Raw genomic sequence first — 115,343 nt, forward strand, 5'->3', positions numbered from 1 at the left:
GTTCTTGATACCGCTACTCCAGTTCCTGATACCGCTACTCCAGTTCCTGATACCGCTACTCCAGTTCCTGATACCGTTACTCCAGTTCCTGATGTTGCGACCTTTGCCGTTGTGCTTACAGATGCTATTCCCGCCATCGCAACCCCTGCCGTCCCTGCCACTGCTGTTAAGTACCGTTGATGGCAGCTTCAGTAGCCGCCGGCTTATCCCGCGTGCCGGACACTCTCGCGGTGGCGGCGATACCGGATGCGGATCAGACGAAGGCGCTCATACAAGGTGTCGAGGTTGCCGCCTTCGGCGGCTTCAGTCCCGTACACCTTATGCAGCACCGGCTTCAAGAGCGTATCCCCCAGTTCCTCGTAGGCCATCCAAACGGCCTGCTGCTCCGCTTCGGGCATCTCCTCGAGCTCGGCGCTCACCAAATCGTCGGTATTGTAGCCTTCCTTCTCCAAATTCTCCAGCAACTCGACCGCATCCCGCCGCTCGATCCCCGTCCGCATGCAGATCTCCTCGACCTTAAGCCCTTCGGCCAACGCCTCCAGCACAGCTCGCCGGACGCTGAATTTCTCCATCTCGGCCCGGTATTTGACCTCCTTCTGCTTATACAGCCAGGAACGGAACACTTCGTCGTCGATTTCCTGCTCGACCCAATCCAGCGGGAACCCGTGATTCCGGTCCGCCGCCTGGGTGATCGCCAGCAGCTCGGCGCCGTATTCACCGGCTTTGTTCTCTCCGACGCCCGGCAGTTGCAACAACTCATCGACCGTCTGCGGCAGGAACACGCTGATCATCCGCAGCAGCCGATTGCTGGCGATCAAGTACGGCGCCTTGCGCTCCGAGGAGGCTTTCTTCCGGCGCCATGCCGTCAATTCGTTGTATACCGGTTCGTTGCCGTTGAATTCGCTGTAGCAAATCAGCTTCTGCGCCGCCATCCCGCGCCCGGTCAACGCCTCCTTCTCGTCCCAAATGCCTTCCATTACGGGGCGAAACCCTTCCCCCAGCTTGGCCGCCAACCGGTGGCGATAGATGTGCAGCATCTCCGACCAAGACGCTCCTTCGTACCATAGATCCTCCTTCTCCCCGTCGACGCTCAGCTCATTCCAGCCCATGCGCCAAACGCCTTCCTCCTCACCGATCCACACCTGGGCTCCCCGCAGCATGGCCCCGTCGTCCTTCTTCTCCAGACTGTTCAAAAATACGATCCGCATCAACCTTACCCTCCTTAAAAATTTCAGCTACGAAGGAGTTCCCCCAAAATCCGGCGCAAACGCAAAAAGCACCTCTTCCGCGAATATATTCGCAAAAGAGGTGCTTCCCCCAAACGTAACCTGTTATCCCTAATAATACCATGATTACCCAGGCTGTCAATGCGGATTTTTTCATTTTCCCCATCGCCTCCCGTTTTCCAGTATAATAACTAGAGAGAATCCCAATTAAGGAGGCAACCCAGATGAGCGACCCGCATCAAGAGCTTGATTTCCTGTCCGACAGCACCGAAAACACCTCGACCCGATTCGTTACCTTTATCGGCGGATCGCTGAAACGCTTTGACCTCGCGGTCACGACCACCAATCGCTTTTATGGGAAAAAGCTGGTCACCGACCTGCATAACGGCCGCACGGCCATACTCGGCACGGACGACCTGGAAGAAGAAGGGTACCTCGAGCATATTTATCAGCTGAATGAGGAGGAAGGTACCGAGCTTCGCACGTTTTTGTATCAGGTCCTGGGCGAGCCTTACTTCACCGATTAAGTTAAAGTTCGGTCATTCACGTCTCCAGGATCCGTTAAGTTTACCGTTACACGACACCCATCCAGGCGCTGACGCTGGCCATCTCCAGCTCCTCGAACTTGGAAACCACCTGGGCCGCGTTCAGCTCGAGCCGGCAGGCATCCACATCGCACTCCAGCTCGATGTCGCAGCGGATCGTGGCCAGCTCCCGGGAGAGATGCAGCATCTGGAGATCGGCTTCGATTTTGGCGCGGACCGATTTGGACAGCTTGTCCAGATTGGCGAGAATGCCCTCGACCGAGCCGTGCTCCTGCACCAGCTTCAGGGCCGTCTTCTCGCCGATGCCGCGCACGCCCGGATAGTTGTCGCTCGTATCGCCCATCAAGCCCTTCAGATCAACGATCTGTCCGGGCGTCAATCGCTTCTCCTCCATCAAGGCCTCCGGCGTATACACCATGTAGTTGCCGTGGCCTTTCTTCATGATGATCACGCTCGTTCGTTCGTTGACCAACTGCAGCATGTCGTGATCGCCCGTCAGCACCAGCACGTCCATCTCTCGGCCGAAGCGGGAGGCCAGCGTTCCGATGCAATCATCCGCCTCATACCCCGGCGAGCTGATATTGGGGATGCCCAGGCTGTCCATCACCTCGCGGATCATCGAAAATTGCGGAACAAGCTCCTCCGGCGCGTCCGACCGATTGCCTTTGTAGTCAGAGAACTGCTCGGTCCGGAACGTTTTGCTGCCCAAATCCCAGCAGCAGGCGATATGCGTCGGCCCAAACTTCTGTACCGCGTCCCAAAAATAACGCATAAACCCGTACACCGCGTTGGTCGGAACACCTGCTTTCGTGCGCCGGATATAGCCCGTAGCAGCCGAAGCATAGAATGCGCGGAACATCAACGCCATCCCGTCCACCAGCAGAATCGTATCCTTACTGCTTTGCACCAAATTCACGGTTCACCCAAGCCACCTTTCACTTCAAAATATTTATTTGCCCCACACTTGTTCGTAGGTCTCTTCCTTGTATCCGACGGTCACGCTCTCCCCATCCGTCACGATCGGGCGCTTAATCAGCATCCCGTTCGATGACAGCATCGCGAGCTGTTCTTCCCGCGTCATTCCCGCCAGCTTGTCCTTGAGGCCCAATTCCTTATAGACCTCACCGCTGGTATTAAAAAACTTCTTCAATTCCAGCCCGCTGAGCTTCACCAGTTTGTCTAGTTCCGTGGCGCTCGGCGGCGTTTCCTTAATATGATGCAACTCCAGCTCATGCCCTTTGGACTGCAGCGACTGAATCGCTTTGCGGCAGGTGCCGCATTGCGGATAATGATATACCGTCAGTTTACTCATGTTCCAAACTCCTCCTAACCGTTTGCTGAAAAGAACCCGTCTTCGCGCAGCAGCTCCTCCAGCTCCCGCATATCCGCCGGCAGCTCCGACCTGAAGGTCAGCGCTTCACCGGTCAGCGGATGGCGGAAGCCGAGCTCCGAAGCATGCAGCGCCTGCCGTCCGATCGCTCCGTCCAACCGCGCGATACGCTCGCGCTCCGGCTCCGGCAGCTCCGTCCGACCAGGCAGTCCGTAGAACTTGTCGCCGATCAGCGGGTGGCCGATCGACGTCATATGCACGCGGATCTGATGCGTCCGCCCCGTGCCGAGGCGCAGTTCAACGCGAGCCCCGGCGCCATAGGCTCTCGCCACCTTGTAATAAGTCAACGCCGGATACCCCGACGGGGTGACGATGCGGCGATGAGGCTCGTCCGGATCGCGGTCGATCGGACCGTCGATCGTTCCCTCCGATACCGCCGGGCAGCCGTGCACCAGCGCCGTATACTTTTTACTCACCTCGCCGGCGATCAACTGCTCGGAAATATGCTGATGAACGTACGCATTTTTGGCGATGGCAATCAAGCCGCTCGTCTCTTGGTCCAGACGATGCACGGGACGGAAACGGAATCGTTCGCCTTTCTCCTGCCAATAATGCACGACCCCATTCGCGAGTGTCCCCGTGTAGTGCCCATGCGTCGGATGCACAATCACTCCCGCTGCCTTATTGACGATCAGCAGCGCCTCATCTTCGTAGACAATCTCAAACGGAATGGGCTCCGGCAGGATATCGACGGACGTCTCCTTCTCCAGCGAGACGCTTACCGTATCTCCGGCCTTGACCGGGACGCTGATGAACACCCGCTGCCCGTTCAGCATCACCCCGCGCTCTGTCAGCTTAATCCGCGACAGCAGCTTCCGGGAGATGCCCATCCGGCGCTGGAGCACGCTTTTGACCGTCCAACCGTCTTCCGCCGCAGCCACTTGATATTCAATCGGATCATAATACTCGGATCTCACTTGTTGCCAAACACCTTCTTGCTTCGCACATATTCAACATCAGCCACCTGCTGGCGATGATTGGCCGTACGGGCTGCGGCAAAGAAATAATCCGACAACCGGTTCAGATAGATCAGCACATCGGCATTGATCTCCTTGACCTGGCCTAACGTAACCACACGGCGTTCGGCGCGTCGGCAAACAGTCCGGCAGACGTGCAGCGCCGCAGCCAGCGGCGTACCTCCCGGCAGAATAAACTTCTCCAGCGGCGGATTCTCCGACTGATGGCGGTCGATCCAAACCTCCAGGCGTTCCGCCATCTCCGGCGTCACTTTATAACGGCTCTCCGACAGCTTGACATAAGCAAGGTCCGAGCCGCAATCGAACAGCTCCTGCTGGATCTCCAGCAGTTGCTCGCGAAGGTCGGCCAACTGCTCCTCGTCCGACAAGCTGGCCGCCTGACCGACGAAACTATTCAGCTCATCAATCGAGCCGTAGGCTTCAACCTGCGCATCATCTTTCGTAACTCTTCCGCCGATGACCGAGGTTTGACCTTGATCGCCAGAACGCGTATATATCGACATTCGAATTCCTCCCCGTGACATACTCTCGTACCATCTTACCATAAATCGAAGACCGACTGGTCATGGAACTGCTGGAACCGCAAAAAGGAGATCCGCAAGCGGATCCCCTTCAAAATGCAAGACATGGTAAAAACGTTGCTAACGCCGATTTGATTTTGGATAGGTTTTCATCGTTTTCATGAACTCATTGATTTTCAGATCCAATAAGCTGCTGATTTCAATCACAATGTCCGATGTAAAGGATTTTTCCTGCAGGAAGAGCCGTTCCATCTTGCTGCGCAGCAAGTGAATTTCGTCCTCCAGCGTTACGGCTTGCGGTGAATTTGGCTGATGCGGATCATCCGTCCATGGATGTATTTCGCGGCCCTCAGCGATTAAAGCATTATCGTATGGCAGGTTGTATTCACCGCGCAAAAGAAATCCCTCCCTGAGAAACTAAAACCTTCTTCCAAAATCAAATTATACCATGTCCACAAAGCTTAAATCAATTAGAAAATGAAAGAAATGTTAATAAACTCCAAATCTCGAGGGTTTTCGAGTTTTCCCGACACGAATCAACCTTGCTTCACTTTGCGAATGAATTGTTCCATGCGATTAAGAGCCTCGTTCAACTGGCTCACTCCCGTAGCATAGGAGCAGCGCAGGAAGCCTTCCCCGCCGGCGCCGAACACATTCCCCGGAACTGCGGCGACCTTCGCCTCCAGCAGCAGACGTTGGGCGAACTCCTCCGAGCTGAGTCCGGTTGACGTTATGCTTGGAAACGCGTAGAACGCCCCTTGCGGCTCATGGCATTCCAGCCCGATGTCGCGCAAGCCCTGAACGATCAACCGACGCCGCTGGTTATAAGATTCGACCATTTGGTCTTTCTCCTCCAGCCCGTTCTTCAGCGCCTCAAGCGCGGCAACTTGCCCCATAACAGGTGCGCACATCACCGTATATTGATGAATTTTCAGCATGGCATAAATCAGGTCCGGATGTCCGCACGCATATCCCATACGCCAGCCGGTCATGGCAAACGCCTTGGAGAACCCGTTAACCAGAATCGTCCGATCTTTCATCCCCGGAATCGAAGCGAAGCTGACATGCTTCTGGCCATAAGTCAGCTCCGAGTATATTTCATCGGAAATGACGATCAGGTCATGTTCCTCCACGATTTTTGCAATCGGCAACCAGTCCTCGTACGTCATGATACCACCGGTCGGATTGCTCGGATAATTTAAGATGAGGACCTTCGATTTAGGTGTGATCTTGGCCTTCAGATCCTCCGCCTGCAGCTTGAACTCATGCTTGGCGTAGGTTTCGATTTCGACCGGCACCCCTCCTCCGATCGACGCGATCGGCGAATAGGAGATATAGCAAGGCACCGGAACGAGAATCTCGTCGCCCGGTTCGATCAATGCCCGCAGGGCCAGATCAATCGCCTCGCTGCCTCCCACCGTGACGAGAATCTCATCCTTAGGATTGTATTTCACTTGATAGCTCGTATATAAATATTCGGCGATCGCTTCCCGAAGTTCGGGTGTCCCCGCGTTCGACGTGTAGCTCGTATACCCGCGTTCCAGCGAATAGACGCAGGCTTCCCGCACATGCCATGGCGTAATAAAATCCGGTTCGCCCACGCCCAGCGTAATAATATCCTTGCTCCCGCTGGCCAGATCGAAGAATCGGCGGATGCCGGAGGGTTGAATCTCCCGAACCCGCGGAGCCAAATACGATGTCATCGTCTTATCCGATTGCTCAGCACGTTGTGATTGAATGCTCATAACATAACTTCCTTTACGGAGATATCAACAAACGGCGATCTTCTTCGGGATCCTCGAAGATGATGCCGTCTTGCTTGTATTTTTTCAAAATAAAATGCGTTTTCGTCGACAATACCGATTCCAGAGTGGACAATTTGTCGGATACGAACCCCGCCACTTCCTTCAGGTTGCGGCCTTCCACTTCCACCAGCAGATCGTACGCGCCGGACATCAGAAATACCGATTTGACTTGGGGAAACAGGTAAACCCGTTCCGCGATCGTATCGAAGCCACGCCCCCGTTCGGGTGTAATTTGCACTTCGATTAACGCCGTAACCTTCTCGTCGTCCAGCTTGCCGGAATTCACCACGGTCGCGTATTTGACAATCACGTGGTCCTCTTCCAATTCCCGAATCGCCTCCGCCACTTCCTCCGCAGAAACACCCACGAGCGTCGCCAGCAAGTTCGCATCCCGGCGGGCGTCCTCTTTGAGGAGGTCCAGCAGTTTGAGCTTCAATTCGCTTAGTTGTTTCATCCCTCATCCTCCAGCGATGCTTCCGCATGCCTCCCGTGATTTCGAGCGACGTGCGAAATAAATTTAATACTTATATTACATGAATTTCGAGCGTCTGCATAGAAAAACCGTCCATCCCAGGTAAGCTTCCGGAATGAGACGGTTCGGTTATTAGATCGAGTAAGGCGGCAGCACATTCGGCTGATGCGCTTCCACATTTGCCTGATGGGCATGAGGCGTCCAGCGAGAAGCCCGCTGTTCCGTAAACTGCCGCAGCTCCTGCTGCGTTCTCTCCGCCTCCTGCAGTTTCTTGTCCAACATCGAACGCGGCGCGGGCGCCGGAGCCGTGTAAATGCCTTGATGCTTCATCAATTCATAAAGGGTTCCCTGCAATCTCAAGGTGCTGTTCGTCAGTTCCGTAAAGAGCTGCCGGACGGCTGGACAGGACGACTCCGTCGTAGCGGTCGTATATTCCCGGACGGTACGCCGTAAATCGGCCAAAATCGATTTAAGCAAATCGTTCTGAGGCAAGAGTTCCTGGTTATCCATCTGATTCATCGGCTGTTCCTCCTCTAGGCAAGTTAATGATGATCCGACGCTGGCGCCGCCATTTGATGCTGGCGCAGCGATTCCGTCAACAGGTGCAGATGATGTTCATGTATGCGGACATGCTCCTGCATCGCCTGCTCGATTTCAAAATTTTGCGAAATAGCAACCCCGTAGGCGCAAAGCTTGCCGAGCATCTCCTCATTGGAGATCGAGTCGGCGATGTAGTCCAGTTCTTTGATGGACATTGGCTGCATCTGAGTATAGAACATCGATTTTCCCTCCTGGTGAATGATCCTTCTTCCGGTAGTATGCCCCGCTGCAGATACGATATGTTTCCCGTACCGATTTTCACTGTTTTCAGGCTGCAACGGTGGATCTCAGAATGAATTTCCGCCTCGCTGCTGCGCAGCTCCAAGCCTGTGCCAGCCCGTCAGGCTAGCGGGCTTCAGTGGCCTTAGGCGCCCGCTTTAACAGCCGGCGCAGCGCCAGCCAGCTTAGCACCGGCGTTGCCCCCAAGGCGAACATCAGCCAGGTAATCGTCGCCATTCGCGGAATCAGGGAATACACGGCGATGAACAGCAGCGTCCCTCCCAAACGGCCGACGGTAATGCTGAGCTCGCGCAGCACGATCAGTTCAACCCGCTGCTCGACGCTTTCCGGGCTGTTCCCGATCAGGTCAAAGACCGAGGAAATGACCGGGATCAGATAAAGCGGCAAAAACAGCGAGGTGCCGATCCCCATGACCATCAACGTAGCGTAATTTACCTTCCAGAGCAGCGGAAGGATGACGGCGGTAAGCAGGATCGCCCCAATCAGCATACCGGTATAGCGCGCGCGAATTTTCAACCACTTCCCTACGGCCCAGAAGCTGACCAGAGACACGAGGGACGTGATCAGCGAGAACTGCCCGATCCGCCACTCCGCCGAAGTGCTGATGAAGATCAGCAAGTTAATCAGGAACGAAAACACGCCTTCGCGCAAGCCGTGGGCGGCTGAAGCCGGAGCAGCCTGACGCCAGGGACTGCCCTTTCGCAGCTGGTGAACGGGGGCCAACCAGTTGTAGGGCTCGCCGGTTTTTCTTTTTTTCAGCCAAAAACTAAGCAAAATCCCGGCCCCGTACACGATCAGCGAGAGGGTGAAGATCAGTCGATAACCCGCTTCCCCGTGCTTCATGGAAATGAGCCAGCCCGAAATCCACGGACCGAAGATTCCGATCACCGAACCTAAAATGCCGACCCAGCCGTTAAATCGGTCCCGGGTCTCGACATCGGTCACCTCGAAATACACGACGTTGAAGGCCAGCCAAAACAAGCCCGAACCGGTTCCAAACAACAATCCGAGCGGCCATATGTAATCCACCGTATGCTTGCCCGTCCAGAGCACCAGCAAATAGAAGATCCCCGAGACGATGATGCCAAGCCGTAGAAACATCATTTTATCGCGTTCCTTCACCCATTTCCCGACCATCCAAAAAACAAGTCCCAGCGCCAACTGCTGGCTGAACGTGAACCAGGCGATCAGGTTGAAATCCGGTTTGACCTTCCAGATATAGACGTTCAGGAACGTGCCCGACAAAGCGCCGGCAAGTACAAATAGGCCGTTGACTGCCAGCAGCAGAACGGATTGGCTGTTCAGGTGTTTTTTCATGAATTCGCTCCCCCGCCAAACTTCGAGTTTCCCCCTGTAAGAGGTTGTTCAAAAAGGCATCTTCCATGACGAAGCCGAGCTTGTGAAGTGGATTGATGTCGCATCTTGAATCCAGCCGGGCCCTCCATTGCTCACGTACCCAAAACGTACGCCCCGCTACTTTCTCCCTAACTTCTCGGCCTGAAAACCGACTTTTTGAACTTGCAACTGTAAGATACCCAAAAATGGCCGAAGCATGAGGTTAATTGATGAGTCCGGAGCGTCCCTGAACGTGAAAAAGCCCCGTCCATCCCGGACAGGGCTTGTCGCTGCCAAATTTTAAAACAGGTTACGCGTTGTTTTCTTCGCCGGATAGGGTGCGGATCATGGCAATCCGGGCAGCCTCGTCCAAAAACCGGCTGACGTGAAAGCATGCGGAGCAGACGTATACATTCAGCTCGGCTTCTTCCGTAAGGAGCGGAGAATTCCCGGGGGCCGGGACAGCCGCCTCAAACCCACTCCCTTGCGCAATCAACTTCTGCTTTCCGGCATAGACCATATATTCCCGGCAATGCGGGCATTCCGGCACTTCGTCCTGACCGTCCAGCAGCTTCTCCACGCCGGTTTCGTACTTCAGCAAATCGCCGCCAGAAGCCGTAAACGCCTCAAGCCGACGAACGGCACCGAGATGCGCCGCTCCTTCATCCTCCCAGAACGGATCTCCCTCCGCTTCCTCGTCGTCCTCATCTTGAGGATGCTTCCGATCGTGAAAAGGATGGTCGTTGTCCTCCTCCTCGAACTCTTCTTCCGAGCCCAGCGTAATGTTCAGCGTCCGGTAGCCCTTCAGCTCATTGTGGCAATGCGGGCATTCCTCCTCCGGCCCCAGCTCTTCATCCCAAACGATCTCCGTTTGGCACCATGGGCATATCGTCGTTTCCATACTCCGTTCGTCCTTTCGTTCCCAAATTAAGCATTCCACAAATAAATAATGCCCGCGGCTAAAAACAGAATAGAGGCGATAAATAACACCTTGACCAGGTTTTTCACGTCATTTCTACTCCTTCAACTTAGATCCCTATCCGATACAAGCGCCGATCAAAAAAGACACCGAAACCGAAACGGCCATCGCAATAAAGCCGACGCTGGCGTTCCCCGCCGCGATCTCGTCGTCGATGCGGAACACCGGCGTCAGGAATTCAAACAGCAAATATGCAGCAAACAGCAGCAAGGCTCCGACCGATGACCAGATCATAAAATCGTAGATGGACGGATGCCCCGCCGCATAACGGATAATATTAGCCAGCCCGAAGATCTTCCCGCCGGTAGCCAGAGAGGCGGCCAGATTGCCGCGCTTAATCTCCTGCCAGCAGCGGTACCTTGCAAACAGCTCGAAGCAGGAAAGAAACACGATCAATTCCAACACCGCTACGGAAAAATATCCGATCATCTGCCCCAGCGGTTGCTCCAAGAGCGGATCAATGCTTTCCTTCATAGCGCCCTCTCCCTTTTTGCCATGAGGCGATTCGTTCTTACTTCAGCTCGGCTACCGTAACGCCGGTCCCGCCTTCCCCATAATTCCCCAAGCGATAGCTCTTAATATGCTTATGCTTACGAAGATACTCGGCAATTCCCGTTCGCAGAATCCCCGTGCCTTTGCCGTGGATAATATAAATCTGACCTAAATTGCTCAAGTAGGCTTCGTCGATGAAACGGTCGACTTCAATCAGCGCCTCCTCCAGATTGGCGCCGCGCAAATCCAGCTCACTGCGCACGTTCTCGTCGCGCGTACGCTTGACGTTCGGCGCCGTCCGTTGTACCGGCTTGCTGGCTGCCGGTGCCGCAGCGATCAGCTCCATATCGTCGAGACTCACCTTCATCTTCATGATGCCGAGCTGCACGACTGCTTCTTTGCTGCCGGAGAGCTCCACAACATGGCCTTTCTGATTCAAGCTGTACACCATCACCTCGTCGCCCGGTTCGATCTGCCGAGGCGGCTTCGCAGCCTTACGCGCGGCAGCGCTCTTCTTCCGGCGCTGCGGCTCGGCTTCGTCCAGCTCCTTGCGGGCGGCGATCAGCTTGTGCTCCTTGACCGCAGCTCCCTCCTCCATCGCCAACCGGCGCAGCTCGCTGATGATTCGCTCCGCCTCCTGCCGTGCCTTGGCAATGATCGCCGACGCTTCTTCCTCCGCCTTCTCCAGGCGTTTGTCCCGCTGCTGCTCCAGCTTCTCCAGCTCTGCCGCATGGCGGCTGCGGAGCTCTTCCAGCTCGCGCCGCAGCTGCTCGGCGGTTTCCCGCTCCTGCTCGGCTCCAAGTCGGTTCTGCTCCAGCGAGGCGATCATGTTCTCGACGCGCATATCCTCCTCGGTCACTTCGCCGCGGGCGTACTCCAGAATTCGCTCCGGCAGACCCAGACGTTCGGCGATGGCGAATGCGTTGCTTCGTCCCGGAACGCCCACCAGCAGCCGGTAGGTGGGGCTCAGCGTAGCGACATCGAACTCCATGCTGGCGTTAATGACACCTTTGCGCTCATAGGCATAGGCTTTCAATTCGCTGAAGTGGGTGGTCGCAACCATCCGGCAACCCAGCGAATGGATATGCTCCAGAATCGCAATGGCGAGTGCCGAGCCTTCCGCGGGGTCGGTACCTGCACCCAGCTCATCCAGCAATACCAGGCTCTTCGGCGTCATCCGGCGCAGGATCGAAATAATATTCGTCATATGGCTGGAAAACGTACTCAAGCTTTGCTCAATGCTTTGTTCATCCCCGATATCGGCGTAGATCGCATCAAACACGCACAGTTGGCTGCCGTCCTCCGCCGGCACGAACAGTCCGGACATCGCCATCAGGCTGAGCAGACCGATCGTCTTCAGCGTAACGGTTTTCCCCCCGGTGTTCGGACCGGTGACAATAATCGTCGAATACTGATTCCCCAGCTCCACATCGATCGGCACAACCTGATCGGCCGGGATCAGCGGATGTCGGCCCTTCTTCAGCTTGAGGAAGCCACGGTCGTTCATGCGGGGCAGCGTTCCCTTTAGTTCCCGGGCCAGCCGGGCTTTGGCGAAGATAAAATCCAATTGCCCCAGAACGTCCCCATCGTACAGCAACAACTCCGCCTGTTCCCCGACTTGAGCGGTAAGCTTCTGCAGAATGACCTCGATTTCACGTTCTTCACGCAGCCGTGTCTCGCGCAGTTTGTTGTTCATCGCCACGATCGATTCCGGCTCAATAAACAGCGTGGCCCCCGATCCGGATTGATCGTGTACAATCCCGCCGAAATGAGCGCGGTATTCCGCTTTGACCGGAATGACGAACCGGTCGCCGCGAATCGTAATGAGCTGATCCTGCAGCATCTTCGAGACGGAAGACGAACGGATCATCGCGTCAAGCTTCTCCCGGATTCGCACCTCCCCGCCCCGCAGCTCGCGGCGGATGGCGGCGAGCTCGGAACTGGCCGAATCCAGCACCTCTGCGCTTTCGTCGATGCAGCGTTTGATCGCATCTTCCAACGGCTTCTGCTCGCTTAGAGCATCGCTCAAGTGATACAGCAGCGGGATCTCATGCTCTTCCTGCATCGCCGCGATATACCGTTTGATCCGGCGCGAGCCTTCCAGCGTGGTCGCAATGCCAAGCAGCTCGTGCGGATTCAGCGTCCCGCCGATCCGCGCCCGTTTGACGGCCGGGGTGATATCCACAATCCCGCCGAATCCCGGCGCACCTTTCAGGCGGTCCACCTTAAACGCTTCGTCCGTAGCTTGCAGCAGCCGCTTCACCTCTTCCAAATCGGTGGCAGGCTGCAGCGCTTCCGCCGTTCTTTTGCCAAGCGCCGTTTGGGAATAAGAGGATAGCTGCTCTATAATTTTTCGGTATTCCATGGTTTTGATAATTTTCTCGTCCAAGTACGTTCACAACTCCCCTCGGGCTATGATCCCATTATAGCGAAACCATTCATTTTTCGCCATTTGCCCCAACGCACACATAAGAATGCGAATTGCGGAACATGATAATTGCGTATAGCCAAACGTACTTACTTCTAAAAGGAGGCTATGTACCATGCATTTTCTGGGACACGTCGTACGATTCATCGTCTCCGCTTTGGTTCTGCTGGTTGTGGGATGGCTTGTACCGCAATTCAGCGTTGGCGGATTCGGCAGTGCCTTGCTGCTCGCCTTGGTTATCGCTTTGTTAGGCTGGGCTATTGAAGGCATTTTTGGAACGCGGGTTACCCCGTTTGGGCGCGGAATCGTCGGTTTTCTTACGAGTGCGCTCGTGATCTGGCTTGCCCAGTTCATTATTTCCGGCGTATCCGTCTCCGTTATCGGCGCTTTGCTTGCAGCATTGGTGATCGGGATTATCGACCTGTTCATCCCTGTGGCAACTCCCTTTGACGCAGGTAAAGACAAAGCGAGCCGTTAATGGCGGTGCTCCAGGCTTAGAGGCCGTTCCTGCCGCAGGCGATTCAGCCGCCGCAGGAACGGTCTCTTTCTGCATGAAGAGATCTGATTTGCGCCAGAAAGCTCGGCTCCTTATAGGGCACCTAAGGACAGCCCGTGACCTGCTTCAGCAGAAGTTCAACAATTCTTCAAACCTCGAGCATTCCAGTCCCTGCGAAATACGGTATGATATTCTTAAATTTGTCACAAATATACTGTATCGCGAGGGATAATTGTGAAGAAAAACATAGCAATCGTAGCAAGTTCTGTGTTATTGCTGCTTGTGACCGCTTGCAGTGGGGGAAAAGCAGCGGAGACCAACGGAGCGGCTGCCGAAAATAAGATCAAACCGGAGGCCGAATTGGTCATCGAAGCCAGCAACTATCAATTCGATCAAGCCGAATACCACTTGAAGAAGGACGTTCCGGTGAAGATCGTTTTCAAGAATGCCTCCGGCAATCACGGGGTGCTCATTCCGGGACTGAAGCTGCAGCTTGACCGGAAGAACGACTCCGCAGTGATCGTCCCGACCGAAGCCGGCGAGTTCGAAATGGCCTGTTCGGTCATGTGCGGCTCCGGCCACGGCGGCATGGTCTCCAAGATTATCGTGGAATAACCTTAACCTTACGCAACAAGAGCCCGCGGCGCAATGCTGCGGGCTCTTGTGCATGGGCGATCTCGGATCGCGGCTTAACTTTGATCCTGTTCAAGCAATTCGATCCATTCGTTATATTCCGATTGCAGCTTGGCGTAATCGTCCTTCAGCCGCCGGTATTCCTCTTCGCGTTCGGCCTGCTGCTCCTGCTCTTTCTCCCGTTCCAGTTGCAGGAGCCGGAATTGATGGGAGATCAATTCGTAACTGTCCGTGATCTCTTGCAACTGTTCCGTTAGCCGGCGCTTCTCTTCCTCCATGGTCTCTACATCCCCGGCTATCGTCAACAGGCGCTCGCTGCCGGCTGCACTTTCCTGCTGCCATTCGTCCAGTTGGCGTTGCAGCTCGGCTTCCTTCTCGCGCCAAGAACTCAACTCGCGTTCCGCCGAAGCCCACTGCTTGCGCCATTCCCGTTCCCGCTCCTCCGCGGCCTCTCGGTAGCTCTCCAGCTCGGACTCCAGCGCGGCAACCGATTTGCGGCCCTCTTCGAGCTCCAGCAACCGCAGGTTCAGCTCGTCTCGCTCTTGCTCCAGCTGCCGCTTCTCAGCTCCGGCCGTCTGCGCCGCCAGGAGAGCTTGCTCCCGCTCCTCTGCGGCCTGCTCCAACCGGGAACGCAGCGTATCCCGCTCGGTTGCTGCGATGGCAGCCTTATCACGCTCCGTCTGCAGCTCGCTGCGCGCTTCCTCCAGCCGGCTGGCTTCGGCCGCCAACTGCTCGGTTAACCGCTCGCCCTGGTCTGCAGCCTCGAGCAAGCGGATCTCCAGGCGGCTGATTTCCTCGCTGCGCTTCTCGGCCAGCTTCTGCCACGACTTCTCGTTCTGCTGCGCCGCCGATATTTCGGCACGAAGCTTGTCCTCGCGCCCCTTGGCTTCCTGCAGCCGCTGCTGCAGTTGCTTCGTCTCCGCTTCCGCAGTCTGGAGCGTCCCCTGGAGCTGCTTCGCCTGCTCCTGAAGCTTACCGCTTTGCTGCAGCGCCCGTTGCTCGGCCGCCTTGGCGTCCTGCTCGCGCCGCTGCAGCTCGCTGACCTGCTTCTGCAGCTTGGCGGCCTCTTCCTTCTCCTTCGCCGCCAACTGCTCGGCTTGGCGCAGCTTGGCCTGCAGCTGCGAATGGCTGCCCCGCTGCTCCGCCAACTGCCGTTCCAGCTCCTGCATCCGGCTGCGCAGCTTGCGCGCTTCCTCTTCCTGCCCGAGCAGGGAAGCTTCCAGCTTCTCCGCTTGTCCCGCAAGCTGTCGCTTCTCATTCTTCAGTTGCTGCTGTTCCTCCTGCAGCGCCTTATACATGTTCTCCTGCTTGGCATGCAGGTCCTGCAGGACGGAGTTCTCCTGAAGTAGTACGGTCTTCTCCTGCTTGGCATTCTGCAGTTCGTTCTGCAGTTGCTCTACCCTGATCGCTTCCTCGGCCATGCGCACCGCCGCCAGTACGGCCAGCCGCGGCGTGTCCAAATGAGGATAGGCCTGAGAGATGCTGCGCATATGTTCATCCACGCGGCGCGCAACCTGCTTCATGTATTCCGCGCTGCTGCCGACGATTTTATAAGAAGTTCCGTAGATCTCCACGTTTACGCTAATTCGGCCTTGGTTACTCAAGTGGTATGTGCCTCCTTTGTTCCTGTATGTCGTCTCATAGATGCTGATATTTGCACAAAAGTCACATCGAATCGGTCGTCTTACAAATGATTCGATGTGACTTCGTCCAATTCCTGCTATTTTCGAAGCTCAGCCGCAAAAGTTTGCGACAGTCCTTCGACCACCCGGTCGTGGACTGCTGCAACCTCTTCGTCCGTCAGCGTCCGTTCCATGTGACGATACACCAGCGATAAAGCCACACTCTTCTTGCCTTCGCCTAATTTGGCGCCGGTAAATACGTCGAATACCCCCACCGATTCCAGCAGCTCGCCGGCCGTTTCGCGGATCGCTCCGATCAGCGCCCCCGCTTCCACTTCAGCGCCGACGACAACGGCGATATCGCGCTGCATCGCCGGATACCGCGGCAGCTCCTGGTAGACATAGGCTTCACCGGCGTATCGGTACAGCGGTTCAAGCAGCAACTCCGCCGCGTACGTGTCCTCCAGGTCCAGCTCCCGCTGCAGCTCCGGATGAAGCTGGCCCAGCGTTCCGATCCGTTCTTTGCCGGCAGCACCGTTCAGGAAGACGGACGCCGAACGCCCGGGATGGAAGCCTTGCGGCCGGTCCGCTTCATACGAAATCCGGTCGGCAAGACCCAGGTATTGGAACAAGCTCTCCAGCGCGCCTTTGAGATCATAGAAGTCAACCTTCTCCGCCGGCGCATTCCAGCGTTTCTCCGTTCGTTCGCCGGTCAGCAGCAGGGCAAGCACCGGCAGCTCTCTCGGCTGCTGGCTCAGCTTCTCCTCGGCAGTCCGGAAAATGCCGCCGATTTCGAACAGCGCCAGATTATCCTGCTTGCGGTTGCGGTTATAGACCGCGATGTCGATCATCCCCGGCAGGAGGCTGCCGCGCAGCACGCTGCGATCCTCGCTCATCGGCATGGCCAGGCGGATCTCCCGATCCCCTTCGCCAAGCTGCGGGAAGTTGGCGCTCACCCCTTCGCGAATGAAGGAGTAGCCCATCACTTCCTGCCAGCCGCCATGGGCGAGCAGACCGCGGAGGGTACGGCGCAACGCCTGCGGCTTCGTGTACCCGCCGACCGTGGTGGTCCCTTCCATCATCGTCGTCGGAATGTTGTCGTAACCGTACAGCCGCGCCACCTCTTCGATCAAATCAACGTCGCGCGTAATGTCGCCGCGGCGCGTAGGTACGCGCACCTCGATGACGTCTTCGGCGCCCGCACATTCGAAGCGGAGCCGCCCCAGAATCGCCTTGGCTTCCAGCGAAGAAATACTTGTCCCCAGATAATCGTTCAGCTTGCGGAGCGACAAAGCGATCACTTTCGCTTCCGGCTCGTGATGAACCCTCTCCACAACCCCTTGGGCCACATGACCCCCGGCATGAGCAGCCATCAGCGCAGCCGCGCGATCCAGCGCCGGAATCACGGCTGCCGGATCCACCTCTTTCTCAAACCGCAACGAAGCCTCCGAACGAAGACCCAATGTTCGCGAGGTTCTGCGAACGCTGCTGCCGGCGAATTTCGCCGACTCCAGCACGATATTGACCGTTTGATCCGTAACTTCCGTATCCAGTCCGCCCATCACGCCGGCTAACGCTACCGGACGATCCTCGCCGTCCACGATCAAGAGGGCCCCGGCTTCCAGCTCGCGCTCCTGCCCGTCCAGCGTCACCAGCTTCTCGCCGGCTTTCGCCTGGCGCACGCCCAGCGTGCCGCCGGCGATCTTGTCGGCGTCAAATGCATGCAGCGGCTGCCCATACTCGAGCATCACGTAGTTCGTGATGTCGACGATATTGCTGATCGGGCGAATTCCCGCCGCCATCAGCCGGTTTTGCATCCACAGCGGGGAGGGCCCGATTCTCACGCCTTCGATGTAGCGTACCGCATAGCGGCTGCACAACTCGGGAGCGTCGATCTTCACTTGAATCCGCTCCTTGGCGGAGACGCCGGAATTGCCAAGCTCCGGCTGCGGCAGCTTCACCTCGCGGCTTAAAATCGCACCAACCTCATAAGCGGCCCCAAGCATACTTAAGCAATCGGAACGGTTCGGCGTAAGATCAAAGTCCAGCACCTTATCGTCCAGACCCAACAGAGCTGTGATCGGCGCGCCGATCTCCGCATCCTCGGGCAGTACCAGAATCCCCTCCTGCTGTTCCTTCGGCAGCAGCTTGTCGTTCATGCCAAGCTCCTTGGCCGAACAGATCATTCCTTGCGACAGGACGCCGCGCAGCTTGGCTTTCTTGATTTCCAGCCCGCCCGGCAGCTTCGCGCCCACAAGCGCGACCGGCACCTTCTGACCTGCGGCAACGTTTTTGGCACCGCATACGATTTGCAGTTCCTCCTCCTGCCCGGCATCCACGAGGCAAATGTTCAGCTTGTCGGCATCGGGGTGCTTCTCTTTACTTTTCACAAATCCTACCACGATGTTCGTGACGCCTTGATTCCGGTTCTCGATCGAATCGATTTCAATCCCGGATCGGGTGATTTGCTCCGCCAGCTCTTCCACGTTGACCCCGTCCAGGGAGATATAGTCGGACAACCATTCGGTTGATACTTTCATAGTCAATTCCCTTCCCTCTTTACGATAAATTAAACTCTGGCAAACTGCTGCAAGAAACGCAGATCGTTGTTGTAGAAGTAGCGGATATCATCAACGCCGTACTTCAGCATCGCGATCCGTTCTACGCCCATCCCGAATGCGAAGCCGCTGTATTCCTCAGGATCGTAGCCGCTCATCTCCAGAACGCGCGGATGCACCATTCCGCTTCCGAGAATTTCCAGCCAGCCGGACTGTTTGCACACCCGGCATCCTTCGCCGCCGCATTTCATACACGTCACATCAACCTCAACGCTTGGTTCGGTGAACGGGAAGAAGCTGGGGCGCAGACGGATTTGCGTGTTTGGCCCGAACATTTTGCGCGTGAACTCCAGCAAGGTGCCTTTCAGGTCGCTCATCCGGATTCTTTTGCCAACAACCAGCCCTTCGATTTGATGGAACTGGAACGAGTGGGTCGCATCGTCGTCATCCCGCCGGAATACGCGTCCCGGGCAAATAATCTTGACCGGCACCTCGCCCTGCATCGCTTCCATCGTCCGCACTTGGACCGGCGACGTCTGCGTACGCATCAACAGCTCCTCGGTCAGGTAGAAGGAATCTTGCATATCGCGGGCCGGGTGATCCTTCGGCAAATTCAGCGCTTCGAAATTATGATAGTCGGTCTCCACTTCGGGACCTTCCGCAATCCGGTAGCCCATGCCGATGAAAATCGCCTCGATCTCCTGGATCACCTGGTTCAGCGGATGAATGCTCCCTTGCTTGAGCGGACGGCCGGGCAGCGTAACGTCCAGCTTCTCGGCAGCTAGACGCGCTTCCGTCTCCTGGCGCTGGAAGAAGGCTTGCTTCTCTTCGATCACCGCTTCGATGGCGGCCCGGACCTCATTGCCGACTTGCCCGATCACCGGGCGCTCCTCCGCGCTTAACGCTCCCATCCCGCGCAGGATTTCGGTTAACGCCCCCTTCTTGCCCAAATATTTAACCCGCAGCTCGTTCAAATGCCCGGCGTCAACCGTTTCCGCCAGCTCTTTGAGCGCCTCTGCTTTCAGTGCTTCCAGACGTTCTTTCATGAATAGCTCCTCCTAAAAGTTTTGTAGTACGAGTTCAATCGAATCCGCCTCTTGACCTGCTTCGCGATCAAAAGATGACTTTTTGAACAACCTCTATTAAGACAAAACAAAAAAGGCCTCTTCTCCCGTAAGGGACGAAAAGACCGTGGTACCACCCTTGTTAAAGCGCCGCATCCCTTCGCCCAAGCGCTGGGCTCGCAGGCTGCGCACTGCTCTCACTTGAACGAATAACGGCTCGTAACCGGTATCCCCTAGTGTGCCGACCTGCAGCAATCCGCCTTGCGGCGTTGCCTGTACAGCGGCAGTTCAAGGAACTGCTCCGGAGCGAACTTCGGCAGCACCGTTTCCCTAGCGACGCTCTCAATCTTCGGCGTCCCTTCCCTGTAGGCCGGTTCCTGCTTACTCTTCTCCATCAATGCATTTCATTTCATGTCATAATTACCTGTTATTATATGCTAAACCGGCTGCCGTTGGCAAGCTGGTGTCAAACTATGGTATCGTATAGAGGTTATTCGCAGCCTCACCCAACTGATAAGGAGGAATTCCCCCATGAACGGCAACGAACGTAAGAACATCACCCCCGGCCTCACCGTAGACATCGTATTAAAAAAAGACCAGCCCACGGGCAAGCTAACCCGCGGCGTGGTCAAAAATATCCTGACCAACTCCGCCACCCATCCGCACGGAATCAAGGTCCGGCTGCAGGACGGTCAGGTAGGCCGGGTCAAAGCCATTCTCCCGAACAATGCCAACTAAACCCCGTTCGCCTCAAGGAATGCGGTCGTCCGGGCCGGGCCACCGGGCCAAATCCGCCGCCGCCTCCCTTGGGGTTACGCCCTGTTCCAGCGTTTCAACGTCGGGAACCAGGCCCGCATCGTTTCCCTCGCCTTGGCTTGATCCGCAAACATCCCGGAATCGCCGCCGTACTTCAGGCATTGCTCAATCATTTCCTCCATCGTGACATCGCTGGTGAACCGGCCTCCCTCGTAGCAATACACGCAGTACTCCTGATTTTTGCCGCCGTCTTCATTCGTGCCTCGCACTTCTTCGCTCGACAACGGCATTCCGCAGCTTTGGCAAAATGTGCTGTTCTCCATTTGATTCATGTTCATGACCCATTCCTCCTTCGTTAAGATGTCCCCATCGTACCAATGTGAATAGGACATCTGTCTGTCATATTAAGAAGGATTGGCGTATATTTCTGCTATTTTCTTGGCTTTGTTTCGTAGAATCTCTCGAATATGCGGCGGAGACACGACCTCCACTTGCTCGCCAAAGGACAGCAGATAACCGTATACCCAGTCATCCTCCGGGTAGCTGGCCGTAACCAGGTAAGCTCCGTCTTCCTGCTCGCGGATATGAACCCGCTCAAACTCATCAAAGATTCGATACGCCATCTGCGGAGGGAACCGGAGCTCCAGGACAACAGAAGTGGAACGGTCGTCCGTCGTGGCGACACCCAGCGGCATCACCTCAAGGTCGCGGCGTTTATACAAAGTATCGGTAACTTCGAGTTCTTCAATCCGGCTGATTTTAAAAGTGCGCAGCTCCCGGCTCTGCAGGCAGAACCCCTGCAAATACCAGGAGCGGTTTTTAAACTGCAGCTTCATCGGCTCGGCTTGCCGCTCTGTTCTTTGGCCGTACGAGCTATAATAAACGAACTTGATGATCCGCTGTTCCAGGATCGCCGTCTTCAACTGTCCGAACTTACGCCGCTCTGCCTCCCCGCTGTTCCAGCCGGAGAAATCGACGTCAATCCAGTGGACCTCCTCCTTGCGGAATAACGTGCTCAGCTTGGACAACACCTGACTTGTTTGCAAGGCGTTGGTAGCTGCCAGGCTCTGCAGCCCAAACAAGATCTCCTTCTGCTCGTCCTCGGACAGCAGGGACTTGTTCAGCACAAAATCGGGCAGCAGGCCGATGCCGCCGCCTTTTCCTTTACTGGCATATACGGGTATGCCCGCACCGCTTAATGCATCGATGTCACGGTAGATCGTGCGGGTAGACACCTCGAACCGCTGCGCCAGCTCGGCGGCGGTCATCGTCTTGCGCTCCAGCAACAAATATACGATTTCAAACAGCCGGTTCATCTGCACGGGTCCCCTCTCCTTTGCCATCCAGTATACCCGATAAATGAGACATAGCCATGTCATATTAAATAAAAAAAGGGCTCTCTCCAAGGAGGGCCCTTCTGTGGTTGCGTTCGTTATGCCGTGCGTTTCACGTCCAGCGGTTGTTTAGGTGCCGGGGTGTGCGTTCCGGCCTCGTTTTTCTTGTGGAACAGCTTGCGGAGGTAAGGAAGTACATAGTAGTCGAGGCCGATTTTACCGGCATTGGCGGCAGCGACGAGAACCAGGACTTCAAGAATCAGCATTTGTGCGTTCGTGCTTACCGTACCCGAGAAGAGGAAGGCGGCGTTCATCACGAAGCCCATCAGTGCGGCGAAGGTGGTGAAGGTACCGAGTATGAGACCCAGGCCGACCAGGAATTCGCCGTAAGGCACCAGCACGTTGAAGAGATCGACGTTCGGCAGGGCGACGTGTTGCAGGAAGGTGGCCCACCAGCCTTGCACGGCCGGGTGGTCGCCGGCGCTGTTCGCGATCGCGCCATTCAGGAAGCCTGCGGCATCGAAGCCGCCGGTGATTTTATGATAGCCGGCTTCGATCCATTGATAGCCGAGGTACACGCGGATGACGGTCAAGATCCACATCGCAACTTTGTTGGTTCTCAGGAAATTGTTAAACATGATTCCCACTCCTTTGGTTTATCGTTCTTTTTGTTTTTTTTGGATGATCATCTTTGATGTCTTTATTATATGTGATATTTTTCACTTTATATGTGATTTAAATCACAATTATTAAAAAATGTGTATTTAAATTTTTAAAGGTTTTCAGTGGTCTGAAAAACAAAAAAAATCCTTACTCGAAGTAAGGATTCACGTTACGTTAAGATGGAGCGGGTGATGGGAATCGAACCCACGCTACCAGCTTGGAAGGCTGGAGTTCTACCATTGAACTACACCCGCAGAGGATGAAATTGATCGGGACGACACGATTCGAACATGCGACCCCCTGGTCCCAAACCAGGTGCTCTACCAAGCTGAGCTACGTCCCGAAGTAATTGCAGGCCCTTTTGGGAAGGCAAAAATTAATATACCACGTTTCCGAAGCCGAAGCAAGCAGGAATTGCTGAAGGTGTTGCTGGAGGTCCGCTTGGGGTCCTGCGAGGCGGCTTGAATCCCTGTAAGGGCCAAAAAACCTTAGCCGGCTAACCGGCTAAGGAATTCGCTTTCCAGTACGCCGGCAGACACCGGCTTGCTAAACAGATATCCTTGTCCTTCGTGGCACCGCTGCAGCTTCAGGAACTCCAGTTGCTCTTCGTTCTCCACACCCTCGGCCGTCACTTTCAGCTTTAAGTGGTGAGCCATCGTCGTGATGGTGGAGACAATCGCCGCATCGTTCCCGTCGTACATCACTTCTTTCACGAAGGCGCGATCGATTTTTAGGCGGTCAATCGGCAGGCTTTTTAAATAGTAAAGCGAGCTGTAGCCTGTGCCGAAATCATCGATGCTGATATGGATGCCCAAACGCTTCAACCGGTGGAGCTGATCCAGCGCGGTGTCGATATCGTAGGTCATGCTTTCCGTCACTTCCAGCTCCAGATAACGCGGATCCAACCCGACCTCGCGCAAGATCGCATCTACATGCTCCGCCAAATTATACTGGCGGAACTGGCGCATGGATAGATTGACGGAAACACAGACCGGCTCAAAGCCGTCCATCTGCCATTTCTTATTGTACAGGCAGGCTGTCTTCAGGACCCACTCTCCAAGCGGAACGATCAATCCGCTCTCCTCGGCCAGCGGAATAAATTCACTTGGCGGCAGCAGCCCCCGTTTGGGATGGTTCCAGCGGACAAGCGCCTCCATCCCGACCATTTTGCCCGTATCGAGACTGATCTGCGGTTGAAACTCCAGGAAAAATTCCTCCCGCTCCAGCGCCTTCCGCATATCGTTCTCCAATTCCACCTTCGATTGCGTACGCTGCTTCATCGATGCGTTGTAGCGCATGAAGTCAACCCCATGCTCCTTGGCATGGTGAACCGCCATATCTGCATATTGGATCATCTGGTTGACCGACTCCCCGTCGTCCGGAAAGACGGATAAACCCATGCTCAGTGAAATATGATATTCGGTATCGTCGATTAGAACCCCCGGATCCACAGAAGCCAACAGCTGCTTGGCCCGTTCCTCGGCTGCCGCATAATCGGGAAGCTCCGGGAAGATGACGGCAAATTCGTCTTCGCCCATTCGATACACCTGCTGCTGCGGTCCTTCCAGCGCCGACAGCCGACTCCCCAGCTCAGTCAGCACCTTATCCCCCGCACTATACCCCAGGGAGTCGTTGATCGCCTTAAACCGGTCGATATTAATCACGGCGACGCCAGTGCAGGCCTGGGAAAATACCAGCAGTTCTCCCAGCTGTTCTTTCATCTGCCGCAAGTTCGGCAGTCCGGTCAAATCATCATGGTAAGCCATATGCTTCATTTGAGCTTCCGCCTGTTGCTTGCCGCGCATCGGTTCCTCGATCGTCAGCCGGTAAACGCCTTTTAATACGATGTAATAGGAAATCCCCATGTACCACTGACCTGCTGCCTGTGCCAAGCCTCCCGCATGCCCCGGCGGGCTGGTGAGCAGCACATGCCCCATCGCCATAAACAACAGGGCCCGGGTCACCGTCATGATCGCCGGCGGACGCTCCGCGCGGTGCCGGTATAAGATGGCGAACGCCACGATGAGGTATAACAACGGTATCCCCACTCGCAAGACCAACTGCCCGGAAGCCAATTCGAGTAACGAAGGCAGGCTGTCCTGGTATCGGTTTAATACGAGCAACCCCACCAGCGTCAACAAGACGGCGCAGGCAAACATCGTGATTTTCTGCTGACCGGACACCTCCTGATCCGCCGTGACGAATATCCGCAGCATCCCTATAGCCCCCAGAAGATGCGAGATCATCAAGAACCAGGTTGCCAGATTCCCGCCCGGCTCGAAGCCGAGCAGCGTGATGTCGCCGTGCGAGACGACGTACAGGATATCCAGTATTCCGATCATCGAAAATAAAACGGCCGTATACAGCCGTTGCTTGGAAAGCTTGTCAATAAACAGAATCCATCCCTGTGCAAAGATGGCAAACGAAACAGCCAGGCACATTAGACCGGCCAGAAGATGAAGCGTTTGAACGAGCGCGCCCGTCCCCGGTGGAAAAGCGCTCCACGCCGACAGCTGAACCACCCCGACCATCGCCACCAACCCGATTACCCCTTGGATGATTGTCGTTTGTTCCTCTGCCCTGATCCTCAATGTGTATCAACCTCCGGAGGTAAATTCTGTCTTCCGTTATGAAACTACTAATTCAACATATTCCGCTTATTTCCTGCCTTTTCCCCAAATTTGTCGAGGAAAAAAAGAAGCCCGTGCGCAACGCGCCGGGCGGGAAATCCTTATTTTTTCGGACGATTCACCGTGATTTCCGGCGTCGTCAGCTTGTCGTAAAAATCGACGGCTTTATCCTTGTCCTCCGAGGCCCGCAGAGCCATCGCGGAACGCGGATGCTCATCCAGCGTCCCCGTGATCATGTAAGGAATCAGATAGCCCCACTCTTCTTTCTCCCGAAGCGGGATGAGCAGTTCCTCCAAGACCTCCAGAACAGGCCGCAGGTTATAATTCGTATTCTTCAGATGAGTTACGAGCAGTTCGGTTGGGCAGTTGCCGGCCGCGCGCCCCATGCCGTACACGGAAGCATCGAGCAGCTCGACCCCGTGATCGGCGGCCACCAAGGTGTTGGAGAACGCCAGTTGCATGTTGTTATGGGTGTGCACGCCAAGCCGCTTCCCCGGCAAATGCTTCTTAAACTTGTTAACCAGATACTCCATGTCTTTGTAGTCGAGACTTCCGTAAGAGTCAACGATGTAGACAACGTCGACAACGCTCTCCTTGATCATCTCGAACGCTTCCAACAGCTCATTTTCCATTACGTTGGAGAGCGCCATGATGTTCAGCGTGGTCTCATATCCGCGGTCATGGAACAATTGAACCAACTGCAGCGCTTTATCTACATCTTTAATGTAGCAGGCGACCCGAATCAAATCGAGCAAGCTTTCGCTGCGCGGCAAGATATCGTTCTCATCCACCCGTCCGATGTCGACCAGGGCGGAAAGCTTGGTTGTTCCTTTTTGAGGGATCACCTTGCGCAGGAAATCATCGTCCAAAAAACGCCAAGGTCCCGCCTCATCGGCACCCTTCAGCAGCTTGGGCGAGTTTTTGTAGCCGATTTCCATATAATCCACGCCGGCTTCGTTTAAGCCTGCGTACAATTTTTGGACAAACTCCACGCTGAAGTCCCAGTTGTTCACCAGTCCCCCGTCACGTATGGTGCAATCGACGATTTTGCATTGGTTGGCTTTCATACCCGCATATTCCTCTCCATCGTTTTACTATCCATCTTACTAAAGGTTGTTCGAAAAGTCATCTTCGAATCACGAAGTAGTTCAAGAAGTTTCTTCGGCGTCGAATCTTGAATTCAGCCGGGCTTTCCGTTGCTCACGTAGATCTGTCTACGCTCCGCTACTCAATCCCTGGCTTCATCCAACCTTCTCGGTGCTTCAAACCTGACTTTACGAACCTTCATTTGTACGGTTGTTCGAAAAGTCATCTTCGAATCACGAAGAATTTGATTCTCCGATATGAGATTGATCACAGTACGGAACGACCGAGCGTGATATATTACATTTGAAATTCAATTGAGATTGATTCTCAATACCAATTACTCAATTAGGGACTTCAGCCAATTTTGGCTTGCATATAGCACGAGCCCCTGCATTGCAATTGATTCAGAGAAGGAGAGGAATGCCCATGACACCCTGCCGATGTTGCCTGCTTGGTTTGAAACCCGGAACTTCCTGCGCCATCACGCAAATCGGAAATATGGACCCGGTCCTGAAGCGGCGTCTTGCCGATCTCGGCATTCAGGAAGGCACCCGAGTCGTTGTCAAAAGATACTGCCTGTGGGGCGGCCCGGTTACGCTGGAATGCGCGGGCCAACTGCTTGGCATCCGCCAGAAAGAAGCGGCCTATATCGAGGTGGCGGTTTCATGAACAACGCGGCTCTCATCGGGAACCCGAACACGGGGAAAACCTCGCTGTTTAACACATTAACCCGCTCCTATGAATATGTCGGCAACTGGTCCGGCGTAACCGTCGAGAAGAAAGTCGGGCAACTGCGGAACAAGACCGGCCTGCTGACCGACCTGCCCGGGATCTATACTCTTCGCCCTCTATCCAGGGATGAAGGGGTTGCGGCGGAATACCTGGCCACCGAGTCTCCTTCCGTCCTGGTGAACATCGTTGACGCCTCCAATCTGGAGCGCAACTTGTACCTGACCCTGCAGCTGCTTGAATACGGCAAACCGGTGATCATCGGGCTAAATATGATCGATGTCGCCCGCGCGAACGGACTGCAGGTCGATCCGGAGAAGCTTGCCGATCGGCTCGGAACTCCGGTATTCCCTCTGATCGCCCGTACCGGGAAAGGCAGCAAGGAACTGCTGCGTGCGATCGAGCAGTTGCCTCCGGGATCGGCTGCTGTTCCGCGCTTTACGATCAACTACGGGGAAGTCATCGAACAGGCCATCCACGATATCTCCCGGGTACTTGACGCCGGACGCGAGGAAGGGCGCCCGACCTTGCGCTGGCTGGCCCTTCAGGTGCTGGAGGATAACCCGGCGGTCATCGCCGCACTCCCGCCGCAGACCGACCTGAATCAACTGCAGGGCATCCGCGCCAAAGCGGAAAGACAGTTGGCCGCAGCCGGAAACCCTGCGTCTGCGGAAGAGACGATCCGCACCGTCCGCACCCGGCTGATTCGGGAGCTTTGCCGCGAGGCAGTCGACGCGACCCGGAAGAAGGCGCATACGATGACGGAACGGATCGACCGTATCGTCACTCACCCGGTTCTCGGCATCCCTCTGTTTATCGCTTTTATGTTCCTGACTTTCCAGCTCACGTTCGACTGGCTGGGAAACCCGCTTTCCGACCTGCTTGACGGTCTCATTACGGGACCGCTGACAAGCGGCATCGAGACGCTGCTGACGGTAGCCGGGGCTTCAAGCTTCACGCATGCGCTGATCCTAGACGGCATCATCGGCGGCGTCGGCGGCGTATTGGTCTTTATCCCGCAGATTTTCATCATGTTCCTGATTATCTCCTTCATTGAGGACTCCGGCTACATGGCCCGAATCACGGTAATGATGGATAAATTGATGGAAATCGTCGGCCTAAACGGCAAAGCGCTAATTCCGTTTATTTTGGGCTTTGGCTGCAATGTACCGGCCGTTATGGCCTCCCGCAGCATTAAACAACCGAAAGAGCGGATGCTGACCATGCTGTTGATTCCATTGATGTCCTGCTCCGCCCGGCTGCCGGTTTACGCGTTGTTTGCCGGGATCTTCTTCACCCGGTCGCAAGGCCTGATCGTCCTCTCGCTGTATCTGCTCGGGATTGTCATGGCGCTTGTGTTGGCCAAAGTATTCTCCCTGTTCCTGTTCAAAAATGAACGTTCCTTCTTTATGGTTGAACTGCCGCCTTACCGGATGCCGCAAAGCGTCACTTTGTTTCGCAGCACCTGGGAGAAAGGCAAAGGTTTCCTGCGTAAAGCCGGCACCTTCATTCTCGGCGGCTCGGTTATGATCTGGCTGCTCTCCTACCTTGGTCCGGGCGGCGTAGCCGAGAACATGGACGACAGCTTCCTGGCCGCGGTCGGCGGTTGGTTCGCGTCCATCCTGCAACCGCTCGGGTTTGGCACGTGGCAATCCGGAGCCGCCCTCATCACCGGGTTTATGGCGAAAGAGGTCGTGGTGTCGACCATGAACATCATTTACCACGTACCGGACATGGCCGGGCTGCAGGGGCAAATCGCCGCCTCCTTCACAGGGCTGCAGGCTTACAGCTTTATGGCTTTTGTTCTGCTGTATACCCCCTGCCTCGCAACGGTAGGCGTCCTCCGCAAAGAAACGGCCTCCTGGAAATGGACGTTATTCTCGATCGCTTATTCGCTGACGCTCGCTTACCTTGTGTCCCTCTTGATCTATCAGGTTGGCTTGCGACTCGGGTTGGGTCTGGCTTAAGTTTCGAACCGATAAACGAAAGGAGTTCCCCCTGATGATCGACATTGTGATCCTTACGGCCGTATTTGGTTATGCCGCCTTCGCGTTATACCGCAGCTTCAAGAAGAGCAAAAAAGGCGCCTGCGCCTCCTGCTCGCAGCAGAAATCCTGTTCTGCGGCTTGCGGGAGTTACGCGGCGTCCTCTTCGGTTCCTCCGGCCAAAGGCCAAAGGGAATAATTCTATACTCTTCTATAAGGCCAGCGGGAGCGAAATGACAAAGATCGTTCCCGCGCCTTTTAAACTATCCACGGAAATGTTCCCCCGATGATTCCGAATGATCCGGTAACTCACCGACAATCCCAATCCGGTCCCCTTCTCCTTCGTCGTAAAGAAGGGATCAAACAGGCGGCTCAGCATTCCCTTATCCATCCCGCCTCCGTTATCCTGCACCGAGATGTTCACCGACTTGCCTTCCATCTCTGCACGGATATCGATCACCCCTTGATGATCGCTGCCGACCTCCGCGATCGCGTCCATCGCATTCTTGATAATATTGAGCAGAACCTGCTTGATCTGCTTAGCGTCAATGGAGACGAACAACTCCTCCTCCGGGGCGTGCAGGATCATTTGACACCCCTTCATCACCGCCTCGCTCTCCGTAAGCAGCACGACCTCCTTCAGCAAAGACGAGACGCTAACCGTCGATTTCTGCGGGGCTGAAGGCTTCGACGAATTGAGAAACTCATGAATAATGTCATTCGCCCGGTCGATTTCCGTCAAGATAATTCGAGCATACTCGTCCTTGCCCAATTGCAGCAAATGCGGCCGCAGCAATTGAATGAACCCGCGAATCGCCGTCAGCGGATTACGAATTTCGTGCGCAATGGCTGCCGAGATCTTCCCGAGCATCGCCAGCTTGTCATTCTGGTAAGCGGTTTGTTCAATTCTTTTGAAATCAGAGACGTCCTTCACGCTAAGTAAAAAATCCCCGTCCATTTGATCTCCGTATGTAACTGTGATCAGCCAATGTCTGCCGTACTCGTCGATTAATTCGTGGTATTTCTTACGGTGAAAAATCGTCTCCCGGTAAATTCGTATAATTTTGCGCTTCTTAAATTGATTGAGATGCGGATGCCGCAGCATTTGCAGCAAGTTGCAGCCGATCAGGGATTGGCGCGGCATTTCGAGCAGCTTGGCCATCTGTACATTGATAAAGGTCAGAACCCCATCGCTGTCGAACAGCATAATTCCGCTGTCCAGGTGTTGGAGTACGTTCTCATACTTGTTTTTGACGAGCTGGGTCGATTGATATGCTTTGACGGACTGGAGCAATGTCTCTTGAAATTCACTCAACAAGTTTGGTTCCCCCTTTACTCAAATGACGTACTTTGCCTAACAAGACAACATACGATCACTACCTAGAAGAACTTACCCTGACTCGGCGTGCTTAACTCAACTTTCGATCCGAATCTATGTCAATTTTCTAAAAAGACGAAGGATGCCTGTCCATAAATCTAATGAAATAAGTCAAAAGCCACCTGTTTCAATCATAGTCAAGTTTTCCAAATACCGTCAACCAGAGATACTGTCGAAAAAAGAGGGATGAACGCAAAACGACGACCATAGTCCCAAAAAAATGAAAATAGCCTCCCTTCTGGAAGACTATTTCTCATGATTCAACTATTGTTGTGTTGAAGCCGGGCCCGGCGCCGGCTCATCACCGCCAACCTCTTCTTCAGCTCCTCGGTCCATTTCTCATCGCCGATCTGTTTGGCAACGGACAAGAGGTCCAGGGAAATATCGATTTGGCTTTGCACGATCACCATGGGATCTTCATCCTCCCGGTTCACGCAGTTTCCGAAAATGGACTCATCGTCCTCCATCACGAAATCCTGAAAATCAATCTCCGCCACACCATCGCCATGCGCATATTCTGCTAATATCTCGTATTCATTCTCCACTTTATAATGAACCTCAACCCGATGGCATACCGGGCAAAATAACAGGGGTACATTATGTACCTGCGTACGATAATGCTTTAAAGTCCCCTTTGTTCCCAGCATGCTGGCTCCGCAGCAAAAACTCATTCCCCTTCACCCTTTCCCGCGTTCGGTTCATTGACGTCTCCGGCTCTGGCTTGAGCTGGGATTTCATATAATTTATTCGTGAAGCTTGCTTCAAATTCCTGCGTGGGGTTTGTAATTCCTGGAACCCCGGGCAATCCCCCACAGATCCAGCCGTGGGGCAAAAAACCCCCGATTTGAGCCACGCTCAAACAGGGGGTCCATCTTCATATCTTTACATATGGTAACACCGGCCAAATCCAAAGTCAATTATTATACAGCCCGGTGTCAACTACTTCTTCATTGCGGCGACAATGAGATCGCCCATTTCCTTCGTACCGATCGCCTGACTCTTGTCGACGGCGATGTCACCGGTCCGATGACCCGCATTCAGCACGTCGGCTACAGCGGCTTCGATCGCATCCGCGGCATCGGCATAACCGAAGGTCATGCGGAACATCAGCGCGACGGATAGGATCGTCGCAATCGGGTTCGCCAGGTTCTGCCCGGCGATATCCGGCGCCGAGCCGTGTACAGGCTCATACAGCCCGAAGCTGCCTTCGCCCAGGGAAGCGGAGGACAACATGCCGATCGATCCGGTCAGCATCGCCGCTTCATCGCTCAGAATGTCGCCGAACATATTCTCCGTCACGATGACGTCGAAGCTGGCCGGACGGCGCAGCAGCTGCATGGCACAGTTATCAACAAGCACGTGCTCCAGCTCTACGTCCGGATATTCCGGAGCGACGCGGTTCACAACCTCGCGCCATAAACGCGATGTCTCCAGCACGTTGGCCTTATCGACGGAAGCGAGCTTCTTGCGGCGCTTCTGGGCGATTTCAAACGCTTGGCGCACGATCCGCTCCACTTCGCTGACGTTATACGCACACGTATCCACCGCTTCCTGACCTTGCTCCGTATCGCGGCGATATTTCTCACCGAAATAAATGCCGCCGGTCAGCTCGCGCACCACGATCAGGTCGGTGCCTTCAAGCACTTCCGGTTTCAGCGTCGAAGCGTCCTTCAAGCAGTCGAACACGACCGCCGGACGCAGGTTCGAGAACAGGCCCAGCGCCTTGCGGATGCCCAACAGTCCGGTCTCCGGACGCAGCTCCTTCGGATTGTTGTCCCATTTCGGACCGCCTACAGCCCCGAGCAGGACGGCATCGGCCTTCTGGCACACCTCCAGCGTTTCCTGCGGCAGCGGCGTTCCTTTCTCATCGATGGCGATCCCGCCGAACAACGCATGCTCCGTTTCAAACGCGTACCCGAACAGCTCCTCCGTCCGTTTCAGCACTTTCTCCGCTTCGGCCACAACTTCCGGCCCGATGCCGTCGCCCGCGATGACCGCGATTTTTTTGACTTCTGCCATAACTTCCAGCTCCCTTTCGTAAACATCCTCTACCTCTGTTGTAACATACCGGGTTAGGATAAACCAAGATATAGAATCTATTAAGGTCATAGGTATTAGCTATAAGCCGTCAAAAAAACAACGGAGCTGAATAACTCAGCCCCGCTGCAGTCAACTCCCCGTTCGGTTACGACCGAATCGCGGAGTTGGATTTTCTCTTCTCGATTAACCGGTTAATGGCATCAACATACGCGCGGGCACTGGCTTCCAGGATGTCCGTGCTGACGCCGCGTCCCTGGACAGATACGCCGTTCTGGGTCAGAACGACATGTACTTCCCCCTGCGCATCCTTGCCGTGGCCAACCGCTTTGATCGAATAATCGGCCAGCTTGACTTCTTCGCCGGAAGCCTGGTCAATCGCGTTATAGATCGCGTCAACCGAACCATTGCCTTCGGCTTCCTTCTCGATGATGTCGCCGTTCAGGGTAACGAGCCGCACCTTTGCCGCCGGCGTCGCTTCGTTGCCGTAAGAGACGAAGATCGTTTCGAGGCGGAACTCCTCCGGCGTATCGATCAGCTTCTCTTCGACAATCGCGAGCAAATCCTCGTCGGTGATTTCCTTCTTCTTGTCGGCCAGCGCCTTGAATTTGGCGAAAGCTTCGTTCAAGCGCTCGTCGTCCAGCGTATAACCCATATCCACCAGCTTCTCGCGGAACGCGTGACGCCCGGAATGCTTGCCCAGCACCAATTTGCTCTCTTTGAGCCCAATCGTTTCCGGGGACATGATTTCGTACGTGGTTTTCTCCTTCAGCATGCCGTCTTGGTGGATGCCGGATTCATGGGCAAAAGCGTTCGCGCCCACGATCGCTTTGTTCCCCGGCACGACCATCCCCGTCAAGCGGCTGACCAGCCGGCTCGTACGGGCGATCTCCGACAGCTCCAGCGACGTCTTGGCCTCGAAGAAATCATAACGGGTCTCCAGCGCCAGCGCCACTTCCTCCAGCGCGGTGTTGCCTGCCCGCTCTCCGATGCCGTTGATCGTCCCCTCGATTTGGTCGGCGCCGCCCAGGATTGCCGCCAGCGAGTTCGCCGTCGCCAGACCCAGGTCGTCATGGCAATGGGCGCTGAGCTGGATTTTCTCGATACCGGGCACCTTTTCCTTCAACGTGCGGAAGATGTTGCCGTATTCCTCGGGGTACAAATATCCGACCGTATCCGGGATATTGACCACTGATGCCCCCTCGCGAATCGCCATGGCCGTCATCTCACAGAGGAAATCCAGCTCGGTGCGGCCCGCATCTTCGGCGGAAAATTCGATTTTCGAGAAATACTTGCGCGCATACCGCAGCGCGGCTTGCGCCGTCTCCAGCACCTGCTCTTTGTCCATCTTCAATTTATACTTCCGGTGGATCGGACTGGTAGCCAGGAACAAATGGATGCAAGGATCCTCCGCCCCCTGCAGCGCTTCACGGACCGCATCGATGTCCTGCGTGCGCGACCGAGACAAGCCGATCACCGTCGACTTCTTGACCGCACGCGCCACCGCGTTAACGGCGGCCAAGTCCCCCGGCGAAGCTGCGGGAAAACCCGCTTCAATCCGGTCAACCCCAAGCTTCTCCAGCTGATAGGCGATCTCCAGCTTTTCGCGAGTATTCAGGTTCACCCCGGGGGACTGCTCGCCATCCCGAAGCGTTGTATCGAAAATGTAGATTTTGCGCATTCCAAGCACCTCCTCCGAAAAGCTCCAATGCGGCTCACGCCTTAGGCACGGCCGCATTGGGTATTCAGGTTCTTACTCATCTTTACGTCATGCTAGATCCGGGATATTCCGAATTATTTCTTGATCCAGTGCATCAAGCCGCGAAGCTCTCGGCCAACCACTTCGATCGGATGGTTCGCTTCGTTGCGGCGAGTTGCCGTGAGGAACGCACGGTTCGATTGGTTCTCGAGAATGAAGTCACGAGCAAATTTGCCTTGCTGAATATCGGAAAGCACTTCTTTCATTGCTTTCTTCGTTTCTTCGGTTACGATGCGCGGTCCTGTAACATAATCGCCGTATTCCGCTGTGTTGGAGATGGAATCGCGCATGGTCGCCATCCCGCCTTCATAGATCAGGTCAACGATCAGCTTCATTTCATGCAAGCACTCGAAATACGCCATTTCCGGAGCATATCCTGCTTCTACCAGCGTTTCGAAGCCGGCTTTGATCAAGGCCGTTACGCCGCCGCACAATACCGCTTGTTCGCCGAACAAATCGGTTTCGGTTTCTTCACGGAAAGAGGTTTCGATAACCCCGGCGCGTGTACAGCCAATCCCTTTCGCATAGGCCAGGCCGATCTCCTTGGCTTTGCCGGTCGCATCTTGGTGGATGGCGATCAAGCCAGGTACGCCAAAGCCTTCCACATACGTGCGGCGAACCATATGACCCGGGGATTTCGGAGCAACGAGCAATACGTCGTTATCCGGGGAAGGAACGATTTGGCCAAAGTGTACGTTGAAGCCATGGGCAAACAGCAAGGCAGCGCCTTTCTTCAGGTTAGGTGCGATTTCGCTGTTGTAGACCGCAGCTTGCGTTTCGTCCGGCATCAGGATTTGCACAACATCTGCACGTTGGGTCGCTTCCGCAACGGACAACACCTCAAAACCGTCTTCCTTCGCTTTGTTGAAGGATTTGCCTTCACGCAGGCCGATGACGACGTTCAGTCCGCTTTCGCGCAGGTTTTGCGCATGGGCATGTCCTTGGCTGCCGTAACCGATGATCGCGATCGTTTTTCCTTTCAATACGCTGAGTTCTGCATCTTGTTCATAGTACAAAGTAACTGCCATTTCTTATGCCCTCCTAAGATTTGCGGGACAGTCAAGCTGTGCCCTTGATTAAAATAAGTATGGTTCCCTCCGCCTGTGACGAGCGGGTGTTTCAGCGGACCGACGCCTTAAGGCGATAAAGCGGCTTCTTGACTAAATCGATCCCCTCAAACACCCGCCCGTGGTCTGGCGGAGGGGTGAAGCCGCAGACTGCGGCATGAATCCGAAATGGTTCAGGTGCCTAGGCGTTGCCGCGAATCATGGCGGTGACGCCGGTGCGCGACAGCTCCCGGATGCCGTATGGGCGGAGCAGCTCGATCATCGCGTCGATCTTTTCGGTATCGCCTACGACTTGGACCATCATGCTGTTCGTCCCGATATCGACAACTGCGGCGCGGAACGTTTCGACGACGCCCATGATTTCCGGGCGCTCCGCCGGCTCGGATTTCACCTTGATCAAAGCTAATTCGCGTGCAACCATCGGTTTGGAACTGACATTCACGACTTTGATGACGTCGATCAGTTTGTACAGCTGCTTTTCGATTTGCTCAAGCGTTTTGTCATCGCCTTGCGTAACGATAATCATCCGGGACAATCCTGCTTCCTCCGATTGGCCTACGGTGATGCTTTCGATATTATAGCCGCGCCGGCCGAACAGGCCGGCCACGCGCTGCAGAACCCCCGGCTGGTCATTCACTAAAACGGAAATCGCATGGCTTTTCATCATCATTCACTGTCCCCCATCAGCATTTGATCAATGGTGGAACCTTGTGGAACCATCGGATAGACGTTTTCCTCTTTGCAGACCACGAATTCCACCAGAACCGGTCCCGGCGTGTCAAGCGCCTCCTGCCATACGCGTCTGGCTTCTTCCTTGTTCGTCGCCCGCAAACCTTTCACGCCGTAGGCTTCGGCCAGTTTGACGAAATCCGGGCTGCCTTCGAGATTGATATGGCTGTAACGGTTATCATAGATCAATTCCTGCCATTGACGAACCATGCCCAGCACTTGGTTGTTGATGACGACAACTTTAACCGGGATGTTGTTGATCGCGCAGATCGCCAGTTCCTGGGCGCACATCTGCATGCCGCCGTCGCCGTTGATCGAGATGACCAGCCGGCCGGGGTTCCCCATTTGCGCGCCGATGGCCGACGGGAATCCGAAGCCCATCGTCCCGAGACCGCCCGAAGTAATCGAGGAACGAGGCTGGTTGAATTTGTAATACTGGGCCGTCCACATCTGATGCTGTCCGACATCGGTCGTGATAATCGCTTCGCCGCCCGTCGTGTCGTTAAGCAGTTCGATGACCCACTGCGGTTTCAGTTCGATATCCGAATCGATGTATTTCAGCGGCTTCTCGATTTTGGAGCGTTGGATCTGCGCTCTCCACGCATCCGCCTTGTCCGCACGGGACACGATCGGGTTCAGCATTTCCAGCACCGTCTTGACATCGCCGACAATCGGAATGTCCGTATGGACGTTCTTGCCGATTTCCGCCGGGTCAATGTCGATGTGCACGATTTTGGCCTTCGGTGCAAATCCGTCCAGCTTGCCGGTTACCCGGTCGTCAAAGCGTGCCCCAATGCTGATCAGCAAATCGGACTGCTGAATCGATTGGTTCGCCGTATAAGTGCCGTGCATTCCTGGCATTCCCATCCAGAGCTCATGACCGCTTGGAAAAGCGCCCAAGCCAAGCAGCGTCGTCGTAATCGGAATTTGCGTCTTGTTCACGAATTCGAACAGCTGCTCATGTCCGCCGGAGTAGACGACACCGCCTCCCGCGATAATCACCGGACGTTCGGCTTCCTGGATGGCCGCTGCCAATTTATCCAACTGCAGCCGATTCGGCACCACCGTTGGGTTGTAGCCGCGCAGGTTGATGACCTGAGAAGGTTCGAACAACGCTTTGTTCGCGGACACGTCCTTCGGAATATCGATCAGGACCGGTCCTTTCCGTCCGGTATTTGCGATGTGGAACGCTTCGTGGATAATCCGCGGCAGATCCTCAACGCGCCGGACGAGATAGCTGTGTTTCGTAATCGGCATCGTAATGCCGGTAATGTCCGCCTCTTGGAATGCGTCCGTTCCGATCAGACTGGAAACGACGTTTCCCGTAATTACAACCAGCGGAACGGAATCCATAAACGCAGTGGCGATCCCCGTCACCGTGTTGGTCGCCCCCGGGCCGGAGGTGGCGATGCATACGCCGACTTTGCCGGTAGCCCGAGCGTATCCGTCCGCCGCATGGATGGCGCCCTGCTCATGTCTGGTCAGCAGGTGGTGGAAATCGGTAAACCCGTAAAGCGCGTCGTAGATGTACAACACCGCTCCTCCCGGATAACCAAAGACACACTCGACACCTTCCAAAAGCAAGCTGCGAAGCAGGATTTCGGAACCTGTAATGACTTCCGGTTTCATCCATTTCTCTCGTAATTGTTCTGTGGACCGCATCTCTGGAATTTGCGCGCTCATCAGTCATCCTCCTTCCAAATGATGTTCAAAAAGTCATCTTTCGATCAAACTTTTTGAACTTGATCTAACTTTTTTCAAACCCCAGTAACTTACCTAAACTAAAAAAACCTTCCGCCCGCCGGAACAGTTTCCTGCTCCGAGGGACGAAAGGTTTGATCCTCCGTGGTACCACCCATTTTTACCCAGCACTTCGCAGTGCCAAGCCTTGACGAGTAAAAGCGTGAGCCGCCCTACTCGTGGTCCGTAACGCGGACCAGACGATTCCCCCTACTAAGCCTTGATCGCAAGCGCCACCGCGGATGGCTTGCAGCTTTTCAGGGAAACAGCTCCGAGGTGAGCTCGCAGTTAAGGGATTTTGGTGGTGGTCTCAGCAAATCCATCCACTCTCTGAGCAAAGAGCCCTTAAAGCTTCGTCCTCTTCATTGCCGTTTGCAAGATATGTCTTAAAATGTTTAGGAACATTATATGATTAGTTCACACCACGAGTCAATACCCTAAAGAATTAAAGTTTCTGAAAGGAACCCTTTCCCTCCTCCTCCTCATATGATAAAAGATAGCGCCCAAAATTATGCACGGTTAGGAGGAGTTTCGCGTATGATTCGTTACAGAAGGCCCAAACAGGACGATCCCGTCATCTATGATTTGATCCGCAGGGAGCTTGTCCCCTTCTCCCATATGCCTCCTCAGGACATCGAAGCCGTCTTTAAGGATCTCCCGCAGCGGATGTCGCGCGGCGTCTCCCTGGTCGTCTCGCCCACCTACGAAGCGGATCCCGTCGCTTTTATCCATTTTCTCATTCATGGTGATTTGTTATATATTGACATGATGGCGGTGGCATCGGCGAATCAACGGCAGCGTCACGGCAAAACCTTGATGGCCCATGCAGAAAACTTTGCCACCTCCCGAGGATGTTTGCGTGCAAAAGTAATGGTGGACCGGGAGAATACCCGGGCCCACCTATTTTACCGCAAATTGGGGTATCGGACTTTGCGTTACGTTCCACTGTCCCAATGTTATGAGCTGGAAAAAAGGCTGCCCGGCCGCAGCTAAGCATTTACCAGAAATACGGGTAAGGGTAGCCGCCGCCGTAGGGAACGCCGCCGCCATACGGATAACCGTAAGGGTAACCCCCATAGGCATAGGGAGCGGTGCCGATCGCCAGCAGATCGAACAAAACAAGCGGGATGATCGCTTTTGTTCTGACCTTCTTACCGGGGGCCTGGCGGACAATCAAGCGATTGCCGCTGATTTTTACCAATTTCCCCGTTACTACCGTACCGTCTTTTTTATAAGCCGCGATCTGTTTGCCCAGCCATTTCTCGGCTTCTTTTCTCGTAACCGTTCTGCCCATCCTAATTCCTCCTGTCGGGTGAGATCCCATAGCCGTGAAAACCGCTCTGGCCGAACCGTTTGACTCGGCTATTTTGTGTTCAACCCCATGCTATTCACCCGCCTTCGCGCTTGCTTGCACCATCGCCTTGACCTGCCGACAAACAGGCCTCTATCCAGTACGATATCGTGCCTAGATGTCCCTCTTGCCCGCCTTTGCACGATTATCCCTTTCATTCAGGGGGAGGCAACGGGCGGAATGCGGCGAGTCCTTCTTCAGTTCTCGACTATACTGATCAAAGGGGATAATCATACGAAGCGTCCGGCTAGATGTGTTAATATCTGATCTCACAAAAAAAAAGGATGCTGCCGATGGCAGCATCCTTGCTTGAGGATTAGCGTTTGCCTGGATCGTAAGGCGTACCCAGCGCCGCTGGCGCCGAGGAACGACCTACCGCGCCGACAAGGACGATAATCGTCAGCACGTAAGGGATCATAAAGATAAATTCCTGCGGAATACTTCTCGACCATTCGAACAGCTGCACGTAGTTGCGGATCGCCTGCGAGAAGCCGAAGAACACGGCCGCGCCGAAGGCGCCGAGCGGGTTCCACTTTCCGAAGATCATCGCCGCAATGGCGATAAAGCCTTGGCCGGAGATCGTGTTATGGGCAAACGTACTCGTCGTAGTCAACGTGATGGTTGCACCGCCAATTCCGCCGAGGACGCCGCTGAGAAGCACGCCGATATACCGCATTTTCGTAACGTTCACACCCAATGTGTCCGCTGCGCTCGGATGTTCACCTACAGAACGCAGCCGCAACCCAAACGGGGTCTTAAACAACACAAAGTAAATGACAACGACAAGGATCAACGCCAGATACGTCGTTGGATACGAGTTGAAGAAGCCCTCCCCGATAATCGGTATATCCCGCAATACCGGAATCGGGACTTTGTGGAACACCGTAATGAGCGGAGTTTCGGCTGCCCCTTCAAACAGCAACTTGACGATATATACCGTCAGACCGGCCGCCAAAAAGTTGATAACGATCCCGCTGATGGTCTGATCCGCCTTAAACGTGATCGTAGCGACAGCGTGGATCAGGGCACCGATAGCCCCCATGACCATCGCCGCAATGACGCCGACCCACGGCGAGAAAGCCCCCATCCCCGCTTCCTGGGCATAATAAGTCCCTACGCCGGCGGCAAAAGCGCCAAAGATCATCAAGCCTTCCAGGCCGATGTTGACGACGCCGGAACGCTCGGAGAAAATGCCGCCCAGCGCGGTGAAGATCAACGCCGTCGAAAACACGAGGGTAGAGTTCAGCAATTGACCAAGCAGTGTAAGTACGTCCATCTTACGACACCTTCTCTTTCTTGCGCTTCAGGTAAAACGGCTTCAGCACGATTCTCACGATGCCTTGAGCGGCAATGAAGAATATGATCGAACCGATGACGATCTTGATCAACTCCGGAGGGACTCCGGCGCTAAAGCTCATCCCGGCAGAGCCGTACGTCAGCACGCCGTAAAGGATCGAGCCGAGCACCACGCCAAACGGATGGTTCATCCCAAGCAGCGCGACGGCGATGCCGTCAAAGCCGTACCCCGGAGAAGCGGCGAAGACAGATTGGTAGTGGAACACGCCAAGCACCTCAAAGGTCCCGGCCAAGCCGGCAAACACCCCGCTGATGAACATCGCCTTTACGATATTGCGGCTGACGTTCATCCCGGCGTATTCCGCCGCATTGGGGTTCAGACCTACGGAACGCATTTCGTAACCTTGCTTCGTTTTCCAGAGGTAAACAAAGAAGAATACCGCTGTGAGAAGGGCAATGACGGTTCCCCAATGGATCCGGGCACCGTTAAATACGTCGTTCAGGAAGGTCATGGACGCGGAGGCCGCGATGTCTTCCGAACGGTTTTGACCCTTAAGCAAGTAAAAGTTGCGGATCACGTAATTGGACAAATAAAGCGCAGTCCAGTTCAGCATGATCGTGGTAATAACTTCGTTGATGCCTCGTTTCGCCTTCAGATAACCTGCGATCCCTGCCCAGAGGCCGCCTCCGAGCCCTCCGGCAATCACCGCCAGAGGAACCAGGATGCCGGAGGGCAATCCCGAGAACGACAACGACACCGCCGTAGCCACCGTCATGCCGATCAGAACCTGACCGTCCGCACCGATGTTGAACATGCCGGAACGGAAGGCAAACGCCACCGCCAAGCCGGTAAACATGAGCGGCGTAATCTGACGGATGGTTTCCCCGAAGTCGTACGGATTGCCTACGACCCGCTGCAGAAGCGCGCTGTAGGCAACGACCGGATTGTATCCCCCGATCAGCATGACCACCGCACCAACCAACAAACCGAGTACGATCGCAACCAGCGGAAGAATGACGCTGTCCAATGTAAATATTTTTCGCAATTTATCCAACGCTTTGACCTCCCCGCTCCAGGCTTCCCGCCATCATTAGGCCAAGCTCTTGATCGTTGGTTTCCTGCGGCAGCACTTCGCCGACGATCCGTCCCTCATAAATGACGGCAATTCGATCAGACACGTTCATAATTTCGTCCAGCTCGAAGGAGATCAGCAATACCGCCTTGCCTTGGTCCCGCTGCTCAATCAGCTGTTTATGAACGAATTCGATCGCCCCGACATCGAGTCCCCGCGTCGGCTGGGCCGCGATTAGAAGATCCGGGTTCTTGTCTATTTCCCGAGCAATAATCGCCTTCTGCTGGTTCCCTCCAGACAGAGAGCGGGCCTTCGTCTCCACGCTTGGCGTTCGCACGTCAAACGCTTCAACCAATTGCTTGGCATGCTCGTCAATCGCCTTCTGGTTCAGCAAACCTCCCTTGCTGTAAGGCGCTTGGTAATACGTCTCCAGCACCATATTTTCGCTGATGGAGAAGTCCAGAACCAGACCGTGCTTGTGGCGGTCTTCCGGGATATGCGACAACCCGCTTTCGATAATCTTCCGCGCCGACAAATGGGAGATTTCCTTGCCCGACAGCTTGATCGATCCGGATTCGATTTTGCGCAGTCCCGTGATCGCTTCGATCAACTCGCTTTGACCGTTGCCGTCCACTCCGGCGATGCCGACGATTTCACCTGCGCGCACCTCCAGGTTCAGTCCATTAAGCACATGGATGCCATGTTTGCCCTTCGCCTTCAAATCCTGCACTTGCAGGACAGGTTGTCCGATTTGAGGTTCTTGTTTATCCACTTTAAAGGAGACGCCGCGGCCGACCATTTTCTCCGCGAGCTCTTTCGGGTTCGTCTTGTCCGTCTCCACGGTATCGATCACTTTACCGCGGCGGATAATCGTCACCCGGTCCGAGATCTCCATGATTTCCTTCAGCTTATGGGTAATCAAAATGATCGATTTCCCCTCCGCTACCAACCGTCTCATGATCGCCATCAATTCCTCGATCTCCTGAGGCGTAAGCACAGCGGTCGGCTCGTCAAATATAAGAATATCCGCGCCGCGGAACAGAATCTTCATAATTTCGACCCGTTGCTGCATCCCGACCGAGATATCGTGGATCTTCGAGTTAGGGTCGACCTGAAGGCCGTACTGCTCCGACAATTTCGCCACTTGGGCGGACGCCGATTTATAATCGATTTTAAGTCCCTTTGAGGGTTCCATGCCAAGAATGATATTCTCGGTGACCGTGAAAGGTTGTACAAGCTTGAAATGCTGGTGAACCATCCCGATTCCCAGCTTAATCGCCTTATTCGGATTGTCGATCGTCACCGGCTGGCCGTTCATCTCAATCGAGCCTTCATCCGGCTGATAGAGGCCAAACAAAATGTTCATCAACGTCGATTTACCCGCACCGTTCTCGCCGAGCAAGGCATGTATTTCGCCCTTGCGCAGGGTCAGGCTGATGGAGTCGTTCGCGACAACACCGGGAAAACGCTTTGTGATTTGCTTCAACTCGACTACGGGAGCCGCAGCGTTCATGAAACCACCCTCACCATTATGGGATTAACGCAAGCAACAAGGCCAGTTGATCCACTGGCCTTGCCCGCTTGAATGACTCTATTATATTCCACTGTCCATACGGACGTAAACGCTTCTGTCCGCGATATTATTCGGCAGGAACCGTTACTTCACCGCTGACGATCTTTTGCTTAAATTCTTCTACCTTGTCCAGAACTTCTTGGCTCAGGTTCGGATTCTCATCCGGCAAGCCTACGCCGTCATCTTTCAACGTCAAGTTCGTGACTTGACCGCCCTTGAACGTACCGTCGATGACTTGTTGAGTTACGTTCTTAACCGCCACGTCAACGCGCTTCATCATCGAAGTCAAAGTAACTTCATCGCCGAACTCAAGCGATTGGTCTTTGTCAACGCCGATTACCCACATTTTGTTTGCGCCGCCGGCTTGGTTGCGAGCCGCCGCTTCGTTAAATACGCCGTTCCCTGTTTGACCTGCAGCCGGGAAAATGATGTCGGCGCCATCGTTGAACAATTGGGTTGCCAAGGATTTCCCGATATCCGGCTTGTCATAAGCCCCTGCATAAGTAACCGTTACTTTAGCATCCGGGTTCACTGCGGCGACACCTGCTTGGAAACCAACTTCGAAACGTTTGATAACCGGGCTTTCGGCACCGCCGATGAAGCCGATTTTGTTCGTTTTCGTCGTCAGACCTGCAACTACGCCAACCAGGAAGGAACCTTCGTTTTCAGCAAATGTTACAGATTCTACGTTTGGAGCGTCAACGACGTTGTCGATAATCGCCATTTTCGCATTTGGATTTGCATCGGCAACCTGTTTCGTAGCATCGCCTAGGTCGAAACCGATGGACCAAGTGAGGTCATATCCGCCTTGCACAAATTGAGTCAAGTTCGGAACGTAGTCGGAGCTTTGGGAACTTTGCAGATATTTGTTTTGAATCCCTTGCTCCTCATGCAACGCTTCGAGCGCTTCCCATGCGGATTGGTTGAAGGATTTGTCGTTTACGCCGCCTACGTCAGTTACCAGACCGATCTTAAACTTCGATGCATCGGCTGTGTTCCCGCCGTTACCCGCTTGCGTGTTGTCGGCCGTATTGCCAGCGTTGCCGGTATTTGTAGCTCCACCGTTGTTCGCTGCTTTGTTGTTGCCGCATCCCGCCAAAATCAGAGTAAATGCGAGCACCATGAGTAAAGATAGCTTGAAGGCTTTGTTCATTGCGGTTAATCCCCCTTAATATTTTGTGAGCCTTGTCTAAGTTGACCACACAGACCGATTATACCTGTAAAATAGGCTAAAATCCATACCTTTAATAACCCTGGGTTAAATAATTTTCGCCTTTATTTTCAATAAAACGCTTACTTTCGACAAACGTATCATCCAATGTTCGCATCATGTAAAGTTATTCCGGCAGCAACATTTTTTTCAACTCTTCGCCCCCGGCTCACATGTTAACCTTGGCGTTCTCCCGGGTTCTTCCGAATTGACTGGGGCAGGTTATGCGGCTTACCTATAGCATTCCTAAATTTCCACATTTCCATGCTAATCCGGCGGATTTTCTGCTAAAGACGCCCGGATCATCCGGTGTGTCCGCCCATGATTTTCCAGTCAATCAGAAGCACATCTGCTCCGCTTAAGGATCCCGGCTGACCCGTATCCCCAAAAAAAGCGCCGCCCCGGAACCAACCGGAAACAGCGCCTTTATCGTTTGTACTTAAGCGTTGATTTTCTCTTTAGCTACAGCAGCCAAAGAATTGAAGGCATTCAGATCGTTTACTGCGAGATCAGCCAGCATTTTGCGGTTGATGTTCACTTCAGCGAGCTTCAGGCCATGCATCAATTTGCTGTAGGACAAACCGTTCATGCGTGCTGCTGCATTAATACGGACGATCCACAGTTTGCGGAAGTCGCGTTTTTTCGTGCGGCGGTCACGGTATGCGTACAGCAAGGATTTCATCACTTGCTCGTTAGCGGTTTTGAAGATGCGGTGTTTCGAACCAAAATAACCTTTAGCCAGTTTCAATACTTTTTTATGACGACGACGAACGACGAATCCGCCTTTTACTCTTGCCATTTAAAAAACCTCCCAATAAGTTGTGTTAATTGTTCCTCGGAAATTACTTCAGGTTTGCCAGTTGTTGTTTCATGCGGCTAACGTCACCTGCGTATGCAACAGGGCTGTTGGCCAAAACACGTTTTGCACGTTTCGACTTATGGGACAGCAAGTGATTGCGGTTCGCTTTGTAACGTCTTACTTTACCGGATCCGGTAATTTTGAAGCGGCCTTTCAGGCTGCTGTGGGTTTTCATTTTAGGCATTGTACTTCCCCCTCAAAGTTTGTAACGTCCGCTTTCTCTTCCGAGTCATCCCGCCATCGGAATGATTCTATATAGAAAACAAACGATTAGTTTTTCGGTGCCAGAATCATGATCATGCTGCGTCCTTCGAGCTTCGGAACGCGCTCTACGTTCGAGATTTCCGCAACCTCTTCCTTGACGCGGTCGAGAATTTTCTTCCCGATGTCGGCATGGGTGATTTCCCGTCCGCGGAAGCGAACCGAGCATTTTACCTTGTCGCCATCTTTCAAAAATTTGATCACATTGCGAAGTTTCGTTTGGAAATCGTGTTCCTCAATGTTCGCACGGAACCACACTTCCTTGATGTCCACAATCTTCTGATTCTTGCGGGCTTCCTTCTCTTTCTTCTGCTGCTCGTAACGGAACTTGCCATAGTCCATAATCCGGCATACCGGCGGTTTGGCAGTCGGCGCAACGTTCACCAGATCCAGATTCAGGTCGATCGCCATCTGCAGTGCTTCGCGCAGCGGCTTGATGCCGATTTGTTCCCCTTCAGCACCCACCAGACGGACTTCTTTCGCACGAATCTCATCATTGATCAAATGTTCCTTACTGATAATTCTCCACCTCCAAATGGTCTTAAGGCATGACTTGGACCGGTACTACTCACACACATAAAAAGGATGCAGGTCCTCACCCGCATCCCTCATTGATCATCGTTAGTCTTCATGAACATTCATTCATAAATCAACGGATCAAAACCAGCCAACACAAACGTCGGTCAGGTGAGAAGCCGGGGCCTCTGCTTGCAATCCAAAAACTTCTTGCAACCTCAAATACTATATCATGCGGGATCCACCAAGTCAAGGGCGGACAGCAAAAAAGGTGGGACCGCGAATTGCATCCTGCCATCCGCCGCCAACCGAGCTACGTTAGGCTAAATAGAGGACTTTTATACCCTTATTTGGCCGCCACTCGCTTAGCGGATGAAGATAAGGGCATTTTATGGCCTTATTTGTGCAAAACCGCACCAAAACCGCTTGTTTTAGCGCCTTTTCTCAAAAATAGGGGAAATAAATTCCTCTATTTTGCCGCAAACTCGTGATTCGCGCTAAATAAGGCCATGTTTTACCGCTATTTTGCCGGCAGACCCAAAAGGCCTATATCCGCCACACGCAGGGCCCGGCTGAATTCAAGATTCGATGCCGAGCCCGCTTCGTCAGCTATAACTTCGTGATAAGAAAAACTTTATCGATGTAATTCTTAGGAGCCAGACCGCCTTAAGCAGAAGTTTTTCTTGCGATATAAGGATGCCTTGTCTACGAAAATGATTCATCCTTATATCTTCAAAAGTCGGTTTTTAACTATCCTTAACTTACCTTGTTGCTTTGGACTTCTTCCAGGCGTACCACACGCGTATGCTGCGTATGACTCCATTGCTTGTTGTTCTGCGTGAAGAAGGCATAGAACGTGATCGGCCACCAGGAAACCAGGTAAATCGGGAACAGGATCAGGTAAGCATACACCTTCTTGGACTTCACCTTCTCCAGGAACATCGCCATCAGGAAAATAAAGACGTTGGCGACAATCGCCACATAGGATACCCACATCGGCAGGTAACCGTACAGCGTGTCGATATGCGGTCCGCTTAGCAGGGACTGGTCAACCCAGATAAATGCCGTCAGCAGGAAGGTCAGCAGCACGACGTATACATTAGCGCCGTAGAGAGCCATGTCCAGCTTGACCATGTTGCGCTCCTTGATACTCTTCCAGAGCAGCGGGAAGAAGTAGCGGCGAGCCACGGTGAAGTGCCCCTGCATCCAGCGCAAGCGTTGGCGCGCCGAGGCTTTGAACGTCAACGGCTTCTCGTCGAACAGCTTGGCGTCATAATTAAATACCGGGTACACACCGCGTTCGACGCAGCGCATCGTAAACTCCAGGTCCTCGACCAGGCTCGTCGCACCCCAGCCGATCTCCTTCAACAGCTCGGTTTCGAAGCACATCCCCGTGCCCCCGAGGAAATTCGCCATCTTCAGATTCGTCCGGGACAGCTGCCACAGACGGTTGCAATACCAGTAGGAGATCCCGTAAGAAGCGGTGATCCAGGAATCCTCCGGATTCTTCGTATCGATGTAGCCTTGGATGACCCGAGCGCCGGAGCACAAATCGTTGTTCATTTCGCGCAGGAAATCCGGATGAACCAGGTTGTCAGCGTCGAACATGACGACCGCGTCGTATTGGCGCGGCATTTTCCACAGTTGCTTCAGCATCCATTCAATCGCGTAGCCTTTCCCCCGAAGATGCGGGTTGCTGCGCACGCAAGCGTTCATGCCGTGGCTGCGGACGATGCTCGCGGTATTGTCGGTACAGTTATCGCAAATGACAAATACGTCGTACAAATCTTTCGGATAGTTGAGCTGCTTCAAATTCTCCATCAAAGCCCCAACGACTTTTTCCTCGTTATGCGCCGCGACCAGCACCGCAAAGGACTTGCTTGGTGCGTGCTGAACTTTGTTCTTCTTCCTGTACATCCCAAATAACGCCAAACCAAATTGATACACCCCTACCACCGCAAGCACGACCTGCAGTGAGACCAAGATGACATCCAACATGATTTCTTGCCCCCTTTTTCCCCGATGTTTTTTTCTTTGTTTCGGAGTTTTTTAGTTGTAATGACCCTTTAGATTTTCATTTCTTTTTTTCTCTGATCCGATGGCCGGCTCTTTTTTTTAAACCATTACGATTTTCCATGAGTTGACTGTTTTTGTCAAAACGACTATGGCCCCGCTGTTGCTCAAATACCTTGAAGTCCGGCAAATTTGGCATACAGGACCCCCGCATCCTGCTTTCAGGTACGGTTACATCTTATTTTCATCACTTTTGGCACTTTTTATTTCTAATTTCTTCTTTTTTGTGATCAACCGGCTGACGACCCGTTGGCCTTTCATCTACATAAACGGGAGAACCCAGCAAAAAGTTTACAATTCTGCACCCTTTTTTTTAAACTTATTTGCTATGATTTGAATCATTGTACAGGGACGAAGAACAGAATGTCAAAAAAGAGCACGGCCTGCAACGAAAAAAACGTCCTTGAAAAGGCCATGGATTAAAAATATGATAAGTCTAACCTGAAAATGCCATGCTATTTGAAACGGGCGGCCCTTGGACGGGCAGTTTTCGGGCGGATAGAACGCGGCCAAACATCGTGCGGAGGGATTTCATGACTCGTTTATTCCATAAGCTTCAACAACTCGACCGGCAGCTCTTTGTAGGGATCAACGGCCGCCTGCACCGCAGCTTTTTGAATTTCTGGCTGTATCATTTAACCCATATAGGAGGAGCTTGGTTTACGATCCTTTCGTCCTTGCTCATCTGGTTAGCGGCTCCGCAGCCTTGGAGCAAAATCGGGCTGCAGTCCTGCGCTGCGCTGGCAATCAGTCATCTTCCGGTCGCGCTGGTAAAGAAAACCTACCCGCGCCTTCGGCCTTACTTAACGTTGCCGGGGACGAACACCTTCCGAAATCCGTTGACGGACCACTCCTTTCCATCCGGGCATACGACGGCGATATTCTCCGTCACCGTGCCGTTTATGGCGGCCGCTCCCGGGCTTATCCTCGTCCTGTTGCCGGTGGCTCTGCTCGTCGCCGTTTCGCGGATTTATCTAGGGTTGCATTACCCTTCGGACACCCTGGCGGGAGCCGTCATCGGCTCCTCCGTAGCGCTTGGAACGGTTGCATTATGGGCATAAAGGGGATATTGTAGACAGTAGGAAAACCTTGCAGGAAAAGGTGAAACCAAAGTGCAAAAACAGAGAGTCTTGCTTTTATCCGAGGGGTTTGGAGCCGGTCATACGCAAGCGGCCTACGCGCTCTCCAGCAGTTTACGAAAGATCGCGCCAAACGTGCAGACTAAAGTCCTGGAGCTTGGCAGTTTTTTAAACCCTAGAGTGGCGCCGCTTATCATCACCGCTTACAAGAAAACGGTGTCCTCGCAGCCTCGGCTTATCCGTATGATGTATCGCAGCAATTATAAGAAGTCTTTAAACCGATTGACGACCTTGGCTCTTCATCGGATTTTTTATACGCGTACAATTCAAATCATCCGTCAGCTTCATCCCGACGTGATCGTCTGTACCCACCCGATTCCCAGCGCGGTCATCTCCCGGTTGAAACGACTGGGCATGCTGGATGTCCCGCTCTGCACGGTAATTACCGATTACGATGTGCACGGGGCTTGGGTCAGCCGCGAAGTGAATTGTTACCTCGTCTCCACCGATCAAGTTCGGAATAAGCTGATGGAGCGGGGCGTTGATAAGAAGAAAATCCGGATCACCGGCATTCCGGTCCACCCGAATTTCTGGGAGCGCCACCGCAAGGAGGACATTCGCCTGCAGTTTGGTTTAAAGGCGATACCGACCGTGCTGGTGATGGGCGGAGGCTGGGGGTTCATGAAGGACGAGGCGGTTAATTCCCTGCTCGCCTTGTACCGGGAGCGCATTCAGATCATCTTCTGCTTTGGCAGCAACGAGAAGTCGCTGGAGAAGATGAAGAAGGACCCCCGGTTCATTCATCCGAACATCCATCTGCTCGGATTCACGAAGGAAATCGACAAGCTGATGGAGGTCTCCGACCTGCTCATCACCAAGCCGGGCGGCATGACCTGCTCTGAAGGGCTGGCCAAAGGTATCCCGATGCTGTTCCATAAGCCCCTTCCCGGCCAGGAAGAGGAAAATTCGCATTATTTTGCCGAACAGGGATGGGGAACGCCCATCAATTCGCTGGCCGACATTACCGATTGGATCAAACGATTGACCGGGCAATACGACGAAGTCGTCCGCAAGCGGGAAGAGGTCTTGAACCATATCGCCCGATTCCGGCCGATGCAAAGTGCTCAAGCTATTATCGATCTTCTTGGAAATACGAATTTCATCAGAAAATAATCGGCCTGCAGACCAGGCTGGTCGCAAAAAAAAGCGGAGCAAAGGATATGGATCCTGCTCCGCTTTTGTTCGCTATTCAAACATCTCCATCTTCCGGGCGTGGTAACGCCGGAGGGCGGCTTCGCCGACCATCGCCTCGCAGCGGTAAATCGGCATGCCTTGTCCAACGAATTTGCTCTCGTATTCCGTCATGACATGGGCTTCGTTGATCCCGCCTTCATGCAGGCTAAGCGAGATGTCACTCATCTGCAAGCCGGCAGCGGCAAAGGCGTTGAGCGAAAATTCAAACAGCACCCGCGAATCCGTCTTGAAATGAATCTCGCCGTTGTCATTGAGAAGCCTGCGGTATTTCTCCAGAAACCGCGGATGGGTCAGCCGCCGGCGCCAATGCTTCTTCTTCGGCCACGGATCGCTGAAGTTCAAATAGATGCGTTCCACTTCCCCCGGCGCAAAGAAGTCCTCAATCATCTCGATATTGCCGAGCGCCAAGCGAACGGTTTGAGGTTCCTGCCCTCCCTGCTCGTCCCACTTCGCGCGCACCTTCTCGCTGGCCCGGCGGATGAGTTCGTCATACATATCCATCCCGATAAAATTGACGCCCGGATCTTTCACGCTCATTCCGCTGATAAACTGGCCCTTGCCCATGCCCAGCTCGATATGGATCGGCCGGTCGTTGCCAAACACCTCCGCCCAGCGTCCTTTATAGTCGCGAGGATTCAGCACAACCAGCTCCTGCTGTTGTTCCAAATGCTCCCTTATTCCTTTTCTGCCGCGTAAACGCATGTTATTCCTCCGCTTTCTTGGTATCCATTCCTTGCAATATTGTGCCGAAGATCGCCGCAAATGTAAAGCAGGCAATGAAAAAGGAACCAGCCGTTCGCCGGGGAGACGAGACGAGTGATTCCCTTTTCGATATATTTTGGAATTGGGGTCCAACAAATTTGATACTTTCAAAATAACATATTCCGCAACCTGCCGCAAGGAAACAGGCAAGCATTTCTCCCCTTTTCGCGTCAAATTTGATACAATGAATCCAGCGAAAGCGGCGTACGGACGGGGCTTTCGCCGTTGTATAAATATGCATAAATTTTTTTGTGACAAATTGAAGGAGCCGCAATGAGTACACTGATGACGGACACCCCTACTTGGTGGGGGGACAAAAGATTTCATACCTGGAATACCGAGATGCGACGCGAGTTCGGAGACAAGGTATTCAAGGTCATGCTGGATGCCGGGTTCACTTGTCCCAACCGGGACGGCTCGATCGCGAAGGGCGGCTGCACCTTCTGCAGTGCCCGGGGATCCGGCGATTTTGCCGGAAGCCGCCGGGACGACCTGGTCACGCAGTTCAACACGATCCGCGACCGCCAGCATTTGAAGTGGCCGCAAGCCAAATACATCGGATATTTCCAGGCTTATACGAATACTTATGCGCCGGTAGAGGTGCTTCGCGAATATTACGAGGCGATCCTCGAGCAGCCGGGCGTCGTGGGGTTGTCCATCGCCACGAGGCCGGATTGCCTGCCGGACGATGTCGTCGAGTATTTGGCCGAGCTCAATGCGCGCACCTACCTGTGGGTCGAGATGGGTCTGCAAACGATCCACGAATCCACCTCCACGCTGATCAACCGGGCGCATGATACGCAGTGCTATCTCGACGCGGTCGAGAAGCTGCGCAAACACGGGATCCGCGTGTGTACGCACATCATCTACGGCCTGCCGCAGGAGACGCATGAAATGATGCTGGAAACCGGCCGCGCTGTGGCGAACATGGACGTACAAGGCATCAAGATCCACCTGCTTCATCTCATGCGCAAAACGCCGATGGTCAAGCAATATGAAGCAGGTCTGCTCCGTTTCCTGGAACAGGACGAATACGTGAAGCTGATCGTGGATACGTTAGAATTCCTGCCGCCGGAAATGATCGTGCACCGGCTGACCGGGGATGCTCCGCGCGATCTGCTGGTCGGACCGATGTGGAGCCTCAAAAAATGGGAAGTGCTCAACGCTATCGACGCGGAGCTGAAGCGCCGCGATTCCTGGCAGGGCAAATCCTGGAGAGGACGCTGATCCATCATGGGCTTCCTCTCGGTATTAAGCTATGCCCATAAGCTGGCGGCCGAGCGGCTTGCACCCGGCGATGCCGCGGTCGACGCCACGGCGGGCACGGGCGCGGACACGCTGTTCCTGGCCAAAGCCTGCGGGCCGAAGGGGCGGGTCTTCGCCTTCGATATCCAGCCGCAGGCGCTGGCGCTCACGCAAGCTCGGCTGGACAAGGAGCCGGCGAATACCCTCGCCGGCGTCTCCTTGCTCCAGGCCAGCCACGCGGACATGGCGGCCGCCCTGCCGGCGGACGTGCACGGCCGGCTGGGCGCCGTGATGTTCAACCTCGGCTATCTGCCTGCCGAGGGGGCCGATCCGGCGCTGATCACGTTGCCGGACAGCACGCTGCCGGCCCTGGAGGCCGGCCTTCGCCTGCTGCGGCCGCGGGGGATCCTGACGGCCGTGCTCTACCCTGGCCATCCCGGCGGCGACGCCGAAGCGGCGGCGGTCGAAGCCTGGGCTGCGGCGCTGCCAGCTTCCGTTGGCCAGACGATTCTTTACCGGCAGCCGCAAAGGCCGGCTGCCCCTTATTTGATTGCAATGGAGAAGAAATAATCACAATAAATAATAGACGTTTGGGGGGCATTGCTATGGGAATTCGCAAAATCGAGCATATCGGAATCCGCGTCTCGGCACTGGAGGATTCGATCGAGTTTTATGAACGCATTATCGGCATGAAGCTGCTGTCCACGATCGGCGAGGTTGGGGAGCCGCTGCGCCTGGCCTTCTTGACCTTCCCGGGGCAGGAATCGGTCGAGGTGGAACTGATCAATCTCCGCGATGGAGAAGAGCTCGCGAATGAAGGCAAGGTGCATCATATCGCCTTTACGGCCAGCGATATCGAAGAAGAATATGCCCGCATTTCAGCACTCGAACTGTCGGGGCTTGATCCGGAAATCCGCAGCTTGCCGAACGGCTGCCGGTTCTTCTTCTTCAACGGCCCGGACGGCGAACGGATCGAATTTTTCCAGCCAGCGTTCCTGGCCTGATCTCCTCTATTAGTGCATGTTCAACGCCTTATTGAACTACCTCTATTAAATTCTAGGAAAGTAGGGCTGTGCGTGGAAGAGCATACGTTTACCTTCGATAACGACACCGGCCATGGCGTCTTCGCATACCGATGGAGCGCCGCGGATCCCGATACGCCGCCGCGGGGCGTGCTGCAAATCGCCCACGGCATGGCGGAGACGGCGAAGCGCTACGAACGCCTGGCTCAGGTGTTGACCGCCCGCGGCTTCATCGTGTACGCGAACGACCACCGCGGGCACGGCCGCACCGCGAGCCAACCGGAGGAGCTGGGCTGGCCGGGCAAGCAAGGTTTTACCGGCATGGCGCAGGATATGATCCGGCTCTCGAAGATCATTCGCCGGGAGCATCCGGACCTGCCGCTGTTTCTGCTCGGTCACAGCATGGGCTCTTTTCTGACCCAGAAAGTCATGTACCTGGAGCCTGAACCCTACGCCGGGTTCATTCTCTCGGGCACGAACGGCCCCCGCAGTCTGCTCGGCCTCGGCCGCAGCCTCGCCCGCTTGCAGTCCCTGCTGCAAGGCGACAGCCATCCCAGCCTGCTGATGAACGCGTTGACCTTCGGCAGCTTTAACCGCAACTTCCTCCCGGCGAGAACGCCGTTCGACTGGCTCTCCCGGGACGCGGAGGAAGTCGACAAGTACATCGCGGATCCGCACTGCGGCTTCCTGTGCAGCGCCGGCTTTTTTTACGGCTTCTTCGGACTGCTGCAGGAGATTCACCGGACGGAGAAGATGCGCATGATCCCGAAGGAGAAGCCGGTCTATATTTTCGGCGGCGATCTCGACCCGGTCGGCCGCAACGGCAAAGGGGTGCGCCGGCTGGCCGAGCTGTACGATCAGCTGGGGCTCCGGGACATTGAGGTGAAGCTCTATCCCGGCGGCCGACATGAAATGCTGAACGAAATCAACCGCGATGAAGTGATGTCGGATGTGCTCGGTTGGCTGGAGAGTCGCATGCCTTCGTCGGAGGCAGCAGCCGCAGAACCATGAAAGCGAGCCTGCGCACCGGAGCCTCAAATGGAGGAGACCGGTACGCAGGCTCGCTTTTTCGTTTCCCCTTACACCATCACCCGTTTGAGCTGCACCACATAACGCGAGCGCACCACGGCATAATACAGCAGCTGCGCCGCCAGAAAAGCGCCGGTAGCCGTCAGTACGGGCAAGGTGTAGCCATCTTGGCAGCATCTTCGACAATCAGGATCTTGAACATCCTTCCGTCAGCTCCTCACTTCGCCAGGGTTCGGTGCTGCAGGGCCTCCGAACTGAGAGGCGCATGGAAGAACACCGGCCGCTCGTCGGGCTCCTGCTGGTAGAGGACGACGAGCAGCGTTCCTTGCGGCCCATTTTCTGCAGCAAACGGAACAGCAGTTCCCTCCGTTCTCCCCTCCGGCAGCACATCGCCCAGCGCAAACGGCAGCTCTTCGACACAAGCGTATTTCTGCAGCTCTCTTTCGTCCAGTCCATACCCTGCGAACCGCTCGGACAGAGCGGCCGGCGCCTCTGCCAGCGCCCGGAAACAGCTGCTGCGGCGGTCCTTGTCCATCCGGTCCTCCCACCAGATTTTGCGCGGCTTATATTTATGTCCCAGCAGGTAATCGAGCTTCATCAAGCCGAGCACCACGTCCGGCTCTTTCAGGGAACGTTGACTTAAAAATGCATGGAGCCGGGTGAACAAATCCTCGAGCTGATGGCCAATGCGCTGCCAGCCCTGTTCCTCCCAGTAATCGCCGAACTCCTGGAAGAAGTCGAACGGCGAGTCGAACTCGCGGGTAACCAAGTGTTCCAGCGTATAGTCCATTCGGTGCGCATTCCAATACTTCTCCAGCACGTCCTCCAGCCGCTTCAGCCGGATTACGTCCGTAAAAGGCAATACATCGTTGCCCAGGATTTCGTATGGCGCATGGTCCATGAAGACGTAGTTGTATTTGGCGGCATCGTTCCGCAGGCCGGTCCCGCGCAGCATCTTCAGGAAGCCGAGCTGCAGCTCCTCGGGGCGCAGGGCGAACACGTCGTTGAACGTCTTGCGGAACGTAGCGTAGTCCTCCTCCGGCAGCCCGGCGATCAAATCGAGATGCTGGTCGATTTTGCCGCTTTCCTTGATTTTGGTTACTGTACGGGTCAGCTTCGTGAAATTCTGGCGGCGCTTCACCAGCTCGTTGGTCGGATCGTTGGTGGACTGTACGCCGATCTCGAAGCGGAAGATGCCGGGCGGCGCATTCTCCGCCAGGTAGTCCAACACCTCCGGCCGCATGATATCCGCCGTGATCTCGAACTGGAACACACAGCCCTGATGGTTGTTGATCAGGAACTCAAACATCTCCATCGCATAGCTGCGGTTGATATTAAAGGTACGGTCAAGGAATTTGATGATCTTCGCCCCATGCTCAATCAGGTACAGGATATCCACCTTCACCCGCTCAATATCGTAATACCGCACGCCCACCTCGATGCTCGAGAGACAGAACTGGCAGCTAAACGGGCAGCCGCGGCTCGTCTCAAAATAAACGATGCGTTTGCCCAAATTCGGGATGTCCTCGGGGAACCGATGTGGCGATGGCAGCGAGTTCAAATCGGACTTCGGCCGTCCCGGATTCAGCACAATCTCGTCCCCTTTACGGTAGGCCGCGCCAAAGACGAAATGGAATTTCCGCTCGCCGGACAGCTCCTGCAGCAGATGGTGGAACGTCTCCTCTCCGTCTCCCATTACGATAAAGTCAACTTCAGGAACGCGTTCCATCCAGTATTGGGTGTCATAGCTGACTTCGGGACCGCCCAGCACGATTTTCACCTCCGGCAGCACCTTCTTCAGCAAGGCCACCAGCCGGATCGTCTCCTCGATGTTCCAGATGTAGCAGGAGAAGCCAATCACATCGGGTTTCCGTCCGAACAGGTCGGATACGATGTTCATGACCGGGTCCTTGATCGTATATTCCGCCAATTCAATGTCAAATTCGTTGCCGCTGTAGGCCTTAAGCAGCCGGATGGCCAGCGAAGTATGAATAAATTTTGCGTTAAGCGTCGCCAATAGGACTTTCACAAGCTCACAACCCTACTCCATATTTTGAAAAAACTCCAGGAACGGCTTTCCGTATTTCCGGTATTTCACTTCGCCAACGCCTTTGATTCTCAGCATATCCGCTTCGCGGGTTGGACAGACCACGCTCATTTCGCGCAGCGTTGCATCGTTGAAAATAATATAAGAAGGCACATGCTCCTTCTCGGCCAAATCCCGGCGGATCAGGCGCAGCTGTTCGAACACCGTCTCGTTGACGGCGGACGGGCCTTCGTCGTACCCGCGTCGCCGCGAGCCTGCAGACGCTTTGGAGGCAGCCGTCGGTTCCGGCGCGCGCAGCATCACCTGGTGACGGCTCTTCAGCACCTCGACGGCCAGCGGCTGCAGCCGGACGACCGGGTATTGGCCTTCCGACAGGGCCAAGTACCCCTCGGCGATAAACACGTTAATCAGCTCGGAGATCTCCTTCTCCGTCCGCGTACGCAGCATGCCGTAGGTTGGCAATTGCTCAAATCCGTATTGCAGCACCTTCTTGTTCTGCGATCCCTTCAGCACCGAGGCGACCAGCGATACGCCAAACCGCTCCCGCATCCGGTGAATACAGGAGAAGACGATTTGCGCATCGCGTGTCATATCGACAAGCTCCCGCTCGTCCCGGCAGGAGCTGCAAATGCCGCAAGGCGTATGGTCATGAGCTTCGCCGAAGTAATCCAGCATCGCCCAGCGCAGGCAGCGGGTCTGGTAGCAGTATTCAATCATCTGCTGCAGCTTGCGGTATTCGTTGCGTTTGCGGTCCCCGTCCTGCGGGTTCTGCTCAATCAGGAACTTCTGCGTCATGATGTCCTGCGGACTGAACAGCAGGATACATTCGCTGGGCTCACCGTCCCGCCCGGCCCGGCCGGCTTCCTGCACGTAAGCTTCCATATTCTTAGGCATATTGTAATGGATGACGTAACGAACGTTAGACTTGTCGATCCCCATGCCGAAGGCATTTGTCGCTACCATCACCCGAATATCGTCATAGAGAAAAGCCTCCTGGCTCTCCTCCCGCTCCTTGTCGGACAAGCCGGCGTGGTAACGGCCGGCCGGAATACCGGCGCGGCGCAGCCGCTCGTACAGATCGTCGACCTCCTTGCGGGTCGCGGCGTAGACGATGCCGGGCTGATGGGCATGCGTATTCGCGTAATTCAGGACGAATTCGCGCTTATTCTCGCCGCGCAGCACCGACATCGCCAGGTTGTCCCGGCCGAGTCCGGTGACGAACACGGACGGCTCCGCCAGGCGCAGCAGACGGACCATATCGTCCATGACCTCCGGCGTTGCCGTGGCCGTAAAGGCCGCCAGAATCGGCCGCCGGGGCAGCGACTCCACAAACGGAGAGACGGCCAGATAGCTTGTCCGGAAGTCATGTCCCCACTGCGAGACACAGTGCGCTTCGTCAACGGCGACGCAGGAGATGGTCAATCCGCCCATCTCCTCGCGGAACCAGTCCAGCTCCAGCCGCTCCGGCGCGACATAGAGCAGCTTAATCTCGCCGCGGCGCGCCGCCCGAATGCGGTCGTTCACTTCCTTGCCCGACAGCGTGCTGTTAATGTAAGCCGCGGAGACCCCCATCGCCGTGAGCGCATCCACCTGATCCTTCATCAACGAGATCAGCGGGGACACCACCAGCGTCAGCCCCGGCAGCATCAAGGCCGGAATTTGGTAGCAGATCGATTTCCCGCCGCCCGTCGGCATAATTCCCAGCGTGTCCGCACCGGAGAGCACGCTCTCGACGATCCGCCGCTGCCCCTCGCGGAAATCGGGATACCCGTAATATTTCTGCAGCAGTTGCTGCGCATGTTCCATTGTAAGGACTTCCGTGCTCATTTCGACATATCTCCTAACTTCCCATTAGGCCGTCGTCCTCCCGGGATCCGGGACTGACCGGCTCTATGCACTCTTAAGTTTACCGGGCTTTGGGAAAATGGGCAACCGTGGCAACGGCTACATAAACTTTTCCAAAAAGACCAACACTCTCTATATCCTCATCCGCATAAGATCGGAGGCGAAAAGGTTGCTGGATTGGAAAGCCAATTATGAAGCATTCAAGAAAAAACATCCGTCATCCCCCTCCAAATCGCCGTCCTCCCCGGGCAGCCCGTCCGGCAGCAGGGGGTGGCCGCGGCAGCTTGAGGCCGATTTGGACAGCAATTTGCGGCGGATGCAGAGCCAAATGAAGAACTACGCGGATTTGGTGATCCGCCGGGTGCAGGTGGGCCCGCGCAGTGCCGCATTGCTGTTCCTCTCGTCGCTGACGGACCAACGATTGATTCAAGAAGGGATCGTCGCCCAATTGCAAGGCTCGTTAAGTTTCTTCGAGCAGGAGACGGGGGGTGAGCCGGCGGATCCGTTTGCCTGGGTGTATCTGGAACGGGTGCACGCAAACTTCGGACTGCGCAGCTCCGATTGGAGCATCCTGCTGGATTCGCTGGTGAAGGGACAGACCCTGCTGCTCATCGACGGTTATGCCGAAGCGCTGACCCTCGACACTCGCCAAATCGAGAAACGGTCGATTGACCAGCCGCAAACGGAGCAGGTCATCCGCGGTTCGCGCGATGGATTCATCGAACAGCTGGATACGAATCTGTCGCTGATCCGCTATCGGCTGCAAACCGCCGATCTGATCATCCAAACGGGCGAGCTCGGCGCCCGCACGAAATCGACAGCCGCCGTCTGCTACATCGAGGGCATCGCCAATCCGGATCTGGTCAGCGAGGTGATGCGGCGGTTGTCCAAGATCGATATCGACGGGATCATCGAAGCCGGGTACATCGNCTGGTCAGCGAGGTGATGCGGCGGTTGTCCAAGATCGATATCGACGGTATCATCGACGCCGGTTACATCGAGCAGTTCATCGAGGATCAACCGATCTCGCCGTTTCCGCAAATTCAAAATACGGAACGGGCAGACAAAACCGTCGCCGCCCTGCTCGAAGGAAGGGTCGCCATTCTGGTGGACGGCTCCTCCTTTGCGCTGATTGTTCCGGCTTTGTTCGACCAGTTTTTTCAAACCATCGACGACTATTCCGAACGGTTCCTGATCGCCAGCCTGCTGCGGTTTGTCCGGCTGATCGCCTTGATTTTCTCTGTGTTTTTCCCGTCCCTGTATGTATCGGTCATCTCCTATAATCCCGAACTTCTGCCTACCGACTTTGCGGTAGCGATATCCGGGGGACGCGCGGGGGTTCCCTTCCCCGCCATGCTGGAGGTGCTGATTATGGAAGCATCGATGGAAGTGCTGCGAGAAGCCACCATACGCCTGCCGCAAATGATTGGCGGCGCGCTGTCCATCGTTGGCGTTCTCGTCATCGGACAAGCTGCCGTTTCCGCTGGACTATCGAGCCCGATTACCGTGGTGATTGTCGCCCTGACGACGATCGGCTCTTTTGCAACCCCGGCCTATAATGCGGCCATCGCCATGCGAATGCTGCGCTTTCCGCTGATTGTGCTGGCCGGATTATTTGGACTATACGGGGTAATGATCGGCAGTATATTCATCGTCAACCATTTATTATATCTGGAGTCGTTCGGGGTACCTTTCCTGCAATCCATCCTGACGAAACAAGCAGGTTTCATGGATACCCTGATTCGGGCCCCCCTGTGGTGGATGGGGAAACGCCCAAGCTACATCAACGCTGTAGATGATACACGACGCGCCGAAGGCACGTTCCAAGCGAATTTTGATAAGATCTTTCAGCCGGAGGATAAAACCGATGCCAACCCTGAAGAAAATCAGCACGATTCAACTGGCCTTCGTCATCAGTAGCACCGTTTTCGGGCCCTATGTGTTAACCCTTCCCCGAATCATCGCCGAGGTGTCCGGGACTAGCGCGCCGCTCATGACAATGGCGGGGACCTGCTGCGCTGCCTTCAGTCTGTTCGTCTTCACCCGGGTTAGCCAACGGTTCAGCGATCAGAATTTATTTGAGTACAGCCAGACCGTCATCGGGAAAGTGCCGGCCCTCTTCGCTAACTTCCTGGTGATGGCTTGCTTCTTCATCACTTCGGCCATGTTGTTTCGCCAGTTCGGCGAGGTGCTGACTACCGTTGTCTTCCGGAGCACCCCCATTGAAGTAAGCAGCCTGATGATCGTGATCCTAGTGGCTCTGTCCTGCCGGAGGGATCGGGTGAAATTCACCTATATTCACTTGTTTTATTGGCCCTTCGTGATGCTGCCCTTTCTGTTCGTCATCCTGGTATCCACCAAAGCGTTAGAGCCTTTAAATCTGCTCCCCCTGCTCGGCAATACAACACCAAAATGGCTGCCGTCGCTGATCTTTCCGGCCTCCCTCTACCTGGGCTCCTTTATCATCACGATTCTGCTGCCAGTGACGGAGAAGCCGCGGCGAGCACTCCGGGGAGCCATGCTGGGCATTGGGGTCAGCGGGGGCTTGTACCTGTTGCTGGTCCTGACGACAATCGGCATTTTCGGTGTGCAGGAGACCCTCCTGCTGTCTTATCCGACGCTGGAAATGGCGCGTTCCATTGCGTTTGGCGGCGATGTGATCGAGCGGTTGGACGCGATCTTCATTATCCTGTGGGTCGTTAACGTATACACAACCTTGTTTTCCAGTTACTACCTGACTTCTGTGTCCTTAAGCCATCTGTTCAAGCTCAAGGACCACCGTCTCGTGACGACGTTGCTGATTCCCTTCTCGTTTGGCGTTTCCCTGCTTCCGCAAGATCAGTTCCAACTGTACGCCATTTCCCGTATCACCGACGGAGCCGGCTATTTGTTTCTGACCGGCTACGCGCTTCTTCTGTGGGTCGTATCGGTCATCCGGCGCAAGGGGGTGTCGCCGCATGGATCCTAAACCACTCAAGCGTTGGATGCTTGGATGGCTAAGTTTAGCCATGGCGCTTCAACTCACGGGCTGCTGGGATCAGGTCGAAATTGAGAACCGTGCCCTCGTGCTTGGCCTGGCCATTGATGAGGCACCTCCCGAAAGTGTGAAGAAGGAGCCGTTGGTCACGCATGACACGACGGAAAAGCTGCCGAAAAGGATGCTTCGCGTCACAGCCCAAATCGCGGTTCCCGGCCGGGTTCCCCTTGGCCCCAGCGGCGGGGGTATGGGAAGCGGCAACGATGGGGAGAGTCCGGTTTGGGTTGTTCAGGTTTACGGGCACAGCCTGGACGATGCGCTCAATAATCTGCAGCAGGAAATTGCCGATCCCAAATATCTCATTCACTTGCGGGTCATCGTGATCAGCAAGGGGGTAGCCCGGGACGGACTGGACGAATTAAGCGATTATCTGCGGCGGAATCCGGAAGTGCGCCGACGCACTTGGCTGCTCGTCTCCGAACATGAAGCCGCCGAGCTCATGAAGGTGGCCCCCCCGCTCGAACGTGTGCCGACGCTATACCTTCAAGCTATGGTAGAGAAAGCCGTGAATATGGGGAAATTGCCGCCCAATTATCTAGGGGAATTCTGGATTGAAGAATCAAATTGGGGCCAGGACGGGTATTTACCTTACGTGACCATTCACGGCGAGGAGAATATCCTCATCGAAGGTTTAGCCTATTTCAGCGGGGGGCGGCTTGTCGGAACCTGCAGTGCGATTGAAATCGGGGGATACATGGCGATCAAAGGGTTTAATCCCGGGGGATACTCCGTCTTGTTGCCGATTCCCGGACAAGGTTATGTTGTGGTCAAAATTACGGAGCGGCACGCCACAACCGATGTTCGCATCGAAGAGGGGAAACCCCATGTCTACCTTAATATGCACGTAGAAGGATTGCTGGACGAGCACTACGACTCGGGACAAGACATGAACTCCGAGCAGGAGATCGACCGGATTGAGGAAGTGTTTGATCAGAAAGCGACGGCCGTGATCCAAAAGTTATTGAAGCAAACCCAGCGCGACCAATCCGATATTTTTGGTTTCGGCGAATACGTAAGGGCCCTCCACCCCGGCTTCTGGAAACGAAATATCCATGAGAAAAGGGACTGGGAACGCATGTACGCGGATCTCCCGTTATCCATCCACATGAACATAACCATTCGCCGAACCGGCTTAAAAGCAAAGTAGGAGGGATTGTCATGATTCGCGCGCTCGCTTATACCTCTGCCCTGTTCCTGGTGTCCGGCCTGATCTTGCTTCTGGTAGACAGCTTGATCTACAAGATCCAGCACATGGATAAGGAGCGGACATTAGCCCGGATTCTCGGGTGGACCCAGCTGTCCCTGGCGGGTGCCTCTTTTCTGGCTTATCTGCTGCTGGAACTGTAGGCTTTGGCCAAGGCCGGTTATGGTACCGCCGGGTTACACATGGTATATTGAGTCTAGTACAAACCTCATTAGGATGGAGAATCAGGATTCATGAAAGAACGCAAAAATTCCGGGAGCCGCCCGGGAAACAAAATGCAGGCACGGCCTAAGCCCGCCATCGCCAAGCGGGAACAGGCCGATGAGGTGCGTTCCGGCGACCGCATTGTCGTCACGATCAAGCGGCTGGGCATTAATGGCGAGGGCGTTGGTTATTACCGGCGCAAAGCCGTTTTCGTCGAAGGGGGAATTCCCGGCGAAGTCATTAAAGCGGAAGTCACCCGCGTAGAGAATAAATTCATTACCGCCGCAATTCGGGAAATCGAGAAGCGCTCTCCGCATCGAGTTGATGCGCCTTGCCCGGTGTTCGGCATTTGCGGCGGCTGCCAAATCCAGCACATGTCCTATGAGGGACAACTCGCCGGCAAAGAAGACCTCCTCCGCGAGGCGTTCTCGCGTTATGCAGGCCTGCAGGACGTGCGCCTCAAACCGATGCTCGGCATGGACCATCCCTGGGGGTACCGCAATAAAGCGCAGCTTCAATTAGGCATGGCCCAGGAAGGCATGATCGCCGGTCTGTATGCGGCCGACTCCCACAAGCTGATCGATATAACCGGCTGTCCGATCCAGCATCCGAAGGTGAACGAAGCGGTGGACAAGACGCGAAACGTGCTGCAGCGCCTGGGGATTCCAGTTTATAAGGAGAAGAGTAGCCAAGGGCTCGTCCGCACGATCGTCGTCCGCGTCGGCTACCAGTCCGGTCAACTCCAGGTCACGCTCGTGACCGCCAGCGACAAGCTGCCGCGCCGGGAAGAGTTGATTAAGGAGCTGCGACTGGCCATGCCGGAGTTGACCAGTCTGGCGATGAACGTGAATCCGAAGAACACCTCGCTTGTGTTCGGCAACCGGACGGAGATTCTCTGGGGAGCGGACAGCATTCAGGAATCGCTGGGCGACCTGGAATTCACCTTATCTCCCCGCGCCTTCTTCCAACTGAATCCGCTGCAGACGATCAAGCTGTACGAATCCGTCCGTGCGGCTGCCGGTTTAACCGGCCGGGAAACGGTCGTCGACGCGTATTGCGGCACCGGCACAATCGGATTGTGGCTGGCCCCTTACGCCAAGGAAGTCCGCGGCATCGAGTCGATTCCCGAAGCCGTGGAGGATGCCAAGGCCAATGCCGCACGCAACGGGCGAAGCAACGCCGCGTTCTACGCGGGGGCTGCCGAGGAGCTTCTTCCCCGCTGGGTGAAGTCCGGATTCAAGCCGGACGTCATCGTTGCCGACCCGCCGCGTACCGGCCTCGATCCCCGCTTCCTCGAAGCGGTGCTGAAAACCAAGCCCAAGCATTTTGTCTATGTCTCCTGCAACCCGTCTACCTTGGCGAAGGATTGCAAAGTGCTGCTGGACGGCGGTTACGCCATCGAATGGGTTCAGCCGGTAGACATGTTCCCGCAGACGAGTCATGTAGAGTGTACAGTGTTGCTAAAATGGAAAGGGGCTAACGATTAAGCCCCCTGCAATAATTCATTTATGTTCAGTTTTGCAAATAACTTGATTTGCTTTTGAAAGGCACGGAATTGTTCTTCCGTGTCTTTTTGCGTTTCGAAAATGGCCTCGCGGAGACATTTTGTTTACAAGTTAGACGGCTCGTATTGACATGTGTCCTCTATACTCGAAAGAGTATCAATCAGAATGATCCAGAAAGGAAAAAATCACGATGACAAAAATGAAAAGAATGATTGTACTGATAACCTGCCTGCTTATCGTTGTGATGGCCGGGTGCAGCGGCAACAACCGTGCGGGGAATAGCAGCGGAACTGGAGGACAGGGATTGCAGGGAACGCAAACGGAGGCTCCGGCAAATCCGGAACACCCGACAGCAATGCCCCCACCGGATCCTAACAAACAGAGCACCCTTGTTTTCACCATGTATAAATACGATCCCTACCTTCAGGATGCGAAGAATGCTTACGAGAAAAAGCACCCGAATACTAAGATTGATTTGAGATACACCATTAAAAATGGAAGCGAAGACGTTTCCGGAGTTAAGGAGGAGCAATTTCAATCCACCTTGATTGCGGATTTTCTGAAGGGCGAAGGCCCCGACATGGTTGTGATGGACAACTTGCCCTCAAGTAAATATGTCGGTAAAGGTTTGCTCGCGGATGTGGGCCGAATGATGAGCAGTGACCCTGCATTCCCGACAGAGCAATATTTCCAGAACATATTGAACAATTTGAAAGAAAGCGATGGCGGTTTGTATGCCGTGCCGTTATCGTTCTCCTTGTCCGCATGGTTGGGAGATCAGGATGCATTGGAGAAGTCAGGCGTGAAATTTGACGACAAAACCTGGACCTGGAATCAATTCATCGACACAGGAAAGGCGCTATCCCAATTGGAAGGCAACAAGTACGCGCTTGTTACAAAAGCACCGGAAGTTTTGTTGTTCGATAGGGTCAGTACCAGCTACCCTCTTCTTATGGCGCAGACCATTTGGAGAAAATCTTTGAACCTTATTATCGGGCAGGACAGGCCAACACGGATTCGGCAAGTGTCGGACTCGGTCTCAGCATATGCAAAGGCATTGTGGATGAGCACCGGGGCCGCATTCGGATATTAAGCGATAAAGGGCATACGCATGTGGATATGGACTTTCCGCTCGCGAAAGCTTAAGAGGGGATGACGATGAAAAGACAACTCTGCTTGTGTGCATTACTTGCTGTCTGCTTCTTGCTGACCGGCTGCTTGGGAGCGCCGCGAACGGAAACCATTATTTTGAATGATGCGGAGCAGCAGCCGTCTGGCGAAGAAGCTTCGCCTTTTACGGTGCAAACGACCTATTTCGTACTGGATGGACAAGGGGAAGACATCTATCCGATTGGATGGATCGACGCCGATGCGCTGCTCGCATTTACGCCCGAGTATCCGTCCCGGTCTCGTTTGGATCGAGTGAGCCAGCCATATACTTCCCGCCAGAAATTGTCGGATATAGACGTATTCACCTATCCCCAGAACAGCCTCGTCATTTCGCCAGATCGGCGAAAGGTCGCTTATATAAGTCTGACCGGCAACGTATTGCAACTAAACTTGCATTCTCTTGATAACAGCGGGAATCTACGCATTGAAACCACTAAAAACAAGCAACTCTTAAATGCACGGATATCGTGGTCAAGCAACGGCCGCTTCCTCTGTTATACAACTGACAACGAGGTGGAAAAGACTATTCAGCTGCATGTCTACGATACGATAGAAGGAAGCGCAAGAGGGTACTCTCTTCCGCTTGCGCATGAGAATGAACTCGTCTCCTCGGTTTATGTTTCGGATGATGGCGAGACCGCAGTCATTGTCAAGCGAATGGATCAAGACTCTGTGCTGGAATTGGGTGAATTGAAGGGAAATAAATTCATCAGCCAATACTGTCATCCCATAAGCAATGAAGACGGGGTAGAATGGATTCATCAAGAACAAATCGCCTTTGTTGGGACAGACGGAATGTTGTATGCTTACGATCAGCGCAATAATGCCCTTTCGGTTTTGCTGAACGATATCAAACAATTCCGCCTGTCGAGTGACCGCAAATTTATTGCCTATACACAGGACGACGGCGATGCGGTTTATGCCGGCAGTATATACGGCAACAATGTGTTGAATATGAAACAAATCTATAAGGGAATCGTACCCTACCAAATGGTTTGGAGCCCGGACAACGGTAAATTGCTGATCATCGGTTCAACTCTAAAAGAGCAGGCAAAGTTAAATCAATATACACAGATGAAGTACCAGAGTCTGGTCATTGAATTCAAAGGAAGCTACTAGAGATGAACGGGCCGAGCAATAGGCAGGCGAATCCCGAGAATCTCGCCAAATGACCTGCGGAACATAGCTTTCTTAAAGTAAATGTCCGCCGGACACTTCGATATCCTGGGCTGTAACCCAGCCGAAATCATCGGACAATAAGTTTACAATGACCTTCGCCATATCTTCGGGTTGGCCGATTCTGCCAAATACAGATTGCTCAGCCAGCGGCTTGATGAATTCAGGATGTTTATCGAATGCTCCATCGCCAAAATTGCTGTGCGTAGGACCGGGCGAGATGGCATTGACCCGAATTTGGCGAGGTGCAAGTTCTTTGGCGATGTAACGGGTCCAGGTTGAGAATGCTGCTTTTAACGAGCCGTAGACGGAGTACCCCGGAAATGACTGGTTTTTGGATGAACTCGTGGTATTTACAATAGCTCCCGCATCCTCCATGAATTCGACAAGTTGTTGGGATAAAAAAATCGGTCCTTTGAAGTTCGTATTAAGGATCTTGTCGAAGTATTCATGGCTCATCTCAGTTAACATCATTGGCCCCGACCCCGCCATTATTAACTAGGTAATCAAAAGTCGTTCTGTTCCAAATGTCCAGGAGGCTCTTTTTCACTTCTAGAACAAAACCTTCGAATGTTGATATTTGAGTCAAATCCAGCTTCAGCGCATATGCCCGAACGCCTTGATTCTTCTCAATTTCTTTAACGACAGCTTCTGCCCGGTCCTTATAGGAATTGTATGTGAGAATGACGCTAATTCCGCGCTTGCCAAGCTCAAGCGCCGTCGCTTTCCCAATGCCATTACTTCCACCTGTTACAATTGCAATTTTCATAAGATCCTCCTTGTTTGGTGTTCGTTCTGGCTTCAATTTTAGTTGTATCTATTGAAGAAATATAGACCTAATAATGCCTTTTGATTGCCTAAAAACACCACCTTACTTTTCGACGAACCCGGAACACCCTTTATATTTGTTGAGCAAATAGCCTAAAAATATCAAAGAATCTTAGAACTGTGTTGAGGGATATGAAATCGTATGATAAGATAAGCGCATGAATAACGTCCTTGATGAAATTATTGATCTAATGAAAGACGCAGGAACTCGACAGACTGAAACCGGAGTACCGGGGCTAAGTATGATTAAGGGAGATATCCCCGCTCATCAGCTTGCAGCGCTCTACGAGCCGATGATTGGTTTTACGGTTCAAGGAACAAAGATTCTTTCAATCGGGGGACATAACACTGATCTGAAAGGGCCGTCATATTACGTGTTGCCCGTGCATGTTCCTGCAACGGCAAGCGTACATCCGGACCGTCATGGCCGTCCTTACATGTCCCTTGGTCTCAAGTTGAATCAGAATGTTCTACAAAGTTTATTAAGAGATCTTCCTGAAGATCTATTACCGACAGCTTCCAAGCATTTCGCAGCTTGTGAAATGGACATTGAATTTATGGAGGCATGGCTGCGCTTAATACGATTATCGAAAACACCAAAAGATATTCCGGCTCTTGCACCGGCTTATGAGCGTGAAATCTTATATCGCGTTCTAATGGGACCACAAGGGTGGTATCTGAGACAGCTTGGTCTGCGGGAAAGTAATTTATCGAAAATGTCCGATATTGTTCAGTGGTTTCGTGATAACTTTATGAGGCCAATAGATATTGGCGAGATAGCATCAAAATCTGGTATGGCTGTAAATACTTTTCACCGTCAGTTCAAAAGGGCAACGGGTTTAAGTCCAATTCAATTTCAAAAGCAATTAAGGCTTCTGGAGGCTAGAAACCTCATAGCATTCGAGGGCTATCCAGTAGCAAGTGCCGCATATCAAGTTGGTTATCAAAGCCCCTCACAGTTTAATCGCGAGTACTCTCGCTTCTTCGGTTCATCTCCAGCCCGGGACACTGAGAACCTAAGACGAATCGAAAGCACGAGGGGCTAGATAGTTGGCAGAATAGCGTTGTGATATTCACTGTTTTCAAGTGCCGCTGTAAGCCGTGGCAAAGGAATGCCTGCCTTTTGGGCTTCTCTTACAACTTCAAGTATCGCAAAACCTGCTTTGCTGTTGTTGTGTTCCATGAAAAGCCGCGCCAAGCTGCCTTTTGCAAAAATGACCTTGTTAAACAAGATGCCCAGAAGTCCCGGAGGAACTTTAGTCAGCAGGAGAGAAATGGCATCCGGCTTTCCACCTCTTGCTTTCAGTACAGGGATCATTTCCCTCATATTCAGCCCAACATTGGAAAAAGAGTCGCGATGGTTCATTACCGCTGGAAAGCTCCCCCGTCTGATCACCTCCGTCTCCATAGCCGCATTCATGGCAAAGTGGTTCCATAGCCAGTTTTGCATATCCTTGATCCAGCTAATTCTAAAATGGGCACTTTCAAATAGTTCTTTGATCTTGTTGTTAATCTGTTCCGTGCCTGCCCGTGGTTTTTCCAGGAATACCATTTTCAAAAAGCCGCCTCTAAGCCGATTGTCCGCGATGCCGCCCCCTGCTCCGGGGAAACCGAAGACAACCTTATTCATAGACAAGGGTGCGATCGATGATTTCAAGTCTTGCCAGATGTTATTGAATATGAGGATCGGAGTATGGCCCGCAGCCGTTGCCAGCAATTGTGCCGCTCCCGGAAGCTGTTCCGTGTTGACGCTCGCAATAATGAGGTCATACTGGGGAAGGATTTCCTCATGAAGTTTGATGTTCCAGCTTTCTTTGATGAGCTTTTTCCCTTTTCGTCCATCCCACATTTCAAGCTCTATACTGCTTCCGTAGGTTTCTGTTCTCCCTTTCCTAACGTAAAACTCCACGGTATGCCCTGCCTGTTCAAAAGCCCACGCATATTGGGTCGATATTAAACCTCTGCCGAAGAATAAAATTCGCATGTTAGCCCCCTTAAAAAATAGTGGATCATCCTTGTTGATGATCCAACAACGTGTTGTATAATGATATTGTATGTATTCCCGATACGGTCATCAACCACCAGATTTTTAATATCTGTCGGATCATCCGATTGAACCGGCAATGGAGGCCAAACATGAAGAAACAGCCTGAACTGACGGACAAAACAAGGCAAACCTTTGTCAATGTGTTCTGTGATTTATATAGTCAAAAGCCTATTGAAAAAATATCGATTCAAGAGATCGCCAACCGATCAGGATATAATCGCAGCACCTTTTATCAATACTTTACAGATATCTATGATTTGCTGAACTACGTGGAAGAGAAGGTTTTGAAATCCATTAAGGAGGAAATCGCAAGCAGGGAGTTTTCTACGCATACTTTCCAGGACGCGCTTCAGTGCTTGGAGGATACAGAAGAAATTTCGGTCCTAAAAGCCCTTTTGGGTGACTATGGTTCGGTTCATTTTGTTGAGCGCCTGAAGCGAGAAATTCCCTTTGAAAAATTGATTGTGGACCTTCCAACCACTGAACTCTTGGCGTCGTACCTGATTGAGTTTTACATATCAACGCTAATCTCTTTGTTTCGCCTGTGGATACGCAACGACAAAGATTTGTCGTCGGAAGAATTGGTCAAGCTGATCGATAGCCTATTCGCCAACGGGATAAAACCGTACCATGTGCAGATACAAAGGAAAGTTTAAAACCGTGAACCTGCTTTCTCGATTCCCCCAAAGGTTTTTTGCGTATCATGACAGTTGACGTGCATTGTAGTACAATGCAAATATTGATTTCTTGCAAAGGGGAATTATCTTGATAAAGAAAGAAGTCGCTTATATCCGCAAACAGTTCAAGTTGGATCATGAAAGACTGAGCATTTACGACATCCTTAATGTCTATATTATGAAGGAAACGAATGAAATCTATCATTTTGAACGTACGCCGTTCGAGCTCCTGGAGCGGGAGAAGCAAGAGCTGCATATGGGCAATTTCAAGAAGCTGCTCGCTGGGGAATTGGACCAGAAGCTGTTCGAGTTAAAGTTCCAGGAGCAGCCGGAATCGGACAAGCCGTCGCAGGCGCTCCTCCATCAAGCGCTAGTCACCGGGGATGCCGAGGAATGGCATGAGCTGATGCTCCTCTTGGTCGAGAAGATGCTGGAGGATACGAAATACGAACGGGATACGGTGATCACCTTCGTTCGCGGTCAATACTACAAGCCAACCCAGGAACGCAACGAGGAAGCCGAGGAGAGCGAAAACGACGAGATGTTCGCGAACCCGTTTATTTTATGCAGCATCAATTCCACGGAACCGCAGCGCAAAACGCTCATGTTCGACTATGTCGAACGCGAATTCAAATACAACGTCATCGTCGATCCGATCATCAAGCTGCGTACGCCGGAGCAAGGTTTCTTCTACCCTAGCGTAACGGACGGGTTCTCCGATGTGAACCGGGTGCTGTATTGCGCGGGCAAAGTCAACGATCCGAATCAGCATTTTATCGATCAGGTTCTGAATGCCGAGAAGACCGTAACCGCCCTGGAAGAGAGAGCGATCTTCGAGGAGATCGTCAAGGAAATCGCCGGGGATCAGCTTGACGCCTCCACGATTGCGAGCGTATACGAAGAAATTCAGCAGGTGATCGAAACCCACGAGGAAGAAGAACCGCCGAAGCTGGATTACAAAGACGTCGAGCGTGTGCTGACGGCAAGCGGCGTGGAGAACGTAACGACGGAAAAGGTGGAGTGGGCATACCAAACGGTGGTCGACGACAAGAACTATGAGCTCAAAGCAAGCAGCGTCGTGCCGAAATTCACTTCCAAGTCGATCAAGATCGATACGAAGGTGGCCACGATTTCGGTCAGCCCGCAGGACTTAAAGTACGTGAAGCAGGTGAATTATCACGGCAAGCGATGCATCCTGATCGAGGTTGACGAAGATGCGGTGATTGAAGGATTTACGCTTAACACGGAAGAACTGTAGGAGTTTAGCATCCATAACGCCAAGGAGGCTTCATGATGAGTAAAGAACAAATTGGCTTATTGCCGGAACAACGTGAAGAGCTGCTCCATGCCTTGAAGGAACGATTCGAGAAGAACATGACCCGCCACCCCGGGTTGGAATGGGCCCCGATCCAAGCCAAGTTGGAGGCTCAGCCGGAGAAGCTGTGGTCGCTCCATGAAATGGAACGGACCGGCGGCGAGCCGGATGTGGTTGCGCAAGAGGAGCAAACGGGGGAATTTCTATTCTTCGACTGCTCGGCGGAAACGCCTAAGGGCCGCAGAAGCATCTGTTACGACCATGCAGCGCTGGAGTCGAGAAAGCAGCATAAGCCGGCGGACAGCGCGATGAATATGGCGGACGCCATGGGCATTGAGCTGTTAACGGAAGCGCAATACCGGGAGCTGCAGAAGCTGGGCGCTTTCGATACGAAAACGTCAAGCTGGGTCCAAACCCCGCCTTCCATCCGCAAGCTCGGCGGCGCCCTCTTCTGCGACCGCCGTTACGATACGGTCTTTGTTTACCACAATGGCGCGGAATCTTACTACGGCGTGAGAGGCTTCCGCGGCATGCTCAAGGTCTGATGATGGAAGAAGCGAAGGGCTTTAAGAGGCCTGTCCATGAAGAGAATGGCATGCTGTTTGCCTTGCTGAGCAGTTACTTGAACCATGCGCCCGATCTCATTCAGGCCGCTGAGATTGCCGAGATCGCCCAGAGCGGCGTGTCGGTTGAATACGCCTTCAAGCTGCTGCTCGCCGCCAAGTTCGGGCTGGATATCGTCGACAGCGAAGCGGATAAAGCGCTGTTTCAAGCCTATTTTCACCCGATGATCCATCAGCTTGACGCCGGCGATTACGAGCGGAACCCGTATTACCGGAACATCCGCCTCCCGGACGTTCGCCTCGGCAACAGCGAATTGAAATATGAAGCTTATAAGCCGTTCGAAGGCTTTGTCTGCAATGACATCCTCCTGACGGCGGAAGGCAGGCAGATCCCGCAGATCGGATTTTTCGAGACGGCATTTACGTATCCGGCAGTTTTGGAGCAAGGACGCATCTGGATGACGGTAACGCCCAACGAAATCGAAACGATGAAGGAACCCGTCGCCGCCGCCTTTGGACGGGTCCTGACGTTTGGACTTGGCCTTGGCTACTACGCCTATATGGTTTCGGAGAAGGACAATGTGGACAGCGTCACGATCGTGGAGATCAACGAGGATGTGATTCAATTGTTTAAACAGCATATCCTCCCCCAGTTCAAGCAGGCCGAGAAGATTCGGATCGTCCATGCGGATGCCTTCGAATTTGCTCGTACCCATCTGACCCAAGAAACTTATGACTACGTCTTCACCGATTTATGGCATGACGTTTCCGACGGGATGGCCCTGTATCTTCAGATGAAGCAAATCGAAAGACAACATCCCGGAATGAAGTTCTCGTATTGGATTGAGAAATCGATTCAATGTTACTTGAAGTAGCCTAGCGCCCGAATCCGTTCGGCGGCTTGAGCATGGGGAGAGGCTTAACACCTCACCCTCCATCAAATGCAAAAGTGCAGGCGATTTTCATCAAAAGGCTCTGACAGCGGCCTTCAAATGCATATGTGCAGTTGATTTCCGCTCATACGTCTCTCTTTTTCCCGAATCGGCTCTTATGAGATGCACTTTTGCATTTCATTGGCTCGAAACGGGAAATTGTCCGGAAATGAACTGCAGTTTTGCAGTTGGCCCCCCCCTGCCCTCCATCCCATGCCATGCCTTGCCTGTACCGGCCGGAAAGCGGCGTAGCCGTCCGCGAAGTCGGCAGCGGTCGCGGTCCCACTCGCGGGTTCACTCGCGGGCCCCATACCTTACGCCGTTTCATCCTTCAACGCCTCGACGATCGTCGCCCGCTTCAGTCTTCTGCCGCCCAGCGCGTAGGCCAGCCTAATGGAGAGCAGAATCCCCGCAGCAAAAGCGGCGATCGGCAGCACCGGAAAATGCGGGATGAACTCGCGGACATACACCAGATTACTTCTGAGGAATACCCAGACGACGGGGACGGTTACGGGTACGCTCAGTAAGATGGGGATCAAACCGAACAAGATCGCTTCCAGCCGCAGCATGCGATCGATCCCCCGGGGCTCCATCCCCACGGAACGCAGCATGGCGAACTCCCTTTGCCGCTGCCGCAAATTGCCGGACACGGTGGAAAATACGTTGGCGATGCCGATCAGCGCCAAAAAGGCGGCTACGCAGAGGATGACCGTTTTCATCAAGCGCTGGCTTTCCTCCCTGATATGGCTCGTTTCAACAATATTCCAAAGGGAATAATCCCCCGAACCGTACCAGGAATCGCACACAGTTCTTAAGGCGACGGTCGCCGGCTCAATCTGCTCCGGGGAATCCGCCACGATAGGAATCGATACGTAACGTGCAACCCTGGCGCGGTTTTCCTCCAAATGGGAGACAATGTCCAGATAAACGGTGCGCGGCATGATCTGCACCAGCTCGAAATGGCCGAACCGCTCTCCGATCGGCGGCATTTCGTCCGTTACGTAACCGACTTCGGTGGAAAACGTATAGTCCCCTTCATCTTCGGAATAGACCTTCTCCTCCGCTTGCAGCCGGTCCCCCGGGCTCAGCCTGAGAAACGGGATCGGGACGTCGTGGCGGCGGTTGCCGTGGATGTCGTCCTGCGCCTGGTTGAAGACGATCACGCGCGGGATGCCGCCCGAGCCGTAAAAAGCGCCGGCGTCCGCGCCAATCCGCTTGCTGTAGGCGGCAAAACTCTCGTCATCCAGCGCGACGATCCGCGTCTGCAGCCGGTATTTGCCGTCCTCCGCATAGACGGAGTACTTGCCGTCACCGGCAATCCGCGCGAGACCGCCGATTTCCGCAAGCGCTTCGCTTTGCCGTTCCTCCTCCACCCATACGGACGCCGAAAAATAGCTGACGAACATGGCGCTTTGCACACCCGGCACGGACCGGATCTCCGCCTCCGCCTGCGGATCCATGACCTGGCCGTCCTGGATGCGCAGCGAAATATTTTCTTCGGATGGATGAAGTTCATCCTTGAACAAAGCGCCTGCCACCTCGGTGATCGAGATCATATTCAAAAACACGCACAGCAAAGTAAAGGACAACGTAAGGGAGATCACGGCCGTGCGGTAAGATTTTCGTCGCGCGCGCAGGGCATTTTGCGAGAGCTCTCCTTCGAGGCCCCGCCATTTACCGATTAGCCAAGGCTGCCGCAGCTTCTTGATCTTTAGCCCGTCACCCTGACGGATGGCTTCGATCGGCGATAATTTACCGATCTTGCGCGCCGGGATGGAAGCGGACAGCCACACGGTCAGCAGCGCCAGCAGGACGGACGGCAGCGCGGCGGGCAGGCCGAACGTAAACCGGATATCCTCGACTTCGCGCAATTTTTCGGCAGCGCTGATGTAGGCGAACAGCCCGTAGCCCAGCAGCCAGCCTAAGCCGATGCCCAGCGGGATCGGGATGACCGACAAAATCAGCGATTCGAACACGACCGAACGCCGGATTTGCCTAGGCGAGGCGCCGATGCTCCGCAGCATTCCGAGCTGCCGCAACCGGGCGTTCGCGGACATCGCAAAGGCGCTGCTGATAATAACTACGAACAGGCCGGCAACCATGAGGGCCAGGGTCCCGAACATCAGCGGCAAGGAAAGCTGCTCGATAGAGAAATCCCCCGCCTTCCCGGAAGGGAAAATCAAATATTTGGACAGCAGGCTGTCGTTCGTTTTCACCATATACTCCCCGTATTCGTCCGGCTTGTAGCCTGCCGACCGGGCGATTTCGACGATATCCTTATACGCCGCCCGCGGATGATCGAATCGCATGTAAATAGTAAGTTTGTCTTCCGGACGGATCGAAGCTTCCTCCATATAACCGTAGGCCAGGTAAGCCGGCGTCGTGGAATTGGTGGTGATGTCCAGCTTCCCTACCACCCTGTAACTGCGCACTTCCACAGGTTCGAAGCGTTCGCCGTCTTTGTAAACGTTGCGGGGCTCCAACCGTTCTTCCCCCATGACGCGGCTGCCGACCGGCAGACGAACCGTATCGCCGATTTTGAACTCCGGATGGTGTTCAAAATATTGCTTCGAGACGGCCAGCTCCCCCGGCTTCTCCGGAATGCGTCCCTCCAGGATCAGATGATGCTCAGGCATATCCCGCCAGTAGTTGCCGGTGAGCCCTCGCATGATCAGGTACGGCCGGCGCGGATCGTCGATCTTGGCGGTCTCCCACGCGCCCTTGATCATAACCGTTTCCACATTGGGGTGCCCCGTGACGTATTTGAGCTTCTCGGCCGGCGTATCGTCAAACAGCTCAGCATGCCAGTTACCCCGCTCAAGCATCGTCAGGCGAATATTGTCCGTATGCATCGTATACAGAATTCCGCTGAGCGCGGAGAGCAGCGTTGTGGCGATCAGAATGGCGATCATGATCGCGGCGCTGCTTTTCTTGTTCCGGCGCACATAATCCAGCGTATATTCGGCCAGGATGTTCATCGTTTCACCGCCTCGTCGGAGACGATTTTCCCATCTTCAATGGCAATAATGCGGTCGGCCTCCAACGCGATTTTCTCATCGTGCGTAATCAGCAGCACCGTTTGCCGGAAGCGGCTGTTGGAGATTTTGAGCAGCTCGATCGTTTCCTCGGAATTTCTCCGGTCGAGGTTCCCCGTCGGCTCGTCGGCCAGCAGGATGGCCGGACGGTAGATCAAGGCGCGGCCGATGGCCACGCGCTGCTGCTGCCCGCCGGACAACTGCCCGGGCAAATGGCCCAGCCGGGCGGCCAGGCCGAGCGTCGTGACGATTTCGGCAAACCGGTCCTCATCCGGTGTCCTGCCGTCCAGCAGCAGGGGAAGCAGAATGTTCTTGCGCACATCCAAGGTAGGAATCAGATTGTAGAACTGGTAGATCAGTCCGACTTTGCGGCGGCGGAATACCGCCAGCCGCTCCTCGCTCAGCGCGGAAATGTCGGTGTCCTCGATCCGGATTTTCCCGCTGCTCGGGCGGTCTACGCCTCCCAGCAGATGCAGCAGCGTGGACTTCCCCGATCCCGATGCGCCAACGATCGCCACGAACTCGCCTTTGTTTACCGAAAAATTGATGTTGTCCAGCGCGATTACTTTCGTGTCGCCGGTGCCGTACGTTTTGCATAAATTTTCACATTTTAATAGCTGCATAGGTATAACCTCCCTTACAGCCCCATGGTATCAACCCAAAATGACATTTCGGTGACAGCGGCGACCCTTACGCATAAAACTTCACCGTAAACCTCGCGCCCCCGTCCGGGACGTTGCCGGCCCGGACGCTGCCGTTCTGCTTCGCGATGATCGAGCGGGCAATGGCCAGGCCGATGCCCGCGCTGTCCTTCGAAGCATTCCGGCCTTTATAGAAGCGCTCGAACAGATGCGGAAGCTCCTCCTTGGCAAAGCCTGCGCCGCTGTCCTCGATAACGATTTCCGTGTACAGCGGGTTTTTCGCGTAGCGGACGGCAATCCGGCCTCCGTCCGGCGTATGCTCGCTGCAGTTTTTCAGCAGATTCAATAGCGCCTCCGCCGTCCAGGCCGCATCGCCGTTAAAGCACGCTCCGGCTTCGCCTTCGATGTCCAGCTGCAACCTCTTCCGGCGCAGCACCTCATCAAGCGGTTCGGCGGCGCGCAGCAGCACGGCGTACACATCCACATGCTCCCGCTTGAATTCCAGGGTGCCCGCATCCAACCGGGACAGCTTCAGAAGCGCGGAAACGAGCGTCTCCAGGCGATACAGCTGCCGGCTCAAATTGTCCACGTAATCCGCATCTTCGCCGTCCCGGGTCTCCGCCAGCAGCTGCGTCATCAGCGACATGGAGGTAAGGGGTGTGTTGAGCTGATGGGAGATGTCGGCCAAATTATCAGCCAGCGACCGCCGCTCCCGCACGGCGGTTTCCCGCGTCTGCCGCAGCTCCGTGACCGTCTTGTGCAGCTCATCCTCCAAGCGGGAGAACTCATCCTCCCGGCGCATCAGCAGCGTATCCCGGCCAAGATTGATGTCCTCCAGATAGGCGGTTAACCCGCGAATGCGGTCCTGTCTTTTTCTTGAGCGATAGAGGGTATAGGCAAACAGCGCCGCTCCCGGTACAAGCATAAGCGAAATGCCGGTTCCGACCAGTTCGGCCGTATGCCGCCTTGCGAAGACCTCCGGAGCATAGCCGTAGCTGCGGAGGAGCGGATCACCCTCGGCGAAGTCCCGTGGGGAATTCGCCTTGAGCGCCTGCATCAACGCATCCTCCGCTTGCGGATGCGTTCGCCCCGCGGCGCCGAGGATTTGCGAGGCGGTCCGGTATTCCTGCCGGGCCGACACCTGGCCCGCGATCAGCCCCAACACCGTCCCGATCAGGACGCAGACGGCCAAAATCGCCAGCCCCTGCCGCAGCGTTCCGGCGTTCATGGCAACTCCTCCATCCGGTAGCCGATGCCTCGGATCGTTTTGAGGCAGTCGGTGTGATCCAGCTTCTCGCGCAGCCGCTTGATCGTCACGGTCAACGTGTTGTCGTTGACAAAGTTGCCTTCCGCGTCCCACAGCTTGTCCAGCAACTGCGAGCGGGTCAGGGTCTGGTTTTTGTGCTCCAGCAGAACGGACAGCAGCCGGTACTCTCCCGCCGTAAGGGACAACTCCCGCCCCGCCAGCCATGCTGCAGCCTTCCGCTTATCCAGCACGATGGCTCCGCAGCTTAGCACGGCTTGTCCCGCATTTTTCGTCCGCCTGAGCACGGCGTTGATTCTGGACAGCAGGACGGACAGCCGGAACGGCTTGACGATATAATCGTCGGCCCCCAGATCCAGTCCGCGCACAATGTCCTGTTCTTCGTCCCGCACGGTCAGGAAAATCACCGGCACGTCGCGAATGGCTTTCACCTTGCGGCAGAATTCGTACCCGGTCCCGTCCGGAAGGTTCCAGTCCAGCAAAATGAGCGCAATGTCGCCGGCCTCCGCAAACGCCGCCTCCCCCGCCGCCAGCGACGCGCAAGCCAGCGGCTCGAAGCCGTGCTTGCGCAGCGCAGCGGACAGGCCGAACGATATCGTCTCGTCGTCTTCGACGATCAATATTTTTTTCATACAGCATCCCCTCGTCCTCTGTCGGCGTGTTGACTCTCTCACTATGGTATATTTTATGCTGGAAATGAGCTCATGCAAATCTCACACACAGCTAGGGTCGGGGGGACACTACACAGAACCCGACAAAAAACCGCCTGCGGTCTCTTGCAGACGGTTTATGCATGAGGAGAGAGGAGAGAATTCCCATCGTCCGGCTTCTGTTAAAGGCCCTCTCCGTTCTTTAGGGGCAATTATATATGAAAAATCGAATAGAATTCGCTACTTCCCGCGATTTCGACGCGATGTATATGAAATATCATACAGATTTGTGCCGCAGCCCGATGGAACCCATTAATGTGTATGAAAAATCGAATAGAATGCAGCATTTTGCCGTTATCGATTGAATTATACTCGAAAAATCGCATAGAATCGCCAGCCGTAGCCGGCCGTATCTGCTCATTACATGCTCGATCAGACCTCATCTGTCGAAGTTACCGCAGTTACCTTACCTGAACTCCTCAATAAACTTCTGCGCCGCGCTCGTGAGCGGCAGGTTCCGCATATTCATGATCCCGACCTGGGACGGCGGCAGCTCCACGTCCAGCCGAATTTCGAACAGCGAACCCTCCTCCAGCTCCTTCGACACGAACTCCCGAGCCACGTAGGAAACCCCCAATCCTTTGCGCGCCAATTCGATCAGCAGGTCAACGCTGCCCACCTCGATTTCCGGCTTCAGCTCATAGCCGTATTCCTGGAACAGCTCCGTGATCGCCATGCGGGCCCGGCTGTTGCGCGAGAACAAGATAAGCGGATGCTGCAGCAGCGTCTCGAGTGAGATCACTTTGTCCTTGAGATCGGCGTACGCGCAGCCGGCTACAAAGCAATCCTGCAGTTGAATGCCTTCCCGCACCTCGATATGGGAATCGACGATCGGCATCCGGGCAACGCCAAGGTCAATTTTCCCCTCCTTCAGATAACCCATGATTTCCGGGGTTGTGCCGTGAAGCAGCTGAATCCCGACGTCCGGATAACGGTGGTGAAACTCCTCCAGATACGGAAGCAAGTAATGCTTGAACAACGAGTCGCTGCCGCCGATCCGCAGTACGCCGGTTTCGAGGCTCTTGAGCTCGGCCATCTTCTTCTCCGCCAGGGAGATGAGGATCTGCGATTGTTCGATATAGGAATACAGGACCGCGCCTTCCTGCGTCAACGACACCCCCTTCGAATTCCGGTAAAACAACGTCAGGCCAAAGCTTTCCTCCAGTTGCTTGATGGCATGACTGACGCTCGGCTGCGTCAGGAACAAGGCGTTGGCCGCCTGGGTCAAACTGCCGGTTTTGGCCGCCCAATAGAACACTTTATATAATTCATAATTGTTTGTCATAAATGCAGTCTATAACTCCTGTCAAATATATTAATTTCACCTATGGAGATATTCGTATTATAGTGGAATCAGTCAAAATAATCCATAGCTTAGAGATGGGATTTAGGTGTATACCCTACAGCTTTACGGGCCACCTCCCCTGAACACATAAATGAAAAGCTATGCCGAGAGGAGAGAACCTGGATGGATGCCAATACATTTGTATTGTTTGGGGCAACCGGGGATTTGGCGAAACGCAAAATTTACCCTGCCCTGTTTAATTTATTTTTGGATGGAAAGCTGCCGGAAACCTTTTCCGTGATTGGCTTGGGCCGCAGAGAATGGTCCGACGAGACCTTTAAGGCTAACATCGAGCGGTCTCTGCACAGCTTTTCGCGGCGCGAAGCAAGCGATGCGGAGGCAGTCAACCAATTCCTGGGCTTCTTCCGCTACCATGTGCTGAACGTCGACCGCAAGGAAGATTACCAAAGCCTGCTCAAGCTGGTTGAAGAACGCGAGCAAGCCCTGGGGATTACCCCGAATCGACTGTTCTACTTGTCGGTAGGTCCGGAGCTGTTCGAGACGATCGCCGCTCATATCCAGGATAGCGGGCTGGGCGAGACGACAGGCTGGAAACGCCTGGTTATTGAAAAACCGTTTGGCCGCGACCTGCAATCCGCTCGGGATTTCAACGCGCAGCTCAGCAAAGCTTTCACCGAAGAGGAAATTTTCCGCATCGACCACTACCTCGGCAAGCCGATGGTACAGAAGCTCCAACTGCTGCAGCAAACAAATCCGGTGCTTCAGGCTTCCTGGAACAACCGTTATATCGCTAACGTGCAGATTACGGCCAGCGAAATCGTCGGGGTCGAAGAAAGAGCCGGTTATTACGACCATTCCGGGGCGTTGCGCGACATGTTCCAGAATCATATGCTGCAATTGCTGATGATGCTCGCTGCTCATTTGCCGAAAGGCGATGATTCAGAGCAGGTCCGCTATAAGAAGAAGCATGTGATGCAATCGCTGGAGCCGTTGCTGCGCCAGGACGTCGCAACCCAGGTGGTGCGCGGTCAATATGCGAGCGGGGCGATTCAAGGGAAGCCGGTCGTCGGCTACAAGGACGAAGCCGGAATTCCGCAGGATTCCCAGAACGACACGTTTATCGCTGCCAAGCTGCAAATCGAAGACGATTTCTGGCGGGGGATTCCGTTCTACATCCGCACTGGCAAACGGATGAAAGAGAAAGCCACGCGAATCGTCATCGAGTTCCGAGAGCCGGTGAAGCAGGTCACCGCGTCCAACAACGGCGGCGCTCCGAATTTGCTCGTGTTCGAAATCAGCCCGAACGAAGGCATCTATCTGCGTCTGAATACAGAAGGCGAAGCGCAGCAGCAGGATCTCACGAAAGTCCTGATCGGCTCGCACAAGAGCGGCAGCGATGTGCCGGAAGCTTACGAAAATCTGATTTATGACGCCCTCCGCGGCGATTCTTCCTTCTTCGCCCATTGGGATGAGGTCGAGTTGTCCTGGAAATGGGTGCAGCCGATCCTGGACGCCTATGCGGCCAACGAGGTTCCGCTGTACGAATATCCGGCGGGCAGTTTTGGTCCGCAAGCCGCCCATGAGCTGCTAGCCAAAGACGGCTTCGAGTGGTGGTTCGACCGGGAAAGCGAAGCCCCATCTGCAAGAGAAAACGCAGGGAAATCATCGGATCAAGAGCCTTTATCCGTCAAGTAACGGGGAGCACCAGCCTTTTCGCCCCGATAGTTCAAATCTGAACTTTACAAATTGGAGGGATTTGCGATGAAGTTTTTCGTTGACACAGCCAATCTGGAAGACATCAAAAAGGCCTATAAAATCGGCGTTTTGTCCGGGGTAACCACCAACCCTTCCCTGGTCGCCAAGGAAGGCGTCAAGTTTGAAGACCGTATCGCCGAAATCCTGCAGGCCATCTCCGACGTGGAATCCGTATCGGCGGAAGTGACGCCGGATGCGCTCACCGCCGAAGAGATGATCGCCCAAGCCGACGAACTGATCAAAATCAATAATCGGGATCCGCGGATTACGATCAAGCTGCCGATGACGATTGCGGGCCTCGAAGCGACCAAATATCTCGCTCAAAAAGGCGTGAAGACCAATGTAACCTTGATCTTCACCGTCAACCAGGCTTTGCTGGCCGCCCGTGCAGGCGCCACCTACGTATCGCCGTTCCTCGGCCGACTGGACGATATCTCGGAAGACGGCGTACAGCTGGTTGCGAAAGTAGCCGAGTTGTTCCGCATTCACGGGCTGGATACGCAGATCATCGCTGCCTCCGTTCGTCACCCGGACCATGTCACCCGCGTGGCTCTGGCCGGAGCGCATATCGCCACGATCCCGTACAGCGTCATCGAGCAATTGACGAGACATCCGCTTACGGATCAAGGACTGGAGAAATTCGCAGCCGACTGGAAGAACTCCGTGAAATGAAAGAAGAAATTCCCTATAAACACAAAGGATAGGTTTGGAGGTATATTCAAATGAAAAAGCAACAAATCGGGGTCATTGGCCTGGCTGTCATGGGCAAGAACCTCGCGCTGAATATCGAAAGCAAGGGCTTCTCCGTGGCCTTGTATAATCGTTCTGCCGAGAAAACCAAGGAGCTGCTGGAGGAAGCGCCGGGCAAAAATTTCGTCGGCACCTACAGTGTTGAGGAATTCGTGCAGGCGTTGGAAACCCCACGTAAAATTCTGATTATGGTGAAGGCCGGCAAGCCGACGGACGACACGATTAATCAGCTCATCCCTTATCTGGAAAAGGGCGACATCCTGATCGACGGCGGCAACGCCCACTTCCCGGATACGCAGCGCCGCAACAAGGAGCTGGAAGCCCAAGGTTTCCGTTATATCGGGGCCGGCGTATCCGGCGGCGAAGAAGGCGCGCTGAAGGGACCGGCGATCATGCCTGGCGGACAACGGGATGCCTATGAGCTGGTCGAGCCGATCCTGACGGCCATTTCGGCCAAAGTGAACGGCGACCCTTGCTCTACCTACATCGGTCCGGACGGCGCCGGCCACTATGTGAAGATGGTTCACAACGGCATCGAATACGGCGACATGCAGCTCATCGGGGAAGCCTACCAGTTGCTGAAAGATGTGCTGGGACTTGGCGTGGAAGAACTCCATGATATTTTCACCGAATGGAACAACGGCGAGCTGGACAGCTACCTGATCGAAATCACCGCCGACATCTTTGGCAAAAGAGACCCGGACACCGGCAAGCCGATGGTGGATGTTATCCTCGACGCCGCCGGACAGAAAGGCACCGGCAAATGGACCAGCCAAAGCGCCCTCGATCTCGGCGTACCGCTGTCCATCATCACGGAATCGGTGTTCGCCCGCTTCATCTCCGCGATGAAAGCCGAGCGTGTTGCCGCCAGCCAACGGCTGAATGGACCGGCCACCCAGCCGTACACAGGCGATAAACAGGCGTTCATCGAAGCCGTTCGCAAAGCGCTGTATGCCAGCAAAATCGCTTCGTACGCCCAAGGCTTCGCGCAGATGCGACTCGCTTCCGAGGAATACGGTTGGGATCTGAATTATGGTGCGATCGCGATGATTTTCCGCGGCGGCTGCATTATTCGCGCCCGCTTCCTGCAGAATATCAAGGACGCTTACGACCGCGATCCGGAGCTCAAAAACCTGCTGCTGGACGATTACTTCAAAGACGTCGTGGAGAACTACCAGGAGGCCTGGAGACAAGTGATTGCCACCGCCGTGACCCGCGGCATTCCGGTTCCGGCCTTCTCCTCCGCTCTGGCTTACTACGACAGCTACCGCTCCGAGCGGCTGCCGGCCAACCTGCTGCAAGCACAGCGCGATTACTTCGGCGCCCATACGTTCGAGCGCGTTGACCGGGAAGGCAGCTTCCATTTTCAATGGATGGATAAATAACGGGTTCGTCTTTGTCCGACGGCCGTTCATCTCATTATGAAGAAAGCCGCGAGATCTTCCTCGCGGCTTTCCGTTGTTTGAACCTTTCGTGTCCTTTTGTGAAATTAGGCAGGGACTTCGCAGGAAGTGATGGAATAGGGAGTAATCATCGAACTTGAAAGGAGCGTTATACGGATGGCTTACGCAGATCATTGTAATAGATCGAAAGAATCCCGGAATGAACTGGCTTCAAATCAAGCTAGGCTACAGAACTTGGAAAAGCCGGAACGAATACGCCAGCTTCCTCCTGAGCGGTTGTTGGATCTGTTGGCCCTAAAGGAAACAGACACCGTCCTTGACCTGGGGGCGGGAGGCGGATACTTCACCTTCCCCGCGGCACGCCGCACGGAGAACAAGGTTTACGCGGTCGATAATGATTCGTTCATGTTGGACATCCTGCAAGAACGCAGCCGAATCTATGAAACCCCACAGGTGGAGATTCTTGCAGGGGACTTGGAGCATGTCCCGCTGGCTTCGTCATCTGTAGATGCCGCGATCGCTTCGCTTATCCTGCATATTTTGGAAGATCCGGCAGCCGGAATAAAGGAAATACGGCGCGTGATGAAGCCCGGCGCCAAAGGACTCGTCGTGGAATGGCTGCATCCCCGTCCGGACGGCAAACCCGGACACCGCATATCGCTAACAGAGATGGAGCGTCTTTTGCAGCCATCTACCGTTTTGTCCGTGCGTCAATGGGCGGATACTTATTATTCCATTGTTTTCCAAAAATAGGTTGAACGAATACGGGAGGAACTGTACGCATCGGTGTCGAATCTTTACTAATCTCGACGAAACTGAGGAGTGAAAGTGATTGATCATCCTGAAAAACGATTGGGCTCCTTACCTGGAGGCCGAATTCGAGAAACCGTACTATTTGCAGCTGCGTAAATTTTTGGCGAACGAATATAGAACTAAGACGATTTATCCCGATATGTACGATATTTTCAACGCGCTTCATTATACTTCTTTCGCCGACGTCAAAGTCGTGATTCTGGGCCAGGACCCTTACCACGGGCCGGGGCAGGCGCACGGGCTCAGCTTCTCCGTCAAACCGGGCGTGAAAGCCCCTCCTTCCCTGCAAAATATGTTCAAGGAGCTGCGGGACGATTTGGGCTGCCGCATTCCCAATAACGGCTATTTGGTTCCGTGGGCGAAGCAAGGCGTACTGCTGCTCAACACCGTGCTGACCGTACAAGCCGAGACGCCGAATTCCCATAAGGATAGAGGCTGGGAAAATTTCACGGACAAGGTGATCGAAACGTTGAACCAAAAGCAGGATCCGGTCGTATTTTTGCTGTGGGGCAGCCATGCGCAGAAAAAAGCGGCGCTGATCACCAACCGCAACCATCACCTGATCAAAACGCCGCACCCCAGCCCGCTGTCCGCCCACCGGGGATTCCTGGGCAGCAAGCCGTTTTCGCGAACGAACCAATTTTTGCGTGCTAAAGGGCTGGCCGAAATCGATTGGCAGATTCCCGATTTGTAATCGGTGACTGAAAGGTGATTTCGCTTGGGACCCGAAAACCGTATTTTTGCCGCCATCGAGGAGCTGGAACGGAATTTGTTCGAGGAGTTGAATATCGCAAAAGCGCAACAGGGCATTCGGTAAAGGAATACGTGCGTAAGCGGCGGTTGTCCCAAGCTTTGGCCATGCTCAAGCACTCTAGCCGGAGCCTGAATGTTTTCCTGAAATAAACTCAAACGATGCTTCGGACCAATCCCCCGTCGATCCGCAGCGAGGCCCCGTTGATCGCAGAAGACAGCGGGCTGCTGAGATAGGTGACGAAATGGGCGATTTCCTCCGGCCGGATCAGGCGCTGGATGATCGAGGTCGGCCGGTTTTCGGCCATAAACTTCTTTTCCGCTTCTTCGATCGTCAACTGCTCGTTCGGGTAGAGCGTATTCAGCATCGTCTCAACCCCCTCCGTCAACGTCGAGCCGGGCATGACCGTATTAACCGTGACGGCGGTTCCTTTCGTCAGCTCGGCCAAACTGCGGGACAACGACAGTTGCATCGTTTTCGTGGCGCTATAATGCGCCATTTCCAGCGACGGCATGACCGCCGCTTCGCTGGCGATAAAGATGACCCGGCCTGTTTGCTTCTCCAGCATCCGCTTCAAGTACCCGCGGGCCAACCGGACCCCGCTCATCACGTTGACTTCAAAGAACCTGAACCATTCATCGTCGGGAATGTCAAAATATTCGGCGGGTTCGAAAATGCCGAGATTGTTGATCAAAATGTCCAGGTCCGGATGTTCTTCCATCACCTTGCGGCAGCCTTCCTCCGTGCCGAGGTCGGCGGCCGCCGGCTTCAGAACGGCAGCCGGATGCTGCGCCCGGATTTCCGCAATCACCTGCTCGACCTTCTCCGCGCTCCGGCCGTTGACGAGCACGGTCGCCCCTTCCGCCGCCAGCGAGGCGGCGATCGCTTTGCCGATGCCGGCCGTGGAACCGGTGACGAGCGCTATTTTCCCTTTCAATTGCAAATCCATGTTCAATACCTCCTCGGAAGTTCTCCATCAGTTATGTTATTATGCACCTTGGGGCTCAAAACGAACAGTACGCACTTTAAAGTAACATAAGCACATAGAAGTTCCTGACGTAAACCCATTTCTTTGTAAAAGGGGACAAAGGCATGAAGCATTTAGCCAACAGCCTTACTCTAAGCCGAATGATCCTTTCACTGCTGCTGATTTTGATGATGAACCGACCGATCCTTTTTATTATCACCTATTGCCTGGCCGGACTAACCGATGTGTTGGACGGGCAGATTGCGCGCAAAACGAATACGGCCAGCGAATTGGGGGCCAAGTTGGATTCGCTGGCCGATATGCTGATGTATGGCGTGATCGCTTCGGCGTTGATCATCTGGACGGGCGAAGGAATGAAGAGCGTATGGCCGTACCTGTGCATCGCCATCGCCATCCGAATCGCGGCGCTTCTCTTCGCCGCTTACCGCTATCGAACTTTAGCCATGATTCATACCCTGGGAAACAAGGCAACCGGACTAGTCGTATTTTTCGCTCCTTTGATGATATTTTCACCGCATTACGCCGCTTCGGCGTTTCGTATCGTATGTATCGTATCCAGTCTCGCCGCCGCGGAGGAACTATTAATCCATCTGACCTCTCGGGAGCTCGACTTGAACCGAAAAAGCTTCTTTAGGTCAAACCCTACTTCGCCCGACTGACCTGACTCCTACTCAGCCCATCCCTTCCGCCAGCGAAACCAGCTTGTTAACCGTCTTCCAATTGCGCACGGTGGCGGATGCGTCCAGCTTATGCATGTTGGCAGCCAGCTTGGAGTTCCGGACGCTGTCGGAGAACAGCAGATACACCTCCCTGCCAGCCGTGCGGAATTGCTCCTTCTCGTTCGCGTAGGGAGCAAAACGATCCAACGCTTCCGCCGAAGCCGATTCCGCCGCGGACACCTCCTCCGCCGTAAACGGGCAGCCTGCCGCCACGGCGCGCAGCTCTGACGCCGTTCTTAGCACGACCGGGACGTTCAGACCAAAATCCTGGCGGATGACCTGTTCCGCTTCAACTCCGCCATTTTGACGATATTTTTGCCGCCGACGTTAATGCCCCGCAGCAGCGCGATATGAATGGTCATGGCCGTCCGATTCCCCGCTAGTTTTACAACTTACACTTAGTTAGCCCGCTTTAGCTCAATAATCAGAAACTAAGCACTAGCGTTGCATTAAAGGTTTCAAGTTAAGCCAGCACCTTTTGGCGTTAGATCAACACTTGCCGTCCGGAAGCTTTGCACCATTATCCCATTTGATCAGGTAACAGGGAAACCGACAAGCCTCGGAGAAAGGGAAGAAAATATTGGGGGTTTAGACTGCAGCAAAATCACAGTATTTTCGTTTCAACTGCCTCTTGTCATGGATCTCCACCCCGGTCTGCTGCACTTCTCCTAGCCCCCGACCTTTACTCCCTTAACGAAAGGGATAATCGTGCAAAGCAGCATGCAGAGACAACAAGACTCGAACCCACTTCATCCGCCGAAAACCCGGCATATAGGCTTAACAGGAAGCCATGTATCGAAATAACTGGAAAAAGTCATGTTAATTTTAATTAAACTGGCAGATTTTCACTAGACAAGTATCTATTATCTCTTGAACCGAACCAATAGAAAAAAGCCCTATCCTAAGGATTAATTTCTTGCCTAAAGCCACAGGAGATAACCTATCAGTCGATGACTATGGCAGTTCAAATGATAAACCTTCGATCCAGATTTTCCGTAAACGTCTTGAGGGTATTCGCCAGTTGATGCTCGTAATACGGCAAATCTTTCAATACTTCCGCCCTGATTACGCGGACTTGGGTAAATTTATGTTTGTAAATTTGGTTATGATTTTCGATAAAATAACTGCGGCATCGCTGCACCCCGTAGTCCTCGACAGCATCCAAAAAAGCGGCCGTTCGTGATCCAACAAGCCACTGGAATAACTTTTGAGGATTTGGAAGAAATTCCGGTTTAATAGGTAGAGCGTCTTCGTTAAAACAGGATGCTTCACGTTATATTTCCGAGCAGGTAAAACAGCCTGGTAAAATAAATCTTCAACCTGTCTTCCAGGTCGCTGCTGAAGGCAATTTCCTGATATTGATTTTGATCCACCACAAAAAAGCTGATGAAATGGGAATTTAAAAAGAGATTTTTATACTTGGAGAATAAGTCCCTTAAATAGAAATGATCCTGCTTATCGATCTCGTCAATCACGAGGATCAACTGATACCCCTCTTCTTTCGCCAGCCGCCTTTATAGGTCCGACAATCGATAGCGTCATGCGCATCCTGGCGGCGAATCCGGGCCTCGACCCGAGCAACCTGCAAATCGGGCAGGTCCTCTGCATCTTTTTTGATATATATATGTATTTTTATAGAAACTTTACTGTTAATTATAGAAGATAAATACATTTTTGGGTATATTGTGAATAGGGCGATGTTTTTATTACCCTCTATCCCCAGTCAGCGCGTCCTCCACTCTTTCCTGAAGGCGAGGTGAACGGGCTGTTTTTTGTCTATCGCTAAGGCACGTTTGTTTTTACTAGAATCACTCAAAAGGAGGATGAAATCGGCTATGGGCAAATGGATGAAGAAAAGCGGAGCTTTGTCTTTCAGTTTTTTGTTAGCGCTTACAGGTTATTGGAGCTCTTTTGCTCCCGCCGCGAACGCGGCGGCATCCGATTACAATTACGCCGAGGCGCTGCAAAAATCGATTTATTTCTACGAATCGCAGCGTTCCGGCGATCTCCCGGATAACAACCGCGTGGAATGGCGCGGCGACTCCGGGCTCCAGGACGGGGCGGATGTCCACCATGATCTGACGGGAGGATGGTACGATGCCGGGGACCACGTCAAATTCGGATTTCCCATGGCTTCGACCGCGACGATGCTCGCCTGGTCCGTTTATGAGTACAGGGAAGGATATGAACAGTCCGGCCAACTCGAAGAAATTTTGGACAACATCCGGTGGGCAACTGATTATTTCATGAAAGCCCACACGGCTCCAAACGAGCTGTACGGCCAGATTGGGAACGGCACCGCGGACCACAACTGGTGGGGTCCGGCGGAAGTCATGCCGATGCAGCGTCCGGCCTACAAAATCGACACCGCCCATCCCGGCTCCGATCTGGCCGGGGAGACGGCCGCCGCGCTTGCCGCTTCTTCGATTATTTTTCGGGACAGCGATTCGGCTTATGCGGACAAGCTGCTTCGGCATGCGAAGGAATTGTACGATTTTGCCGACCAATATCGCGGGAATTATTCCGACAGCATCACCGATGCCAAACAGTTCTACAACTCTTGGAGCGGATACGCAGATGAGCTAAGCTGGGGCGCCGTTTGGCTGTACTTGGCGACGAACGATCAAGCCTACCTCGACAAAGCCGTCGCCGCCAGCAAGCTTTGGGGCACCAATCAACAAGGCGATTGGGACTATAAATGGACGCATGCCTGGGACGACAAGCATTACGGCGCGCAATTGCTGCTGGCCCGGATCACCGGCGATGCCAAGTTCGTTCAGTCGACGGAACGAAACATGGAATTCTGGACGACCGGGGTTGCAGGAACGGGAGAACGCGTCACGTATACGCCGGGCGGTCTGGCCCATCTCGATCAATGGGGCGCGCTGCGTTATGCCGCCAACCAGGCGTTTCTCGCTTTTGTGTATTCCGATTGGGTGAGCGATCCCGCGAAGCAAAAAAACGCGCGTTCATTCGCCGAAAAGCAAATTTTGTACATGCTTGGCGACAACCCGCGGAACAGCAGCTACGTGATCGGATTCGGCAACAATCCGCCGCAGCACCCGCATCACCGCACTTCCCACGGTTCCTGGGCCGACAGCCAAAACGTGCCGGAGAATCACCGCCACATCCTGTACGGCGCACTCGTCGGTGGTCCTTCCAGTACCGATGCTTACACCGATTCCATCGGGGATTACGTCTCCAATGAAGTTGCGACCGACTATAACGCCGGCTTCACCGGCGCTTTGGCCAAAATGATGATCCTGCACGGCCAGGGCCGGCAGCCTCTCCCCACGTTCCCCGCTCCGGAGACGCGCGAGGATGAAATGTTCGTCGAGGCTTCGGTCAATGCCAGCGGCAGCAATTTCGTGGAAATCCGCGCACTGCTGAACAACCGCTCCGGCTGGCCGGCGCGCGCCAGCGAAAATCTGTCCTTTCACTACTACCTGGATCTCAGCGAAGCGATCGAAGCCGGTTACGGTCCCGAGGACATTACCGTGACGGCTGGAGGCTACAATCAAGGAGCAACGGTATCCGAGCTGCGGCCGTATGATGCGAACAATCATATCTATTACACAACGATTGACTTTTCCGGGACGCGCATTTATCCCGGCGGCCAATCCGCTTTCCGCAAGGAAGTGCAGTTCCGCATCGCCGCGCCGCTGAACACGAACTTCTGGAACAACGCCAATGACTTCTCGTTCCAGGGCGTGGCCACAGGCGGAGCGGCTCCGGTGAAAACACCGTATATGCCGGTGTTCGACGCCGGGGTACTTGTATTTGGAGAATTTCCTGCCGGGGGCGGAAATCCGGGAGAACCGACGGTACCGGCGGCGCCACGGAACGTCAAGGCCGTGGCCGGCGACGGCACTGTGCAACTGTCCTGGAACGCAGTCAGCGGGGCCGAAGATTATGTGATCAAAAGATCGATAACCGGTGGCGGCCCTTACGAGACCGTCGGAACATCGGACGTACCGGGCTTCACCGACGCTGGGCTCGTTAACGATACGACGTATTATTACCTCGTTGCCGCTAGGAACAGCGTCGGGGAGAGCGTCTCTTCGGCTCAAGTCAGTGCCAAGCCGCACACGACCCCGATTCCGTCGGACAGCGATTTGAAGGTTCAGTATCGCACGAATGACACGAACCCCGGCGACAATCAGATCCGGGCGCAATTCCGGATCGTCAACGATGGGGAGGAACGCGTGGACCTCAAGGATGTGAGGCTGCGTTATTATTTTACGGTCGACGGCGACAAACCCCAGCAGTTCCATTGCGATTATGCGGCCATCGGCAGCGGCAATGTGAACGGCAGCTTCGCGAAGCTGGACGAGGGCTTGCCGGGGGCCGACTATTATCTGGAGGTATCCTTCGACCCCGGTGCGGGCAGTCTGGCCCCCGGCACGGACAGCGGAGAAATTCAGGTTCGCTTCAATAAGACGGACTGGTCGAATTACAGCGAATCGGACGACTTTTCTTATGATGGGACCAAAACTTCGTATGTCGATTGGGAGCGCGTTCCGGCGTATTTGAACGGCACACTGGTTTGGGGACTTGAACCTTAAGCGATATTCAAGAAATAGAGAGTTGTCCAAATTATCCAGGCCCGGCACTTTTTCTGCCGGGCCGTTTTCAATTCACTTCAACGTCCGCTTCAAAAACTCCCGTGTCCGCTCCGTCTTCGGTTCATTGAAGATCTGCTCCGGCGTTCCCTCCTCGGCGATCACGCCCTGGTCCATAAACACAACCCGGTCGGACACCTCCCGAGCGAACTCCATCTCATGGGTGACGACGATCATCGTCAGTCCGGAGAAGGCCAGCTCCTTCATCACCTTCAGCACCTCGCCCACCATCTCGGGGTCCAGCGCCGAGGTCGGCTCGTCGAACAGCAGCACGTCCGGGTCCATGGACAAGGCGCGGGCGATCGCCACCCGCTGCTTCTGTCCGCCGGAGAGCTGCTTCGGCTTGGCGTGAATATATTGCTCCATGCCAACATCCCGCAAGTATTTCATGGCGATCTCGGTGGCCGCTTCCTTGGAGCGCTTCAGCACCTTGACTTGGCCCACGACGCAGTTGCTGAGCGCGTCATGATTGTTGAACAGGTTAAACTGCTGAAAAACCATCCCCAAATGCCGGCGATACGACGAGACCTTGTGCGTATCCCCCAGGATATTGGTGCCGTTGTAGACAATCTCCCCGCCGCTTGGCTTCTCCAGCAGATTGATGCAGCGGAGCAGCGTCGATTTGCCGGATCCGGAGGAGCCGATGATGCTGACGACCTCCCCCTTGCTGACCGACAGATTGATATCCTTCAGCACCTCGTGGGTACCGAAAAATTTGCTCAAATGCCGAATTTCGATGACCTTTTCCATCCTCACTCCTGCTTTCTGCTAGCGCTGCAGCGTATAACTTTCGGGGCCGTCCAGCCTCTTCTCGATACGCTGTAAAATCTTCGTTACGGTCAACGTCATGACCAAATACAACAGGCTCGCGACAAAAAACGATTCGAAAAACCGGAAGTTGTTGCCGGCAATCGATTTGGTCATGAAGAACAACTCCGATACAGAAATCACGTTCAATACCGAGGTATCTTTGATGTTGATAATAAACTGATTGCCCGTCGCCGGCAAAATATGGCGGATGACCTGCGGCAGCACCACATTCCGCATCGTCTGCCAATGCGTCATCCCGATGGCGTGGGCCGCTTCGAACTGCCCTTTGTCCACCGAATAAACGCCGCCCCGGACGATTTCGGCCATATAAGCTCCCGTATTGATCGAGACGATAAAGACAGCCGCAAACATCCGGTCCATATCGTAGTTGAACAGCATGGACGAGCCGTAGAAAATCGCCATCGCCTGAACGATCATCGGCGTGCCGCGGAAGCATTCGATGTACACGGTCAGCAGACCGTTGACAATCTTGAGCAGCCAGCGCTGAATTCCCCGTTCCGGGAGCGGAATCGTGCGGACCACGCCGGCCAGGAGACCGATGACCGCACCGATGATCGTACCGATCAGTGAGATGTACAAAGTGACCGCCGCTCCGCGCAGAAACATCGGCCAGTTATCGGAGATAATTTGGATCATCCACTCGTAAGTCATTTGCTTTCCTCCCGCACCGCATAAAACCGACTGCAATCCCGCTGCAGCCGGCTTATGACAGATGCTTTAATTAATTTGCCGCAGGTTGGTTCTTGATGGCGTCGTTCATGATCGCGGCCCGTTCATCTTCGGAAATGCCGGCCAGGATCTCGTTGATTTTCTCCGTCAGCTCGCTGCCTTTCTCCACTCCAACCGCGATAGCCGTGTCATCGTCCGAGGTGGTGAAGCCTTCCTCGAATTCGATGTACGCGAAATTCCCGTTGGCCGCCGCAGCGCTCACGCCTTCTGGAAGCTCCGAGACGTAGCCATCAATGGCCCCCGATTCCAGGGCGACGCGCATCGCCGGGAAGTCGTCCATGGCCGGCTGCTTGTTGACACCGTTAATCTGGTCGATGACCGAGTAGTGGAACGTGTTCAGCTGGGCTGTGATTTTCGCGCCGCTGAAGTCCTGGATAGAAGTGGCGTTTTCATAGGAGCTGCCTTTTTTTACGACCATAACCAGGTTGGATTTATAGTAGTTATCCGAGAAATCGATCGTCTTCTTACGCTCCTCCGTCGGGGACATCCCCGCGATGATGGCGTCGATCTTGCCGGACGTCAGCGCCGGAACCAGACCGTTCCATTCGGTCTTGACGATGACCAGCTTCTTGCCGAGGCCGTCGGCGATTTTCTTGGCGATTTCCACGTCGTAGCCGCCTGCGTATTCCGCGCTGCCGTCAATCGGAACGCCGCCGTTCACATCTCCGCTTTGCGTCCAGTTAAACGGAGGATACCCCGCTTCAAGCCCTACCTTGAACGTATTATCGTCTTTGCTGCCGGAGCTGCACCCCGCGAGGATCAGAATCGCCGACAACAGCATCAGGATAGATAAGGACCAGGTTTTTCTCATTTTTCTTCACGCTCCATATAGATTAATCGATGATCACAGAAACAAAAAAACGGCTTCGGGTATACTCCGAGGCCGTTTGCCGGGTTCATTTCCGTTCCGACACCCACTTTCCCCTCGACGAGATAGCACAACTTGATAGATCGGGTCATCCATCAAGACAGTCCTGCAGCTCTTAACTGCAGACCCAGCAGCGTACAGTGAGCCTGCACCCCGCTTCGGCGACATTTCCTTCTCCCCGACCTCTTCGCTTGCTCAAGCTCCGCCGGAAACTGTTAAATATCGCGCCTCTACCTCACCATGAAGAACGTGAGGTCTGATTCAATTTGTTTGTAGGATACAATATGAACTCTATTCTGTCAAACTAACATAGGGTGGGAATGATAGGAAAGGTAGGGTTGGCCGCGTCTCCAGCCCCCAGCCTCCAGCCCGTTGACAAGGAAGGAACCTTCGTTTATCATCTAATTACATTTATATCTAATTAGATATTAGACTAATTTATTTCTGTTCAGGAGGGAACGATGATGACCATTTCGCGCACGCCTTTGCCGGAGAACGTACTGCGCAATTTTTTCACGGAAACAGGGACTTTAAAACATCTGCCCGCCCAGCTCAAGAAGAAGCTGATCGTCCTGGAGCATTTGGCCGCCGGTCTGGAGTCCGGACGAAGCTACACCGAACCCGAGATTAACGCGTATATCCGAGCATTTGACGAGGATTATGCCACGATTCGCCGGGAATGGATCATCCATCGCTTCATGAGCCGGGAGTTGGATATCTACACTTTGAATCCGCCGGAGCAGTGGAAGCGATGGGATGAACTGCAATAGCGGGACGTTTTTTTTCCGGAAGAAAAGGGAATAACCAATAGGGTACACCTATCCTAAGGGGGATTCCCTGATGAAGTTGACGCCGGCACAGCGCATCCAGCTGCATGAGTTCAACAATCTGACCAAGACGTTAAGCTTCAATATGTACGACGTCTGCTACACCCGGACCAAAGAGGAACGCGAAGCCTATATCGCCTATATCGACGACCAATACAACTCCGACCGCCTGACGAAAATCCTCAGCACCGTCTCCGAAATTATCGGCGCTCATATTTTGAATATCGCAAACCAGGATTACGTTCCACAGGGGGCCAGCGTGACCATGCTGATCTCCGAGGGCCCTGTGGTGGAGGTGCCCACCGAGTCGTTTGACGAATCCCCCGGTCCGTTGCCGGATTCCGTTGTGATGCAGCTCGACAAGAGCCATATCACCGTGCATACGTATCCCGAATACGATCCGAACGAGAGCATCAGCACATTTCGCGCGGACATCGACGTATCGACCTGCGGGGAAATTTCGCCGCTGAAGGCGCTGAATTACCTGATCCATTCCTTCGAGGCGGACATCATGACGATTGATTACCGCGTTCGCGGGTTCACCCGGGACATTAACGGCCACAAGCTGTTCATCGATCATGATATCAGTTCCATCCAGAACTACATTCCCGACGCAGTCATCGAGCAATACCAGATGATTGACGTCAATGTATATCCGGAGCATATTTTCCATACCAAATGCAAGCTGAAGCAGTTTGACCTCAACAACTATTTGTTCGGGTATACGAAGGACGAGCTGACTCCCGAGGAGCAGAAGACGATTACCGCGATGCTCGTGACCGAGATGGATGAAATTTTCTATGGCAAAAATATCGCCTCCGGTTCGTTGGGAGACACGGTGTAAAAATCAAACAGCCCTTGCCGTCCGGCGAGGGCTGTTCTATGAATTTTAAAATGCGATCTAAGGCGGCAGCTTACTCGTTTAGCGCCGCTTTCAGAGCTTCAAGATTTTGGCGCATCAATGCCACATAGTTGCGGCCAGCCGCTTCGTCTTCCGCCGTCAGCCCTTCGATCGGATTAAGCACGGCCGTCTTCGCCCCGATTTCCCGGGCGATGGTCTCGGCTACTTTGGAGGAGACCAGCGTCTCGAAGAAAATCGTCTTCACCTGATGTTCTTTGGCGAACTTCACAATCTCCGTCATCTGCTCCGCCGACGGCTCCTGGTCAGGAGACAACCCGGCGATCGGCACCTGGGTCAGTCCGTACTCTCGGGCCAAGTAACCAAACGCGGCATGCTGCGTAATGAAGTCCTTCCGTTTGGCGTTCGTCAACCCCTCAGCGAACTCCCGATCGAGCTGTTCAAGCTGGGCGGCGTAAGCGTCGGCGTTTTGTTTGTAATCGGCCGCATGCTCGGGGTCGGCTTTGGCCAAGGCAGCTTCAATGCTGCGAACTTCTTGGACCGCAAGCGCCGGCGACAACCAGACATGCGGGTCCAGCCCGCCATGGTCATGGTCGTGGCCGTGGTTGTGACTGTGGTTGTGACTGTGCTCAGCCTCATGATCATGATCGTGACCATGCTCATGCTCATGCTCATGGTCGTGGTCATGTTCATGGTTGTGCGCAGCTTCCCCGGCGTCGGCATCGGCATCCGAGGCAGGTTCCTTCCCGTCGGTATGCCCTTCTTCGTTGTGTCCGTGCTCCTCTTCTTCTCCGCCTTCCAGCAACGTGATCCCTTCGCTCGCTTCAACGATCACCAGCTTGCCGCTCGCAGCGGAGGCTTCCACCTGCTCCAGCCAGCTCTCCATCCCGGCACCGTTAACGATGAGCAGATCGGATTCCGCCAGCTTGCGAATATCCTGGGGACTGGGCTCCCAATCGTGAGGCTCCACGCCGCCGGGAACCAGCAGCTCCACTTGCGCCAGATCGCCGGCAACCTGCCGCGTAAATTCATAGATCGGGTAGAAGCTCGTTTGAATTTGCAGCGAACGTTCCCCCGTTCCTGTTCCTCCGTTGCCGCCCGCTGCACCTGCGGATTTTTCAGCATTTGCTGAATCGGCCGCATTCCCTCCGGCCTGTCCTCCGCAGCCGGCAAGCACCAACATCAAGCTCAGGCCGATTGCAGCGGCCGTCCGTTTAACCTTTCGTATCTTCATCCTTGTTTCTCTCCCTTATTTCAAGATCATCTCCCGCCGTCTTGGACAGGCAAATCTACATTAAGTTCCTCATGACTTCGCACAGCGCGGGGATTGCCCCGCCCGTTTCTCCGCGCCCATCCGCTCCGGATCTTCTGCGCCGAGATGCCGGCCAGCAAAAACAGCAGCAAGATCAGCGCAATCGTACCGCCGGGCGGCATATCCAGATAATAGGAGGCGGTTAACCCGCTGAATATCCCCGTTAACCCCGCCGCAACCGATATAGCGATCGCTGTGACAAACCCCCGGGCGAGCCGGAGGGCAAGCGAGGCTGGCAGGACGATCAGCGAGGACACCAGCAGGACACCGACGACTGGAATCGCCGCCGCTACCGCCATCCCGGTGAACACCGCGAAGGAGAAGGACAGCCACTTCACCGGGACTCCGCCGATCCGGGCCGTCTCCTCGTCGAAGGTCAAGCTGTACAGCGGTCTCCGCAGGATCGTGAAATACGCGGCACCAACCAAAGCCACGCCCGCCATCAGCACCAACTGGGTGTCGCTCACCGCCACGATCGAGCCGAAGAGGTAGGAGCTGAAGCTTTGACTCAGGCTGCTTCGGAGGCTCATCAGCACAACAGCAAGCGCCAGCCCCGAGGTCATGACGATCGCGACCGGCATCTCGCTGTAAGCCCGGTAGCTCTGGCGCAACTGCTCAATCAACAGCCCGCCGAGGATCGCCGCTCCGAAGCCAGCTACGGCCGGATTCCAGCCCAGCACTGCCCCGAGCGCTACGCCGGCAAGCGAGACGTGGGACAACGTATCGGCCATCAGGGCCTGTCGCCGCAGCATCAGGTAGACGCCAATCACGGGGGCGATGCTCCCGATTAAAGCACCGGCCCAAAACGCACGCTGCATGAACGCGTAGTCAAACATTGCCATTCCTCACTTTCCTGCTGCTCCAGGGTAATCAGACGATCCAGCACTGCCTCCATCTCCTCCGCGCCATGGGTGACCATGATGACCGTCAAGCCGTGTTGGTCCGCCATGTGGCGCATCAGCTCATAAAATCCTTGCCGGCTCTGCCGGTCCATCCCCGTCGTCGGTTCGTCCAGAACCAGCACCTGAGGTTCCCCAGCTAAGGCGCGGGCGATGCAGATGCGCTGCTTCTGACCGCCCGACAGCTCGCCGATCTTCCGGTAGCGGTGCTCCCACATGCCCACCTGCCTCAAGCTTCGTTCGATAAGCTGCTGCTCCTCCGCCCCCATCCGCCGAAACAAGCCAAGCCGGGGATAACACCCCGATTTCACCAGCTCCAGCACCCGGCTGGGAAACCCGCTGTTGAATGCGGCAACCTGCTGCGGGACATAACCCACGTTCAATCGGCCGTTAACCCGCATCGCTTCGTTGATCCAGACCTCCCCGCTCCACGGCTTCAGCAAGCCGAGCAGCAGCTTCAGCAGCGTCGTCTTGGCCGCACCGTTCGGGCCGGTAATGCCAACAAACTCGCCGACCTCAATGTCGAGGGACACCCCGTCAACCACCGGTTTATCCCCATAACCAAACACCACGTTTTTCATCGTTGATAAAATCATAGAATCCCTTCTTTTTTCTAAAGCGTAATTATTACGATTAATTGAGACGACAGATTGCCCTTGAACGTACCAAAACTTCCTTATCGCGTCTCCCGATGAATCGTATATTTACGCAGACGCGGCGAATATTTCCGCAGCTCCAGCCGTTCAGGATGCGTCTTTTTATTTTTCGTTGTCGTATAGTTGCGATCTCCGCATTCCGTGCAAGCCAGCGTAACCACTACTCTCACGTGTTTCCCTCCTTCTATTTATACGGCGTCCGCCGATCCTTCCGGCGAAATCCAAGGCAGGGGGTTCGGGAAAGCCGCCCAATCCAGCTGCATTTCTTCCTCGTCAAGCAGACAGGCGTCCAGCTCGCGTTCGATCCCGGAGCGGTCCATCTCAATTCCGATAAACACCAGCTCGTTGATCCGGTCGCCCCAAGTATCGTCCCACCGGAGCCGCAGCTCGGGCTCCTCGGCAAACAGCTCCTCCCGCTGCGATTCAGGCAGTGAGGCGAGCCAATAGCCGGCCGGACCAAATTGAATCGACGGCCCTGCCTGACTCAAGTTCGCCGCCACATCGTGATCCGCCGCGATCCAGGCCAGACCTTTCGCCCGCACCACTTCCTCCGGCCACTCGCTCATAAAACGCGCTAACCGCTCCGGATGAAACGGCCGTCTCCGCCGGTAGACAAACGAACCGATACCGTACTCCTCCGTTTCGGGCGTATGGCTGTCCATCTGCAGCTCCTGGATCCAACCCGCTGATTGGCTGGCTTGCTCGAAATTGAACAACCCTGTGTTCAGGATTTCCTGCGGATCGACGCGGCCCATAGTTGAACGGATCAGCTTGGCCGTTGGCTGCAGCTTCCGCAAGACTCCCTCCAGCTCGCGGAGCTCCGTCTCATCAACCAGGTCACATTTGTTCAGAATCAGAATATCGCATGTCTCGATCTGATCGATCAGCAGATCCACCACATCGCGGGTATCCCCGTCGCCCGCCGACTGCCCGCGTTCCAATAATGTGTCGCCGGAGGAGAAGTCATGCCAGAACCGGTAGGCATCCACCACCGTGACCAGACAATCCAGCTTGGCCAGGCTCGTCAAATCAATCCCCGACTCTTCATCCGCATAAGTAAACGTTTGGGCGATCGGCACCGGTTCACTGATGCCCGTCGACTCGATCAATATGTAATCGAACCGCCCCTCTTCCGCCAGCTTCTGAACCTCTCTTAGCAAATCATCGCGAAGCGTGCAGCAAATGCAGCCGTTCGACAGCTCCACGAGCTTCTCCTCCGTCCGGGATAAACTGCCCCCGGCACTGATCAGATCCGCATCGATGTTGATCTCGCTCATGTCATTGACAATCACGGCTACCTTCAAGCCCTGGCGATTGCTCAGGACATGGTTGAGCAGCGTCGTTTTGCCCGAGCCCAAATATCCGCACAACACCGTCACCGGAATCCTGCGTGTTGATGATTCGTTCACGTTAGCCCAACTCCTTTCTTTATTTAGACCGATTCGCGCATCACTCTGATTTCGGCCTTATTCGTAATTATTACGATTAATAATCCATACTATATCTTCCTCCCTGGGCTTTGTCAACTGAAAAACCGGTAAACAACTCACCCTGGCGAAGATTCGGTGAAGGCGGGGAGAACCTGTCGGGGGAACAAAATTAGCGGATATAGGCGTCTACACCGGATTCATCCGGACTTGACGATCCGCTGCGAACAATCTCTACATACACGCGGTTCGGTACGCAGATAATCGTTTCACCCGGCCGGGAGATGAAGCCCATCTGCATGGAGATTTTTTTCGGGCAATCCGCGTAGATCATCTGGATCCCTCCGTTAAAGACGCTTAAGGTATTGTTGCCGTATTCGGTGTGGATCTCGATCGTCTCCTCCCCGCCGCCCAGCGGCACGCTGCGATACGGATTGCCGTCCACCTGGATCTCGGCGCGAAGGGTGGCCGGATCCACCATCTCCCGGCTCTCCAAGCCCTGGCGGATGAGAAGCCACGCCGAGCCCAACACAACCAGGATCACAATCAGCAGGACGTCGCCACGTTTGATTTTGAGCATCTGTATCCTCCTATTTCTGCATTAAACGTAATGTTTACGAATAGGCATATCTTATGAATTTACTTCCTTCTTGTCAATGATCCATTTCGGTGACGGGCCGCTGGATCTCGTGCTGATCGGTTATCGTCTCCCCGCACGAATGATCCCCGAGGAATGGGCTTTGCTCCACCCTTAGGCGCGTCACGGGTCCCAAGCGCCAAAAAGGCCGTTTCTCCGCATCGGCGATAGATGCGGGGAACGGCCCCTTTTTCGTTTCTCTATTATTTCTGGTTTTGGCTGACCACGAGGTCTACGAGAATATCGAGTTGCTTCTCCAGATTCAATCCGTCCACCATCCAGAACTCCTTATAGTTGAGCAGATACACGTGGTTCTTCTGAACCGCAGGGATGTTCTTCCATACCGGTCCGTTCATGACTTCCTCTGCCCGTTCCTTCCCGCCGTCCGGCTCATACACGGTCATGAACATGTGGTCCGCGGCATACTCCGGAACCACCTCCAGCGAGATATCTACGCCCGTGGTCGGGAACACCTCTTTCTCGATCTTCTCCTGCGGCTTGAGGCCGAACATTTCATACAGGTTGTAACCGGCATCCCGCGTTTTGTTCCACACCCAGAAGTTCTTCGCCCAGATCGAATAAGTCCCGACGGTTTCGTCCGGTCCGATGATCTCGCTGAGCTTGGCTTTCGCGTCTTCGGCTTTTTGCTTATACCGGGCAATGAAATCCTCCGCTTGCTGCTCGCGGCCGAGCATTTCGCCAACCGTCTTCACTTCCTCCAGCGGATCAATGCCTTCCCAACCCGCAGTCGCAAGCGTGACAACCGGAGCGATTTTCTTCAATTGCTCGACGATATCGGCCGGAGTGTAAGTAGGGACAATGATCAAATCCGGTTGAAGCTCCAGCACCTTCTCGACGGAGATATCGCCGATGTTTTCCACGCCTTCCAGCTCTTGGTTGAGCAGCACCGAGTTCTCCAGAGCAAGCGACCCCGCCCCGATCGGCTTCACGCCCAAGGCAAGCAGGTCACCCAAGTGCGTAATCGATACGATCCGCTGCGGATCCGTCGGGATCTCCACCTCTTGCCCGGTGAAATCCTTATAGAGCTTCGTTCCGGCTTGTCCCTCATCCGTCTTGTTCGTTCCGTTGCCGGATGGCGTGTTGCCCGCTGCGCCATTGTTGGAAGCAGCCGTATCGTTGGACGCATTGCCTGTATTCCCGCCATTTTGGCCGCAAGCCGCAAGGACGACCGTCAGCAACAGAACCGCTGCCAAAGTGAGAAAGCGATGTTTGAACATCTTCATCTGTCTTGTTCCCCCAATTTTTTCATTGATAATGATTATCATTATACAAAGAGCAAACTAAATAATCAATCTTCCGCGCAAAAAATAAAAGGACCTTCCCAAGCCATCACCCGGATAACTTGGAAGGTCCCGTATTCAGTTGCTTCTCTGCCGATTTACTCTCTAATGATGGTAATCCAGCCGTCCGCGTCGAAGTCCACCGTTGCACCAAGCGCTTCCGTCAGGAATCGCAGCGGCACATAGGTTGAGCCGTCCTGATGCACAAACACAGGCTGACTAAGCTGTACCGTCTTTCCATCCACCGTCGCTTGCTTGGCGCCGACCTGGAGGACAATCTCTTTGCCCGTCAGGTCGTCAATGACAACCAATTGATTGGAACCCGGCGCCCATTTGACCTCGGCGTCAAGCTGCTCGGACAAGTAACGCAGCGGTACGAAAGAAGTACCGTTCTTCGTGATCACCCCGTAATACTCACTTTGGGAATCCAGGACAACCTGCTTATATCCCAAGTTGAGATCTTCCTTCAACCATTTGTACAGCGGGGCGACATCCTGAAAATTGCGCAAAATTTGTCCCGGAGTCGGCTCCGATTCGGTGACGTCGATCACGCCTGCACGCGTATCCACTTGATCCATCGTTACCGTCCCGCCGATGTTCCACATTTCGCTGTCGCTGCGAACCTGGATCGCCGAGATCGGAAGATCTTCCGCAGCCGGGAGCGCGACATTTAATTCCATCGCCTGTTTGCGAATATTCAGCTTGCTGTCAAAATAAAGATCCAGCTTCAACACGGTATCTTTACCAAATACGGTCGCCAGTTCCGGCGTATCCGCGAACAATCCGGCTACCTCTTTGTCATAAGAGGCAAGCAGTTCATCGATCGCTTGTTTCAGTTCCGTATACAGCTCATCGATCGCTTGCTTCTTCGTCTCTTGCGCCAATTCCGGCGTGATTGCAGCCTCCTCGGGAAGGTCGCCCAATGTGTTCAGGAACGGCGTCAACAAATCGTAGTAGCCCGCGATCAAATCCTTGAGCCCTTGCTCATCCTTCACCGCACTTGCGAGGAACGGCTTGAACAGCCCGAACAGCTCGTCGCCCCGCACCTCCGCATGCAAATTCGTCAGGCTCAGCGATTCCCCGTTCACCTGCGACGAGGTTTGCTTCACGGTCAACACCGATGGATTCGGGAAATGCTTCAGTACGAATTCCGCAAGTTTAACGGAAAGCTCCTGTGCCCCGGCCTCCATAGAGCTCATATCCGGTAAGCCCGGAACGACCGATGGCTGCTGGGATATGTACAATGGCTGCTTTGCGCCTTCAACCTGGAGCGCAAGGCCCTTGTCATCCATGGAGAAGAGGAACGGAATGTTCTCTCCCTTCAACCCAACGGAGCCTTTCATAGAGACATGTTTCGTATCCTGCACCTTGGCGCTGTCGATATTCAGAGAAAATGAATTAATGAGATCAATTGCTTTTTGGTCTTCCGCAGTCAGGTTAGCGGATGGCGCCGGAACCAACTTAACGGTCACCGTCTGCTTCGATTCGCTGCTGGTCGTCTTCGCGCTGCTGGCCAGCGCCTTGGCCACGTCAAACCCGCCGACGGCCTGGCATCCGGTTAGCGCCACCAGCATCAGCGCCAGCGGAATGGCCAGCCATTTGATTTTTCGCATGGTATCCCCTCCATTAGTTAATCTCTTCCATTATCGGATAGATCGTCGGGTTTGTGAACTGAAATTCCTTAATTTCGTTAAAAAATATCATCTGTTCGTTCCCATCCCTCTCTTTCCCTGCGAGATAAATATGCTATAATGGAGTTTGTGCCTAGGGCCTTGGTCCTTTCAGGCATTTGAATTGAAGAAGAAGTCCATGCCATCCCTTGAGGGGCATGGGAGAGGTTCGTGAACTCCCTCTATAAAAAACTATAAATGCCCTGCCTTGATTTGGCGGGCTCTTTCGCGCTTGCACGCTCGATGACCTTGATCCGAGCTGCTTGCGTCAGGAGCACCCTGCCGGTTGAACGGGCTTGTTTTTTTGTGACCAGTTCAAGAACTCTCTTTCTTCTAATCCGAATGGGCCGGGAATCTGCGTTTTCCCGTTTCAGTAATTAAAGAAGACGGAGGGTTTTTTTATGCTTAAACACGAAAAAGCGGTTGTCGTATTCAGCGGCGGTCAAGACAGCACCACCTGCTTGTTCTGGGCGATCCAGCAATTCGGCGAGGTCGAGGCTGTCACTTTTGACTATGGTCAACGCCATAAGCTGGAGATCGACTGCGCGAAATCGATTGCGACCGAACTCGGGATCAAGCATACCGTGCTGGATATGAGCCTGCTCGGTCAATTGACGCAAAACGCGTTGACGCGCAGCGACATCGCCATCGAACACCAGGAAGGCGAACTGCCCAGCACGTTTGTGGACGGCCGCAATCATCTCTTCCTCAGCTTTGCCGCCGTATTAGCCAAGGGCGTGGGCGCCAAGCATATCGTCACCGGCGTCTGCGAAACCGACTTCAGCGGTTATCCCGACTGCCGCGACGTATTCATTAAATCGCTGAACGTGACGCTGAACCTGGCGATGGATTACGAGTTCGTGATCCATACCCCGCTCATGTGGATCGACAAGGCGGACACCTGGAAGCTGGCCGATGAACTGGGGGCCTTCGAGTTCGTTCGCGAACGGACGCTGACGTGCTACAACGGGATCCTCGGGGACGGCTGCGGCGAATGCCCGGCGTGCAAGCTGAGAAAAGCCGGCTTGGATAAATATTTACTGGAGCGCCGGGAGGCGAATTTACGATGAACCGGACACCCGGAGAATTTCGCATCGTTGAAGCGCTGCAGCAGCTGGGCCAGGACATCCGCCCGGATCAACTCCGTTACCACCGCCGCCGGGTGCTGGTCAGCAAGGAGTTCACATTCGATGCCGCGCATCACCTGCATGCGTATGACGGCAAATGCAAGAACCTGCACGGCCACACGTACAAAGTGGTGTTTGGCATCAGCGGCCGGCCGGATGAAATCGGCATGACCGTCGATTTTGGCACGATCAAGGAGATCTGGAAGAAGGAAATCGAAGGATACCTGGACCATCGTTACATCAACGAAACGCTGCCGCCGATGAATACAACCGCAGAGAATATGGTGGTATGGCTGTTCGAGAAAATGGAGGCGGCGCTGCAATCCGAAGCGTATCGGAATCCGGCGTTGGAGGCCCGCACGGAGTTCGTCCGTCTCTATGAAACGCCGACCAGCTACGCCGAGGCGAGACGGGAGTGGATGCGGGATGAGTAAAGAAGCGGCTGCACGGATCGTGACGCCAGAGTCATCCGCGTTGATCCACGATAACCGGGAAGCCGGAGAACCCCGGGCAACAAGGGAAACCCGGGACCCTAGCGAGCTGCCGATCCCCGTCATGGAGATCTTCGGCCCTACCGTCCAGGGCGAAGGCATGGTCATCGGGCAGAAGACGATGTTCGTCCGCACCGCCGGCTGCGACTACCGCTGCGCCTGGTGCGATTCCGCCTTTACCTGGGACGGCAGCGGGAAAGAGATGATCCGCCGCCTGTCCCCGGCGGCGATTGTGAGCGAGCTGCGCGGGATTGGCGGCGACCGCTTCTCCCACGTCACCTTGTCCGGCGGCAACCCCGCCCTCCTGCCGCAGCTGGCCGGCCTGGTCGAGCTGCTCCACGCCGAGGGCATCGCCGTTGCCGTCGAGACCCAAGGCTCCCGCTGGCAGGACTGGCTGGCCGCGGTCGACCAGGTGACCCTGTCGCCGAAGCCGCCGAGCTCGGGCATGGACACCGACTGGGACGTGCTGGACAGCATCGTCGCCAAGCTGGCAGCCCGCCCTCACCCGCTCGCCGTCAGCCTGAAGGTCGTCGTGTTCGACGACGACGATCTGGCCTACGCCAAGCGGGTGCATCGCCGGTATGCCGACGTGCCGATGTATGTGCAGGTCGGCAACCCGGACGTCAAGCGGATGGATATCCGGGAGCATGCATCCGACCTGCTGCGCCGTTACGAGGCGCTGATCGACAAGGTCGTCGCCACGCCGGACCTGAACGATGTCCGGGTGTTGCCGCAGCTGCACGCCCTCGTCTGGGGTAACAAACGCGGCGTGTAAGCGGATGTTCAAACATCGGCCTTCGATCACGCAGCGGGAGGGCGAGGAGGCGGAGGCGAGGAGACGGCTTCGAATCTTGGATTCAACCGAGACTTCCGCTACCTCTCACGAGGCCTTAAGTTACGCCGCATTGCCCGTTCTCGGGAGAACGCCGGTGGACAGAACCTCGTTTGGCCGCGTTACCAGCCCGTTTCTTGCCCCGTCCCTGCGGCTAACGGAAACCACGGACGTTATTTGATGCTCCGAGGGGCTTTGCCGATTCTAACGGAATGAGGAGACCTTATTTCGAGGTATGGCGAGGAAATGACCGCCAATATGCCCAAATAAGGTCGCTGCTTTCCGTTACAGCGGGAAATACTCGGGAAATCGGCAAATAAGGGCTGTACGATCCGCTAGTCCGTTAAACCGGTGCGACAAGTTAACGTTCAACTTCTAACCGCCACAACCAGCCCGTTTCTTGCCTCATCCCTGCGGCTAACGGAAACCACGGACGTTATTGGGCGCTCCGAGGGGCTTTGCCGATTCTAACGGAATGAGGAGACCTTATTTCGAGGTATGGCGAGGAAATGACCGCCAATATGCCCAAATAAGGTCGCTGCTTTCCGTTACAGCGGGAAATACTCGGGAAATCGGCAAATAAGGGCTGTACGATCCGTTAGTCCGTTTAACCGGTGCGACAAGCTAACGTTCAACTCCTAACCGCCACAACTAGCCTGTTTCTTGCCTCATCCCTGCGGCTAACGGAAACCACGGACGTTATTTGACGCTCCGAGGGGCTTTGCCGATTCTAACGGAATGAGGAGACCTTATTTCGTGGTATGGCGAGGAAATGACCGCCAATATGCCCAAATAAGGTCGCTGCTTTCCGTTAAAGCGGGAAATACTTGGGAAATCGGCAAATAAGGGCTGTACGATCCGCTAGTCCGTTAAACCGGTGCGACAAGTTAATGTTCAACTTCTAATGGCCCAAGTGTGAAGTGGACATAAACGGTAACACCCTGCAGTGCCGTAACAATAGCGTGTGTAACAATAGCGTATAATTAGGAACGTGTACCGGTAACGCTTACCAGTAAGGTTTGTCAGTAACGTGCATCAGCAACATGTTCAGCGGCGTGGATCCGTACCATTCACAAGTACCGCGCTAGCAGTTCCACGCGACAGTAAAGTGCTTCTGTAACATGCAACGTAACGTAACGCGCATCAGCAACTGTATCCCTAACGTGGATCTGTAACATGGATCCGTAACGTGTGTATTCCTAACGTGGATCCCTAACGTGGATCTGTAACGGTTTTATCAATACCGTGCAGCAGCCACGCACTGCGCGGACTCCACCGCCAAAATATACCGCGAATGACGCAATTTGAATATACTTAGAAGGAGGGCCTCCCATGGCCGGAAGAAAACCAGAAGAAATGCAGGACGTCACGCTGCTGGGCAACCAGGGCGTGAAATATCCTTTTGACTATGCGCCGGAAGTGCTGGAGAGCTTTGACAATAAGCACCCGTACCGCGATTATTTTGTGAAGTTCAACTGCCCGGAGTTTACCAGCCTTTGCCCGATCACAGGCCAGCCAGACTTCGCCACCCTCTACATCAGCTACATTCCCGATATCAAAATGGTGGAAAGCAAGTCGTTAAAGCTGTACCTGTTCAGCTTCCGCAACCACGGCGATTTCCATGAGGACTGCGTGAATATCATCATGAACGATCTGATCAAGCTGATGGATCCGAAATACATTGAAGTTTGGGGCAAATTTACGCCGCGGGGCGGCATTTCCATCGACCCGTACACCAACTACGGCCGTCCTGGCACCAAATACGAAGCGATGGCCGAACACCGCCTGCTCAATCACGATATGTATCCGGAAAAGATCGATAACCGCTAATCTCATCCTGGCGTGAGCGGAAGCGAACTTTACCACCCGAGAGAGGAGAACCTCATGAAACCGAAAGTGTTTATCTCCCGTCCGATTCCCCCGGAAGTCGAGAATTACCTCGCCGAACATTGCGAAATCCACAAATGGGAAGGCGACGGGCCGATCAGCCGAGACCAACTGCTGGCCAGCCTGAACGAGGCTGAAGGCCTGCTGACCGCGGACCGCAGCATCAATCAGGAACTGCTGGATCATGCCCCGAAGCTCAAAGTTGTCAGCAATATCAGCGTGGGCTACAACAACTTTGACCTCGAAGCGATGAAAGCCCGCGGCGTGCTGGGCACCAATACCTCGGCCGTCTTGAACGATACGGTCGCCGACCTCATTTTTGCCTTGATGCTGGACGTCGCCCGCCGGGTATCGGAGCTGGACCGGTACGTCAAGGCCGGACAATGGAAACGCGGGGATGGCCAGAATCTGTTCGGGCTGGATGTCCATCACAAGAAGCTGGGCATCATCGGGATGGGCGAGATCGGTGAAGCTGTGGCCCATCGGGGCCAATTTGGCTTCGGAATGGAAGTGCTGTATCACAACCGCAGCCGCAAACCGGAGACGGAAGCCCGATTGGGGGCCGTTTATTGCAGCTTGGATAAGCTTCTTCAGGAAGCGGATTTCATCGTGCTCATTACGCCGCTGACACCGGAGACGCACCGGCTGATCGGCGCCCGTGAATTCGCCCTGATGAAGCCGACAGCGGTATTCATCAACGCCTCAAGAGGGGCGACCGTGGATGAGCAGGCGATGACCGAAGCTTTGCAGAAGCGGCAAATTTACGGCGCAGGTCTCGATGTCTTTGAGAAGGAACCGATCGATCCGGATCATCCGCTGCTGAAGCTGCCAAACGTTGTGACCCTGCCGCATATCGGTTCGGCCACGGACCAAACCCGCCGGCAAATGGCGATGCGGGCCGCCGAGAACCTGGTCGCCGCGCTCGAAGGCCGAACGCCGCCGGGCCTGGTCAAGGAACTGCGACCGGACTGACCCAAGCCTAAGTGGAACCGCAACCGCTTCAAGCAAGCCGACTGAATATTCGTCAATAACCCAACCAAAAACTCCCCGGAGTGCGAAAGCTGCTTACGCACCCGGGGAGTTTCTTATTTGTCTTCGTCCAGCAAATCGGCCGGATCGCGGTCGCCCAGCCTTCCGGCTTCAGCATCCGCAAGCAGCCGGCGCAGCCAGGTAAGCTCTATGCGCGCATGCTCGTACCGGCCGGCCATCAAGTGCAGCACGCTCCGCGGCACAACACCTCGATGCTCCTCATAGACCTGGTAGCTCAAATTGACTTGATGCTCCGCTTCCCGAATGCGGGCCTGCAGCAAAGCGGTTACCTTATCCCGATCCCCATATTTGGCGAACACCAAGGCAACATGCAGCGGATGGTAGGCGGAGACCTCCTCCTGGAACCGATCGATCAGCAGCTTGTGAAAATGCTCCCGGCCCTTGTCCGTAATTCGGTATACCGTCTTGTCCGGACGCCCCTCGTTCTGAATCGTCTCCACCGTTTCGATATAAGCAGCTTTGGCCAACTGATCAACGGCGTAATATAGCGAGCCGATTTTGAAGTTGCCGTGCTGGTCGAGGAACCGGTCCCGGATGCGAATGAGCATCTCATAAGGATGCTGGTCTTCCTCAAGCAGCAAACCCAGGATGCACAGTCGGATTGCCAACCCCTTCATGTTCGCTTAACCCTGCTGATTGGCGGGCTTTGCTGCCGCTCGCTCGATACGGTCCTTCGGCATCGCGATCACGACCAATACCGCGCAGACGGCCGGAACCAGCGCCCACATGAAGGTATGGGCGATCGAGGAGGACAAAGCCTCGGTGATTTTATCCAAAATCTCGGGCGGAATCAACGCTCTTTTCTCCGGACTCAGCACCTCCCGGGTATCCCCGAAATCTCCCCCGCCTTGTCCCATACCGGCAAATGCATCGCTCATCGCCCCCGACATCAGATTGCGCTGCACGATGCCAAAGATCGTAATCCCCAGCGTCATGCCAAGCGAGCGCAGGAACGAGTTCGTCGACGTTGCCGCTCCGCGCTGCCGCATGTCAAAGTGATGCACGGACGCCATGCTAAGCACCGAGAAAGAAAATCCGACGCCAAAGCCCGTCAGGATACTGAAAAGCGTCAGCAGCAGACGGGAAGTATCATGGGTCAGCGTACTGAGCGCGAAAATACCTCCGACAAAGCAAACGACCGACAAGGCCATCACCGTGCGGTAAGGGATCCGGGAAGCCAGCATACCGCCCAGCATGCTGCCGATGACCGAGCCGATCATCATCGGCATCAGAATAATGCCGGAATTGGTTGCCGAACCGCCATATACGCCTTGCACAAAGATCGGGATATAGACCGTAGCAACGATAAACACGCTCCCGTAAAACAAAGCCAGCAAACAGCTTGTCGCGTAAAGCCGGTTTTTGAACATGGCAAATGAAATGATCGGCTCCTGCGCCTTCGTCTCGAGCAGCAGAAATGCGACGAACAGGGCGGCGAACCCCGCAAACAATCCCAGAATCACACCGGAGTTCCAGGCATATTTCTCTCCGCCCAGCTCCAGTGCGAACATCAGGCATACCACAGCACCCACCAAAGTAAATGCCCCGCCCCAGTCGATCTGCTGCTTCGCGTGCGTCAGCGACTCCTTGTAGTAGGCGACAATCATCACCAGCGACACGATCCCAATCGGCACGTTGATATAGAAAACCCAATGCCAGTTGAGCGCATCGGTAATAAAGGCGCCTAGCAGCGGACCGAAAATACTGGACGTGCCAAATACGGCGCCCATCAGTCCGGTCATTTTCCCGCGCTTCTCTACCGGGAAGATATCATAAATGATCGTGAAAGCAATCGGCATCAGCGCCCCCCCGCCGATCCCTTGAATCGCCCGGTAGATACTGAGCTGAACGATGCTGCCGGCGAGCCCGCACAATACGGATCCAAGCAGGAACATCACGATGCCGAACAGGAAGAAGCGTTTCCGGCCGTACATATCCGACAGCTTGCCGAAGATCGGCGTTCCCGCCATAACCGCGACCATATAGGCCGAAGTGACCCAAACGAACTGCTCCATCCCGCCGAGATCAGCGACGATCGTCCCCATAGCCGTCGTCACGATCGTGTTATCCATCGCCGCCATCAAGATCGCCAGCATCAACCCGATCAAGATGAGCCGGGTCGGGTCTTTCTTTTCTGTAACCAAGATCTTCTCCCCTTTGTTTCTTATTCAAATTTGAATAACTCATCTCTTTCTATTTTATTGAAAATATTTAAAATGTAAAACTTTAAAATTAAAATATTTCGCCCGCCCCCTCCCTCACCCGGCGCAACTATCGTTCCCGCAAGCTTTGCCCTATAATGGAACAAGAGATCGTACGAAAGGAAGTTTTTGCAAAATGAATGAAAAATGGACTGAGTTAGAACGCAAAATGCGTGAATCCGGCGTCAGCACCCTGTTGATTACCGATCCGAAGCACGTGTATTACCTGACCGGGTTCCTCAGCAATCCGCATGAACGGTTCCTCGGCGCCGTCCTGCAGGCCGGAAGCGAGCCTTTCCTGGTCGTCCCCGCGCTCGATGAGGAAGCCGCCCGCAAGGCGGCAGACCTTACGGAGATTCTGACGCACGGCGATACGGACGATCCTTACGCCCTGCTGCAGCAGCGCCTTGCCGGAGAGCTTGGAACGATTGGCTTTGAGAAAGAGCAGGTATCCGTGGCCAACTTCGAGCGCTTGCAGGAGAAACTGTCCTTCTCCAGCTCTATGGATGTAGGACCTTGGCTTCGGGACATGCGAGTAAGCAAAAGCCCGGAAGAGGTGGACAAAATCAAACATGCCGTACGTTTGATCGAGCAGGTGCTCAGCGAATCGCTGCAAAAGGTGCAAGACGGCGTGAGCGAAAGCGAGCTCGTCGCGGAAGTGGAATACCAAATCCGCAAGCTGGGGGCAGACGGTCCGTCCTTTGATTCCATGGTGCTGTCGGGGGAGAAAACGGCCTTGCCTCACGGGGTTCCCGGCGATCGGCGAATCCGCCGCGGCGACCTGCTCATGTTTGATATCGGCGTTTACGCAGGCGGTTACGCTTCGGATATCACCCGCACCTTCGGAGTCGGCGAGTTGTCTGACGAGCTGATTCGCATTTATGAAACCGTGCTAGCCGCAAATGAAGCCGCGATAGCTGCCATCCGGCCGGGCGTCACCTTCGCCTCCATCGACCGCGCTGCCCGCGAGGTGATCGAAGCTGCCGGCTACGGCCCTTATTTTATCCATCGCCTGGGTCATGGGCTGGGGATCGATGTCCACGAGTTCCCTTCCGTTCATGGGGAGAACCAAGTTCTCCTCGCGGAGGGACATGTATTTACAGTTGAACCGGGCGTTTATGTGCCGGGAGTCGGCGGGGTCCGCATCGAAGATGATGTTCTGGTCACCGCAACCGGGGTGGAGGTCCTCACGACCTATCCGAAACAGTTAACTTATATCTAACACGGGATGTTACTTTAAATTTTTGGAAGCCTTGCGATTCTAAAATGAGCCGCAGGGCTCTTTTTTTTCGACTTTTTCCGATAGATTTAGGGTAATTTATGTGAAAATTCTTGCGAAAACCAAAAAAAGTGCGACTTTCTCGTTTTCAAAGGACATTTTTTCCTATAAAATGAAGCTAATGAACCACTGGTTAAAAAAAGAGAAGCCGACGGTTCGACCTATGCATCGATAAAGAATCTATTATTTAAGGGGAACGGAGAGGATTTTCGTGTTTAAGGTCATTAATCGCTCCATAAGCCGCAGGCTGATGAGTACCTATGCGGTGATCATTGTCGTATCTTCACTTTTGTTTAGTGTCAGCTTTTATAACATCTCGATGGGGATTATGAATCAAAATGTGCTGCCACAGTTCGACAAGGTGCTGCAGACCAGTACGCAGGACATTTTCAAACGGCTGGATACGACCCAAGCCCTGCAGTTACTCAGCGGCAAGGATAATTCGCGGTTTGCGGTGGAGACGTATTTGACGAAAAGCACCAAGGACTTTAACTTGAGCAATGCTTATCTGCTTCAGATTCAGGAGGACGGGGCTGTCGTCTTGGCTACGAACGAGAATTCCGTGATGAAACCCGGCGATAAGCTCGAGCTCCAGTCAGCCATGACCGAAGCCAGCAAAGGCGGAGTCCATATCAGCGAGCTCTATTCCGACCAGTTCGGCTCGCACAAAACGGCATTCATCCCGATTCCCGGCAGTCAAGCCATGTTGGCGGTAGGCCTTGACGCCACCTTCATCGAACAGAAGAAGGACCAAATTTTATACATATGTATTGGAATCACCTTGCTTGTTATTATCGCCGGGATGGCAGCGGCTTACTTTGTCAGTATGCGGATTACGAAACCAATCAAGAAGCTGGTGGCGATCACGGAAAAAATGGCCGGCGGCGATTTCCGCCAGACGGTCGAGGTGAAGGGAAATGACGAAGTCGCCCAATTAGCCGGCAGCTTCCGGACGATGACCCAACAGCTCAAGGACATGTTCGCTGCCGTCATGCATACGTCGCACGCCGTCGTGGGCGGCTCGGAAGACTTGTCCCGCTCGGTCACGACGTTTGAGGATCTGATCTCCCAATCCAATGCAGCCACACAGGAAATTGAAACCGGCAGCATGACGATCGCTTCAGCGGCAGCCGAAAACGCTCGGGCGATGGAAGAAATCTCCCAGGGGGTCCAGCATATCGCCGCCTCGTCCGCCGAAGTCACCGAACGAATTGGACAAGCCGCCGACGAAGCCGGCACCGGGAATACCTTGGCGCAGACCGCGGTCACGCAAATGCAGCATGTCGAGGCAGCCGCTAACCAGACACTCGATCGTATCCGTACCTTAAACGAACGTTCGGAATCGATCTCGAATGTTGTTGGAACGATTACGGAAATTACGAAACAGATTAATATTTTGGCGCTTAACGCCGCGATCGAAGCCGCGCGGGCCGGCGAGCATGGCAAAGGGTTCGCCGTTGTCGCCGAGGAAGTGCGCAAGCTGGCTGAGCAATCCCGCCAAGCGATGGAGGAAATCGGCGAGAATCTGCTCAGCATCCGTGAGGAGTCGGAAAACTCCGTCAGCGCAATGCAGCGGGCAAGCGAGGAAATCATCTCCGGTACGGAACGCGTTAAGCAAGCCGGGCAAGCGTTCGAGCAATTAACCGAACTGATCCAGAACATCAACTTGACGATTCAATCCGTCTCGGCATCCACGCAGCAGGTATCCGCCGGTACCGAGGAAGTGACCGCTTCCGTCGAGGAATCGGCCAACATTACCGCCAAGTCGCTCGTTAATGTGGAGCAAATCGCCAACTACTCGCAGCAGCAGCTCAGCGAAATGGAGTCTCACGCCCGCACGGTGCGCTCGCTGCATGAGCAGGCGTTGTCGCTGCAGGAATCGATAGCAAAATTCCGGATTTAATCGGAATCGCTTCTGATCATTAGCTTCGACCCTCAGCCCGAATTCCGGCCAATTCGTAGATCAGGTCCATCCGCAAATGGCTGCGAACCTCGTCGGCCAGCCGGTCGAAAGCTTCTTCCTTCCGCAAGGAGGAATCAAAGGTGACGCCCAAGGGGTTCAGACCTTTGCTCATCCGCAAGCCGTCCAGCCACGCACGCCGCCAGGCATCGTTATGGAACAACCCGTGCAGATACGTTCCGAACACTCTCCCATCGGCGCGTGCCGCGCCTTCCGGATGCGGGACGGCCTCAGCTTCTCCCGGGTCCGGCACGTCGGCTTGCAGGGAAAACAAAGGACGGATGTCCCGAAGCTGCCGAGTGGAGCCGGCATGGATCTCATATCCCTCCAGCGGTAATTGGCCGTCGATCGTTTGACCAACTACACGTACCGTTCGTTTGCCCGGGAGGAAGGTTGTCGCTATGGGAAGCAAGCCCAGACCTGCCGCCGACCTCGGTTCAGCGGATTCTACCGCTTCGGGGTCGTGCAGCTGCTCCCCCAGCATCTGATACCCGCCGCAGATGCCGACCAGCTGGGTGTGCGTCTCCCTTTCGATCAGGCTGAGGATAACTTCCTCCAACCCTTGGCTCCGCAGGAACTCCAGATCACCGATCGTATCCTTGGTCCCCGGCAAAATAACCGCATCCGGACATCCCAGCTCCGACGGCTTGCTCACGTAACGAAGCGATACGTCCGGCTCGGCGGTCAAGGGATCGAAGTCCGTGAAGTTGGAAATCCGCGGATACCGAATGACGGCGATATCCAGTTCTTTGCATGAGGTTTCCGCCGGACGGGTCGCATAGGTCTCCAGGACAACGGAATCCTCCGCATCGATCCCCAGATCCGGCAGAAACGGAAGCACCCCGAGTACAGGAATGCCGGTCCGCTGCTCCAGCCATTCCAGCCCGGGCTGCAGCAGCGACAGATCACCGCGGAACTTGTTGATGATGAAGCCTTTGACCCGGGCGCGTTCCTGCGGTTCGAGCAGTTCCAGCGTGCCTACGAGAAAGGCGAATACGCCGCCGCGGTCGATATCGCCTACCAGAATCACCGGAGCATCCGCCCAGCCGGCCAAATTCATATTGACGATATCCCGTTGCTTCAGGTTGATTTCAGCCGGACTGCCCGCCCCTTCGATGATGACGATCCCGTGCTTTGCACGAAGCTTGCCCAGGGATTCCATCACCAACGGTTTGGCATGGGGCAGGAAATGCTCGCGATAATCCGAGGCGCTGAGATGCTCATAGGGGCGGCCGTGAACAACGATTTGCGAATGCATCTCACCGGTTGGCTTGATCAGCACCGGATTCATGTCGGTCGTAGCCGCGATGCCGC

At 54.6% G+C, this 115,343-nt stretch carries 110 protein-coding genes, 2 tRNA genes, 3 pseudogenes and 2 riboswitches (1 of these 117 running past the window's edge); of the genes and pseudogenes, 47 read left to right on the plus strand and 68 right to left on the minus strand.

Annotation, left to right across the window (positions count from 1 at the left end; translation table 11 throughout):
- On the plus strand, positions 1-180 hold a 180-nt coding region (locus BN3795_RS26005), incomplete at its 5' end, for a hypothetical protein (RefSeq protein ID WP_232730000.1).
- Positions 181-203: 23 nt separating this feature from the next.
- Here BN3795_RS26005 and BN3795_RS21270 read toward each other — a convergent pair.
- Positions 204-1,208, minus strand: a complete 1,005-nt coding sequence (locus tag BN3795_RS21270; protein WP_068786709.1) for an HRDC domain-containing protein — start codon at positions 1,206-1,208, stop codon at positions 204-206.
- A 242-nt stretch (positions 1,209-1,450) separates the two neighbouring features.
- Here BN3795_RS21270 and BN3795_RS21275 point away from each other — a divergent pair, with 242 nt between their 5' ends.
- The gene (locus BN3795_RS21275; protein WP_068786710.1) at positions 1,451-1,753 is read left to right on the plus strand and encodes a DUF3055 domain-containing protein; all 303 of its coding nucleotides are present in this window, start codon (positions 1,451-1,453) and stop codon (positions 1,751-1,753) included.
- A 46-nt stretch (positions 1,754-1,799) separates the two neighbouring features.
- Here the strand turns inward: BN3795_RS21275 and BN3795_RS21280 are convergent, their stop codons facing one another.
- From BN3795_RS21280 to BN3795_RS21340, 13 genes are all read right to left on the minus strand, one after another.
- Positions 1,800-2,681, minus strand: a complete 882-nt coding sequence (locus tag BN3795_RS21280; RefSeq protein WP_068786822.1) for a 5'-3' exonuclease — start codon at positions 2,679-2,681, stop codon at positions 1,800-1,802.
- Positions 2,682-2,720: 39 nt separating this feature from the next.
- Positions 2,721-3,083: an arsenate reductase family protein gene (locus BN3795_RS21285; protein WP_068786711.1), complete on the minus strand. Its 363-nt coding sequence runs from the start codon at positions 3,081-3,083 to the stop codon at positions 2,721-2,723.
- Between the two features lie 14 nt (positions 3,084-3,097).
- Positions 3,098-4,078: an RluA family pseudouridine synthase gene (locus tag BN3795_RS21290; RefSeq protein WP_068786712.1), complete on the minus strand. Its 981-nt coding sequence runs from the start codon at positions 4,076-4,078 to the stop codon at positions 3,098-3,100.
- On the minus strand, positions 4,075-4,641 hold the full coding sequence (locus tag BN3795_RS21295; RefSeq protein ID WP_068786713.1) for a cob(I)yrinic acid a,c-diamide adenosyltransferase: 567 nt from the start codon (positions 4,639-4,641) through the stop codon (positions 4,075-4,077). Before BN3795_RS21295 ends, BN3795_RS21290 begins: the two co-directional genes overlap by 4 nt.
- A gap of 138 nt (positions 4,642-4,779) precedes the next feature.
- Positions 4,780-4,998 carry an aspartyl-phosphate phosphatase Spo0E family protein gene (locus BN3795_RS21300; protein ID WP_068786823.1) on the minus strand — a complete coding sequence of 73 codons (219 nt, stop codon included), beginning with the start codon at positions 4,996-4,998 and terminating at the stop codon, positions 4,780-4,782.
- 197 nt (positions 4,999-5,195) lie between these two features.
- The gene (locus BN3795_RS21305) at positions 5,196-6,404 is read right to left on the minus strand and encodes an aminotransferase class I/II-fold pyridoxal phosphate-dependent enzyme (RefSeq protein WP_068786714.1); all 1,209 of its coding nucleotides are present in this window, start codon (positions 6,402-6,404) and stop codon (positions 5,196-5,198) included.
- Between the two features lie 13 nt (positions 6,405-6,417).
- Positions 6,418-6,918 carry an Lrp/AsnC family transcriptional regulator gene (locus tag BN3795_RS21310; RefSeq protein WP_068786715.1) on the minus strand — a complete coding sequence of 167 codons (501 nt, stop codon included), beginning with the start codon at positions 6,916-6,918 and terminating at the stop codon, positions 6,418-6,420.
- Positions 6,919-7,068: 150 nt separating this feature from the next.
- Complete coding sequence (locus BN3795_RS21315; RefSeq protein WP_068786716.1) at positions 7,069-7,455, minus strand: spore coat protein; 387 nt, start codon at positions 7,453-7,455, stop codon at positions 7,069-7,071.
- A 23-nt stretch (positions 7,456-7,478) separates the two neighbouring features.
- Positions 7,479-7,715: a hypothetical protein gene (locus tag BN3795_RS21320; RefSeq protein ID WP_068786717.1), complete on the minus strand. Its 237-nt coding sequence runs from the start codon at positions 7,713-7,715 to the stop codon at positions 7,479-7,481.
- A gap of 166 nt (positions 7,716-7,881) precedes the next feature.
- Positions 7,882-9,093, minus strand: a complete 1,212-nt coding sequence (locus BN3795_RS21325; RefSeq protein WP_068786718.1) for an MFS transporter — start codon at positions 9,091-9,093, stop codon at positions 7,882-7,884.
- Positions 9,094-9,421: 328 nt separating this feature from the next.
- Positions 9,422-10,012 (minus strand): hypothetical protein, encoded by a 591-nt coding sequence (locus tag BN3795_RS21330; protein WP_068786719.1) that lies wholly within the window; start codon positions 10,010-10,012, stop codon positions 9,422-9,424.
- Positions 10,013-10,147: 135 nt separating this feature from the next.
- On the minus strand, positions 10,148-10,564 hold the full coding sequence (locus BN3795_RS21335; protein WP_068786720.1) for a DUF350 domain-containing protein: 417 nt from the start codon (positions 10,562-10,564) through the stop codon (positions 10,148-10,150).
- 37 nt (positions 10,565-10,601) lie between these two features.
- Positions 10,602-12,971 carry an endonuclease MutS2 gene (locus BN3795_RS21340; protein ID WP_068786721.1) on the minus strand — a complete coding sequence of 790 codons (2,370 nt, stop codon included), beginning with the start codon at positions 12,969-12,971 and terminating at the stop codon, positions 10,602-10,604.
- A gap of 154 nt (positions 12,972-13,125) precedes the next feature.
- On the opposite strand from BN3795_RS21340, the gene BN3795_RS21345 reads away from it, so the two are divergent.
- Both BN3795_RS21345 and BN3795_RS21350 read left to right on the plus strand, forming a co-directional pair.
- A complete protein-coding gene (locus BN3795_RS21345; protein ID WP_068786722.1) occupies positions 13,126-13,488 on the plus strand; it encodes a phage holin family protein in 363 nt (120 codons plus the stop codon).
- A gap of 252 nt (positions 13,489-13,740) precedes the next feature.
- A complete protein-coding gene (locus BN3795_RS21350) occupies positions 13,741-14,121 on the plus strand; it encodes a cupredoxin domain-containing protein (RefSeq protein WP_068786723.1) in 381 nt (126 codons plus the stop codon).
- A gap of 74 nt (positions 14,122-14,195) precedes the next feature.
- Here BN3795_RS21350 and zapA read toward each other — a convergent pair whose 3' ends face one another.
- The 4 genes from zapA to BN3795_RS25685 form a co-directional block, all read right to left on the minus strand.
- On the minus strand, positions 14,196-15,743 hold the full coding sequence (gene zapA / locus BN3795_RS21355) for a cell division protein ZapA (RefSeq protein WP_068786724.1): 1,548 nt from the start codon (positions 15,741-15,743) through the stop codon (positions 14,196-14,198).
- Between the two features lie 116 nt (positions 15,744-15,859).
- Positions 15,860-18,301, minus strand: a complete 2,442-nt coding sequence (gene pheT / locus BN3795_RS21360; protein ID WP_068786725.1) for a phenylalanine--tRNA ligase subunit beta — start codon at positions 18,299-18,301, stop codon at positions 15,860-15,862.
- A gap of 29 nt (positions 18,302-18,330) precedes the next feature.
- Positions 18,331-19,365, minus strand: coding sequence for a phenylalanine--tRNA ligase subunit alpha (gene pheS / locus BN3795_RS21365; protein WP_068786726.1), 1,035 nt, complete (start codon positions 19,363-19,365; stop codon positions 18,331-18,333).
- Between the two features lie 251 nt (positions 19,366-19,616).
- Positions 19,617-19,778: a hypothetical protein gene (locus tag BN3795_RS25685; RefSeq protein WP_198524790.1), complete on the minus strand. Its 162-nt coding sequence runs from the start codon at positions 19,776-19,778 to the stop codon at positions 19,617-19,619.
- Between the two features lie 136 nt (positions 19,779-19,914).
- On the opposite strand from BN3795_RS25685, the gene BN3795_RS21370 reads away from it, so the two are divergent.
- A complete protein-coding gene (locus tag BN3795_RS21370) occupies positions 19,915-20,121 on the plus strand; it encodes a YwbE family protein (RefSeq protein ID WP_068786727.1) in 207 nt (68 codons plus the stop codon).
- A gap of 74 nt (positions 20,122-20,195) precedes the next feature.
- Here BN3795_RS21370 and BN3795_RS21375 read toward each other — a convergent pair whose 3' ends face one another.
- The 7 genes from BN3795_RS21375 to BN3795_RS21405 form a co-directional block, all read right to left on the minus strand.
- On the minus strand, positions 20,196-20,477 hold the full coding sequence (locus tag BN3795_RS21375) for a zinc ribbon domain-containing protein (protein WP_232730001.1): 282 nt from the start codon (positions 20,475-20,477) through the stop codon (positions 20,196-20,198).
- Between the two features lie 66 nt (positions 20,478-20,543).
- On the minus strand, positions 20,544-21,455 hold the full coding sequence (locus tag BN3795_RS21380) for a helix-turn-helix transcriptional regulator (RefSeq protein WP_232730007.1): 912 nt from the start codon (positions 21,453-21,455) through the stop codon (positions 20,544-20,546).
- 116 nt (positions 21,456-21,571) lie between these two features.
- On the minus strand, positions 21,572-22,111 hold the full coding sequence (locus tag BN3795_RS21385) for a DoxX family protein (protein WP_068785022.1): 540 nt from the start codon (positions 22,109-22,111) through the stop codon (positions 21,572-21,574).
- A gap of 205 nt (positions 22,112-22,316) precedes the next feature.
- A tRNA-Gly gene (locus BN3795_RS21390) sits at positions 22,317-22,390 on the minus strand.
- A 15-nt stretch (positions 22,391-22,405) separates the two neighbouring features.
- A tRNA-Pro gene (locus BN3795_RS21395) sits at positions 22,406-22,479 on the minus strand.
- 145 nt (positions 22,480-22,624) lie between these two features.
- Entirely contained in the window at positions 22,625-24,727 is a 2,103-nt protein-coding gene (locus BN3795_RS21400; protein ID WP_068786729.1) for a putative bifunctional diguanylate cyclase/phosphodiesterase, read from the minus strand.
- Positions 24,728-24,867: 140 nt separating this feature from the next.
- Positions 24,868-25,833, minus strand: coding sequence for an aldolase catalytic domain-containing protein (locus BN3795_RS21405; RefSeq protein ID WP_068786730.1), 966 nt, complete (start codon positions 25,831-25,833; stop codon positions 24,868-24,870).
- 445 nt (positions 25,834-26,278) lie between these two features.
- On the opposite strand from BN3795_RS21405, the gene BN3795_RS21410 reads away from it, so the two are divergent.
- From BN3795_RS21410 to BN3795_RS21420, 3 genes are read left to right on the plus strand one after another with little or no spacing between them, the layout of a single operon-like run.
- On the plus strand, positions 26,279-26,521 hold the full coding sequence (locus tag BN3795_RS21410; protein ID WP_232730002.1) for a FeoA family protein: 243 nt from the start codon (positions 26,279-26,281) through the stop codon (positions 26,519-26,521).
- Positions 26,518-28,548: a ferrous iron transport protein B gene (gene feoB, locus BN3795_RS21415; RefSeq protein WP_068786731.1), complete on the plus strand. Its 2,031-nt coding sequence runs from the start codon at positions 26,518-26,520 to the stop codon at positions 28,546-28,548. The genes BN3795_RS21410 and feoB overlap by 4 nt, the downstream gene beginning before the upstream one ends.
- Positions 28,549-28,582: 34 nt before the next feature.
- Positions 28,583-28,765, plus strand: coding sequence for a FeoB-associated Cys-rich membrane protein (locus BN3795_RS21420; RefSeq protein ID WP_068786732.1), 183 nt, complete (start codon positions 28,583-28,585; stop codon positions 28,763-28,765).
- 12 nt (positions 28,766-28,777) lie between these two features.
- On the opposite strand, the gene BN3795_RS21425 is transcribed toward BN3795_RS21420, so the two are convergent.
- From BN3795_RS21425 to ilvB, 7 genes are all read right to left on the minus strand, one after another.
- The gene (locus BN3795_RS21425) at positions 28,778-29,884 is read right to left on the minus strand and encodes an ATP-binding protein (protein WP_068786733.1); all 1,107 of its coding nucleotides are present in this window, start codon (positions 29,882-29,884) and stop codon (positions 28,778-28,780) included.
- A gap of 320 nt (positions 29,885-30,204) precedes the next feature.
- Positions 30,205-30,615, minus strand: a complete 411-nt coding sequence (locus BN3795_RS21430; RefSeq protein WP_068786734.1) for a hypothetical protein — start codon at positions 30,613-30,615, stop codon at positions 30,205-30,207.
- Positions 30,616-30,883: 268 nt separating this feature from the next.
- Positions 30,884-31,963 (minus strand): 3-isopropylmalate dehydrogenase, encoded by a 1,080-nt coding sequence (leuB, locus tag BN3795_RS21435; RefSeq protein ID WP_068786735.1) that lies wholly within the window; start codon positions 31,961-31,963, stop codon positions 30,884-30,886.
- A gap of 166 nt (positions 31,964-32,129) precedes the next feature.
- Complete coding sequence (locus BN3795_RS21440) at positions 32,130-33,662, minus strand: 2-isopropylmalate synthase (RefSeq protein ID WP_068786736.1); 1,533 nt, start codon at positions 33,660-33,662, stop codon at positions 32,130-32,132.
- A gap of 113 nt (positions 33,663-33,775) precedes the next feature.
- Positions 33,776-34,768, minus strand: a complete 993-nt coding sequence (gene ilvC / locus BN3795_RS21445; protein ID WP_068786737.1) for a ketol-acid reductoisomerase — start codon at positions 34,766-34,768, stop codon at positions 33,776-33,778.
- Between the two features lie 220 nt (positions 34,769-34,988).
- Positions 34,989-35,477, minus strand: a complete 489-nt coding sequence (gene ilvN, locus BN3795_RS21450) for an acetolactate synthase small subunit (protein ID WP_198524791.1) — start codon at positions 35,475-35,477, stop codon at positions 34,989-34,991.
- Positions 35,474-37,219: a biosynthetic-type acetolactate synthase large subunit gene (gene ilvB / locus BN3795_RS21455; RefSeq protein WP_068786738.1), complete on the minus strand. Its 1,746-nt coding sequence runs from the start codon at positions 37,217-37,219 to the stop codon at positions 35,474-35,476. The genes ilvN and ilvB overlap by 4 nt, the downstream gene beginning before the upstream one ends.
- A 594-nt stretch (positions 37,220-37,813) precedes the next feature.
- Between ilvB and BN3795_RS21460 the strand changes: the two genes are divergently transcribed.
- Positions 37,814-38,269, plus strand: coding sequence for a GNAT family N-acetyltransferase (locus BN3795_RS21460; RefSeq protein ID WP_068786739.1), 456 nt, complete (start codon positions 37,814-37,816; stop codon positions 38,267-38,269).
- 4 nt (positions 38,270-38,273) lie between these two features.
- Here BN3795_RS21460 and BN3795_RS21465 read toward each other — a convergent pair whose 3' ends face one another.
- From BN3795_RS21465 to BN3795_RS21505, 9 genes are all read right to left on the minus strand, one after another.
- Positions 38,274-38,570, minus strand: coding sequence for a hypothetical protein (locus BN3795_RS21465; protein WP_068786740.1), 297 nt, complete (start codon positions 38,568-38,570; stop codon positions 38,274-38,276).
- A gap of 373 nt (positions 38,571-38,943) precedes the next feature.
- Positions 38,944-39,903, minus strand: coding sequence for an ABC transporter permease (locus BN3795_RS21470; RefSeq protein ID WP_068786741.1), 960 nt, complete (start codon positions 39,901-39,903; stop codon positions 38,944-38,946).
- Position 39,904: 1 nt separating this feature from the next.
- Positions 39,905-40,978, minus strand: a complete 1,074-nt coding sequence (locus tag BN3795_RS21475; protein ID WP_068786742.1) for an ABC transporter permease — start codon at positions 40,976-40,978, stop codon at positions 39,905-39,907.
- The gene (locus BN3795_RS21480) at positions 40,971-42,509 is read right to left on the minus strand and encodes an ABC transporter ATP-binding protein (protein ID WP_068786743.1); all 1,539 of its coding nucleotides are present in this window, start codon (positions 42,507-42,509) and stop codon (positions 40,971-40,973) included. Before BN3795_RS21480 ends, BN3795_RS21475 begins: the two co-directional genes overlap by 8 nt.
- A 127-nt stretch (positions 42,510-42,636) precedes the next feature.
- On the minus strand, positions 42,637-43,722 hold the full coding sequence (locus BN3795_RS21485) for a BMP family lipoprotein (RefSeq protein ID WP_068786744.1): 1,086 nt from the start codon (positions 43,720-43,722) through the stop codon (positions 42,637-42,639).
- Positions 43,723-44,218: 496 nt separating this feature from the next.
- Positions 44,219-44,578, minus strand: coding sequence for a 50S ribosomal protein L20 (rplT, locus tag BN3795_RS21490; RefSeq protein WP_036624933.1), 360 nt, complete (start codon positions 44,576-44,578; stop codon positions 44,219-44,221).
- Positions 44,579-44,621: 43 nt separating this feature from the next.
- Positions 44,622-44,822, minus strand: coding sequence for a 50S ribosomal protein L35 (gene rpmI, locus BN3795_RS21495; protein WP_059046389.1), 201 nt, complete (start codon positions 44,820-44,822; stop codon positions 44,622-44,624).
- A gap of 86 nt (positions 44,823-44,908) precedes the next feature.
- Complete coding sequence (infC, locus tag BN3795_RS21500) at positions 44,909-45,403, minus strand: translation initiation factor IF-3 (RefSeq protein ID WP_068786745.1); 495 nt, start codon at positions 45,401-45,403, stop codon at positions 44,909-44,911.
- A gap of 768 nt (positions 45,404-46,171) precedes the next feature.
- Positions 46,172-47,413 (minus strand): glycosyltransferase family 2 protein, encoded by a 1,242-nt coding sequence (locus BN3795_RS21505; protein ID WP_068786746.1) that lies wholly within the window; start codon positions 47,411-47,413, stop codon positions 46,172-46,174.
- A 608-nt stretch (positions 47,414-48,021) separates the two neighbouring features.
- Here BN3795_RS21505 and BN3795_RS21510 point away from each other — a divergent pair.
- Positions 48,022-48,549 (plus strand): phosphatase PAP2 family protein, encoded by a 528-nt coding sequence (locus BN3795_RS21510; protein WP_068786747.1) that lies wholly within the window; start codon positions 48,022-48,024, stop codon positions 48,547-48,549.
- A gap of 51 nt (positions 48,550-48,600) precedes the next feature.
- Positions 48,601-49,740: an MGDG synthase family glycosyltransferase gene (locus tag BN3795_RS21515; protein ID WP_068786748.1), complete on the plus strand. Its 1,140-nt coding sequence runs from the start codon at positions 48,601-48,603 to the stop codon at positions 49,738-49,740.
- 72 nt (positions 49,741-49,812) lie between these two features.
- Here BN3795_RS21515 and trmB read toward each other — a convergent pair whose 3' ends face one another.
- Positions 49,813-50,523, minus strand: coding sequence for a tRNA (guanosine(46)-N7)-methyltransferase TrmB (gene trmB / locus BN3795_RS21520; RefSeq protein ID WP_068786749.1), 711 nt, complete (start codon positions 50,521-50,523; stop codon positions 49,813-49,815).
- 333 nt (positions 50,524-50,856) lie between these two features.
- Here trmB and BN3795_RS21530 point away from each other — a divergent pair, with 333 nt between their 5' ends.
- The 4 genes from BN3795_RS21530 (at position 50,857) to BN3795_RS21545 (ending at position 53,861) form a co-directional block, all read left to right on the plus strand.
- Entirely contained in the window at positions 50,857-51,810 is a 954-nt protein-coding gene (locus BN3795_RS21530) for a TIGR01212 family radical SAM protein (RefSeq protein ID WP_068786751.1), read from the plus strand.
- A 6-nt stretch (positions 51,811-51,816) separates the two neighbouring features.
- Entirely contained in the window at positions 51,817-52,398 is a 582-nt protein-coding gene (locus BN3795_RS21535) for a class I SAM-dependent methyltransferase (protein WP_068786752.1), read from the plus strand.
- Between the two features lie 35 nt (positions 52,399-52,433).
- Positions 52,434-52,832 carry a VOC family protein gene (locus BN3795_RS21540; RefSeq protein WP_068786753.1) on the plus strand — a complete coding sequence of 133 codons (399 nt, stop codon included), beginning with the start codon at positions 52,434-52,436 and terminating at the stop codon, positions 52,830-52,832.
- 72 nt (positions 52,833-52,904) lie between these two features.
- Positions 52,905-53,861 carry an alpha/beta hydrolase gene (locus BN3795_RS21545; RefSeq protein WP_068786754.1) on the plus strand — a complete coding sequence of 319 codons (957 nt, stop codon included), beginning with the start codon at positions 52,905-52,907 and terminating at the stop codon, positions 53,859-53,861.
- A 235-nt stretch (positions 53,862-54,096) separates the two neighbouring features.
- Here BN3795_RS21545 and BN3795_RS21550 read toward each other — a convergent pair whose 3' ends face one another.
- Together BN3795_RS21550 and recQ are read right to left on the minus strand one after the other, a co-directional pair.
- Complete coding sequence (locus BN3795_RS21550) at positions 54,097-55,908, minus strand: B12-binding domain-containing radical SAM protein (RefSeq protein ID WP_068786755.1); 1,812 nt, start codon at positions 55,906-55,908, stop codon at positions 54,097-54,099.
- Between the two features lie 12 nt (positions 55,909-55,920).
- Entirely contained in the window at positions 55,921-57,753 is a 1,833-nt protein-coding gene (gene recQ / locus BN3795_RS21555) for a DNA helicase RecQ (RefSeq protein ID WP_068786756.1), read from the minus strand.
- Between the two features lie 346 nt (positions 57,754-58,099).
- On the opposite strand from recQ, the gene BN3795_RS26185 reads away from it, so the two are divergent.
- From BN3795_RS26185 to BN3795_RS21595, 9 genes and pseudogenes are all read left to right on the plus strand, one after another.
- The gene (locus tag BN3795_RS26185) at positions 58,100-58,717 is read left to right on the plus strand and encodes a spore germination protein (protein WP_456319979.1); all 618 of its coding nucleotides are present in this window, start codon (positions 58,100-58,102) and stop codon (positions 58,715-58,717) included.
- A gap of 8 nt (positions 58,718-58,725) precedes the next feature.
- Positions 58,726-59,691, plus strand: coding sequence for a spore germination protein (locus BN3795_RS26190; RefSeq protein WP_068786758.1), 966 nt, complete (start codon positions 58,726-58,728; stop codon positions 59,689-59,691).
- Positions 59,639-60,739 (plus strand): GerAB/ArcD/ProY family transporter, encoded by a 1,101-nt coding sequence (locus tag BN3795_RS21570; RefSeq protein WP_068786759.1) that lies wholly within the window; start codon positions 59,639-59,641, stop codon positions 60,737-60,739. Before BN3795_RS26190 ends, BN3795_RS21570 begins: the two co-directional genes overlap by 53 nt.
- A complete protein-coding gene (locus tag BN3795_RS21575; RefSeq protein WP_232730003.1) occupies positions 60,729-61,955 on the plus strand; it encodes a Ger(x)C family spore germination protein in 1,227 nt (408 codons plus the stop codon). The genes BN3795_RS21570 and BN3795_RS21575 overlap by 11 nt, the downstream gene beginning before the upstream one ends.
- Positions 61,956-61,966: 11 nt before the next feature.
- Complete coding sequence (locus BN3795_RS21580; RefSeq protein ID WP_068786760.1) at positions 61,967-62,155, plus strand: CLC_0170 family protein; 189 nt, start codon at positions 61,967-61,969, stop codon at positions 62,153-62,155.
- A 90-nt stretch (positions 62,156-62,245) separates the two neighbouring features.
- Positions 62,246-63,703 (plus strand): 23S rRNA (uracil(1939)-C(5))-methyltransferase RlmD, encoded by a 1,458-nt coding sequence (gene rlmD, locus BN3795_RS21585; RefSeq protein WP_068786761.1) that lies wholly within the window; start codon positions 62,246-62,248, stop codon positions 63,701-63,703.
- Between the two features lie 418 nt (positions 63,704-64,121).
- Positions 64,122-64,571 (plus strand): annotated as a pseudogene (locus tag BN3795_RS26010) (extracellular solute-binding protein); the annotation flags it as partial.
- Positions 64,572-64,687: 116 nt separating this feature from the next.
- Positions 64,688-64,867 carry an ATP-binding protein gene (locus tag BN3795_RS25225; protein WP_110945301.1) on the plus strand — a complete coding sequence of 60 codons (180 nt, stop codon included), beginning with the start codon at positions 64,688-64,690 and terminating at the stop codon, positions 64,865-64,867.
- A gap of 12 nt (positions 64,868-64,879) precedes the next feature.
- Entirely contained in the window at positions 64,880-66,010 is a 1,131-nt protein-coding gene (locus BN3795_RS21595; protein ID WP_068786763.1) for a WD40 repeat domain-containing protein, read from the plus strand.
- 72 nt (positions 66,011-66,082) lie between these two features.
- On the opposite strand, the pseudogene BN3795_RS26270 reads toward BN3795_RS21595, so the two are convergent.
- Positions 66,083-66,836, minus strand: a pseudogene (locus BN3795_RS26270) (SDR family NAD(P)-dependent oxidoreductase).
- Positions 66,837-67,053: 217 nt separating this feature from the next.
- Between BN3795_RS26270 and BN3795_RS21605 the strand changes: the two are divergent.
- Positions 67,054-67,941, plus strand: a complete 888-nt coding sequence (locus BN3795_RS21605; RefSeq protein ID WP_068786764.1) for an AraC family transcriptional regulator — start codon at positions 67,054-67,056, stop codon at positions 67,939-67,941.
- Here the strand turns inward: BN3795_RS21605 and BN3795_RS21610 are convergent.
- Complete coding sequence (locus tag BN3795_RS21610; protein ID WP_068786765.1) at positions 67,938-68,879, minus strand: ketopantoate reductase family protein; 942 nt, start codon at positions 68,877-68,879, stop codon at positions 67,938-67,940. The two genes, BN3795_RS21605 and BN3795_RS21610, sit on opposite strands and share 4 nt — an antisense overlap.
- Positions 68,880-69,031: 152 nt before the next feature.
- On the opposite strand from BN3795_RS21610, the gene BN3795_RS21615 reads away from it, so the two are divergent.
- The 4 genes from BN3795_RS21615 to BN3795_RS21630 all read left to right on the plus strand — a co-directional run bounded on the left by BN3795_RS21615 (position 69,032) and on the right by BN3795_RS21630 (position 72,372).
- Positions 69,032-69,598 carry a TetR/AcrR family transcriptional regulator gene (locus tag BN3795_RS21615; protein WP_068786766.1) on the plus strand — a complete coding sequence of 189 codons (567 nt, stop codon included), beginning with the start codon at positions 69,032-69,034 and terminating at the stop codon, positions 69,596-69,598.
- 109 nt (positions 69,599-69,707) lie between these two features.
- Entirely contained in the window at positions 69,708-70,877 is a 1,170-nt protein-coding gene (locus BN3795_RS21620; protein WP_068786767.1) for a DUF4317 domain-containing protein, read from the plus strand.
- Between the two features lie 35 nt (positions 70,878-70,912).
- Positions 70,913-71,479 carry a DUF4256 domain-containing protein gene (locus BN3795_RS21625; RefSeq protein WP_068786768.1) on the plus strand — a complete coding sequence of 189 codons (567 nt, stop codon included), beginning with the start codon at positions 70,913-70,915 and terminating at the stop codon, positions 71,477-71,479.
- Positions 71,479-72,372, plus strand: coding sequence for a spermine/spermidine synthase domain-containing protein (locus BN3795_RS21630; protein WP_232730004.1), 894 nt, complete (start codon positions 71,479-71,481; stop codon positions 72,370-72,372). The genes BN3795_RS21625 and BN3795_RS21630 overlap by 1 nt, the downstream gene beginning before the upstream one ends.
- Positions 72,373-72,743: 371 nt before the next feature.
- Here the strand turns inward: BN3795_RS21630 and BN3795_RS21640 are convergent, their stop codons facing one another.
- The 5 genes from BN3795_RS21640 to BN3795_RS21660 all read right to left on the minus strand — a co-directional run bounded on the left by BN3795_RS21640 (position 72,744) and on the right by BN3795_RS21660 (position 79,364).
- Positions 72,744-75,407, minus strand: coding sequence for an ABC transporter permease (locus BN3795_RS21640; RefSeq protein ID WP_068786770.1), 2,664 nt, complete (start codon positions 75,405-75,407; stop codon positions 72,744-72,746).
- Positions 75,404-76,087, minus strand: a complete 684-nt coding sequence (locus BN3795_RS21645; RefSeq protein WP_068786771.1) for an ABC transporter ATP-binding protein — start codon at positions 76,085-76,087, stop codon at positions 75,404-75,406. The genes BN3795_RS21640 and BN3795_RS21645 overlap by 4 nt, the downstream gene beginning before the upstream one ends.
- A 67-nt stretch (positions 76,088-76,154) precedes the next feature.
- Entirely contained in the window at positions 76,155-77,333 is a 1,179-nt protein-coding gene (locus BN3795_RS21650) for a sensor histidine kinase (protein WP_068786772.1), read from the minus strand.
- Complete coding sequence (locus tag BN3795_RS21655) at positions 77,330-78,001, minus strand: response regulator transcription factor (protein WP_068786773.1); 672 nt, start codon at positions 77,999-78,001, stop codon at positions 77,330-77,332. Before BN3795_RS21655 ends, BN3795_RS21650 begins: the two co-directional genes overlap by 4 nt.
- A 484-nt stretch (positions 78,002-78,485) precedes the next feature.
- The gene (locus BN3795_RS21660) at positions 78,486-79,364 is read right to left on the minus strand and encodes a LysR family transcriptional regulator (RefSeq protein WP_068786774.1); all 879 of its coding nucleotides are present in this window, start codon (positions 79,362-79,364) and stop codon (positions 78,486-78,488) included.
- A gap of 183 nt (positions 79,365-79,547) precedes the next feature.
- Between BN3795_RS21660 and zwf the strand changes: the two genes are divergently transcribed.
- From zwf to BN3795_RS21685, 5 genes are all read left to right on the plus strand, one after another.
- On the plus strand, positions 79,548-81,080 hold the full coding sequence (gene zwf / locus BN3795_RS21665) for a glucose-6-phosphate dehydrogenase (RefSeq protein ID WP_068786775.1): 1,533 nt from the start codon (positions 79,548-79,550) through the stop codon (positions 81,078-81,080).
- 66 nt (positions 81,081-81,146) lie between these two features.
- Entirely contained in the window at positions 81,147-81,812 is a 666-nt protein-coding gene (gene fsa / locus BN3795_RS21670) for a fructose-6-phosphate aldolase (RefSeq protein ID WP_068786776.1), read from the plus strand.
- A gap of 50 nt (positions 81,813-81,862) precedes the next feature.
- The gene (gene gndA, locus BN3795_RS21675; RefSeq protein WP_068786777.1) at positions 81,863-83,275 is read left to right on the plus strand and encodes an NADP-dependent phosphogluconate dehydrogenase; all 1,413 of its coding nucleotides are present in this window, start codon (positions 81,863-81,865) and stop codon (positions 83,273-83,275) included.
- Positions 83,276-83,449: 174 nt separating this feature from the next.
- A complete protein-coding gene (locus tag BN3795_RS21680) occupies positions 83,450-84,046 on the plus strand; it encodes a class I SAM-dependent methyltransferase (protein ID WP_068786778.1) in 597 nt (198 codons plus the stop codon).
- Positions 84,047-84,125: 79 nt separating this feature from the next.
- On the plus strand, positions 84,126-84,800 hold the full coding sequence (locus BN3795_RS21685; RefSeq protein WP_068786779.1) for a uracil-DNA glycosylase: 675 nt from the start codon (positions 84,126-84,128) through the stop codon (positions 84,798-84,800).
- Between the two features lie 211 nt (positions 84,801-85,011).
- Here BN3795_RS21685 and BN3795_RS21690 read toward each other — a convergent pair whose 3' ends face one another.
- Entirely contained in the window at positions 85,012-85,806 is a 795-nt protein-coding gene (locus BN3795_RS21690) for an SDR family NAD(P)-dependent oxidoreductase (RefSeq protein WP_068786780.1), read from the minus strand.
- A 143-nt stretch (positions 85,807-85,949) separates the two neighbouring features.
- Between BN3795_RS21690 and BN3795_RS21695 the strand changes: the two genes are divergently transcribed.
- Entirely contained in the window at positions 85,950-86,504 is a 555-nt protein-coding gene (locus BN3795_RS21695; protein WP_068786781.1) for a CDP-alcohol phosphatidyltransferase family protein, read from the plus strand.
- 12 nt (positions 86,505-86,516) lie between these two features.
- Here BN3795_RS21695 and BN3795_RS25230 read toward each other — a convergent pair.
- Positions 86,517-86,926: pseudogene (locus BN3795_RS25230) on the minus strand (DUF1697 domain-containing protein).
- A 554-nt stretch (positions 86,927-87,480) separates the two neighbouring features.
- Between BN3795_RS25230 and BN3795_RS25690 the strand changes: the two are divergent.
- Entirely contained in the window at positions 87,481-87,747 is a 267-nt protein-coding gene (locus BN3795_RS25690; RefSeq protein ID WP_198524792.1) for a hypothetical protein, read from the plus strand.
- 85 nt (positions 87,748-87,832) lie between these two features.
- On the opposite strand, the gene BN3795_RS21705 is transcribed toward BN3795_RS25690, so the two are convergent.
- Positions 87,833-88,048 (minus strand): hypothetical protein, encoded by a 216-nt coding sequence (locus BN3795_RS21705; protein ID WP_068786783.1) that lies wholly within the window; start codon positions 88,046-88,048, stop codon positions 87,833-87,835.
- 339 nt (positions 88,049-88,387) lie between these two features.
- Here BN3795_RS21705 and BN3795_RS21710 point away from each other — a divergent pair, with 339 nt between their 5' ends.
- Entirely contained in the window at positions 88,388-91,129 is a 2,742-nt protein-coding gene (locus BN3795_RS21710) for a glycoside hydrolase family 9 protein (protein ID WP_068786784.1), read from the plus strand.
- A 72-nt stretch (positions 91,130-91,201) separates the two neighbouring features.
- Here BN3795_RS21710 and BN3795_RS21715 read toward each other — a convergent pair whose 3' ends face one another.
- From BN3795_RS21715 to BN3795_RS21725, 3 genes are all read right to left on the minus strand, one after another.
- The gene (locus BN3795_RS21715; RefSeq protein ID WP_068786785.1) at positions 91,202-91,936 is read right to left on the minus strand and encodes an amino acid ABC transporter ATP-binding protein; all 735 of its coding nucleotides are present in this window, start codon (positions 91,934-91,936) and stop codon (positions 91,202-91,204) included.
- Positions 91,937-91,954: 18 nt separating this feature from the next.
- On the minus strand, positions 91,955-92,668 hold the full coding sequence (locus BN3795_RS21720; protein ID WP_068786786.1) for an amino acid ABC transporter permease: 714 nt from the start codon (positions 92,666-92,668) through the stop codon (positions 91,955-91,957).
- Positions 92,669-92,738: 70 nt separating this feature from the next.
- On the minus strand, positions 92,739-93,557 hold the full coding sequence (locus tag BN3795_RS21725; RefSeq protein ID WP_068786787.1) for a transporter substrate-binding domain-containing protein: 819 nt from the start codon (positions 93,555-93,557) through the stop codon (positions 92,739-92,741).
- A 115-nt stretch (positions 93,558-93,672) separates the two neighbouring features.
- Positions 93,673-93,855: riboswitch (Lysine riboswitch) on the minus strand.
- A 220-nt stretch (positions 93,856-94,075) separates the two neighbouring features.
- On the opposite strand from BN3795_RS21725, the gene BN3795_RS21730 reads away from it, so the two are divergent.
- Both BN3795_RS21730 and speD read left to right on the plus strand, forming a co-directional pair.
- Positions 94,076-94,384 (plus strand): DUF2087 domain-containing protein, encoded by a 309-nt coding sequence (locus BN3795_RS21730; protein WP_068786788.1) that lies wholly within the window; start codon positions 94,076-94,078, stop codon positions 94,382-94,384.
- Between the two features lie 70 nt (positions 94,385-94,454).
- Positions 94,455-95,285, plus strand: coding sequence for an adenosylmethionine decarboxylase (gene speD / locus BN3795_RS21735; RefSeq protein ID WP_068786789.1), 831 nt, complete (start codon positions 94,455-94,457; stop codon positions 95,283-95,285).
- 70 nt (positions 95,286-95,355) lie between these two features.
- On the opposite strand, the gene BN3795_RS21740 is transcribed toward speD, so the two are convergent.
- From BN3795_RS21740 to BN3795_RS21775, 8 genes are all read right to left on the minus strand, one after another.
- Positions 95,356-96,534, minus strand: coding sequence for a metal ABC transporter substrate-binding protein (locus tag BN3795_RS21740; protein WP_068786790.1), 1,179 nt, complete (start codon positions 96,532-96,534; stop codon positions 95,356-95,358).
- Positions 96,535-96,560: 26 nt separating this feature from the next.
- Positions 96,561-97,454 (minus strand): metal ABC transporter permease, encoded by an 894-nt coding sequence (locus BN3795_RS21745; protein ID WP_068786791.1) that lies wholly within the window; start codon positions 97,452-97,454, stop codon positions 96,561-96,563.
- Positions 97,400-98,107: a metal ABC transporter ATP-binding protein gene (locus tag BN3795_RS21750; RefSeq protein WP_068786792.1), complete on the minus strand. Its 708-nt coding sequence runs from the start codon at positions 98,105-98,107 to the stop codon at positions 97,400-97,402. The genes BN3795_RS21745 and BN3795_RS21750 overlap by 55 nt, the downstream gene beginning before the upstream one ends.
- Positions 98,108-98,187: 80 nt before the next feature.
- Positions 98,188-98,337 carry a 50S ribosomal protein L33 gene (gene rpmG, locus BN3795_RS21755; protein ID WP_059046469.1) on the minus strand — a complete coding sequence of 50 codons (150 nt, stop codon included), beginning with the start codon at positions 98,335-98,337 and terminating at the stop codon, positions 98,188-98,190.
- A gap of 18 nt (positions 98,338-98,355) precedes the next feature.
- On the minus strand, positions 98,356-99,576 hold the full coding sequence (locus BN3795_RS21760; RefSeq protein WP_068786793.1) for a GTP-binding protein: 1,221 nt from the start codon (positions 99,574-99,576) through the stop codon (positions 98,356-98,358).
- A gap of 190 nt (positions 99,577-99,766) precedes the next feature.
- Positions 99,767-100,174, minus strand: a complete 408-nt coding sequence (locus tag BN3795_RS21765; protein ID WP_068786794.1) for a NusG domain II-containing protein — start codon at positions 100,172-100,174, stop codon at positions 99,767-99,769.
- Between the two features lie 260 nt (positions 100,175-100,434).
- Entirely contained in the window at positions 100,435-101,475 is a 1,041-nt protein-coding gene (locus BN3795_RS21770) for an ABC transporter substrate-binding protein (protein WP_068786795.1), read from the minus strand.
- A 155-nt stretch (positions 101,476-101,630) separates the two neighbouring features.
- Positions 101,631-103,145, minus strand: a complete 1,515-nt coding sequence (locus tag BN3795_RS21775; RefSeq protein WP_068786796.1) for a copper amine oxidase N-terminal domain-containing protein — start codon at positions 103,143-103,145, stop codon at positions 101,631-101,633.
- Between the two features lie 215 nt (positions 103,146-103,360).
- Positions 103,361-103,404, plus strand: a riboswitch (PreQ1 riboswitch).
- A 199-nt stretch (positions 103,405-103,603) separates the two neighbouring features.
- Here BN3795_RS21775 and queC point away from each other — a divergent pair.
- From queC to BN3795_RS21800, 6 genes are all read left to right on the plus strand, one after another.
- Complete coding sequence (gene queC / locus BN3795_RS21780) at positions 103,604-104,272, plus strand: 7-cyano-7-deazaguanine synthase QueC (protein ID WP_068786797.1); 669 nt, start codon at positions 103,604-103,606, stop codon at positions 104,270-104,272.
- On the plus strand, positions 104,269-104,763 hold the full coding sequence (queD, locus tag BN3795_RS21785; RefSeq protein ID WP_068786798.1) for a 6-carboxytetrahydropterin synthase QueD: 495 nt from the start codon (positions 104,269-104,271) through the stop codon (positions 104,761-104,763). The genes queC and queD overlap by 4 nt, the downstream gene beginning before the upstream one ends.
- Positions 104,764-104,884: 121 nt before the next feature.
- Positions 104,885-105,595 (plus strand): 7-carboxy-7-deazaguanine synthase QueE, encoded by a 711-nt coding sequence (gene queE, locus BN3795_RS21790; protein WP_068786829.1) that lies wholly within the window; start codon positions 104,885-104,887, stop codon positions 105,593-105,595.
- 4 nt (positions 105,596-105,599) lie between these two features.
- A complete protein-coding gene (locus BN3795_RS25695; protein ID WP_198524793.1) occupies positions 105,600-105,833 on the plus strand; it encodes a hypothetical protein in 234 nt (77 codons plus the stop codon).
- Positions 105,834-106,984: 1,151 nt separating this feature from the next.
- Positions 106,985-107,482: a preQ(1) synthase gene (gene queF, locus BN3795_RS21795; protein ID WP_068786799.1), complete on the plus strand. Its 498-nt coding sequence runs from the start codon at positions 106,985-106,987 to the stop codon at positions 107,480-107,482.
- 54 nt (positions 107,483-107,536) lie between these two features.
- Positions 107,537-108,511 carry a 2-hydroxyacid dehydrogenase gene (locus BN3795_RS21800; RefSeq protein ID WP_068786800.1) on the plus strand — a complete coding sequence of 325 codons (975 nt, stop codon included), beginning with the start codon at positions 107,537-107,539 and terminating at the stop codon, positions 108,509-108,511.
- Between the two features lie 113 nt (positions 108,512-108,624).
- Here the strand turns inward: BN3795_RS21800 and BN3795_RS21805 are convergent, their stop codons facing one another.
- Together BN3795_RS21805 and BN3795_RS21810 are read right to left on the minus strand one after the other, a co-directional pair.
- A complete protein-coding gene (locus BN3795_RS21805) occupies positions 108,625-109,206 on the minus strand; it encodes a PadR family transcriptional regulator (RefSeq protein WP_110945296.1) in 582 nt (193 codons plus the stop codon).
- A 6-nt stretch (positions 109,207-109,212) separates the two neighbouring features.
- A complete protein-coding gene (locus BN3795_RS21810; RefSeq protein ID WP_408635060.1) occupies positions 109,213-110,733 on the minus strand; it encodes an MDR family MFS transporter in 1,521 nt (506 codons plus the stop codon).
- 193 nt (positions 110,734-110,926) lie between these two features.
- On the opposite strand from BN3795_RS21810, the gene BN3795_RS21815 reads away from it, so the two are divergent.
- Together BN3795_RS21815 and BN3795_RS21820 are read left to right on the plus strand one after the other, a co-directional pair.
- On the plus strand, positions 110,927-112,012 hold the full coding sequence (locus BN3795_RS21815) for a M24 family metallopeptidase (RefSeq protein WP_068786801.1): 1,086 nt from the start codon (positions 110,927-110,929) through the stop codon (positions 112,010-112,012).
- 268 nt (positions 112,013-112,280) lie between these two features.
- The gene (locus BN3795_RS21820; protein ID WP_068786802.1) at positions 112,281-113,972 is read left to right on the plus strand and encodes a methyl-accepting chemotaxis protein; all 1,692 of its coding nucleotides are present in this window, start codon (positions 112,281-112,283) and stop codon (positions 113,970-113,972) included.
- A gap of 19 nt (positions 113,973-113,991) precedes the next feature.
- On the opposite strand, the gene BN3795_RS21825 is transcribed toward BN3795_RS21820, so the two are convergent.
- Positions 113,992-115,343: the 3' portion of a cobyric acid synthase gene (locus BN3795_RS21825; protein ID WP_068786803.1), read on the minus strand. It continues 250 nt past the right edge of the window; 1,352 of the gene's 1,602 nt are visible here — the last part of the coding sequence; its start codon lies off the right edge, out of view; it ends in the stop codon at positions 113,992-113,994.

Origin of the sequence: Paenibacillus phocaeensis, assembly GCF_900021165.1 — a bacterium.
In the GTDB taxonomy this organism is placed as follows: domain Bacteria; phylum Bacillota; class Bacilli; order Paenibacillales; family Paenibacillaceae; genus Fontibacillus; species Fontibacillus phocaensis.

Excerpts from the sequence above, each read along its gene's own strand:
- BN3795_RS21335 (WP_068786720.1), bottom strand. The coding sequence starts at position 10,564 with ATGAAGGAAAGCATTGATCCGCTCTTGGAGCAACCGCTGGGGCAGATG.
- BN3795_RS21535 (WP_068786752.1), top strand. The coding sequence starts at position 51,817 with ATGGGCTTCCTCTCGGTATTAAGCTATGCCCATAAGCTGGCGGCCGAG.
- queD (WP_068786798.1), top strand. The coding sequence starts at position 104,269 with ATGAACCGGACACCCGGAGAATTTCGCATCGTTGAAGCGCTGCAGCAG.
- BN3795_RS21385 (WP_068785022.1), bottom strand. The coding sequence starts at position 22,111 with ATGTTTAACAATTTCCTGAGAACCAACAAAGTTGCGATGTGGATCTTG.
- BN3795_RS21410 (WP_232730002.1), top strand. The coding sequence starts at position 26,279 with ATGACACCCTGCCGATGTTGCCTGCTTGGTTTGAAACCCGGAACTTCC.
- BN3795_RS21270 (WP_068786709.1), bottom strand. The coding sequence starts at position 1,208 with ATGCGGATCGTATTTTTGAACAGTCTGGAGAAGAAGGACGACGGGGCC.
- BN3795_RS21540 (WP_068786753.1), top strand. The coding sequence starts at position 52,434 with ATGGGAATTCGCAAAATCGAGCATATCGGAATCCGCGTCTCGGCACTG.
- BN3795_RS21765 (WP_068786794.1), bottom strand. The coding sequence starts at position 100,174 with ATGCTCAAAATCAAACGTGGCGACGTCCTGCTGATTGTGATCCTGGTT.
- BN3795_RS21530 (WP_068786751.1), top strand. The coding sequence starts at position 50,857 with ATGAGTACACTGATGACGGACACCCCTACTTGGTGGGGGGACAAAAGA.
- BN3795_RS21275 (WP_068786710.1), top strand. The coding sequence starts at position 1,451 with ATGAGCGACCCGCATCAAGAGCTTGATTTCCTGTCCGACAGCACCGAA.
- BN3795_RS21710 (WP_068786784.1), top strand. The coding sequence starts at position 88,388 with ATGAAATCGGCTATGGGCAAATGGATGAAGAAAAGCGGAGCTTTGTCT.
- pheT (WP_068786725.1), bottom strand. The coding sequence starts at position 18,301 with ATGAAAGTATCAACCGAATGGTTGTCCGACTATATCTCCCTGGACGGG.
- BN3795_RS21815 (WP_068786801.1), top strand. The coding sequence starts at position 110,927 with ATGAATGAAAAATGGACTGAGTTAGAACGCAAAATGCGTGAATCCGGC.
- BN3795_RS21370 (WP_068786727.1), top strand. The coding sequence starts at position 19,915 with ATGAACGGCAACGAACGTAAGAACATCACCCCCGGCCTCACCGTAGAC.
- BN3795_RS21310 (WP_068786715.1), bottom strand. The coding sequence starts at position 6,918 with ATGAAACAACTAAGCGAATTGAAGCTCAAACTGCTGGACCTCCTCAAA.
- BN3795_RS21750 (WP_068786792.1), bottom strand. The coding sequence starts at position 98,107 with ATGATTTTATCAACGATGAAAAACGTGGTGTTTGGTTATGGGGATAAA.
- BN3795_RS21805 (WP_110945296.1), bottom strand. The coding sequence starts at position 109,206 with ATGAAGGGGTTGGCAATCCGACTGTGCATCCTGGGTTTGCTGCTTGAG.
- BN3795_RS21345 (WP_068786722.1), top strand. The coding sequence starts at position 13,126 with ATGCATTTTCTGGGACACGTCGTACGATTCATCGTCTCCGCTTTGGTT.
- BN3795_RS21615 (WP_068786766.1), top strand. The coding sequence starts at position 69,032 with ATGAAGAAACAGCCTGAACTGACGGACAAAACAAGGCAAACCTTTGTC.
- BN3795_RS21730 (WP_068786788.1), top strand. The coding sequence starts at position 94,076 with ATGATGACCATTTCGCGCACGCCTTTGCCGGAGAACGTACTGCGCAAT.
- BN3795_RS21375 (WP_232730001.1), bottom strand. The coding sequence starts at position 20,477 with ATGAACATGAATCAAATGGAGAACAGCACATTTTGCCAAAGCTGCGGA.
- pheS (WP_068786726.1), bottom strand. The coding sequence starts at position 19,365 with ATGAAAGAACGTCTGGAAGCACTGAAAGCAGAGGCGCTCAAAGAGCTG.
- leuB (WP_068786735.1), bottom strand. The coding sequence starts at position 31,963 with ATGGCAGAAGTCAAAAAAATCGCGGTCATCGCGGGCGACGGCATCGGG.
- BN3795_RS21720 (WP_068786786.1), bottom strand. The coding sequence starts at position 92,668 with ATGACTTACGAGTGGATGATCCAAATTATCTCCGATAACTGGCCGATG.
- ilvN (WP_198524791.1), bottom strand. The coding sequence starts at position 35,477 with ATGATGATGAAAAGCCATGCGATTTCCGTTTTAGTGAATGACCAGCCG.
- BN3795_RS21510 (WP_068786747.1), top strand. The coding sequence starts at position 48,022 with ATGACTCGTTTATTCCATAAGCTTCAACAACTCGACCGGCAGCTCTTT.
- BN3795_RS21485 (WP_068786744.1), bottom strand. The coding sequence starts at position 43,722 with ATGAACAAAGCCTTCAAGCTATCTTTACTCATGGTGCTCGCATTTACT.
- BN3795_RS21745 (WP_068786791.1), bottom strand. The coding sequence starts at position 97,454 with ATGGCAATGTTTGACTACGCGTTCATGCAGCGTGCGTTTTGGGCCGGT.
- BN3795_RS21330 (WP_068786719.1), bottom strand. The coding sequence starts at position 10,012 with ATGGAAACGACGATATGCCCATGGTGCCAAACGGAGATCGTTTGGGAT.
- BN3795_RS25685 (WP_198524790.1), bottom strand. The coding sequence starts at position 19,778 with ATGGAGAAGAGTAAGCAGGAACCGGCCTACAGGGAAGGGACGCCGAAG.
- BN3795_RS21420 (WP_068786732.1), top strand. The coding sequence starts at position 28,583 with ATGATCGACATTGTGATCCTTACGGCCGTATTTGGTTATGCCGCCTTC.
- BN3795_RS21505 (WP_068786746.1), bottom strand. The coding sequence starts at position 47,413 with ATGTTGGATGTCATCTTGGTCTCACTGCAGGTCGTGCTTGCGGTGGTA.
- BN3795_RS21580 (WP_068786760.1), top strand. The coding sequence starts at position 61,967 with ATGATTCGCGCGCTCGCTTATACCTCTGCCCTGTTCCTGGTGTCCGGC.
- BN3795_RS21690 (WP_068786780.1), bottom strand. The coding sequence starts at position 85,806 with ATGGATTTGCAATTGAAAGGGAAAATAGCGCTCGTCACCGGTTCCACG.
- queC (WP_068786797.1), top strand. The coding sequence starts at position 103,604 with ATGCTTAAACACGAAAAAGCGGTTGTCGTATTCAGCGGCGGTCAAGAC.
- BN3795_RS21645 (WP_068786771.1), bottom strand. The coding sequence starts at position 76,087 with ATGCAGCTATTAAAATGTGAAAATTTATGCAAAACGTACGGCACCGGC.
- BN3795_RS21480 (WP_068786743.1), bottom strand. The coding sequence starts at position 42,509 with ATGAACGCTGCGGCTCCCGTAGTCGAGTTGAAGCAAATCACAAAGCGT.
- BN3795_RS21380 (WP_232730007.1), bottom strand. The coding sequence starts at position 21,455 with ATGAACCGGCTGTTTGAAATCGTATATTTGTTGCTGGAGCGCAAGACG.
- BN3795_RS21315 (WP_068786716.1), bottom strand. The coding sequence starts at position 7,455 with ATGAATCAGATGGATAACCAGGAACTCTTGCCTCAGAACGATTTGCTT.
- BN3795_RS21640 (WP_068786770.1), bottom strand. The coding sequence starts at position 75,407 with ATGAACATCCTGGCCGAATATACGCTGGATTATGTGCGCCGGAACAAG.
- queF (WP_068786799.1), top strand. The coding sequence starts at position 106,985 with ATGGCCGGAAGAAAACCAGAAGAAATGCAGGACGTCACGCTGCTGGGC.
- zwf (WP_068786775.1), top strand. The coding sequence starts at position 79,548 with ATGGATGCCAATACATTTGTATTGTTTGGGGCAACCGGGGATTTGGCG.
- BN3795_RS21605 (WP_068786764.1), top strand. The coding sequence starts at position 67,054 with ATGAATAACGTCCTTGATGAAATTATTGATCTAATGAAAGACGCAGGA.
- BN3795_RS21570 (WP_068786759.1), top strand. The coding sequence starts at position 59,639 with ATGCCAACCCTGAAGAAAATCAGCACGATTCAACTGGCCTTCGTCATC.
- BN3795_RS21430 (WP_068786734.1), bottom strand. The coding sequence starts at position 30,615 with ATGAGTTTTTGCTGCGGAGCCAGCATGCTGGGAACAAAGGGGACTTTA.
- BN3795_RS21595 (WP_068786763.1), top strand. The coding sequence starts at position 64,880 with ATGAAAAGACAACTCTGCTTGTGTGCATTACTTGCTGTCTGCTTCTTG.
- BN3795_RS21305 (WP_068786714.1), bottom strand. The coding sequence starts at position 6,404 with ATGAGCATTCAATCACAACGTGCTGAGCAATCGGATAAGACGATGACA.
- BN3795_RS21630 (WP_232730004.1), top strand. The coding sequence starts at position 71,479 with ATGATGGAAGAAGCGAAGGGCTTTAAGAGGCCTGTCCATGAAGAGAAT.
- gndA (WP_068786777.1), top strand. The coding sequence starts at position 81,863 with ATGAAAAAGCAACAAATCGGGGTCATTGGCCTGGCTGTCATGGGCAAG.
- feoB (WP_068786731.1), top strand. The coding sequence starts at position 26,518 with ATGAACAACGCGGCTCTCATCGGGAACCCGAACACGGGGAAAACCTCG.
- rplT (WP_036624933.1), bottom strand. The coding sequence starts at position 44,578 with ATGGCAAGAGTAAAAGGCGGATTCGTCGTTCGTCGTCGTCATAAAAAA.
- BN3795_RS21575 (WP_232730003.1), top strand. The coding sequence starts at position 60,729 with ATGGATCCTAAACCACTCAAGCGTTGGATGCTTGGATGGCTAAGTTTA.
- BN3795_RS21405 (WP_068786730.1), bottom strand. The coding sequence starts at position 25,833 with ATGAAAGCCAACCAATGCAAAATCGTCGATTGCACCATACGTGACGGG.
- BN3795_RS21655 (WP_068786773.1), bottom strand. The coding sequence starts at position 78,001 with ATGAAAAAAATATTGATCGTCGAAGACGACGAGACGATATCGTTCGGC.
- ilvC (WP_068786737.1), bottom strand. The coding sequence starts at position 34,768 with ATGGCAGTTACTTTGTACTATGAACAAGATGCAGAACTCAGCGTATTG.
- BN3795_RS21440 (WP_068786736.1), bottom strand. The coding sequence starts at position 33,662 with ATGCGCAAAATCTACATTTTCGATACAACGCTTCGGGATGGCGAGCAG.
- BN3795_RS21775 (WP_068786796.1), bottom strand. The coding sequence starts at position 103,145 with ATGCGAAAAATCAAATGGCTGGCCATTCCGCTGGCGCTGATGCTGGTG.
- BN3795_RS21325 (WP_068786718.1), bottom strand. The coding sequence starts at position 9,093 with ATGAAAAAACACCTGAACAGCCAATCCGTTCTGCTGCTGGCAGTCAAC.
- BN3795_RS21285 (WP_068786711.1), bottom strand. The coding sequence starts at position 3,083 with ATGAGTAAACTGACGGTATATCATTATCCGCAATGCGGCACCTGCCGC.
- BN3795_RS21470 (WP_068786741.1), bottom strand. The coding sequence starts at position 39,903 with ATGGACGTACTTACACTGCTTGGTCAATTGCTGAACTCTACCCTCGTG.
- BN3795_RS21800 (WP_068786800.1), top strand. The coding sequence starts at position 107,537 with ATGAAACCGAAAGTGTTTATCTCCCGTCCGATTCCCCCGGAAGTCGAG.
- BN3795_RS21460 (WP_068786739.1), top strand. The coding sequence starts at position 37,814 with ATGATTCGTTACAGAAGGCCCAAACAGGACGATCCCGTCATCTATGAT.
- BN3795_RS21465 (WP_068786740.1), bottom strand. The coding sequence starts at position 38,570 with ATGGGCAGAACGGTTACGAGAAAAGAAGCCGAGAAATGGCTGGGCAAA.
- BN3795_RS21770 (WP_068786795.1), bottom strand. The coding sequence starts at position 101,475 with ATGAAGATGTTCAAACATCGCTTTCTCACTTTGGCAGCGGTTCTGTTG.
- BN3795_RS21625 (WP_068786768.1), top strand. The coding sequence starts at position 70,913 with ATGAGTAAAGAACAAATTGGCTTATTGCCGGAACAACGTGAAGAGCTG.
- BN3795_RS21715 (WP_068786785.1), bottom strand. The coding sequence starts at position 91,936 with ATGGAAAAGGTCATCGAAATTCGGCATTTGAGCAAATTTTTCGGTACC.
- queE (WP_068786829.1), top strand. The coding sequence starts at position 104,885 with ATGGAGATCTTCGGCCCTACCGTCCAGGGCGAAGGCATGGTCATCGGG.
- rpmI (WP_059046389.1), bottom strand. The coding sequence starts at position 44,822 with ATGCCTAAAATGAAAACCCACAGCAGCCTGAAAGGCCGCTTCAAAATT.
- BN3795_RS21650 (WP_068786772.1), bottom strand. The coding sequence starts at position 77,333 with ATGAACGCCGGAACGCTGCGGCAGGGGCTGGCGATTTTGGCCGTCTGC.
- BN3795_RS21695 (WP_068786781.1), top strand. The coding sequence starts at position 85,950 with ATGAAGCATTTAGCCAACAGCCTTACTCTAAGCCGAATGATCCTTTCA.
- BN3795_RS21295 (WP_068786713.1), bottom strand. The coding sequence starts at position 4,641 with ATGTCGATATATACGCGTTCTGGCGATCAAGGTCAAACCTCGGTCATC.
- BN3795_RS21320 (WP_068786717.1), bottom strand. The coding sequence starts at position 7,715 with ATGTTCTATACTCAGATGCAGCCAATGTCCATCAAAGAACTGGACTAC.
- BN3795_RS21740 (WP_068786790.1), bottom strand. The coding sequence starts at position 96,534 with ATGAAGATACGAAAGGTTAAACGGACGGCCGCTGCAATCGGCCTGAGC.
- BN3795_RS21725 (WP_068786787.1), bottom strand. The coding sequence starts at position 93,557 with ATGAGAAAAACCTGGTCCTTATCTATCCTGATGCTGTTGTCGGCGATT.
- BN3795_RS21610 (WP_068786765.1), bottom strand. The coding sequence starts at position 68,879 with ATGCGAATTTTATTCTTCGGCAGAGGTTTAATATCGACCCAATATGCG.
- speD (WP_068786789.1), top strand. The coding sequence starts at position 94,455 with ATGAAGTTGACGCCGGCACAGCGCATCCAGCTGCATGAGTTCAACAAT.
- BN3795_RS21660 (WP_068786774.1), bottom strand. The coding sequence starts at position 79,364 with ATGACAAACAATTATGAATTATATAAAGTGTTCTATTGGGCGGCCAAA.
- ilvB (WP_068786738.1), bottom strand. The coding sequence starts at position 37,219 with ATGAGCGCGCAAATTCCAGAGATGCGGTCCACAGAACAATTACGAGAG.
- fsa (WP_068786776.1), top strand. The coding sequence starts at position 81,147 with ATGAAGTTTTTCGTTGACACAGCCAATCTGGAAGACATCAAAAAGGCC.
- rlmD (WP_068786761.1), top strand. The coding sequence starts at position 62,246 with ATGAAAGAACGCAAAAATTCCGGGAGCCGCCCGGGAAACAAAATGCAG.
- trmB (WP_068786749.1), bottom strand. The coding sequence starts at position 50,523 with ATGCGTTTACGCGGCAGAAAAGGAATAAGGGAGCATTTGGAACAACAG.
- BN3795_RS21680 (WP_068786778.1), top strand. The coding sequence starts at position 83,450 with ATGGCTTACGCAGATCATTGTAATAGATCGAAAGAATCCCGGAATGAA.
- BN3795_RS25695 (WP_198524793.1), top strand. The coding sequence starts at position 105,600 with ATGTTCAAACATCGGCCTTCGATCACGCAGCGGGAGGGCGAGGAGGCG.
- recQ (WP_068786756.1), bottom strand. The coding sequence starts at position 57,753 with ATGAGCACGGAAGTCCTTACAATGGAACATGCGCAGCAACTGCTGCAG.